108 protein-coding genes and 1 tRNA gene (2 of these 109 running past the window's edge) are annotated in these 113,848 nt (G+C 55.3%); 54 read left to right on the top strand and 55 right to left on the bottom strand.

The window, feature by feature from the left end; translation table 11 throughout:
- Positions 1-1,187, top strand: the 3' portion of a protein-coding gene (locus ACN0XZ_RS13270) for a molybdopterin cofactor-binding domain-containing protein (protein WP_417458258.1). 1,060 nt of this gene lie to the left of the window's left edge; the window shows 1,187 of its 2,247 coding nt (coding positions 1,061-2,247); its start codon lies beyond the left edge, outside the window; the stop codon is at positions 1,185-1,187.
- A gap of 53 nt (positions 1,188-1,240) precedes the next feature.
- On the opposite strand, the gene ACN0XZ_RS13275 is transcribed toward ACN0XZ_RS13270, so the two are convergent.
- Positions 1,241-2,782, bottom strand: coding sequence for a PH domain-containing protein (locus ACN0XZ_RS13275; protein ID WP_417458259.1), 1,542 nt, complete (start codon positions 2,780-2,782; stop codon positions 1,241-1,243).
- On the bottom strand, positions 2,769-3,305 hold the full coding sequence (locus ACN0XZ_RS13280; protein ID WP_417458260.1) for a PH domain-containing protein: 537 nt from the start codon (positions 3,303-3,305) through the stop codon (positions 2,769-2,771). The genes ACN0XZ_RS13275 and ACN0XZ_RS13280 overlap by 14 nt, the downstream gene beginning before the upstream one ends.
- Before the next feature lie 141 nt (positions 3,306-3,446).
- On the opposite strand from ACN0XZ_RS13280, the gene ACN0XZ_RS13285 reads away from it, so the two are divergent.
- Positions 3,447-5,261 carry an ATP-binding cassette domain-containing protein gene (locus ACN0XZ_RS13285; protein WP_417458261.1) on the top strand — a complete coding sequence of 605 codons (1,815 nt, stop codon included), beginning with the start codon at positions 3,447-3,449 and terminating at the stop codon, positions 5,259-5,261.
- Positions 5,258-6,025 carry a DUF817 domain-containing protein gene (locus tag ACN0XZ_RS13290; protein WP_417458262.1) on the top strand — a complete coding sequence of 256 codons (768 nt, stop codon included), beginning with the start codon at positions 5,258-5,260 and terminating at the stop codon, positions 6,023-6,025. The genes ACN0XZ_RS13285 and ACN0XZ_RS13290 overlap by 4 nt, the downstream gene beginning before the upstream one ends.
- A gap of 32 nt (positions 6,026-6,057) precedes the next feature.
- Here the strand turns inward: ACN0XZ_RS13290 and ACN0XZ_RS13295 are convergent, their stop codons facing one another.
- Positions 6,058-7,491: a YfcC family protein gene (locus ACN0XZ_RS13295; RefSeq protein ID WP_417458263.1), complete on the bottom strand. Its 1,434-nt coding sequence runs from the start codon at positions 7,489-7,491 to the stop codon at positions 6,058-6,060.
- A 147-nt stretch (positions 7,492-7,638) separates the two neighbouring features.
- Between ACN0XZ_RS13295 and ACN0XZ_RS13300 the strand changes: the two genes are divergently transcribed.
- A complete protein-coding gene (locus ACN0XZ_RS13300) occupies positions 7,639-8,715 on the top strand; it encodes a Kelch repeat-containing protein (RefSeq protein ID WP_417458264.1) in 1,077 nt (358 codons plus the stop codon).
- Here ACN0XZ_RS13300 and ACN0XZ_RS13305 read toward each other — a convergent pair.
- Positions 8,712-9,152 (bottom strand): GFA family protein, encoded by a 441-nt coding sequence (locus ACN0XZ_RS13305; RefSeq protein ID WP_417458265.1) that lies wholly within the window; start codon positions 9,150-9,152, stop codon positions 8,712-8,714. The genes ACN0XZ_RS13300 and ACN0XZ_RS13305 overlap by 4 nt on opposite strands.
- Before the next feature lie 203 nt (positions 9,153-9,355).
- Here ACN0XZ_RS13305 and ACN0XZ_RS13310 point away from each other — a divergent pair, with 203 nt between their 5' ends.
- The 10 genes from ACN0XZ_RS13310 to ACN0XZ_RS13355 all read left to right on the top strand — a co-directional run bounded on the left by ACN0XZ_RS13310 (position 9,356) and on the right by ACN0XZ_RS13355 (position 16,612).
- Positions 9,356-10,111, top strand: coding sequence for a YebC/PmpR family DNA-binding transcriptional regulator (locus ACN0XZ_RS13310; RefSeq protein ID WP_417458266.1), 756 nt, complete (start codon positions 9,356-9,358; stop codon positions 10,109-10,111).
- Positions 10,112-10,180: 69 nt separating this feature from the next.
- Positions 10,181-10,678 (top strand): crossover junction endodeoxyribonuclease RuvC, encoded by a 498-nt coding sequence (ruvC, locus tag ACN0XZ_RS13315; protein WP_417458267.1) that lies wholly within the window; start codon positions 10,181-10,183, stop codon positions 10,676-10,678.
- Entirely contained in the window at positions 10,675-11,295 is a 621-nt protein-coding gene (gene ruvA / locus ACN0XZ_RS13320) for a Holliday junction branch migration protein RuvA (protein WP_417458268.1), read from the top strand. Before ruvC ends, ruvA begins: the two co-directional genes overlap by 4 nt.
- Positions 11,292-12,341 carry a Holliday junction branch migration DNA helicase RuvB gene (ruvB, locus tag ACN0XZ_RS13325; protein ID WP_417458269.1) on the top strand — a complete coding sequence of 350 codons (1,050 nt, stop codon included), beginning with the start codon at positions 11,292-11,294 and terminating at the stop codon, positions 12,339-12,341. Before ruvA ends, ruvB begins: the two co-directional genes overlap by 4 nt.
- A complete protein-coding gene (locus ACN0XZ_RS13330; protein WP_417458270.1) occupies positions 12,338-12,811 on the top strand; it encodes a YbgC/FadM family acyl-CoA thioesterase in 474 nt (157 codons plus the stop codon). The genes ruvB and ACN0XZ_RS13330 overlap by 4 nt, the downstream gene beginning before the upstream one ends.
- A 25-nt stretch (positions 12,812-12,836) precedes the next feature.
- On the top strand, positions 12,837-13,568 hold the full coding sequence (gene tolQ, locus ACN0XZ_RS13335) for a protein TolQ (protein WP_417458271.1): 732 nt from the start codon (positions 12,837-12,839) through the stop codon (positions 13,566-13,568).
- A complete protein-coding gene (gene tolR, locus ACN0XZ_RS13340) occupies positions 13,568-14,008 on the top strand; it encodes a protein TolR (protein WP_417458272.1) in 441 nt (146 codons plus the stop codon). Before tolQ ends, tolR begins: the two co-directional genes overlap by 1 nt.
- Before the next feature lie 13 nt (positions 14,009-14,021).
- The gene (locus ACN0XZ_RS13345) at positions 14,022-14,903 is read left to right on the top strand and encodes a hypothetical protein (RefSeq protein ID WP_417458273.1); all 882 of its coding nucleotides are present in this window, start codon (positions 14,022-14,024) and stop codon (positions 14,901-14,903) included.
- Positions 14,904-14,915: 12 nt separating this feature from the next.
- Positions 14,916-16,271, top strand: a complete 1,356-nt coding sequence (gene tolB, locus ACN0XZ_RS13350) for a Tol-Pal system beta propeller repeat protein TolB (protein ID WP_417458274.1) — start codon at positions 14,916-14,918, stop codon at positions 16,269-16,271.
- A 2-nt stretch (positions 16,272-16,273) separates the two neighbouring features.
- Positions 16,274-16,612 carry a hypothetical protein gene (locus tag ACN0XZ_RS13355; RefSeq protein ID WP_417458275.1) on the top strand — a complete coding sequence of 113 codons (339 nt, stop codon included), beginning with the start codon at positions 16,274-16,276 and terminating at the stop codon, positions 16,610-16,612.
- Between the two features lie 3 nt (positions 16,613-16,615).
- On the opposite strand, the gene ACN0XZ_RS13360 is transcribed toward ACN0XZ_RS13355, so the two are convergent.
- From ACN0XZ_RS13360 to cysQ, 3 genes are all read right to left on the bottom strand, one after another.
- Entirely contained in the window at positions 16,616-18,076 is a 1,461-nt protein-coding gene (locus ACN0XZ_RS13360) for a flavin-containing monooxygenase (protein ID WP_417458276.1), read from the bottom strand.
- A 110-nt stretch (positions 18,077-18,186) separates the two neighbouring features.
- Positions 18,187-18,759: an NnrU family protein gene (locus tag ACN0XZ_RS13365; protein WP_417458277.1), complete on the bottom strand. Its 573-nt coding sequence runs from the start codon at positions 18,757-18,759 to the stop codon at positions 18,187-18,189.
- Between the two features lie 57 nt (positions 18,760-18,816).
- Positions 18,817-19,629, bottom strand: coding sequence for a 3'(2'),5'-bisphosphate nucleotidase CysQ (gene cysQ / locus ACN0XZ_RS13370; RefSeq protein ID WP_417458278.1), 813 nt, complete (start codon positions 19,627-19,629; stop codon positions 18,817-18,819).
- A gap of 144 nt (positions 19,630-19,773) precedes the next feature.
- Between cysQ and ACN0XZ_RS13375 the strand changes: the two genes are divergently transcribed.
- From ACN0XZ_RS13375 to ACN0XZ_RS13400, 6 genes are all read left to right on the top strand, one after another.
- On the top strand, positions 19,774-20,406 hold the full coding sequence (locus tag ACN0XZ_RS13375; RefSeq protein WP_417458279.1) for a histidine phosphotransferase family protein: 633 nt from the start codon (positions 19,774-19,776) through the stop codon (positions 20,404-20,406).
- Between the two features lie 134 nt (positions 20,407-20,540).
- Entirely contained in the window at positions 20,541-23,624 is a 3,084-nt protein-coding gene (locus tag ACN0XZ_RS13380) for a chemotaxis protein CheW (protein ID WP_417458280.1), read from the top strand.
- Entirely contained in the window at positions 23,621-24,106 is a 486-nt protein-coding gene (locus ACN0XZ_RS13385; protein ID WP_417458281.1) for a chemotaxis protein CheW, read from the top strand. The genes ACN0XZ_RS13380 and ACN0XZ_RS13385 overlap by 4 nt, the downstream gene beginning before the upstream one ends.
- A 64-nt stretch (positions 24,107-24,170) precedes the next feature.
- Positions 24,171-24,536, top strand: coding sequence for a response regulator (locus ACN0XZ_RS13390; RefSeq protein WP_417458282.1), 366 nt, complete (start codon positions 24,171-24,173; stop codon positions 24,534-24,536).
- A 76-nt stretch (positions 24,537-24,612) separates the two neighbouring features.
- The gene (locus ACN0XZ_RS13395) at positions 24,613-25,842 is read left to right on the top strand and encodes a protein-glutamate methylesterase/protein-glutamine glutaminase (RefSeq protein ID WP_417458386.1); all 1,230 of its coding nucleotides are present in this window, start codon (positions 24,613-24,615) and stop codon (positions 25,840-25,842) included.
- On the top strand, positions 25,839-26,681 hold the full coding sequence (locus tag ACN0XZ_RS13400) for a CheR family methyltransferase (protein ID WP_417458283.1): 843 nt from the start codon (positions 25,839-25,841) through the stop codon (positions 26,679-26,681). Before ACN0XZ_RS13395 ends, ACN0XZ_RS13400 begins: the two co-directional genes overlap by 4 nt.
- A gap of 84 nt (positions 26,682-26,765) precedes the next feature.
- On the opposite strand, the gene ctrA is transcribed toward ACN0XZ_RS13400, so the two are convergent.
- Positions 26,766-27,467 carry a response regulator transcription factor CtrA gene (gene ctrA, locus ACN0XZ_RS13405; RefSeq protein ID WP_417458284.1) on the bottom strand — a complete coding sequence of 234 codons (702 nt, stop codon included), beginning with the start codon at positions 27,465-27,467 and terminating at the stop codon, positions 26,766-26,768.
- 309 nt (positions 27,468-27,776) lie between these two features.
- Here ctrA and fliI point away from each other — a divergent pair, with 309 nt between their 5' ends.
- From fliI to ACN0XZ_RS13420, 3 genes are all read left to right on the top strand, one after another.
- Entirely contained in the window at positions 27,777-29,129 is a 1,353-nt protein-coding gene (fliI, locus tag ACN0XZ_RS13410; protein WP_417458285.1) for a flagellar protein export ATPase FliI, read from the top strand.
- A complete protein-coding gene (locus ACN0XZ_RS13415) occupies positions 29,126-29,575 on the top strand; it encodes a flagellar export protein FliJ (RefSeq protein WP_417458286.1) in 450 nt (149 codons plus the stop codon). Before fliI ends, ACN0XZ_RS13415 begins: the two co-directional genes overlap by 4 nt.
- An 81-nt stretch (positions 29,576-29,656) precedes the next feature.
- A complete protein-coding gene (locus ACN0XZ_RS13420; protein ID WP_417458287.1) occupies positions 29,657-31,036 on the top strand; it encodes an aminotransferase in 1,380 nt (459 codons plus the stop codon).
- Here the strand turns inward: ACN0XZ_RS13420 and ACN0XZ_RS13425 are convergent.
- The 15 genes from ACN0XZ_RS13425 to ACN0XZ_RS13495 form a co-directional block, all read right to left on the bottom strand.
- Positions 31,033-31,947 carry a DMT family transporter gene (locus ACN0XZ_RS13425; RefSeq protein WP_417458288.1) on the bottom strand — a complete coding sequence of 305 codons (915 nt, stop codon included), beginning with the start codon at positions 31,945-31,947 and terminating at the stop codon, positions 31,033-31,035. The two genes, ACN0XZ_RS13420 and ACN0XZ_RS13425, sit on opposite strands and share 4 nt — an antisense overlap.
- A 64-nt stretch (positions 31,948-32,011) precedes the next feature.
- Positions 32,012-34,309 carry a hypothetical protein gene (locus ACN0XZ_RS13430; RefSeq protein WP_417458289.1) on the bottom strand — a complete coding sequence of 766 codons (2,298 nt, stop codon included), beginning with the start codon at positions 34,307-34,309 and terminating at the stop codon, positions 32,012-32,014.
- A 46-nt stretch (positions 34,310-34,355) separates the two neighbouring features.
- On the bottom strand, positions 34,356-35,144 hold the full coding sequence (locus ACN0XZ_RS13435) for a MinD/ParA family protein (RefSeq protein ID WP_417458290.1): 789 nt from the start codon (positions 35,142-35,144) through the stop codon (positions 34,356-34,358).
- Positions 35,137-36,159, bottom strand: coding sequence for a GTPase (locus ACN0XZ_RS13440; protein ID WP_417458291.1), 1,023 nt, complete (start codon positions 36,157-36,159; stop codon positions 35,137-35,139). The genes ACN0XZ_RS13435 and ACN0XZ_RS13440 overlap by 8 nt, the downstream gene beginning before the upstream one ends.
- A gap of 60 nt (positions 36,160-36,219) precedes the next feature.
- A complete protein-coding gene (flhA, locus tag ACN0XZ_RS13445; RefSeq protein WP_417458292.1) occupies positions 36,220-38,349 on the bottom strand; it encodes a flagellar biosynthesis protein FlhA in 2,130 nt (709 codons plus the stop codon).
- 35 nt (positions 38,350-38,384) lie between these two features.
- Positions 38,385-39,776, bottom strand: a complete 1,392-nt coding sequence (locus ACN0XZ_RS13450; RefSeq protein WP_417458293.1) for a sigma-54-dependent transcriptional regulator — start codon at positions 39,774-39,776, stop codon at positions 38,385-38,387.
- Positions 39,777-39,830: 54 nt separating this feature from the next.
- Positions 39,831-40,595: a motility protein A gene (locus tag ACN0XZ_RS13455; protein ID WP_417458294.1), complete on the bottom strand. Its 765-nt coding sequence runs from the start codon at positions 40,593-40,595 to the stop codon at positions 39,831-39,833.
- A 27-nt stretch (positions 40,596-40,622) separates the two neighbouring features.
- A complete protein-coding gene (gene fliN / locus ACN0XZ_RS13460) occupies positions 40,623-40,985 on the bottom strand; it encodes a flagellar motor switch protein FliN (RefSeq protein WP_417458295.1) in 363 nt (120 codons plus the stop codon).
- A 64-nt stretch (positions 40,986-41,049) separates the two neighbouring features.
- Positions 41,050-41,721 carry a hypothetical protein gene (locus tag ACN0XZ_RS13465; protein ID WP_417458296.1) on the bottom strand — a complete coding sequence of 224 codons (672 nt, stop codon included), beginning with the start codon at positions 41,719-41,721 and terminating at the stop codon, positions 41,050-41,052.
- 17 nt (positions 41,722-41,738) lie between these two features.
- On the bottom strand, positions 41,739-42,746 hold the full coding sequence (gene fliG, locus ACN0XZ_RS13470) for a flagellar motor switch protein FliG (protein WP_417458297.1): 1,008 nt from the start codon (positions 42,744-42,746) through the stop codon (positions 41,739-41,741).
- A 62-nt stretch (positions 42,747-42,808) separates the two neighbouring features.
- A complete protein-coding gene (gene fliF / locus ACN0XZ_RS13475; RefSeq protein WP_417458298.1) occupies positions 42,809-44,524 on the bottom strand; it encodes a flagellar basal-body MS-ring/collar protein FliF in 1,716 nt (571 codons plus the stop codon).
- A gap of 187 nt (positions 44,525-44,711) precedes the next feature.
- Positions 44,712-44,984, bottom strand: coding sequence for a DUF1153 domain-containing protein (locus ACN0XZ_RS13480; protein ID WP_417458299.1), 273 nt, complete (start codon positions 44,982-44,984; stop codon positions 44,712-44,714).
- Positions 44,985-45,157: 173 nt separating this feature from the next.
- Positions 45,158-46,528, bottom strand: a complete 1,371-nt coding sequence (locus tag ACN0XZ_RS13485; protein WP_417458300.1) for a flagellar hook protein FlgE — start codon at positions 46,526-46,528, stop codon at positions 45,158-45,160.
- A gap of 118 nt (positions 46,529-46,646) precedes the next feature.
- A complete protein-coding gene (locus ACN0XZ_RS13490; RefSeq protein ID WP_417458301.1) occupies positions 46,647-47,315 on the bottom strand; it encodes a flagellar hook assembly protein FlgD in 669 nt (222 codons plus the stop codon).
- Between the two features lie 21 nt (positions 47,316-47,336).
- Positions 47,337-49,199 carry a flagellar hook-length control protein FliK gene (locus ACN0XZ_RS13495; RefSeq protein ID WP_417458302.1) on the bottom strand — a complete coding sequence of 621 codons (1,863 nt, stop codon included), beginning with the start codon at positions 49,197-49,199 and terminating at the stop codon, positions 47,337-47,339.
- 306 nt (positions 49,200-49,505) lie between these two features.
- Between ACN0XZ_RS13495 and mnmA the strand changes: the two genes are divergently transcribed.
- A complete protein-coding gene (mnmA, locus tag ACN0XZ_RS13500) occupies positions 49,506-50,669 on the top strand; it encodes a tRNA 2-thiouridine(34) synthase MnmA (RefSeq protein WP_417458303.1) in 1,164 nt (387 codons plus the stop codon).
- Between the two features lie 79 nt (positions 50,670-50,748).
- Here the strand turns inward: mnmA and ACN0XZ_RS13505 are convergent, their stop codons facing one another.
- Positions 50,749-50,931, bottom strand: a complete 183-nt coding sequence (locus tag ACN0XZ_RS13505; protein ID WP_417458304.1) for a DUF1328 domain-containing protein — start codon at positions 50,929-50,931, stop codon at positions 50,749-50,751.
- Positions 50,932-51,114: 183 nt separating this feature from the next.
- Here ACN0XZ_RS13505 and ACN0XZ_RS13510 point away from each other — a divergent pair, with 183 nt between their 5' ends.
- Positions 51,115-51,882 (top strand): substrate-binding periplasmic protein, encoded by a 768-nt coding sequence (locus ACN0XZ_RS13510; RefSeq protein ID WP_417458305.1) that lies wholly within the window; start codon positions 51,115-51,117, stop codon positions 51,880-51,882.
- Between the two features lie 16 nt (positions 51,883-51,898).
- Here the strand turns inward: ACN0XZ_RS13510 and ACN0XZ_RS13515 are convergent, their stop codons facing one another.
- A complete protein-coding gene (locus ACN0XZ_RS13515; RefSeq protein ID WP_417458306.1) occupies positions 51,899-53,095 on the bottom strand; it encodes an alkane 1-monooxygenase in 1,197 nt (398 codons plus the stop codon).
- Positions 53,096-53,239: 144 nt separating this feature from the next.
- On the opposite strand from ACN0XZ_RS13515, the gene ACN0XZ_RS13520 reads away from it, so the two are divergent.
- Positions 53,240-53,836 carry a TetR/AcrR family transcriptional regulator gene (locus ACN0XZ_RS13520; RefSeq protein ID WP_417458307.1) on the top strand — a complete coding sequence of 199 codons (597 nt, stop codon included), beginning with the start codon at positions 53,240-53,242 and terminating at the stop codon, positions 53,834-53,836.
- Positions 53,837-53,875: 39 nt separating this feature from the next.
- Here the strand turns inward: ACN0XZ_RS13520 and ACN0XZ_RS13525 are convergent, their stop codons facing one another.
- Complete coding sequence (locus ACN0XZ_RS13525) at positions 53,876-54,298, bottom strand: VOC family protein (protein ID WP_417458308.1); 423 nt, start codon at positions 54,296-54,298, stop codon at positions 53,876-53,878.
- A 2-nt stretch (positions 54,299-54,300) separates the two neighbouring features.
- Positions 54,301-54,780, bottom strand: coding sequence for an OsmC family protein (locus ACN0XZ_RS13530; RefSeq protein WP_417458309.1), 480 nt, complete (start codon positions 54,778-54,780; stop codon positions 54,301-54,303).
- 282 nt (positions 54,781-55,062) lie between these two features.
- Between ACN0XZ_RS13530 and ACN0XZ_RS13535 the strand changes: the two genes are divergently transcribed.
- Positions 55,063-55,139, top strand: a tRNA-Met gene (locus tag ACN0XZ_RS13535).
- Positions 55,140-55,455: 316 nt separating this feature from the next.
- Positions 55,456-55,812: a YigZ family protein gene (locus ACN0XZ_RS13540; protein ID WP_417458310.1), complete on the top strand. Its 357-nt coding sequence runs from the start codon at positions 55,456-55,458 to the stop codon at positions 55,810-55,812.
- Here ACN0XZ_RS13540 and ACN0XZ_RS13545 read toward each other — a convergent pair.
- Both ACN0XZ_RS13545 and ACN0XZ_RS13550 read right to left on the bottom strand, forming a co-directional pair.
- On the bottom strand, positions 55,809-56,114 hold the full coding sequence (locus ACN0XZ_RS13545) for a putative quinol monooxygenase (RefSeq protein ID WP_417458311.1): 306 nt from the start codon (positions 56,112-56,114) through the stop codon (positions 55,809-55,811). The two genes, ACN0XZ_RS13540 and ACN0XZ_RS13545, sit on opposite strands and share 4 nt — an antisense overlap.
- Positions 56,115-56,205: 91 nt before the next feature.
- Complete coding sequence (locus ACN0XZ_RS13550; protein ID WP_417458312.1) at positions 56,206-57,081, bottom strand: helix-turn-helix domain-containing protein; 876 nt, start codon at positions 57,079-57,081, stop codon at positions 56,206-56,208.
- Between the two features lie 419 nt (positions 57,082-57,500).
- Here ACN0XZ_RS13550 and ACN0XZ_RS13555 point away from each other — a divergent pair, with 419 nt between their 5' ends.
- Positions 57,501-58,760, top strand: coding sequence for an MFS transporter (locus ACN0XZ_RS13555; protein ID WP_417458313.1), 1,260 nt, complete (start codon positions 57,501-57,503; stop codon positions 58,758-58,760).
- A gap of 1 nt (position 58,761) precedes the next feature.
- Here ACN0XZ_RS13555 and ACN0XZ_RS13560 read toward each other — a convergent pair whose 3' ends face one another.
- Both ACN0XZ_RS13560 and ACN0XZ_RS13565 read right to left on the bottom strand, forming a co-directional pair.
- Entirely contained in the window at positions 58,762-59,487 is a 726-nt protein-coding gene (locus tag ACN0XZ_RS13560; protein WP_417458314.1) for a transporter substrate-binding domain-containing protein, read from the bottom strand.
- A 3-nt stretch (positions 59,488-59,490) separates the two neighbouring features.
- Positions 59,491-60,411: a LysR family transcriptional regulator gene (locus ACN0XZ_RS13565; RefSeq protein WP_417458315.1), complete on the bottom strand. Its 921-nt coding sequence runs from the start codon at positions 60,409-60,411 to the stop codon at positions 59,491-59,493.
- 185 nt (positions 60,412-60,596) lie between these two features.
- On the opposite strand from ACN0XZ_RS13565, the gene ACN0XZ_RS13570 reads away from it, so the two are divergent.
- From ACN0XZ_RS13570 to ACN0XZ_RS13590, 5 genes are all read left to right on the top strand, one after another.
- A complete protein-coding gene (locus ACN0XZ_RS13570) occupies positions 60,597-61,067 on the top strand; it encodes a hypothetical protein (protein ID WP_417458316.1) in 471 nt (156 codons plus the stop codon).
- A gap of 143 nt (positions 61,068-61,210) precedes the next feature.
- Positions 61,211-62,371, top strand: a complete 1,161-nt coding sequence (locus tag ACN0XZ_RS13575; protein ID WP_417458317.1) for an alpha-hydroxy acid oxidase — start codon at positions 61,211-61,213, stop codon at positions 62,369-62,371.
- A 55-nt stretch (positions 62,372-62,426) separates the two neighbouring features.
- Positions 62,427-63,083 carry a PAQR family membrane homeostasis protein TrhA gene (gene trhA, locus ACN0XZ_RS13580; protein WP_417458387.1) on the top strand — a complete coding sequence of 219 codons (657 nt, stop codon included), beginning with the start codon at positions 62,427-62,429 and terminating at the stop codon, positions 63,081-63,083.
- A gap of 40 nt (positions 63,084-63,123) precedes the next feature.
- Positions 63,124-64,803 carry an amidohydrolase gene (locus tag ACN0XZ_RS13585; RefSeq protein ID WP_417458318.1) on the top strand — a complete coding sequence of 560 codons (1,680 nt, stop codon included), beginning with the start codon at positions 63,124-63,126 and terminating at the stop codon, positions 64,801-64,803.
- A gap of 115 nt (positions 64,804-64,918) precedes the next feature.
- The gene (locus tag ACN0XZ_RS13590) at positions 64,919-65,389 is read left to right on the top strand and encodes an aminoacyl-tRNA deacylase (protein WP_417458319.1); all 471 of its coding nucleotides are present in this window, start codon (positions 64,919-64,921) and stop codon (positions 65,387-65,389) included.
- A gap of 22 nt (positions 65,390-65,411) precedes the next feature.
- Here ACN0XZ_RS13590 and ACN0XZ_RS13595 read toward each other — a convergent pair whose 3' ends face one another.
- On the bottom strand, positions 65,412-66,014 hold the full coding sequence (locus ACN0XZ_RS13595; protein ID WP_417458320.1) for a transglutaminase-like cysteine peptidase: 603 nt from the start codon (positions 66,012-66,014) through the stop codon (positions 65,412-65,414).
- A gap of 434 nt (positions 66,015-66,448) precedes the next feature.
- Between ACN0XZ_RS13595 and trmB the strand changes: the two genes are divergently transcribed.
- Positions 66,449-67,105, top strand: a complete 657-nt coding sequence (gene trmB, locus ACN0XZ_RS13600; protein WP_417458321.1) for a tRNA (guanine(46)-N(7))-methyltransferase TrmB — start codon at positions 66,449-66,451, stop codon at positions 67,103-67,105.
- A 2-nt stretch (positions 67,106-67,107) separates the two neighbouring features.
- Here the strand turns inward: trmB and ACN0XZ_RS13605 are convergent, their stop codons facing one another.
- Entirely contained in the window at positions 67,108-68,037 is a 930-nt protein-coding gene (locus tag ACN0XZ_RS13605; RefSeq protein ID WP_417458322.1) for a DMT family transporter, read from the bottom strand.
- A 97-nt stretch (positions 68,038-68,134) separates the two neighbouring features.
- On the opposite strand from ACN0XZ_RS13605, the gene ACN0XZ_RS13610 reads away from it, so the two are divergent.
- Positions 68,135-69,055 carry a LysR family transcriptional regulator gene (locus ACN0XZ_RS13610; protein ID WP_417458323.1) on the top strand — a complete coding sequence of 307 codons (921 nt, stop codon included), beginning with the start codon at positions 68,135-68,137 and terminating at the stop codon, positions 69,053-69,055.
- Positions 69,056-69,070: 15 nt separating this feature from the next.
- On the opposite strand, the gene tdh is transcribed toward ACN0XZ_RS13610, so the two are convergent.
- The 4 genes from tdh to ACN0XZ_RS13630 all read right to left on the bottom strand — a co-directional run bounded on the left by tdh (position 69,071) and on the right by ACN0XZ_RS13630 (position 73,204).
- Positions 69,071-70,099, bottom strand: a complete 1,029-nt coding sequence (tdh, locus tag ACN0XZ_RS13615) for an L-threonine 3-dehydrogenase (RefSeq protein ID WP_417458324.1) — start codon at positions 70,097-70,099, stop codon at positions 69,071-69,073.
- Positions 70,100-70,128: 29 nt separating this feature from the next.
- Positions 70,129-71,325, bottom strand: a complete 1,197-nt coding sequence (locus tag ACN0XZ_RS13620) for a glycine C-acetyltransferase (RefSeq protein ID WP_417458325.1) — start codon at positions 71,323-71,325, stop codon at positions 70,129-70,131.
- A gap of 109 nt (positions 71,326-71,434) precedes the next feature.
- Entirely contained in the window at positions 71,435-72,007 is a 573-nt protein-coding gene (locus ACN0XZ_RS13625; RefSeq protein WP_417458326.1) for a helix-turn-helix domain-containing protein, read from the bottom strand.
- Between the two features lie 222 nt (positions 72,008-72,229).
- The gene (locus tag ACN0XZ_RS13630; protein ID WP_417458327.1) at positions 72,230-73,204 is read right to left on the bottom strand and encodes a patatin-like phospholipase family protein; all 975 of its coding nucleotides are present in this window, start codon (positions 73,202-73,204) and stop codon (positions 72,230-72,232) included.
- A gap of 184 nt (positions 73,205-73,388) precedes the next feature.
- Between ACN0XZ_RS13630 and ACN0XZ_RS13635 the strand changes: the two genes are divergently transcribed.
- Positions 73,389-73,598 (top strand): cold-shock protein, encoded by a 210-nt coding sequence (locus ACN0XZ_RS13635; protein WP_417458328.1) that lies wholly within the window; start codon positions 73,389-73,391, stop codon positions 73,596-73,598.
- 9 nt (positions 73,599-73,607) lie between these two features.
- Here the strand turns inward: ACN0XZ_RS13635 and ACN0XZ_RS13640 are convergent, their stop codons facing one another.
- Both ACN0XZ_RS13640 and ACN0XZ_RS13645 read right to left on the bottom strand, forming a co-directional pair.
- Positions 73,608-74,831: a potassium/proton antiporter gene (locus ACN0XZ_RS13640; protein WP_417458329.1), complete on the bottom strand. Its 1,224-nt coding sequence runs from the start codon at positions 74,829-74,831 to the stop codon at positions 73,608-73,610.
- Positions 74,832-74,929: 98 nt separating this feature from the next.
- A complete protein-coding gene (locus ACN0XZ_RS13645) occupies positions 74,930-75,586 on the bottom strand; it encodes a CatB-related O-acetyltransferase (protein ID WP_417458330.1) in 657 nt (218 codons plus the stop codon).
- Between the two features lie 230 nt (positions 75,587-75,816).
- Between ACN0XZ_RS13645 and ACN0XZ_RS13650 the strand changes: the two genes are divergently transcribed.
- The 5 genes from ACN0XZ_RS13650 (at position 75,817) to ACN0XZ_RS13670 (ending at position 79,876) form a co-directional block, all read left to right on the top strand.
- Complete coding sequence (locus ACN0XZ_RS13650) at positions 75,817-76,278, top strand: MarR family winged helix-turn-helix transcriptional regulator (protein WP_417458331.1); 462 nt, start codon at positions 75,817-75,819, stop codon at positions 76,276-76,278.
- Positions 76,275-77,033 carry an enoyl-CoA hydratase gene (locus tag ACN0XZ_RS13655; protein ID WP_417458332.1) on the top strand — a complete coding sequence of 253 codons (759 nt, stop codon included), beginning with the start codon at positions 76,275-76,277 and terminating at the stop codon, positions 77,031-77,033. Before ACN0XZ_RS13650 ends, ACN0XZ_RS13655 begins: the two co-directional genes overlap by 4 nt.
- Before the next feature lie 161 nt (positions 77,034-77,194).
- A complete protein-coding gene (locus ACN0XZ_RS13660; RefSeq protein ID WP_417458388.1) occupies positions 77,195-78,346 on the top strand; it encodes an MFS transporter in 1,152 nt (383 codons plus the stop codon).
- 68 nt (positions 78,347-78,414) lie between these two features.
- The gene (locus ACN0XZ_RS13665; RefSeq protein WP_417458333.1) at positions 78,415-78,798 is read left to right on the top strand and encodes a phosphopantetheine adenylyltransferase; all 384 of its coding nucleotides are present in this window, start codon (positions 78,415-78,417) and stop codon (positions 78,796-78,798) included.
- A 76-nt stretch (positions 78,799-78,874) separates the two neighbouring features.
- Positions 78,875-79,876: an aminoglycoside phosphotransferase family protein gene (locus ACN0XZ_RS13670; protein ID WP_417458334.1), complete on the top strand. Its 1,002-nt coding sequence runs from the start codon at positions 78,875-78,877 to the stop codon at positions 79,874-79,876.
- Positions 79,877-79,887: 11 nt separating this feature from the next.
- Here the strand turns inward: ACN0XZ_RS13670 and ACN0XZ_RS13675 are convergent, their stop codons facing one another.
- Together ACN0XZ_RS13675 and ACN0XZ_RS13680 are read right to left on the bottom strand one after the other, a co-directional pair.
- Positions 79,888-81,015: a glycosyltransferase gene (locus ACN0XZ_RS13675; protein ID WP_417458335.1), complete on the bottom strand. Its 1,128-nt coding sequence runs from the start codon at positions 81,013-81,015 to the stop codon at positions 79,888-79,890.
- A gap of 99 nt (positions 81,016-81,114) precedes the next feature.
- Positions 81,115-81,972 carry a universal stress protein gene (locus tag ACN0XZ_RS13680; protein ID WP_417458336.1) on the bottom strand — a complete coding sequence of 286 codons (858 nt, stop codon included), beginning with the start codon at positions 81,970-81,972 and terminating at the stop codon, positions 81,115-81,117.
- Between the two features lie 144 nt (positions 81,973-82,116).
- Between ACN0XZ_RS13680 and ACN0XZ_RS13685 the strand changes: the two genes are divergently transcribed.
- From ACN0XZ_RS13685 to ACN0XZ_RS13695, 3 genes are read left to right on the top strand one after another with little or no spacing between them, the layout of a single operon-like run.
- Entirely contained in the window at positions 82,117-82,437 is a 321-nt protein-coding gene (locus tag ACN0XZ_RS13685; RefSeq protein WP_417458337.1) for a PepSY domain-containing protein, read from the top strand.
- A gap of 38 nt (positions 82,438-82,475) precedes the next feature.
- The gene (locus ACN0XZ_RS13690) at positions 82,476-83,147 is read left to right on the top strand and encodes a response regulator transcription factor (protein WP_417458338.1); all 672 of its coding nucleotides are present in this window, start codon (positions 82,476-82,478) and stop codon (positions 83,145-83,147) included.
- Positions 83,144-84,505 (top strand): ATP-binding protein, encoded by a 1,362-nt coding sequence (locus ACN0XZ_RS13695; protein WP_417458339.1) that lies wholly within the window; start codon positions 83,144-83,146, stop codon positions 84,503-84,505. Before ACN0XZ_RS13690 ends, ACN0XZ_RS13695 begins: the two co-directional genes overlap by 4 nt.
- Before the next feature lie 2 nt (positions 84,506-84,507).
- Here ACN0XZ_RS13695 and ACN0XZ_RS13700 read toward each other — a convergent pair whose 3' ends face one another.
- On the bottom strand, positions 84,508-84,933 hold the full coding sequence (locus ACN0XZ_RS13700) for a DUF423 domain-containing protein (RefSeq protein ID WP_417458340.1): 426 nt from the start codon (positions 84,931-84,933) through the stop codon (positions 84,508-84,510).
- A gap of 436 nt (positions 84,934-85,369) precedes the next feature.
- On the opposite strand from ACN0XZ_RS13700, the gene ACN0XZ_RS13705 reads away from it, so the two are divergent.
- Entirely contained in the window at positions 85,370-87,061 is a 1,692-nt protein-coding gene (locus ACN0XZ_RS13705; protein ID WP_417458341.1) for an ATP-binding protein, read from the top strand.
- Here the strand turns inward: ACN0XZ_RS13705 and ACN0XZ_RS13710 are convergent.
- The 4 genes from ACN0XZ_RS13710 to ACN0XZ_RS13725 all read right to left on the bottom strand — a co-directional run bounded on the left by ACN0XZ_RS13710 (position 86,958) and on the right by ACN0XZ_RS13725 (position 91,360).
- Entirely contained in the window at positions 86,958-87,401 is a 444-nt protein-coding gene (locus ACN0XZ_RS13710; protein WP_417458342.1) for a universal stress protein, read from the bottom strand. The genes ACN0XZ_RS13705 and ACN0XZ_RS13710 overlap by 104 nt on opposite strands.
- Positions 87,402-87,470: 69 nt before the next feature.
- The gene (locus tag ACN0XZ_RS13715; RefSeq protein WP_417458343.1) at positions 87,471-89,096 is read right to left on the bottom strand and encodes a GMC family oxidoreductase; all 1,626 of its coding nucleotides are present in this window, start codon (positions 89,094-89,096) and stop codon (positions 87,471-87,473) included.
- The gene (locus tag ACN0XZ_RS13720) at positions 89,093-90,451 is read right to left on the bottom strand and encodes a cytochrome P450 (RefSeq protein WP_417458344.1); all 1,359 of its coding nucleotides are present in this window, start codon (positions 90,449-90,451) and stop codon (positions 89,093-89,095) included. Before ACN0XZ_RS13720 ends, ACN0XZ_RS13715 begins: the two co-directional genes overlap by 4 nt.
- 135 nt (positions 90,452-90,586) lie before the next feature.
- The gene (locus ACN0XZ_RS13725; protein ID WP_417458345.1) at positions 90,587-91,360 is read right to left on the bottom strand and encodes a TonB family protein; all 774 of its coding nucleotides are present in this window, start codon (positions 91,358-91,360) and stop codon (positions 90,587-90,589) included.
- A gap of 397 nt (positions 91,361-91,757) precedes the next feature.
- Here ACN0XZ_RS13725 and ACN0XZ_RS13730 point away from each other — a divergent pair, with 397 nt between their 5' ends.
- Together ACN0XZ_RS13730 and ACN0XZ_RS13735 are read left to right on the top strand one after the other, a co-directional pair.
- Positions 91,758-93,329 carry a DEAD/DEAH box helicase gene (locus ACN0XZ_RS13730; RefSeq protein WP_417458346.1) on the top strand — a complete coding sequence of 524 codons (1,572 nt, stop codon included), beginning with the start codon at positions 91,758-91,760 and terminating at the stop codon, positions 93,327-93,329.
- A gap of 109 nt (positions 93,330-93,438) precedes the next feature.
- On the top strand, positions 93,439-94,230 hold the full coding sequence (locus ACN0XZ_RS13735; protein ID WP_417458347.1) for a hypothetical protein: 792 nt from the start codon (positions 93,439-93,441) through the stop codon (positions 94,228-94,230).
- A 59-nt stretch (positions 94,231-94,289) separates the two neighbouring features.
- Here ACN0XZ_RS13735 and ACN0XZ_RS13740 read toward each other — a convergent pair whose 3' ends face one another.
- The 3 genes from ACN0XZ_RS13740 to ACN0XZ_RS13750 all read right to left on the bottom strand — a co-directional run bounded on the left by ACN0XZ_RS13740 (position 94,290) and on the right by ACN0XZ_RS13750 (position 99,096).
- Complete coding sequence (locus tag ACN0XZ_RS13740) at positions 94,290-94,766, bottom strand: energy transducer TonB (protein WP_417458348.1); 477 nt, start codon at positions 94,764-94,766, stop codon at positions 94,290-94,292.
- A gap of 160 nt (positions 94,767-94,926) precedes the next feature.
- Positions 94,927-98,502, bottom strand: a complete 3,576-nt coding sequence (locus ACN0XZ_RS13745) for a hydantoinase B/oxoprolinase family protein (protein ID WP_417458349.1) — start codon at positions 98,500-98,502, stop codon at positions 94,927-94,929.
- Between the two features lie 36 nt (positions 98,503-98,538).
- The gene (locus ACN0XZ_RS13750) at positions 98,539-99,096 is read right to left on the bottom strand and encodes a hypothetical protein (RefSeq protein ID WP_417458350.1); all 558 of its coding nucleotides are present in this window, start codon (positions 99,094-99,096) and stop codon (positions 98,539-98,541) included.
- Positions 99,097-99,229: 133 nt separating this feature from the next.
- Here ACN0XZ_RS13750 and ACN0XZ_RS13755 point away from each other — a divergent pair, with 133 nt between their 5' ends.
- Positions 99,230-99,679: a YaiI/YqxD family protein gene (locus ACN0XZ_RS13755; protein ID WP_417458351.1), complete on the top strand. Its 450-nt coding sequence runs from the start codon at positions 99,230-99,232 to the stop codon at positions 99,677-99,679.
- A gap of 6 nt (positions 99,680-99,685) precedes the next feature.
- Here the strand turns inward: ACN0XZ_RS13755 and ACN0XZ_RS13760 are convergent, their stop codons facing one another.
- The 4 genes from ACN0XZ_RS13760 to ACN0XZ_RS13775 all read right to left on the bottom strand — a co-directional run bounded on the left by ACN0XZ_RS13760 (position 99,686) and on the right by ACN0XZ_RS13775 (position 104,494).
- Positions 99,686-99,868 carry a hypothetical protein gene (locus ACN0XZ_RS13760; protein ID WP_417458352.1) on the bottom strand — a complete coding sequence of 61 codons (183 nt, stop codon included), beginning with the start codon at positions 99,866-99,868 and terminating at the stop codon, positions 99,686-99,688.
- A 121-nt stretch (positions 99,869-99,989) separates the two neighbouring features.
- Positions 99,990-101,168 carry a dipeptidase gene (locus ACN0XZ_RS13765; protein WP_417458353.1) on the bottom strand — a complete coding sequence of 393 codons (1,179 nt, stop codon included), beginning with the start codon at positions 101,166-101,168 and terminating at the stop codon, positions 99,990-99,992.
- 129 nt (positions 101,169-101,297) lie between these two features.
- Positions 101,298-104,123 (bottom strand): M56 family metallopeptidase, encoded by a 2,826-nt coding sequence (locus tag ACN0XZ_RS13770; RefSeq protein WP_417458354.1) that lies wholly within the window; start codon positions 104,121-104,123, stop codon positions 101,298-101,300.
- A complete protein-coding gene (locus ACN0XZ_RS13775; protein ID WP_417458355.1) occupies positions 104,123-104,494 on the bottom strand; it encodes a BlaI/MecI/CopY family transcriptional regulator in 372 nt (123 codons plus the stop codon). The genes ACN0XZ_RS13770 and ACN0XZ_RS13775 overlap by 1 nt, the downstream gene beginning before the upstream one ends.
- A gap of 196 nt (positions 104,495-104,690) precedes the next feature.
- Between ACN0XZ_RS13775 and ACN0XZ_RS13780 the strand changes: the two genes are divergently transcribed.
- Positions 104,691-105,914 (top strand): GGDEF domain-containing protein, encoded by a 1,224-nt coding sequence (locus tag ACN0XZ_RS13780; RefSeq protein ID WP_417458356.1) that lies wholly within the window; start codon positions 104,691-104,693, stop codon positions 105,912-105,914.
- Between the two features lie 67 nt (positions 105,915-105,981).
- Here ACN0XZ_RS13780 and ACN0XZ_RS13785 read toward each other — a convergent pair whose 3' ends face one another.
- Positions 105,982-107,112 (bottom strand): beta-ketoacyl-ACP synthase III, encoded by a 1,131-nt coding sequence (locus ACN0XZ_RS13785; protein ID WP_417458357.1) that lies wholly within the window; start codon positions 107,110-107,112, stop codon positions 105,982-105,984.
- A gap of 184 nt (positions 107,113-107,296) precedes the next feature.
- Here ACN0XZ_RS13785 and ACN0XZ_RS13790 point away from each other — a divergent pair, with 184 nt between their 5' ends.
- Genes ACN0XZ_RS13790 through ACN0XZ_RS13805 form a run of 4 tightly spaced genes read left to right on the top strand, consistent with a single transcriptional unit; the run spans position 107,297 to position 110,893 of the window.
- The gene (locus ACN0XZ_RS13790) at positions 107,297-108,031 is read left to right on the top strand and encodes a TerB family tellurite resistance protein (protein WP_417458358.1); all 735 of its coding nucleotides are present in this window, start codon (positions 107,297-107,299) and stop codon (positions 108,029-108,031) included.
- A complete protein-coding gene (locus ACN0XZ_RS13795; RefSeq protein WP_417458359.1) occupies positions 108,028-108,924 on the top strand; it encodes a DMT family transporter in 897 nt (298 codons plus the stop codon). The genes ACN0XZ_RS13790 and ACN0XZ_RS13795 overlap by 4 nt, the downstream gene beginning before the upstream one ends.
- Positions 108,925-108,930: 6 nt before the next feature.
- Positions 108,931-109,677, top strand: a complete 747-nt coding sequence (locus tag ACN0XZ_RS13800; protein ID WP_417458360.1) for an N-acetylmuramoyl-L-alanine amidase — start codon at positions 108,931-108,933, stop codon at positions 109,675-109,677.
- 10 nt (positions 109,678-109,687) lie between these two features.
- Positions 109,688-110,893 (top strand): tetratricopeptide repeat protein, encoded by a 1,206-nt coding sequence (locus ACN0XZ_RS13805; RefSeq protein WP_417458361.1) that lies wholly within the window; start codon positions 109,688-109,690, stop codon positions 110,891-110,893.
- A gap of 69 nt (positions 110,894-110,962) precedes the next feature.
- On the opposite strand, the gene ACN0XZ_RS13810 is transcribed toward ACN0XZ_RS13805, so the two are convergent.
- Positions 110,963-113,848, bottom strand: the 3' portion of a protein-coding gene (locus ACN0XZ_RS13810) for an efflux RND transporter permease subunit (RefSeq protein WP_417458362.1). The gene runs 270 nt beyond the window's last position; only the last 2,886 of its 3,156 coding nucleotides appear in the window; its start codon lies beyond the right edge, outside the window — the gene reads right to left on this strand; the stop codon is at positions 110,963-110,965.

Here is a 113,848-nt window from a genome sequence, read left to right on the forward strand (position 1 = left end):
CTGCCGCGACAGCTGAGTGGCAGGGTGACAAACTGATGATGTGGGTATGTTGCCAAGACCCGCAATCTGTTCAGCAAACGGTGGCACCATACGTAGGCATGAAACCGCAAGATATTCATGTTGAAGCTACGCTCCTCGGCGGTGCATTTGGCCGGAAGTCCAAGCCTGATTTTGCGGCAGAAGCAGCGATCCTTGCAAAACACGCGGGCAAGCCTGTCAAGATGGTATGGAGCCGTGAGGATGATATGCAGCATAGCTATTATCACACGATTTCTGCGCAGCGCGTGAAAGGTGGTTTGGATGCAGATGGCAATGTAACGGCCTGGAAGCACAAAACGACTTTCCCGTCTATCTTTGAGATATTCAACCCGGCGACGGAGAGCCCGGTTGCTCTTGAGATGGGACTTGGGCTTCTGGATATGCCGTTTGAGACGCCTAATCTGCAAATTGACGCGGGTAAGGTGAAAGGGCATGTGCGCATTGGCTGGATGCGGTCCGTGACCAATATTCAGCATGCTTTTGCGATTGGCTCTTTTGTTGACGAACTCGCACACGCCAGCGGCAAAAACACCGCTGACATGTGGCGGGACCTTATCGGTAGCGACCGTAGCATTAACCCGAAAGACGATGGCGCAGATTATTTCAACTATGGCGAAACACTGGAGCGGCATCCGCTTGATACCGCGCGGCTTAAGGCAGTGCTAGACAAAGTGGTGGAAATATCGGGTTTTGGGAAGGAGATGCCCAAGGGTAGCGGCCTCGGCCTTTCCGTTCACCGCAGTTTCGTCAGCTATATCGCAACGGTCGTGGAAGTGAACGTTGACGAGAATGGCACTATGACCGTGCCTCGTACATGGATGGCTGTTGATTGTGGTTTGGCGGTGAACCCGGACCGGGTGCGTGCCCAGATGGAAGGGGCGTCTGTGTTTGGCCTTTCCATTGCCCTTCATGGCGAAATCACTGCCGAAAACGGGCAGATTGTGCAAAGCAACTTTGATGGGTATCCCGTTTGCCGTATCGAAGAAGCTCCACATGTTGAGGTTGCGATCATGGAAAATGATCATGTGCCAGGCGGGGTAGGCGAGCCTGGGGTGCCGCCATTTGCGCCCGCCCTGACGAACGCGATTTTCGCAGCGACCGGGAAGCGTATCCGTCGCCTACCGATCCGCGATCAACTAAGCGCTTAGACGTCGAGCTATAGTTATTGAAAGGGGCGGCCGGTTGGTCGCCCTTATCGTTTCTATATCCAGGGCCGAGTATCACTTTCCACAATATACAGGATATGGTTTCGCCATGCTTCCGCTTCGCTCAGGGCGACATAGGGTACTCGCACTGTGTGGCCGGCGAGTTTGACAACCACTGTAGCAAGGCCGTGGCGTCGTTGTCCCGGCGTGCGTTTGATCTCGACACCTTGAACCTTGTGAAATGGGAACAGCATATATTTGTGCCCGATAACGCCGGTTCTTATCACACCGTATCGACCATTGCTCCAGAAGCCTTGCTTGCGGTAATGCATCAGCATGAAGGGGAAAAGGGCGAGCGGAGAGAGCGCAAACATTAGCCACCATGGCTCGATGAGCTGAGCGAGCAGTATGGCGATACCCGCCGCTGGCAAAATATAGTCAATCATCAGCAGTTTACGAAGATACAGCCGGTTAATCGGTGCGAACGAAACAGCTTTCCATGGCAGGTCAGGGTATAGTTTCCCAACCATGTCACTGACCTGATCATCGGTGAGGCTCGGGACGATAAATTTGCTGCTTTTTTTGTTCAGATCAGGCTGTTCGGCACTACTGAAGCTGATCTGCTTCAAGGTGAGGTGGCTGCGCTTCAATAACCTTGCGGGCCAGGTTTGGCTTATTTGCAGGGTTTGCACCTTGCTTTCAGCAAGACTGGTTTCCGAGCGTTCAAACAGGCCTTTGATACGAAGGAAGCGACCTTCGGTATAGCTAAGCTGATAGTCGTGATAGATGATGATTGCACCGATAACAGATATAAGTAGCAAAAGGGCCGCGACGGCTACAATGCCTGCCAATGACAGAGCTATGAGCACGAAGGTGTTGTCGGTATTGATATAGTGTTCAGGTATGCTCACCCAGTCAAATAAATGCAGATAGTTGTCTTCATCAATTTGGCTGACGGCACCAGCGGCAAGCCCCGCAAACACCCAGATGTTGTTGTTAGACAGGCCGTAGCGGGCGAGCTCCCCGTTGTTCTGGTGTATGAAGGGGGCAGCTGAATCTTTACTTTCTGCCTGTGTCTCGGCCTTTTGTTGAGTGGACACAGGGGCGGCTAGCACTTTTTCTCTCAGCTCAAGCGCCAGCGGCTTTGGTACGCCGGCGAGGCTGACCTCTTCCTGAGCAGAACCAGCACTCTCGAGCGCCATAATCACCAAGCCGAACGGCTTGAAATAGATTGGTTCTTTGATCGCGATGTTCTGGATGCGGTCAAATGACAGGGTAAGCCTTTTCTTTTGGATGACGCCTTTCTGGATGAGAAAGGCGTTTTTATTTACCCGAAACCGGAAGTTCAGATAACTGAGGAAGGAGGCCGCTATAAGGAGTGTAATGGCCCCGGCCACCACATAAACTATGACCGTGGTTCTGTTGTCTCCAGCGGCAACAAAGATACCCCCAAATACCGCTACATTCTGTACGCCTTGTTTGAGGAAGGTAACGATAAACTTCAGGACGAAATAGATGATCGCGGTTGGGGCGAGGCGTTGCCATGTTTCGACGCTGGATATCTCTGCCTCGGTCAAATCCGTATCAAGCATCGTCATGATCCGCGCCAGCTTTCTCCAGAATATAGGCCCTCAGATTGGCGGCTTCTGCTTCGGGCAGGGATGGTATCTTGAGGTCCGCACTGCCTCCGCCAGCTGCAAAAAATTTGAGGGTCGATAGGCCAAAAAACCGCTCCAGCGGGCCACGTTCAACCTCCACATGCTGTATGCGGTTAAAAGGTAGTGACGCTTCGTTTCGCCACACGATACCATTCTTGTAATGTACATCACGTTCCCTGAGCGCATAGCCGCACCGCTCAGCTGAAAGGCGACATAGTATCACAATGAAGGGGACCGGAAGTGGTGGTAAAATGAGGAAACTATATCCGGGAAATAGGGAGCTATTCACCACCCCCAGCAGATTGACGGTTATCCAGCCGGTGGTAAGGGCCAGCCAGGCGAGGCCATAACCGATCATCAGGATATTGGCGTGGTTGGCGTCAAGCGGCTTGAAATTGATTGTACCCGCCTCTGGTAAGGATCGCCCTTCCAAGGCTCCATTCTCAAACGTTGTGTCCAGCATATTTCCCCCATCATCAGTCGCGGCTAACCCCATCGTTTTGGCAAGAGAGGGGCTTGTGCGCCTTTCCCATACTTGGGTATAAGGCGGGCTGACCGCAAGGGCTGTGTTCTACATGCCCCGCTGACCGATTGAAAGGCAATCATGGCACCGCCAATACTAAGCTTGAAGGACATCAACCTTCACTGGGGCGCAAATCCCATCCTTGACGCGCTTGAAATGCATATCGGCGTGACAGATCGCCTTTGCCTTGTGGGGCGGAACGGTACAGGTAAATCCACGCTTTTGAAGGTGGTTGCGGGTATTATTGAGGCCGATGGTGGTGAACGTTGGGTTCAGCCGGGAACGCATATCGCCTATTTGCCGCAAGAGCCGGATGCGAGCGGGTTTGCGACACTCAAGGAGTATATTCTTGGCGGGTTACCAGAAGATGAGCGAGATCAGGATTATCGCGCTGACGTGCTTATCGAAGACCTGGATGTAAACGGGGATGCCGATCCAAGCATTGCATCCGGTGGGGAGTTGCGGCGTGCCGCCCTCGCGCGCACGCTCATTAGCGAACCGGAGCTTCTTCTGCTCGATGAGCCCACCAACCATCTCGATATCAATACAATCCAGTGGCTGGAGGGTTACCTCAAGGGCTGGCGCGGTGCGATGGTACTTATCAGCCACGACCGGGCGTTCCTCAATAATCTGGCGACAGCTTGCCTGTGGCTGGATCGCGGCAAAATTCGACGGCTGGAAGACGGTTTTGAGAAGTTCGAGGAATGGCAGGACAAGGTCTATGCGGAAGAGGCGGAAGCTCTCAAAAAGCTCGACAAGGTCATAAAGGAAGAAACCCGGTGGTCAGTAGAGGGAATTAGCGCTCGCCGTACGCGGAACCAGGGACGGCTAAGGCGTCTTTATGACATGCGGAAAGAACGCCGTGAAACGGTTCATGCGGCAGGGCAGGTGAATATATCGCTTGCAGGGGCAGATCGCTCGGGCACGCGGGTTATTGAAGCCAAAGGCATTTCGAAGAGCTTTGAGGGGCGAACCCTGTTCGACGATTTTACCTTGCGCATAAATCGGGGCGATCGGATCGGAATTATCGGCCCCAACGGTGTTGGGAAATCAACACTCCTGAAGGTGCTGACCGGCGAGTTGGCGCCGGATACGGGCGATGTAAAGCTCGGCACCAACCTCGAGACCATTATTATCGACCAAAAACGTGCCGGATTAAAAGACGATATGTCGGTCATGGATGTGCTGACGGGTGGCCGAGGAGACTGGGTTTTTGTTGGCGGTGAAAGCCGTCATGTAATGACATACCTGAAAGATTTCCTCTTTGATCCGAGCGTGGCCAATACACCAGTTTCTGCCTTATCAGGTGGTGAGCGCAACAGGCTTTTGATCGCGGCCAACTTTGCCAAACCTTCAAACCTTATGATCCTGGATGAGCCGACCAACGACCTTGATATGGATACGCTCGACCTTCTGCAGGAGGTTTTGGCTGACTATAAAGGCACTATTCTGCTCGTTAGCCACGACAGGGATTTCCTGGACCGGGTGGTGACCAGTTCAGTGGTGATGGAAGGCGATGGCACAGCTATAGAGTATGCTGGCGGATATTCAGATTATAAGGCCTTGAAGGACAAGAGTTCAGCACCGGTGGCGTCTGAAAAGACACCGCGACCCAAAGCCACGGTCACAAGTATTGATGCCGCACCCAAAAAGAAGGTGAGCAAACTTTCCTACAAGGATCAGCGGGAACTGGATCATCTCCCTGCCGACGTCGAGACGCTTTCGATGAAGATTGCTGATATGGAAGCGGAGCTCTCCGACCCTGATCTCTATAGCAAGAACCCTAACCGTTTTGCGTCACTCTCAAGGGAACTTGAGGCCAAGCGGGATGAACTGGATGAAAAGGAAATGCGCTGGCTTGAGCTTGAGGAACTGCGTGAGAGTCTTGAAAGGTGAAGCAGTATCTAGCTGAACTATGGTGGTTCGGCTTGAAACAGGCATGGGCCTGCCTGTTTGGTGGGTTATTGTTGTTCATGATCGTTGCAAGCCATTTGTTCTGGCCAGAAGAGGCGCCTCTTGCTCGCTACGACTTCCTGTTTCTGAGCGCGCTCGTTATTCAGGTGTTGATGTTGGCCTTACGACTTGAGAGCGTTGATGAGGCCAAGGTAATCTTTATTTTTCACTTGGTTGGCACGTTCATGGAGCTGTTTAAAACCTCAGTCGGATCATGGACCTACCCCGAGGAGAATCTTTTCCGCATATATGGGGTGCCGCTGTTTTCAGGCTTTATGTATGCCTCGGTGGGGAGTTATTTTGCGCGGGTCTGGCGGATCTTCGATTTTCGGTTCACTCATTATCCTCCGGTTTGGGCAACGTTCACTATTGCAATAGCCATCTACGTTAACTTTTTCACCCATCATTATATGGCTGACTTGCGCTGGTTATTGTTTGGGGGTGTGGTTTTGCTCTATGGCCGCGCACGAGTTTACTTCACCCCGAACGGGCATCGGCGCAACATGCCTATTCTATTGGCTCTGTTCCTCGGCGCCTTTTTTATCTGGATCGCGGAAAATTTGGCGACCTTTGGTCAGATATGGCTATACCCAAACCAGCATGATGGCTGGCAGTTGGTGCCGTTTTCCAAGTTTGGCTCTTGGTTCCTCTTGATGATTATAAGCGGGGTATTGGTCACGATCGTTCAACGACCGAAGCCAGAATAACAGCCCGACTTTGGGCCGGGCTAGCCACCGTGTTAGTTTGCGAAGCCAACATATTCCCCAAAATGCACGGTGAATATGAGGATTGCCGCCGCGAGGGCAAAGAGCTTTATCAAAAGCGGTGTCACGAACTTTACCCACTGCACATACGGGATTTTCCCGAGCGCAAGCGTTCCTACCACCAGCGCGCTTGTGGGCACTACCATATTGGTGAAACCATCCCCAAACTGGTAGGCAAGTACAGCGGTTTGCTGGGAAACACCGGTAAGCTCCGCGAGCGGTGACATGATGGGCATTGTTACAAAGGCCTGCCCGCTACCGCTTGGGATGAAGAAATTTGTGATCGTTTGAACAGCCAGCATTCCAAGCGCAGAAACACTTGGCCCGGTGCCATCGAGAAGGGACGCAATGGCGTTGATGATGGTGTCGATGATAACGCCGTCTGTCAGCACAACTTCAATGGTGCGGGCGAACCCTATTAGGAGAGCAGCAGCAGTCATTTCCGCCGCGCCCTTGATGAAGGTTTTCGCAGCACCATTGGGGTCCATACGTGCGATGATGGCGGTTAGCACACCAACACCAAGGAAGATGGTATTCAACTCTCCGATATACCAGTGCCAGTTCTGCGCGCCGTATACGAAGAAAATAATGCCAGCCCCAAAGACAGCCATGATCAACTTGCGTTGCCACGTGAACGCGATGTCACTTGGAAGTTCGAACCCCTCGCTATAGTCAACATGTGCAACGAGGCTTTTGCTTGGGTCCTGTGTAATCTTACGCGCATAGGCATAGACATGTTGGAACGCGACCAAGAGACACAGAATGAAGATAGCAATGCGGAACCAAAGACCTGAGGTGGGAGGCAATCCCGCAATGTTTTGGGCAATCAATACACCAAATGGGTTCGTGCCAGCGGTTGCCCACCCAACACCATAACTTGACCACAGAATGCCCATGGCCACGATGCTGTCGAGTTTCATGGCGAGGCACATGGTCACCAAGATAGGTATGAGCGGCATATATTCTTCGCCCATACCAATGGTGAAGGCGCCAAGGCCAAAGAGGGTGAGGGTGCCACCAATTAGTATGGCGGGGCTGCCGCCAAAGGTGCGCACGGCCCTGAAAAGGATCGCATCAATCGCACCGGAGGTACGCAGAAGAGCAATCACGCCACCAACCAGAAAGACAAGGAAGATTATCTCCTGCGCAGCTTCAAGGCCGCGCGGGATAGCGGCTAAAAAATGCCAGGGGTCCAGGGTTGGGGCAGTCTCCAGCGCCTTGTAGCTGTTTGGGACCACCATATCCCGCCCCGCTGCAAAAGGCGCGGGTGTTCGCTCAAACTCACCGGACGGAATGATATATGACAGTATCTGCGCGACGATAATAAGTGAGAAAATGAGGACCAAAGAGTCTGGAAACCAGCCCTTCTTTTTAGATGCCTGATCCAGTTTGGCGGTGCCTGACGCCATGAAAACCTCTCCCCAGAGTATAATTATTATTGTTTGCCGGATTGTGTCAGCAATTATGGGCCTTGTCACGTTCGACCTGTCGAAGATGGCTGGACAGCTGGTGGAATATACGTGATTTTATGCTGGGGTTCTTCAGGGGGAATTGTGATGCAGATACGGTCTTTATCAAATTGTATGGTGCTGGCTCTGGTACTTGGCTGCTCCGGCACGTTGCGCGCAAACGAATGTGTGCCTGCACTCCCTGAGCCACATAGCAACAATGCGGTTGCGATCACCACTACCGATGGGCAGCAGACCCTCTTCAGCTTTGCGGGGCTGCGAGCTGGCAAAACCTGGCGCGATACCTCCAGGAAGGCCTATATGTATAAGGCCGGTGAAGCCACATGGACTGTCCTTCCAGATATCCCTGTACCTGAGGGCCGGTTGGCCGCGACCGCGGAGGCAGTGGCCGGTAAAATATATTACTTTGGCGGTTATACGGTTGCGGAGGATGGTGCCGAAGTCTCAGCGCCTGAGAACTTCGTATATGACCCGGCCACGCGCGCTTATAGCCGTATTGCTGACATGCCAACACCAACGGACGACGCGGTCAGTTTTATTTATCAGGACCGGTATATCTATCTGGTGTCGGGTTGGCACAACACCGGAAATATCCGCGATGTGCAGGTCTATGACACACAGGAAAATACATGGTTCCTTGCAACGGAATATCCCGGCAGCCCGGTTTTTGGGCATGCGGGCGGTATTGTAGGCAATCGGTTCGTCATCGCTGACGGTGTGGCGGTCGTCGGAGAGGATGATGCCGGTCGTCGAAAGTTTGATACGGTGAACGAAGGCTGGATGGGGACGATTAGCCCGGACGACCCCACTCAGATAACCTATCGCAGATTGCCGCAGTTGCCCGGGCGTGGGCATTACCGTATGGGCGGCGAAGGTGATGTGGACGGGAACCGGGTGCTGTTTGTGGGCGGTACGCCAAACGCCTACAATTACAACGGCATCGGCTATAACGGTGAGCCCTCTATCCCACAAAAACATGTCTTTGCGTGGGATTTCACGAAAGACAACTGGGTTGCCTACAAAGATAAACCAATAGCCAGTATGGACCATCGCGGTCTTATAAAGTGGGGCGGAGACTGGATTACAGTAGGCGGGCTGACTGACGGGCAGATGGTCACCGGGGACATTTTGGCTTGGAAGGCGGGAAATATAACCTGTGACTAAAGCCCCACGTCCCAGCAGTCTTTTACCGTCACACCTCTGATCCAGACATCCTGCCAGCGCGCAGATTTTTCTGCCTTTGAAAGTTCTTTGGGTGACACAGACATCGGTGGGGGAAATTCGCCGCGCGCATTGAGCGCGTTCACATTAACAGCGGCGCGCCGCTCCCCTTCCACATCTGCGGTCACGCACGCAAGTACACCACAGCGTTGGCATAGCCAGAATCGCGCTGTCATTGAACCTTGTTCAAACAGGTTAATGGCTGCTTCGTTCTGTATCTCAATTTCCAGCTTTGCGTCAGGATGGGAAAGCCATTTTGCACCGTTCATGGTGCAAAAGTCGCAGTCACAAGCACGGGGTACAAGTTCAGAGAACGGCTTTTCTGTCTCCAACTGAATACCAATATTGCCGCAATAACAGCCACCCTCTAGCTTCCGCACCGTTGCCTCCTTGATCGTATTTTCTGGTCCTGAACCAGATTGGCATAACATGGCTTACGGATATAGCCGGAAAATGCCAACTTCCCCCTGTTCAAGCCGCTTAAATCTGCTAATAAGAGGGCCAGCCGGCGCCCAGCAAAGTATCGCTGTGGGCTGCGACCAATATAAACATCAACAATAAGGATAAGCTGCAGAGGGTAACCATGGCAGGCCATTCCAAATTTAAAAATATTATGCACCGCAAGGGCGCTCAAGATAAGAAGCGCTCTAAAATCTTCTCAAAGCTTAGCCGTGAAATCACGGTTGCAGCGAAAATGGGCGGCGAAGATATCGATAGCAATCCTAGGCTTCGCCTCGCGGTCGCAACTGCTCGTTCTCAGTCGATGCCAAAAGACAATATCGAACGCGCGATTGCAAAAGCTTCCGGCGGGGACGCGGAAAACTATGATGAGATGCGCTATGAGGGTTATGCCTCTGGTGGCGTTGGCATCATTGTTGAAGCCCTGACCGATAACCGCAACCGCACAGCATCTGATGTTCGTACTATTTTTGGTAAAGCTGGCGGCAACATGGGTGAAAGTGGCTCGGTTGGCTTCATGTTTGACCGTGTGGGTGAGATTATCTATCCAGCAGATGTTGCTGATGCAGACGCCATGTTTGAAGCTGCTCTTGAGGCTGGTGCCGATGAGGTAGAGTCAGATGAAGACGGCCACGCAATTTACACCGATGCAGCAGACTTGCATGCGGTTGTGGCTGCACTTACCGAAGCACTTGGCGGTAATGAGCCAGAGAGCGCGAAGCTGATCTTCAAACCGAAAGAACCGATGGTGCTTGATAAAGACGGGGCGGAAAAAGTGATGCGCCTTATTGAAGCGCTTGAAGACAACGACGATGTGCAGACTGTGTTTGGCAACTATGACATCCCTGATGATGTTTTGGCCGAACTGGATAGCGAATAAACCAGACGACTGGTCCATTTGCGATAGTGCAGGTGGGCCTTGCCTTTCAGGGAGAGGGTAGGCGGCCAGATGCGGCTTTTGGGGCTTGATCCGGGACTTCAGAAAACCGGTTGGGGGATCGTCGAAAGTGTCGGTACCAGGCTCAGTCATGTCGCGAATGGTACGGTCAGCTCTGATCCGAAAAAATCGCTCGCTGAACGCCTTGTAGAACTGCATGACGGCCTCGACGCCGTGCTCAAGGAGTGGCGCCCGCAATCCTGTGCGGTTGAAGAAACCTTCGTTAACAAGAACCCGACGTCGACACTGAAGCTTGGGCAGGCGCGTGGTATTGCACTACTGGTGCCTTCGCAAGCGGGGCTTAGTGTGGCGGAATATACGCCAAACCATGTCAAAAAATCCGTTGTGGGTGTTGGCCATGCCGCGAAGGAGCAGGTGGATGCCATGGTGCGCATCCTATTGCCCGGTGTGAAAATAAACGGGCCTGATGCCGCAGATGCGCTTGCAGTTGCGATCTGTCATGCGCATCATGTGGCAACAATGAGAAATATCGGGGGAGCGCCGCGTTGATTGCTAAGCTGACTGGCATTCTAGACAGTGTTGGAGACGATTGGGTGATCGTTGATGTGAACGGTGTTGGCTATATCTGCCATGCCTCTTCCCGCACGCTTTCCTCAATGCCTGCGCGCGGTGAGGCTGCTCAGCTGCATGTTGAAACGGTGGTGCGGGAAGACGCAATTACGCTCTATGGCTTCGCTGAAGTGGCGGAACGCAACATGTTCCGTTTGCTCACGAGCGTTCAGGGGGTTGGAGCGAAGGTCGGTTTGGCTATCCTCTCTACGCTCGCGCCGAATGAGCTTCAAAATGCGATCGCGGCACAAGATAAAACAGCCGTTGCACGCGCCAAGGGTGTGGGGCCAAAGGTGGCGCAGCGCATTGTGCATGAGCTCAAGGACAAAGTTACCGGCCTCGTGTTTCAGCCCAAGGGTGTGCAAATGGCAATGGGCGCTGCGGCTCCGAAAGCTGCAAACAGTGCGATCGAAGATGCGATCTCGGCGCTCGTTAATCTCGGTTACAAGCCTGTCGAGGCACATGGCGCTGTCGCGAAAGCTGCCGGACAATTGGGCGAGGGCGCCGATGTGGGTGCTTTGGTGCCGGCAGCGCTGAAGGAACTGAGTAGCTTATGAGTGACACAGAAGACAGACTGCTGAGCGGGGCTGAAGGCTCGGGCGACACGATTGATGTCGGCCTGCGCCCGCAAACGCTCAGGGAATTTATCGGGCAGGAACAAGCCCGCGCCAACCTTGAAGTTTTTATTGGCGCTGCTCGTGCGCGTGGTGAAGCGATGGATCACGTGCTGTTTTTTGGGCCGCCTGGCCTTGGCAAAACCACCCTTGCTCAAATCGTTGCACGTGAACTTGGCGTGAATTTTCGGGCCACATCGGGCCCGGTTATCTCAAAGGCGGGTGATCTCGCGGCGCTGCTGACCAATCTGCAGGAACGAGACGTTCTGTTTATCGATGAAATTCACCGCCTGAACCCCGCGGTTGAAGAAGTACTGTATCCGGCGATGGAGGATTTCCAGCTCGATCTGATTATCGGCGAGGGGCCCGCCGCGCGCTCGGTAAGGATCGATCTGCCACAGTTCACACTAGTGGGCGCTACAACACGGTCTGGGCTGATCACCAAGCCGCTTCGCGACCGTTTTGGTATTCCAACAAGGCTGGATTTCTATACCACTGACGAGCTTACCGAAGTTGTACGTCGTGGTGCTCGGCTCCTTGAGCTGAATATGAGTGAGGACGGTGCCCGTGAAGTGGCCGCGCGTTCCCGGGGTACACCAAGGATTGCGGGGCGTTTGCTTCGCCGTGTGCGTGATTTTGCCCTCGTTGCAGAGCGGGATGTAGTCGACCGGATTGCGGCTGACGCGGCACTAAACCGTCTGCAGGTCGATAGCCTTGGCCTCGATAGCATGGACAGGCGCTACCTTAAATGCATAGGGGTTACCTACACAGGCGGCCCGGTTGGGGTGGAGACTCTGGCCGCCGCACTGTCGGAACCGCGCGACGCAATTGAGGATATTATTGAACCCTATTTGATGCAGATTGGTCTTGTGCAGCGTACGCCGCGTGGGCGCATGCTTTCGCCAGACGGGTGGAAACACCTGGGGCTTACACCGCCGTCAGCCTCTGGTGGGGCAGGGCAGCCTGACATGTTTGGGAGTGCAAAATGACAGGTACGGTAGCAGAAGGCGAGTGGCACGGCGGTGTTTTTCATTTTCCTATCCGTGTTTATTACGAAGATACAGACGTGGGTGGCATGGTTTACCACGGACGTTACGTTAGTTTCTTTGAGCGGGTCCGGACAGAGAGTATCAGGGGCACTGCGGCGGATGTTAATCACCTGTTTGACCTGCCGGAGGAAGAAGGTGGGCCACTCACGTATGTGGTTTCCAACATCAACATTCGTTATCACCGGCAGGCGAAGGTTGGGGACGTGCTAATCGGCCATTCAATGGTGACCAAGGTTCGTGCCGCCGCGATAGAGGTGAAACAGTGGATCACCCGTGATGGCGAGATGGTTGCCGAAGCGGATGTGTTGGTGGCGGTTATTGGTACAGACGGCAGGCCAAAACGATGGCCTAATTCTGCCCGAATTTGTTGGCAGAACTGGATGAATGAAGCGGCCGAAGGCCAGCGTTAAGATTTAGAGAGGCAGGGAGACAGGAATGCAAGAGCAACTCGTGCAAGGGGTGGAAGCGGTACAGCTTGGGGGAAATGCACCCGATTTTTCCATCATGGGCATGTTTTTGCAGGCAGATTTCATCGTGCAAGCGGTGATGATCATGCTTCTGACGGCAAGCCTCTGGTCATGGTCGATTATCTTCAATACATGGACCCGGCTGAAAGACGCGCGCGGGCAAGCAAACGATTTTGAAGATACATTCTGGTCAGGCCAGTCTCTTGACGAACTATATTCAGCTCTGAAAAGCGCGCCCAATCACCCACTTGCTGCGGTGTTTGTGGCGGCGATGCGCGAGTGGCAGCGCAGTCTCGGCTCGCGTGCCTCCGGGCTTGATAAGGTAACGGTGCAGGACCGGATTTATAAAGCCATGCACGTGACCTCATCACGGGAGATGGACAGGCTGGAGGGCCAAGTTGGCTATTTGGCTACAATTGGTTCCGCCGCGCCGTTTGTTGGGCTTTTTGGTACTGTGTGGGGCATCATGAACAGCTTCACCTCAATCGCCGTCGCCTCTGACACCTCACTTGCAACAGTGGCTCCGGGCATTGCTGAAGCGCTTCTGGCTACAGCACTTGGCCTCGTGGCGGCGATCCCTGCTGTGATTGGCTATAACAAGCTTTCCACAGACCTGGGTCGGTATGCAGGCCGGGTTGAAGGGTTCGCGGATGAGTTTGCAGCTATCCTCTCCCGCCAGCTTGATGAGAGGGCGCACTAATGGGCGCGACAGTTACATCGGGCGGTCGCCCGGACGGCGCGCGCCGGCGCAGGGGGCGGTATCAGCCGCTGGCCGAGATCAACGTAACACCCTTTGTGGACGTGATGTTGGTGCTTCTCATCGTATTTATGGTTACGGCGCCACTTTTGACGGCAGGAGTGCCGGTTGATCTGCCAAAAGCGGCAGCAAAGCCATTACCGCAAGACGCGAAACCGCTGGAGATTTCCATCAATCATGAAGGCGCCATATTTCTTGTAGACACTGAGGTGTCGTTTGAGGAGCTTGTGCCGCGTCTTTCCGCTATTTCGGGTGCGAGCCGGGATACACGGATTTATATCCGGGGCGATACAAAGCTTGATTATGGCCGGGTTATGGCTGTGATTGGTTCGATTAATGCCGCGGGTTATACCAAAGTTGCCCTGATCGCGGACCAAAACTGATACCGAGTGCAGGATGATTAACAACGAACGCATTGGTTGGATATTATCCGGGACCCTTCATGTTGGGGTCGCCGTAGTTGCGCTTATCGGTTTGCCCAGCTTCTCGAAAGAGCGGGAGGCTCCTCCGCCTCCTATATCGATTGATTTCGTTCAGATTAATGAAAAAAACCAGATTGTGGCACCGGAGCCTGAGCCAGAGGAAATCAAGGAAGAACCTGTTGAGCGCGAACCGGAGCCCGAATATGCGCCGGAGGAAGTAGTGGAGGCCACCCCCAGCGAGGCTGTGCCTATGCCCGAAGCAAAACCTGATGTGAAGCCTACGCCTCCAAAGCCAAAACCGAAGCCAGAGGTGACGGAGCGTATGGATCTCCGCTCGAATGTAACGCCGAATGCTAAACCCAAGCCCCCATCGCGGTTGAAGGTGGATAGGCTCAAGGCTTTGATTGACCGGTCGATCAAGGAAGACAAAAAACCGACACCGGTTCCAGATACTAAGGTTGAAGAAAAGAAGGCTGCACCTAAAAAGGAAGAAGTCAAAACCGATATGTTCGCGGGCATTCGCGGACGGGTGGCAACGGCGACGCTGATGCAGGCCTTGCAGCAGAAGGTTTATAGCTGTTGGAATATCCCGGCTGGTGCAAAGGGCGTGAAAGATATGCAGGTGAATGTCAGTGTCTGGCTTTCAAGTGACGGCACGATGATCGGGCGGCCTGAGTTTGTGAATGCCGGGGACCTGAATGACCCTGACCGTGCTTTCTTCCGTGTGTTTGCCGAAAGTGCATTGCGTGCAGTACAACTGTGCGCGCCGTTCCCGGAGGCCAGCGACTATGTTCGGGAAACGGGACAGAACCAGATAATTTTCAATTTCAATCCAAAAGCGTTTTTGGGTGGATAAAGAGGGATAGGCATGTTGATTGGTCGAATTTGTGCAGCGGTTCTATTGTTTGTGGGCACGCTTACTGGTGCTGCGAACGCACAGCTCACCGTAGATATCACGCGTGGGACGGTGGACCCGGTACCGATTGCTGTGCCAGAATTTGCGCCCGTAGAAGACCTGGAGACGCCCACCGGCAAGCTCTCCGATATCGGGGCCAGCATCAGCCAGGTTATTACCTCTAACCTTATCTCCACCGGTCTTTTCCGGGCGATTGACCAGAACGCCTTTATTGAAAAAATCACGGCTGCCCCGTCTCGTCCGCGTTTTGGTGCCTGGCGTCCGCTTGGCGTGCAGGCGCTTGTTACAGGTCGCTTGCAGATGTTGCCAAACGGGAATTTGCGCGTTGAGTTCCGTCTGTGGGATGTGGTCGCTGAGGCTCAGATGGAAGGTGTCGGTTACACCACGCCTGTATCGAATTGGCGTAGAACAGCTCATGTAATCTCAGACCGCATTTATAGCCGCCTTACCGGTGAAGAGGGATATTTTGACACCCGTATTGTTTATATAGCTGAGCAGGGTGACCCGCTTAACCGCAAGAAGCGGCTCGCGATCATGGACCAGGACGGTGCCAATCAACAGTTCCTGACAGACGGCAGCTATCTTGTGCTTACACCCCGGTTCTCGCCGAACCGGCAGGAAATCACGTTCCTGAGTTACTATAATGATCGCCCACGCGTTTATCTCTTCAACATTTTGTCCAACAAGTTTGAAGTACTGGGTGATTTCCCCAGTATGACATTCTCACCACGCTTCTCGCCGGACGGTGACAATGTGGTGATGAGCCTGGCCGAGAATGGCAATTCTGATGTCTATGTGATGGACCTGCGAACGAGGCGCGAGGTGCGGTTAACCGACGACCCGGGTATTGATACCTCGCCCAGCTATTCGCCAGACGGTCGCAAGATTGTGTTCAACTCTGACCGTGGCGGTAGCCAGCAGCTCTATGTGATGGATGCTGATGGTGGCAATGTGCACCGTATCAGTTTTGGCAAAGGGCGCTATGCCACACCGGTGTGGTCGCCTCGCGGTGACCTGATTGCCTTCACCAAAATCGGCGACGGCAAGTTCCGTATTGGTGTGATGCGACCTGATGGTTCTGGTGAACGTTTGCTGACAGATGCCTATCAGGATGAAGGGCCAACCTGGTCGCCAAACGGGCGTGTGTTAATGTTCTTCCGCACCCCACCATACGGTGATGGTGGCACAGGCGGGAAACCAAGCCTCTGGTCAGTTGACCTGACCGGTTATAACGAGCGTCAGGTGCCTACCCCGTTTGATGCCAGCGATCCGGCCTGGTCGCCTCCGCTGCCTGTCACGACACGCTAATCGTGAAATACCAGGCTATAACGCCACTTGATAAAGCTGAAGCCGGGGAGCGGTTGCTCTCCGGCGACACAGAGACAATTGTTTACGGCTTGTTGGGGGCCGTTGAAGGCGTTGATGATTGGCGCTGGGTGCAGGATCAATGCCTCAGGTTTGTGACTAACCCGAGGGAAGATGTCGCTCGTGTGGCTGTCATGTGCCTTGGGCATATCGCCCGCATATGGGGTGATCTTGATGAAAAACGGGTCAAGAAAATCCTGAAAGACCTGGAGCCCAAAGCAACACCACGTATTCAGGGCGCGATTGAAGACACCCTTAGCGATATGAAAATTTACCTGAAATAACCGCTAGGCTGTGAACTCATATTCCTCAGGGTTCGCGCATTTCATCTCGCGCATATAGCGCCGCGTACCCCATGGCCACAAGGTGAATATGCGGCCATCTTCTCCTTGATACCAGCTTTTACAATGCCCCGCCCAAACGGTGCCTTGAAGGTCATGCTGTAGCTGCGTATCGAAGATGTTTGCGGCTTCTTCCTTCACCTCGACCACCTTGGCACCCGTTGCCAGAGTGTGTTTTATCGCGCTCAGAATATAAGAAACTTGAGCTTCAATCATCAGTATCACGCTGTTATGACCAAGGCCGCTATTGGGCCCGAGCAGCATAAACTGGTTAGGGAAACCTGGCATCGCTACCGTTCGGTGGGCTCGGATACCTTGGCTGAGATAGTCGTTCATCGTGATACCATTACGCCCGATTATCTCCACCCCCTCCATCTGGTCCCATGGTTTAAAACCTGTCGCATATATTATGGTATCCACGGGGCGACGGACCTCATCTGCTGTGACGATAGCGTCAGCTTCAACGCGGTTTATCGGTTCTGTGATGAGGGAAGCGTGATCACACTGAATGGCAGGGAAGTAGGTATCAGATGCCAAAATGCGTTTGCAGCCGATGGGGTAGTTCGGCATCAGCTTATCTCTAAGCGTGGGATCAGATACCTGAGCTTCAAGATGTTTGATAAACATCTTGGTGGCTCGTTTGGAGAAAAACCTGTCCCGCCTGAAGAGGGGGAAGCGCATCTCAAACAGCAGATATATCTGTAGCCGGTGCAGCTTCTCCAGAAGCGGAAAGCGAGCAAACAGCTTTTTCGCGCGCTCAGAATATTCCATAAACGGGCGCGGCATGATCCAGTTAGGCGTGCGCTGGTAAATATCGAGATGAGCAACCTTGTCGATGATTTCTGGAACCAGTTGAATAGCGCTGGCCGCCGTGCCAATAACCGCTACACGCTTTCCTGTCAGGTCATGTTCATGGTTCCACTCTGCCGTATGGTAGCTGATGCCTTTAAAACCCTTCATGCCGGGGATATCCGGGAAGCGGGGAATATGAAGCCCGCCCATACCGTTGATCAGGAAATCAGCATGCGCTACCGAGCCATCTGCGAAGGTGAGTTGCCAGCCCTTGTCCAGCCATTCGGCTTTTTTTAGTTCGGATCCGAAACGAATATTGGGAAGAAGGTCATGCTTGGCCGTGATGTCTTCAATGTAGGCTTGGATTTCGCCGCCGGGGGAGAAGACCTTGCTCCAATCCGCTTTGGGCTCAAACGAGAAGCTATACAGATGGCTTGGCACGTCGCATGCGACGCCAGGGTATGTATTCTCCCGCCACGTACCGCCTACTCGGTCAGCTTTTTCATAGAGCATGAAGTTGCCAAGGCCCGCTTTCTTGAGCTGGATCGCCATGCACAGGCCTGAGAAGCCCGCACCGATAATGGCTATTGATGGTACCTTCTGCCGATGCAACATGGCCATGCCCTCCCAAACCGCAATGAGAGATTTTTAATTGAACTCATTAAAATGTAAATATCTTTTCTGTGCTTCAAGTGGGCATGCTGTTTCGCGGTATATTGGCGGGTCTACATCGCATAAGGCATTGGGTTCACACCAATCAGCCATTCATGGATGAAAACAAAGCCGGTGTAGAGCGCCACACCAATAAAGACTGTCACGATATCTTTCACAAAGGCTTGTTTTGGTGGTTTGATCCAGTCGCCGTCGCGGCGGTTTGAGCCGATTATTGCCAATACAGTCCACACAAGGAATGTGCCGAACAGGAGAACCGATCGCTGTTCGCCATTTGCAAGCAGGTGTCCGATGGCCCACAGAAGCACACCGGTAAGCTGCGGGTGCCTTATGAGGCGACGGATGTTGCTGGGCGCTCGGCTCGCGAAAAACAGGATAAAGCCGAAAAGCACAAAAATAGGCGTTACATGGAAGGCCCAGAGAGGCGGGTAATATAGCGCTGTTGGTTCAGTTGATGTCCAGCCCAGATAAACGAGCACCAGTGCGCCAATGCTAACAAACGAAAAAAGGCCGCGATAGGGCTGTTTGCCGAGGCGTGCCAAGAGGCTCGCCCGGAGCGACATGCCAAACACCGGCATAAGGTGGATCAATACAAATATCAGTAGCCCAGCGAGCAATATCAGCACGGTAACCTCCCCTTGTCATAGGGACAGGGTATCGTGAAAACCGTATGCACAAAACAACTAAGTTAGTGATGGTACATTGAAATTTACGTCTGCGCGGCACAGAAACCAAGGGTTGAGGAAGGTTTTCAGGTCCTTGGCGTATGAGAGAGGACTGCCGTCTGCCACTTCAACATGGCCACCTGCCGCGAGGAGAACAGCATGAGCTGCGGCCGTATCCCACTCACACGTTGGCCCAAGCCTTGGGTAGAGATCGGCCTCACCCGTCGCGAGCAAGCATAATTTGAGGCTGGAGCCTATGGACACGTGTTCCGCACCGGGGAAATGCGCGAGCCATGCTTCCAGTTCTTCTGAACGGTGCGACCTGGAAGCAACGATGACGAGATGCTCGGGGTCTGCGGTGCGCGCTTTTATAGGAGATTGATTGATAAGTTCGCCATCCCGTACTTCCGCGGTCCAGGCACCAATGCCTTTGATGCCCCAGTACATTTTGTTCATGGCGGGCGCAAAGACAAAACCCATGATAGGCGTGCCGTTTTCAATCAAGCCGATGTTGACGGTAAAGTCTGAGCCTTTTTTGATGAACTCCTTGGTGCCGTCGAGAGGGTCCACGAGCCAGAAGGTGCCGCCGGAAATATCCGGGCATTTGCCTTCTGATTTTGCTTCTTCTCCAACAATTGGGATATTGGGAGCAATAAGCTTGAGCGCTGCCTCAATCACTGCCTCACCGCGACGATCAGCCTCAGTTACGGGGGATTGGTCTGCCTTGCCAAACACCTCAAAGTCGCTGTGATAAACGTCCATCACCACTTCACCGGCCTTGATCATGGTTTCAAGTATAGGGGTGACAAGCGCTTCGAGCTTCAATGACATGAAAAACCTCAAGAATTTTTACGATTATGGTTTCCGTTCTTGGCGTCTCCGCCTCGGTTCGGTATGGTTCTGACATGATGGGCAAAAATGGCAAGGTTTAATTGCTGAAATTGGCTGTTTTGCTGGGAAGAGGGGAAAACTCGTATGTCGAAACTCGACTTTGCCGCGCTCTTGTGTTCGCGGCTGTGCCATGACCTTGTGAGCCCCGTGGGGGCGATCAATAATGGTCTTGAAATTTTGGCCGACGAAACAGATGCGTCCATGCGGGACGCTGTTCTGGACCTCATCGAAAAATCGACCCGGCAAACAAGTCATAAATTGCAGTTCTTCAGGCTTGCTTTCGGTGCTGCGGGAGGTTTCTCCGCGCAACTGGATGTGCGAGAGTGTGAGAAGGCGATGCGTGCCTTTCTTGACGGGAGCCGGGTAAACCTTGAGTGGGAGGTGACGCCAGAGAGTGCGAGCAAAGCGCAGGTGAAAATACTCCTGAACCTTGGTCTCGTGGTTTCTGAAGCTATGATACGAGGTGGTACGGTTGTGGTGCAGATGCGAAGTGAGGGCGGTCAGTCCGTCATCACGGTGCGAGGTGAAGGTGCGCGCGTGATTGTGCAGGATGAGGTTAAATCAGCCCTTGCCGGAACCCTGAGCGATGATGACCTTGAGCCTCGTGCGGCCCCCGCTTATCTCGCGCAGGCTGTTGCTGCTGAAATCGGTGGCACGCTGAACCTCGTCGAGGTCAGCGATACGGTTGCGCATATCGAAGCAAAATTGCCGGATTAGGGCACGCAGAGACAAGATATCTGTATAGCTTTACACGTTTTTAACTCTTTTTGGCCAAGGTGCAAGTTGCGATCTGTTTCTTATCGGGGCACACTCCCAATACCTGCTGACCCTATCCGCTGGGATGATTGAATATGGATGATCTGTTAAACGAATTTCTGACTGAGACTGGTGAAAGCATCGACGTGGTAGACGTCGAGCTGGTCAAGCTTGAGCAGGACCCCAATAACAAGGAAGTTCTCGATAACATCTTCCGTCTTGTTCATACCATCAAAGGTACATGTGGCTTCTTAGGCTTGCCTCGGCTTGAATCAGTTGCCCACGCGTCGGAGAACGTACTTGGTAAGTTCAGGGATGGTGAGCTGCAGGTTTCTGAGCATGCGGTTACCGTCATTCTCGAAAGCCTTGATCGGATTAAAGAAATTCTTGCTGGTCTTGAGGCGACGGAGGAAGAACCTGAAGGGGACGATAGCGACCTGATTGCACGGCTTGATGCCATCGCGGAAGGCGCCGTTTCTGCCCCTGATCCTGAACCTGATACGGTTGAGGGTGAAATTGTTGATGTTGGCCTTGGGCGGGCACTGAAGCCGGGTGAAGTCTCGCTTGAGGAGCTTGAGGCTGCATTTGCGAATGCACCCGGCCCCGAAGAAGCCGAGGTAGAAGAACCTGCAGCCGCGCCATCCTCTAGCGGGGCAGGCAAAACACTCTTTGACAGAGTTGGCGGCGAAGACACACTTGCCGTTGCCGCACACCTCATTGCACAGCGTCTCGGAACTGACGGCACACTTTCAAAGTTTTTCGCGAACACGGCTTCTGATTTGCGTAAGGGCCAGTTCATGGGCCTGATGCTGGCAATTTTTAAAGACGATCTTGATGCCGCTGATAATGTGGGTCGTCAGCTTGTGTCGGTTTCCGGGTTCACGGATCAGCATTTCGACAAGCTTGTTGAGATGATGAAAGCTGTGCTTGTCGAGTGCCAGGTGGACGGCGATGCCGCGGATGAAGCGGCCATGAGCTTTGAGCTCGTGCGGGACGCTGTGGTAAGTGCGGCGAAAGAAATTGCGAAGGCGGAAACCAATAAGGCTGGCACCGCGTCGGCCGCTCGTGCTCAGGCGGCGGGCCCGTCGGCCGCTGCACCAACTGAGCAGAAACGAACATCCCAGTCCATTCGCGTGAGCGTTGACCTTCTCGAAGACCTGATGAACATGGTGTCTGAGTTGGTACTCACCCGTAACCAGTTGCTGCAAATTACGCGCAACATGGACAACTCCGAACTTGGTGTGCCGCTGCAGCGTTTGAGCCAGTGCACGACCGAGTTGCAGGAAAATGTTATGAAAACGCGCATGCAGCCGATTGGCAATGCATGGGCGAAACTGCCGCGAATTGTCCGTGACCTCACGGTTGAACTTGATAAAAAGATCGACCTTGAGATGCTGGGCGCCGATACGGAGCTCGACCGCCAGGTGCTTGAGTTGATCAAGGACCCACTGACCCACATGGTACGGAACTCTGCCGACCACGGCATTGAAACCCCCGCCGAGCGGATGGCCGTGGGCAAGCCGGAAAACGGCACGATTGTCCTGAACGCCTATCATGAAGGCGGGCATATCATTATCGAAATCAAGGATGATGGTCGCGGCATTCCTGTGGCTAAATTGAGCGCAAAAATCCTTGAGAAGAAACTGGCGACCGAAGCCGAGTTGGCTGACATGTCGGATAGCCAGATCCAGAAGTTTATCTTCCATCCGGGTTTCTCAACCGCAGAGAAGATCACCAGCGTTTCCGGTCGTGGTGTGGGCATGGACGTGGTGCGCTCGAACATCGAGAAGATCGGCGGTACCATTGATATGGTCTCGATTGAAGGTAAAGGCTCTACCTTCCAGATCAAAATCCCACTGACGCTCGCGATTGTGGCGGGGCTGATCGTCAAGGCGCAGGAAGAGCGTTATGCGATCCCGCAGATCAGTGTGCTTGAGCTCGTACGGGCATCCCAGAATTCTGAGCACAAGATCGAAACTATCAAGGACACACCTGTGCTTCGGCTCAGGAACCGCCTGTTGCCACTTGTATACCTCAATGAAGTTCTTGGTTTCATGACACGGGACGAGATTGATGACCGCGAAAATGTTGATGACTTTATCGTTGTTACACAGGTCGGCGCCTTCACGTTCGGTATCGTGGTGGACCAGGTGTTTGATACTGAAGAGATCGTGGTGAAGCCCGTTGCACCGATCTTGAAAGATTTGGAGATATACTCAGGTAACACGATCCTTGGTGACGGGAGCGTGATCATGATCCTTGATCCAAACGGAATTGCTGCACGGGCTAACTCTGGCGTGGGTGATCACGAGCGTGAGGAAGAAGATGCTCGTGAACAGGTGCGCCGGACCGCCGCGAATGAGAAAGAGAGCCTGTTGGTCTTCCGGGCCGGCGGCAAAAACCCAAAAGCGGTACCGCTCGCGCTTGTTGCTCGTCTCGAGGAGATCGAGGTGGATACCATCGAGCTTTCCGACGGTCGTCACATGGTGCAGTACCGTGGTGCACTGATGCCGCTCATAAAAGCTCATCCGGATATGGAACTGCGAAGCGAAGGCCGCCAACCTGTGCTTGTGTTCACTGACCGTGAATACACGATGGGGCTCGCTGTTGATGATATCCTTGATATCGTTGAGGAAGAGTTGAACATCAAGCTGGCGTCCGACAAACAAGGTGTTGTGGGCTCAGCCATCATCAGCGGTAAGGCGTCTGAAGTTATCGATGTTTCATACTATCTCAACCTAGCGTTTGCCGATTGGCTGCGTTCCCGCAACGTGACGGATGATACGGTGCCGTCTGCGGGCGCGAGCATTCTGCTGATCGATGATAGTGATTTCTTCCGTAATATGCTGAAGCCGGTACTGACGGTTGCTGGTTATCAGGTCAAGGCCGTTTCAAGTGCGGCGGCTGCGCTCAAGCTCATGGAAGATGGCTACACCTACGACCTGATCGTATCCGATATTGAGATGCCGGATATGAACGGCTTTGATTTTGCCACGACTATCCGTGACGGAAGCAAATGGGAAAACACCCCACTTGTTGCCCTGTCTGCGCTCGCGACAGAGCGCGATGTACAGCGCGGGCATGCTGCCGGTTTTGATGATTATATCGCCAAGTTTGACAAGCCGACGTTACTGAGAAGTCTGGCCCAGCAGCTTAAGATTAAAGGAGACGCGGCATGAACAACCTTGTTGTCCGTGATGACCTGAGCCTTGTTGCCACCGGCAAGCAGGACTTTGTGACCGTTGTGCTTGAAGGGCAGACGCTGGGCATTCCTGTACTGAGTGTTCATGACGTGCTGAACCCGCAGCAGATTACCAAAATACCGCTTGCGCCCGCATGGGTGTCAGGGGTGTTGAACCTGCGTGGCAAGATCGTGACAGCAATTGACCTCCGCCAGCGTCTTGGCCTGCCACCACTGGAAGCCGGAAAACAGAGCATGTCTGTGGTGGTGGAACATAATGACGAGCCCTATAGCCTGCAGATTGATACCGTGGGTGAGGTTCTGTCGCTTGACGATGCTGATTTTGAGAGAAACCCGGTAACACTTGACCAGCGTTGGCGAGAAGTGAGCCGGGGGATCTATAGGCTCGAGAACAAACTTTTGCCCATTCTTGACGTGGACCGACTTCTTGCCTTTGAAAGCAGTGGAAAAGCCGCGTAAGGTGCAGATTGAACAATAATAGAATAGATCCGCCGAACAGGGCGGAGTAGGGAGACATCGGCAAATGAAGTTATGTCTTGTGGTTGACGATTCAAAAGTAATCCGGAAGGTCGCGCGGCGCATTCTGGAAGAGCTCAACTTTGAAATCGAAGAAGCCGTGGATGGACAGGACGCTCTGGACGCATGTGATCGCAACATGCCGGACGTTGTGCTTTTGGACTGGAATATGCCTGTGATGGATGGCCTTGAATTTCTGAAGGCGATCAGGTCCCGGGAGGGTGTTGAACAGCCGATTGTTGTGTTCTGTACCACAGAGAATGATATGGCGCATATTCGTACGGCTATCGAGGCCGGCGCGAACGAATATATTATGAAGCCGTTTGACCGTGAGATTATTGAAGCGAAATTCTCCCAAGTTGGGTTGATGTAAAACAAGGGTACCCCGCGTGAATTCTGCGGTTTCAAAAACAACAGCTGTGCCGGGAAATGGCGGCCCCTACCGGGTGATGGTGGTGGACGACAGTGCTATCATTCGTGGTTTCCTGTGTCGCTACTTGTCTGAAGACTCTGAGATAGATGTTGTCACGACCGCCAACAATGGCGCTGTGGCGCTCCGTCAGCTACAGGCGAATGATATTGAGGTTGTTGTTCTCGATATTGAGATGCCGGAGATGGATGGCCTGACTGCCCTGCCGCAGATGATCAAGATGGTGCCGGACCTGCAGGTGGTGATGGCATCCACATTGACGCGGAAAAATGCTGAAGTCAGCTTGCGCTCCCTGCAGATGGGAGCTGTCGATTATGTGCCGAAGCCTGAAACAGCGCGCTCCGTTAATGCGAATATCGATTTCCGCCGTGAACTGGTTGACAAGGTAAAGGCATGGGCATCACGTCGCCGTAAAAAGCGGGGCGAAAAGCTACCCGCAAACGCGAGCGACCTCGGTGCACCCACGGCCGGTACGACCGCTGCGGGGCTTGCTGCCCGCGAGGTGACAGCGCGTCGCCCGGCTGCGCCAGCACCAGGTGGTGGTTTTGTCACCGCGCGCCGACCAGCTACACCGGTATCAATATCAAGCGCACGTGCAGCTACCACTGAGGCCAAACCGGCCCTGTTTGCAGATAAACAGATCAGCTTGCGCACGGGCTCGTTCCGGCGCCCAAAAGTGCTGGCTATAGGATCCTCAACTGGTGGGCCACAAGCACTGATGAAGTTTTTTGCGGGCTTCAAGCGCGCGCCGGACGTGCCGGTTCTAATAACCCAGCACATGCCCGCGACCTTCACGGCGATCTTGGCAGAACATTTGGCGCAAGCCACAGGCTGGAAAACGCAGGAAGCGTCCGACGGGCAAATGTTGAAGCCGGGTGAGGTGTATGTGGCCCCCGGTGGGCGACATATGGAAGTTGCAGTTGTTGAAGGCAAGGCCTGTGTCCGTCTGACGGATGAGCCGCCAGAGAATTTCTGTCGTCCGGCTGTTGACCCGCTGTTTCGCAGCCTGCCCGCGGTATATGGTGAGAATGTCCTCGCCGTGATCCTGACGGGCATGGGGCATGACGGTCTGAAGGGCGCGAGAGAATTGACACGAACGGGGGGTACGCTGCTGGCGCAGGATGAAGCGAGCAGTGTGGTGTGGGGTATGCCTGGTGCGGTTGCGACCGCAGGGCTTTGTACGGAGGTACTTCCTGTTGATAAATTGGGTGAGGCAGCAGCCACAAGGTTGCAAGGAGGAATCAGATGAAAACTGAAGATTTTGAATTCCTCGCTGGCATGCTCAAAGAGCGCTCTGGCCTGATGCTCACGCCGGATAAGGTCTATCTGCTTGAAAGCCGTTTGACGCCGCTCGCGCGTAAACGTGGCCTTGATACGCTTGATGCCCTTGTGCAGAAACTGCGGATGAGCCGGGATGAAGGACTGATCCGGGATGTGACGGAAGCGATGACGACAAACGAGTCGTTCTTCTTCCGCGACAATACGCCGTTTGACCTGTTCAAGAACCACGTGTTGCCTGCCATGGAAAAAGGCAGGGCCTCCCAGAAACGCCTGCGCATCTGGTGTGCTGCGGCGTCTACAGGGCAGGAGCCATATTCGCTTGCCATCCTCCTTCGGGAAAACTGGATGAAATGGCAGGGCTGGAACATTGAGATTGTGGGCACAGATATCTGCACACAGGTTTTGGAAAAAGCGAAAGCGGGCACCTATAGCCAGTTTGAAGTTCAGCGCGGCTTGCCGATCCAGATGCTGATAAAATATTTCAAACAGGAAGGTGATACCTGGCGCATCAGCGACGACATCCGAAAGATGGTGTCTTTCCGGCCTTTCAATCTGCTCAGCAATTTTGTCGGTATGGGCACATTTGATGTGATCTATTGCCGCAACGTGCTGATCTATTTTGACCAGCCAACCAAGAAGGATGTGCTGGAGCGCATGCGTAAATGTTTAGCAAGTGACGGTACGCTTTTCCTCGGTGCTGCAGAAACAGTGCTTGGCATTACTGACAGCTTCCGTCCCGTACGCGGGCAACGCGGCATGTATGTGCCGTCTGATGGCACAGCTGAGAAGGCCATGGGGCTGGGCTAGAGTTTTTTCTCCCTAATCTGTTAAAAATAGAAGAGGCAGCCTCACTATGACGCTGCCTCTTTTTGTTTATTTGATGTGGCGCTTCTAGCTTGCGGCCGCTTCGGCCTCTTCGGTTGGGTTTCTGAGCACATAGCCGCGGCCCCACACGGTCTCGATGTAGTTCTCACCGTCAGAGGCAGTGGCCAGCTTCTTCCTGAGCTTGCAGATGAACACATCAATGATCTTCAGCTCCGGCTCATCAATGCCGCCGTATAGATGATTGAGGAACATCTCTTTGGTGAGCGTGCTGCCTTTTCTCAAGGAAAGCAGCTCAAGCATTGCATATTCCTTGCCGGTCAGATGCACGCGCTGGCTCGCCACTTCCACGGTCTTGGTATCTAGGTTAACGGCAAGCTTGCCGGTCTTGATGATAGACTGTGAATGCCCTTTTGAGCGCCGCACAATCGCATGGATGCGGGCCACCAGCTCCTCTTTATGGAAAGGCTTGGTCATGTAATCGTCGGCACCAAAGCCGAGGCCTTTGACCTTGTTTTCCATTTCCGTCAGGCCGGAAAGGATCAGGATTGGTGTGTTCACCTTGGCTGTCCTCAATTTCTTGAGTACATCGTATCCGTGCATATCCGGTAGGTTCAGGTCGAGCAAGATGATGTCATAGTCATAGAGCTTACCGAGATCGAGGCCTTCTTCCCCAAGGTCGGTGCTATACACATTAAATCCCTCTGCGTTGAGCATAAGCTCAATGCTGCGGGTCATTGTAGGATCGTCTTCAATTAAAAGAACACGCATTTCTCATCCCCAGGTTAGTGTCTATATCCGGCATGAGCCAAACTCTCGGCGTACCTTCTGCCGCCGAAACACATCAGATCGCCATGAACGGTGACCCCTCCCGCCTAAGGCGTGTTTCATGGTTAATGTTAACTAAGGTTAACGGAAACTCCAAGGAAAAAACAGGGCACAACTTAAGGGTTTGACTAAAGTGAACGGTCCTTTTACCAATCCTTAAACAGCTTCGTGCATAGTGGCGCGGTCAGAAATGTAACCTTGATCCTGCGGCAATGGCCGGCCTTGGGGGTTGGGCCAGGATACGAGAGAAACGTGCAAAGTCTTATCCAGGAAGTAGAGCGAATTCAGACCGAAAAACGGTTCGGTCGGGTGACCGGAGTCCGCGGTTTGCTTGTGGAGTTGGCCGGAATTGGCCAGCATATTTCCATCGGCTCTCGTCTGGAAATTGAGACCCGTGGCTACCGTAAAGTGCCGGTCGAGATTGTGGGTTTTCGCCACGAAACTGCACTAGCAATGCCGTTCGATGCGCTTGAGGGTGTAGGCGTCGGCTGCAAGGTCTCCTTGCTGCAAAGTGAGCCTGTCGTTTTCCCGTCCTCTGCATGGTTAGGTAGGGTAGTGAATGCGCTTGGTGAACCAATTGACGGCAAAGGGCCGATTCGCAATGGTACACGCCCGCGTCTTTTGCGGGCCGGGCCACCACCTGCCCATAGCCGCCAGCGGGTTGGTGCCAAGATCGATCTGGGCGTTCGCGCCCTCAACACCTTCGTTAGTTGTTGCCGTGGTCAGCGTATGGGTATTTTTGCGGGCTCAGGCGTGGGTAAATCGGTTCTATTGTCCATGGTGGCGCGGCACTCAGACGCGGACATCAGCGTTATCGGCCTCATCGGTGAACGGGGCCGTGAGGTGCAGGAATTTATCGAGGACGACTTGGGCGAGGATGGTCTCGCGCGCTCCGTCGTGGTTGTTGCAACGTCGGACGAGAGCGCATTGATGCGCCGTCAGGCCGCGCATCTCACACTCTCGCTTGCCGAATTTTTCCGTGACCGTGGGCAGGACGTGATGTGCCTGATGGATAGCGTGACCCGTTTTGCCATGGCACAGCGCGAGATTGGCCTTGCGGGCGGTGAGCCACCAACCAGCAAGGGCTATACCCCGACCGTTTTCACTGAACTGCCGCGCCTTCTGGAGCGCGCGGGGCCGGGCCCACGCGGGCAGGGTAATATCACCGGGCTTTTCACCGTGCTGGTGGAAGGGGATGACCACAACGAGCCGGTTGCCGATGCGGTGCGCGGTATTCTTGACGGTCATATCGTGATGGAACGCGCGATTGCGGAACGGGGTCGTTACCCAGCGATCAATATTCTTAAGTCCATCTCCCGTACCATGCCGCGGTGTAACTCAGATGATGAGAACCTCTTGGTGCGTGAAGCCAAGCGTTACATGTCTACCTATACGGATATGGAAGAAATGATCCGCCTTGGTGCTTACCGGCAGGGCAGCAACCCGGATGTAGATGCGTCTATTGGGTATCATGAGCCTCTCGAGGAATTTCTCGGCCAATGGAAGGACGACAAAACCCCGCTTCTTGAGGGATATCAGCGCTTGCGCCAGATCCTTGAGACAGGGCCCGCCGCCATGGCACTGAGGGGAGGCGGTGACGAATGAGCCGTCTTGACGGAATTATCCGCCTGAGAAAATGGGAGCTTGACGAACAGCGTCGTCAACTCGCAGAAATTCAGGCCGAGTGCGACGCCATCGTGACCGTTATTGATGCCATAGAAGATGAGCGGGCACAGCAGGCGCGTGAATATAGCGGCTCGGAAGTTTCCGCGCTTACCTATGGCGCCTACCTTGAAGGCACACGAATGAAGCAGGAAATGTTCACCAAGCTTTTGCGTGAGAAAGAAGAAGCCCTTGATGAGCACCGCGACAAAGTGGCGGAAAGCTTCCGCGAGTTGAAGACGTTTGAGATCGCGCGTGAACGTGAATATCAACGTATTGCTCAGGCCGAAGCCAAGGAAGAACAGGACGCCTTCGACGAGCTTGGTATCCAGAACCACGCCCGTGAAGAAGCCATGGTTGATGCCAAGTATCTGAAAATGCGGCGCTAAGCCTCGAAGCCCCCAAAATAATCACTTGATTGATATGGCCCTAGGCCGTCATTCTGTTGTCCTTCAGGGAAGGACAGCACCATGGCGGACATGAACCCGGACGATATTCTCGCGCATCTGCAAGCGGCAGACAGGGCGCACCACTTGCATCCATTCACTGATCCAAATGCGCTCAAAACGGCGCCGCCTTTTGTCATCGAGCATGCTGAAGGCTGCTATGTTACGGGCCAGAATATCCGGCTTCTGGACGCGATGGCGGGCCTTGGCTGCGTGAATATCGGCTATGGCCGTAAGGAGTTAGCCGCCGCCGTGGCCGATGCAATGGAGCGGCTGTGTTATTATCATTCGTTCGCGGCTGTTTCGAACCCTTATGCCGCACCGCTTGCCGCCAAGATTGCTGAAAAATCCCCCAGCCACATGAACAAGGTGTTCTTCGCGAACTCGGGTTCCGAGGCGAACGAGACGCTGATCAAGCTGGTACGGCTCTATTGGCGGCGGAAGAACCAACCGTCCAAAAAAGTGATCATCAGCCGGGACTATGCCTACCACGGCAGCACGATTGCCACGACACTGCTGAACGGTAACAAGGCCATGATCGAAGATTTTGGGCTTGAGCTTGGTAAGGACGTGATCCATGCCACAGCGCCTTTTTGGTATCGCCTTGGTGGTGATTTGAGTCCGGAAGAATTTGGGCTCAAGGCTGCGCAGGATATTGAAGCCAGAATACTGGAAGCAGGCCCTGAGAACGTGGCCGCGTTTTTTGGTGAGCCGATACAAGGCACACTGGGCGCTGTGGTGCCGCCTGCAAGCTATTGGCCTGAAGTTGAGCGTATTTGCCGCAAACATGATGTGCTTTTGGTGGCAGACGAGGTGGTGACAGGCTTTGGCCGAACGGGGCAATGGTTTGCGCAAGAAACCTTCGGTTTCAAAGCGGATATGATGACCCTCGCCAAGGGGTTATCGTCGGCCTACCTGCCCATCTCCGCCGCAGTTATCAGTGATGATGTCGCTGAGGTGATTGAGGGGGCCGAAGCCGTGCTTCAACATGGGTTTACGACCACCGGACACCCGGTAACAGCAGCCGTTGCGCTCCGGAATATCCAGGTGCTTGAAGATGAAGGACTGATTGACCGGATCAGGGACGATGTTGGCCCCTATTTCACGAAAACCCTGAGGGCTCTTGAGGCGCACCCCCTTGTAGGGGAAGCGCGGGTTTGTGGTTTGATGGCGGGTATTGAGCTGGTGCGCGATAAGGAAGCGCGAGACCAGTATCCGCTTGAGCTTGGCATTTGCGAACATATCGGGCAGGCATGCCTTGTGCGCGGCCTTATCGTGCGGCCCGTTGGCAACGCACTTGTATTGTGCCCGCCGTTTATCATCAGCCACGCCGAGATAGACTTTATCGGCAACGTGCTCAAAGAAGCGCTGGATGACGTGTATAACGCCTTGCAGCAGGGTTAAACGGTTGCCTCTGTTGGCTGTGGTGGTTTCTCTTCAGTTTTGCTCTTGCGCCTGATCATCGTGACATTGCCGATGATCACGAGGCTCAAGCCAACCACGGCTTCTACCGTCCAGACAAACCCTTCCATCACAGTTGAGATCATCAGCGCCACCACCGGGGTCATCACCGCCATATAAGCGGCGCGGCCCACACCAATGCGGCCGATCAGCCAGATATAGAGCGTGAAGGCAATAACGGTTCCCACAACAGACAGGTAAAGGAGCGACAGCACATAGCTTGGCTGTGGGTCAAACGCGATGGGTTTACCAGACAGCAGCGCGAAGGTGATGTTTGAAAGAGCACCATAGCCAAGGCTCCATGCATTGAAGGAAAGTACAGGGATTTTCCGGCTTGAACCCGCACCTGCTGCCATATTGCCGAAGGAGCAGATCAAGGTTGCTGTGAGGCATAGCGCGAGGCCGAGCGTCGTGTCGTCCTCAAATGAGAAAGCCGTTACCTCTGGCATGAACAGAAGCACGAGCCCTGCAATGCCCACAAGAGCCGCCGCGATTGTGCTTGGCTGGATGGGGTTGCCAAGGAAGATGCGGGCGTTGACGATATTGAGGAACGACAGCATGGAGAAGGTGACCGCCACCAGTCCGGAGGTCAGGTATTCCGTACCCCAATAAGTGAAGATATAACCGCCGGAGAATAGAAACAGCCCCGTGAGCGCCATCCACAAGTGGTGTTTGAGGTCGATCTTCAGTGTTTGACGGCGAATGAGGCAGATAGCGAACAGCACAAGCGACGCAAGTGCAAAGCGGTATACAAGCGACCATTCCTTAGGCACTACACCCAGCTGTAGCTCAATGGCGTACCATGTTGACCCCCAAATGGTGACACAGCCCAGAAATGCCAGAAGTACTGCCACGATATTTATCCTCGCCCTTCGTGTTATTACACCGAAGTAGCAGGCTTATCTTGGCCGTCAACGATTATCTTGCGCGTGCGCTGCCCTGGTTGAGAATTGCTTCAACATCAACAGGGAAGGAAGACTGCTCCAGAATGTTAAGCTGGCCGGTGAAGGCGCTGGCACCAAGCGCATCATCAAACAGGCGGATGGCGTCATGCTTGAGGCTTGAAGGCAAGGGTTTGCTGGTCCTGAGCGTCAGGTCGAACTTCTGGCCGCGGATCAAGCCGTCAAGCTGCACTGGCCCAAGCACTGTAAACTGAACCTCCAGAATAAACCGCTGAAGTTCGTCTTTCTCATCACCTTGGTTCTGGTTTTGCCCACCGTGTTGGCGGTCTGGGTCAACTTGCGGGCCGTGGCCAAAAAGCATGGCTATCAGCGGCATGTCAGGGTTCCGCATATCAAGAGGCAGCATCAACTGCCGCCATTCACCCACAGGTTCGGTCGCCATGCCCATAAGGCGGGAAAGGTCACCCTTGAGCGCATCCAGAAGGGCTCTGCTATGCTCCGCCAGTGCTTTTTCCGCAGCACCACCAAGCCACGCCTCGGGGCTGTTGCGCCCGGCGGCGGACAGGAAAAACAGCAAACTGTTGGTCAACTTCCCCCCACCATCGGCAGACCGGGTGGCAAGCTCTGCAGCGGCAGTGGGGTCAGAACCTGAGAGGAAGGTCATGCTTTGGTGCAGGGCGGGCCAGGCGGTGTGGCTGAGGGCGGCGAGTGTGCCCGCTTCCGGGACCACAGCAGCGGTCGGTGCCATAGGTGTGCCTGAATAGGGCATAGACGGTGGCAACGGCGCAGTTTCTTGCGTTGGCAGCGGGAACTGCAGGATATCACCAACCGCAGGCCTGACAGCGTTGGGCAGGCTGATGGTGATCATACCGCGCGTGGTGTCCAGCCTGAGGTCAGAACGCGGGCCATCAGGGCTCATGAATGCCCGCACCGTATGGACCGCTTTCACAGTCGCGTTCTGAAGTGTTTGATTTTCTGAGCCTTGTTCCGGAAACGAAACAATAATGTTTTTGGGGACGCCCATGCCGGGTGGCTGCAACCGCGCTTTATAGCCGGGTGCGGCGTTCGGGGCTTCCGGTGCTGCTGGTGCGGGAGCGAGTGTAGTGATGCGAACTTGCTCTCCGTTCAGGTTTTCTGCGGCTTTCAGGCTGACGATCAGCGTACCCTGAGTGGTTTCAACCCGCGCGAGCGGGGAGGTTGGGTCCGCGAGCTTTGCGACCGGCAGCGGCAACACTTTGGCATCCTCAGGCGCAAGCGGATGCACCGTGAGCACGGTGGCGACCTGACTTGGTGGTACACGGCTGATAGCCGGATCCATCAGTTGAATTATCTTGGCATCCCCGCTTGCGGTAAAAGCCTGGATGGGGGCACTTAGTCCAGCATTATCAAAGGCTTGCTGGGGCGCTTGCAGCGATGTCAGCTCTGATTTCGGGATGAAATGAGCACCATCAGGCCGCTCCCCACTTGGCGGAACCTGCGTGCTGACAGATTGATAGAGCGGGGTTTTGGGCGCCTGACCCTGCTGGGCTGCAATGAGGGTCGCGAGGTCAGAGCTGTTGGAGCGCGGGCCGATTTTATCCGGATTGTCGGCGATAGGTGTGGCGGAAGTGTCGCCAAAAATGGGGCGGGACTGTGGCGGAACAGCGCTATAATTGGAAACCGGCTTGTTTTCCAAGGCATTAGGCAAGGTTGACGCGCGAGCACCAATCAAATTGGCCAAGGTTTCTGCGCCGTCTGGCTGCGCGACCTGTGGCGTGTTTTGCGCCACACTTTGTGCCACACTCTGTGGCGGTCGTTTGCCCGTATAGGCTGGCCCCGTGTTTTGCAGATCTGGCCTTGGTGTTTGCCCACTATCTTCCGGTGCGTGGATTGCGATGACAACCAGCGAAAGCCGGATAGGCGGGTCGATCACCTGATTGTTTTTAACGAGCAGATCGGCAGACACCTTTTTTCCGGCCTCAACAATTTCAAGCTCAACATCGTCGCCCGCGCGCAAGCCAGCGTCTGGCCGCAGCGCATAAGTCGCGCGTTCGGTCACGATGATGGGCCTGCCTTCGAGGTCTACCTTCGCGATCTCGCGTTTCAGCCGTTCGCCCACTTCGATGTGGGCTGCGCTGGCGGAGATGGACACCGCAGGGTCACGGGCATGGTGAGCCTCTGCGCGGTCGTTTTTAGCGTGCCGCTCACCGGAATGTTCACGGGCCTGGGTTTCAGAGCGCTGCGGGTCTTTGGATACACCAGAGGCCTTGTCGGTGGCACGGGCCACCGGGTCCACAACCTTCGGCATAGGTGCACCACCGGATATATCGCTCATTCAGCATCCTCGGTTTAACGCATCTGGCGTCGCAGGGCAGGCTGATTTAGCGCCCGACGATTGCCGCCGCGAGTGCCTTGATGTCTTTTGCGGCTTCCGCCTGTGGGTGCCGCGACAGGAGCGGAACTTGCGAGCGGATAGCATCAACCACCTTGGCATCGTTTTTAATGATACCGATAAGGGGCGGGGAAATCTTCAAAAATCCTTCGCAGGCCCGTTTGATGGCCTCATAGGCTTTTTCACCCTCGCGTTTGCTGCCCACGTTATTGACCACAATGGAGATATCGGCACCTGGGTTGCGCATGGCGGTGATCTTGATGAAAGCGTAGGCGTCGGTCAGCGACGTCGGGTCCGCCGTCATCACCACAAGCACCTTGCCGTGATGTTTTGAAAGCGTAGTTACAGACGGGTCAACACCGGCGGCGAGGTCCAGAAGCACATGGTCGTATTTGCTCGCGAGCGCCGTAAGCCCTGTGCGGATTTTAACCAGAGTTTCTTTTGTCAGGCTGCCGAGCGCGCCAGAGCCCGATTTACCGGGCAATACGTCAAAGCCACTGCCGTCCTTTTCCTCAAAACGGCAAACGATATCGCGAAGCGGGGCGTCGCCAGAGATAAAGGTGCCAAGGTCACGCTCAGGCATCAGCCCAAGCTGGATATCCACATTGGCGAGGCCCAGATCACCGTCAAACAGAAGTACATTTTTCCCGGCGTGCGAAAGCGCATGCGACAGGGTAACGGAAAGCCAGGTTTTACCCACGCCGCCCTTGCCGGATGCAATGGTGATCAGCCGGCGCTCAAGCGTTTCTTTGTCTCGTGTCATCGGCGCGTCAGTCATGTTTACTATCCATTTTCGCTTCGGCTTTCTTACCTCTCGGTAGCGCAGTAAGAAGGCGAGAAATTGTCAGGGGGGAGGCTGTCTCAAGCCCTTCAGCCACGTATGGGCTGCGGCTGATGGCGGCAAGGGCAAGATATCCAGGGCGTGCGGCCATGATCATGCTGGCGTAGCGCCGCGCCGCATCCAACCGGGTCGCGATAAAGCGCTGGCAGCCCATGCGCGCGAAAATACCCGCAATCTCTTGTGCGTCCAGGGCATCAAGGCCTGCGGGCATGACCAGGACCGGCTCTGCATCTACCTTCTGGATAAACTTCAACAGCTCTTTCAGCTCATCCATGTTGAACGGGTTGGTGCCGGGGGTGTCGATCACGGTCAGGCCCATGAAGTCTGTTTTCGCGCGAATTACAGCGTCCAGTTCATTGGGCGTGTCGGCGGTTGAAACCGTCTGTTTCATCAACTGCGCAAAATGGTCAAGCTGCTGGATGCCCGAGGCTTTTACCGTGTCGGTTGAAATCAGATGCACAGGGCGTTCGTGCAGAAGCGCGTCCGCAGTCAGCTTGGCGGCGCAGATGGTTTTGCCAGCCCCCGGCGGTCCTACCAGCATCACGGGGCGGGCGGTCGCGTCGGTGAGCGGGCTGAACTTGATGGCGGTCTCGAGCGCGGAGGAGAAAGCCTCGGACAGGCTACCGCCGCCCACGGCGCGCACGGCTTCCGCAAAATGGCTGGCGGTGTCAAACGGCAGACCGTGATGATTGAGCACCGCGCTGATGTCACCATTGTCAAACTCCCGCGTTTTGGGCGTGGGGTGGTCCACCTCAAATGCGAGCGGGGTCTGCTCGGGTGTTGGGGCCTTCTTCGGGGGCGGTGGGGTGGCCCCCGCCTCAAGGGCTGCGGTTACGCGCACACCGCTTTTGCTGGTCTCGGTCTGGATGATAATGGCATCCGGCCCCAATTCAGCGCGGACTTGATCCATCACAGCCGACATCGTTTTGGCGTGGAAGGTTTTAAGGCGCATGGCAGGTCGTGTATCCTCAGTTTATTCCAAAAGCGCGCGAAAGAGGCGCAGCCTTGTTTGTTAAATTTGTCCAAGCGTCCGGATTTTTGCCTGCGGATGAATTTCGTTCTGGCTCATCACCACCGTGGCGGGGCGGAACCGTTCGATGATGGACCGAACATAGGGCCGGACAAGCGGGCTTGTGAGCAGCACGGGTTGTTCGCCGCGCTCTGCCTGCTGGTCATAGATGATACGCACGGAATTGATAAACTCCTGCAATCGGGATGGCGCCATCGCGAGCTGTTTTTCCTCGCCTTGCCCCACAAGACTTTCCGCAAAAGCCTGCTCCCATTCGGGTGACAGGGTAATGAGCGGTACAAGACCTTGCAGGTTAGAATAGGCTGAGCATAGCTGGCGGCCAAGGCGTGTGCGTACATGCTCCGTGATCGAGACAATGTTCTGCGTGAAGCCGGTGGCTTCGGCGATGCCTTCCAGAATAGTGGGCAGATCGCGGATCGAGATGCGTTCGTTCAGGAGCGACTGCAACACGCGCTGGATGCTGGAGATGGTGATCTGGCTTGGTACAATATCGGCCACCAGTTTCTGGTGATCGCTTGGCAGGTCGTCTATCAGTTTTTGCGTTTCGGCGTAGCTCAACAGCTCAGCCATATTGTCCTTGATCACTTCCGTCAGGTGGGTGGTGATTACTGTTGCCGCGTCCACAACTGTATAGCCCCGGAAGCTTGCTTCCTCACGCGCGCCTGAATCAACCCATGTGGCAGGAAGGCCAAAGGCTGGTTCTGTTGTAGCTTCACCCGGTATCTGCACCGGCTGGCCCTCTGGGTCCATCACCAGAAGCATGCCGGGGCGAATGTCACCGCGTCCTACCTCGGTTTCCTTGACCCTGAGCACATAGGTGTTGGCCGGTAGCTGCATATTGTCGAGGATGCGCACAGACGGCATCACAAAGCCCATCTCGCTCGCCAGTTGCCGCCTAAGCGCCTTGATCTGGTCCGTGAGTCGGAAACCGCTGTCATCATTGATGAGGGTCAGGAGGCCATAACCAAGCTCAAGCCGAAGCTGGTCAATAGCAAGGGCAGAGCTGATAGGCTCTTCCGCAGGCACGGCCTTGTGCTCCGCGTCTTTGACCGCGCGTGCTTCTGTTGCAGCCGCTTTTTCGCGTTTGTTGCCGATGGCATAGGCCATATAGCCAAGTGTGCCGCCAAAAAGTGCAAACGGGATGAGCGGAATGCCGGGCATGAGCCCCATGCCAAACAGAAGCGCGCTGGTGACACCAAGCGCACGAGGGTAGGTGCTAAGCTGGCCAAAAAGCGCCTTGTCTGTCTGGCCGGTTACTCCGGCTTTGGTGACGAGCATACCGGCGGCTGTGGATACAATAAGCGCCGGGATTTGGGAGACGAGGCCGTCACCCACCGTAAGGATGGTGTATTGGTTGAGTGCATCCCCAAACGAGATGTCATTGATAACAACCCCAATAACAATGCCGCCCACAATGTTGATGAGGGTAATAAGGATACCCGCAATGGCATCCCCGCGCACAAACTTGGCCGCACCGTCCATGGAGCCGAAGAAGGTGCTTTCGTCTTCAAGCTCTTTCCGGCGGATTTTGGCTTCATGCTCGTCAATCAGGCCCGCTGACATGTCGGCGTCAATGGCCATTTGTTTACCGGGCATGGCGTCCAAACTGAAGCGGGCTGCCACCTCGGCGATACGGCCAGAACCCTTGGTGATGACCATGAAGTTCACGATCACGAGGATGGCAAACACGATAATACCGATAACAACCTGCCCCCCCATCAGGAAGGAGCCAAAGGCCTCAATCACCTTGCCCGCCGCGTCTGTTCCCGTGTGTCCCTCTGAGAGGATAAGCCGGGTGGATGCCATGTTGAGCGAGAGCCTGAGCATGGTAGCGATGAGGAGAACAGTCGGGAAACTGCTAAACTGAAGCGGTTTCTGGATGAAGATACAGGTCATCAGCACCATCACCGAGAATGTGATGGACGCCGCGAGCATAATGTCGAGCAGCCAACTGGGCATTGGCATGATCAACATCATGATGATGGTGACCATGCCAAGCGCGAAGGCTACGTCCGAACTTTTTAGCCCGCCCAGCAGGGCATTGAAGTTGGGGCCGCCACCGCCGCCGCCTTCACCGCCGTCTTGCTGTTCGCCTGAGGCTGTATCGCTCATGTTTTAAAATCCAAAACTCACACTCGCATCAGCACTTAAACAGGGGCGCCGGGCTGCGGTATGGAAACACCTTCGGTTTGGTACTGGTTCAGTTTGTTCCTGAGTGTACGGATAGAGATGCCAAGAATATTGGCCGCATGCGTGCGGTTGCCGAGGCAATGCTTGAGCGTGTCGATGATCAGCTCACGTTCCACTTCCGCGACCGTTTTACCAACGAGGCTGGCAGCTTCCTCAAGATCGCCCGCGCCGTCCATCACACTTGCACCAGCGTTACCGGATGGCGCCGCTGTCGCAGCCGTGTCGCCCCCCGCATTGAAGGTGAGGTTCCCACTGGCGTCAGGCAAAAGGATAGCGCCGGTGCCGATGGTGTCACCGCTTGCAAGCAAGACCGCGCGGTGGATGGTGTTCTCAAGCTCCCGCACGTTGCCTTGCCAGTGATGGGCTTGCAGCATCTTCATGGCGTCGGGCGAAATTTCCCGTTCTTCCACCTGGTTTATGTCCGCATATTTTTTGGCAAAATGGGCCGCGATGGCCGCGATATCGGCCGGGCGTTCACGCAAGGAAGGCACACGCAGGTTCACCACATTGAGGCGGAAGAACAAATCTTCACGGAAGTTGCCAGCTTTTACCTCTTCCTGCAGGTTGCGGTTGGATGTGGCGATGATACGGATGTTAACGTTAACGGGTTTGCCACCACCAACACGGTCGATCTGGCGTTCCTGAATGGCCCGCAAGAGCTTGGCTTGCAGGCGCACGTCCATTTCCGAAATCTCATCAAGGAGCAGGGTACCACCGTCTGCTTCCTCAAACTTACCTATCCGGCGGGCAACAGCGCCGGTGAAGGCGCCTTTTTCATGGCCGAACAGCTCTGATTCCAGAAGGTTTTCAGGAATGGCAGCGCAGTTTACCGCCACGAAAGGTTTGTTCGCGCGGCGGCTTTTTTGGTGCACAAAACGCGCCATCACCTCTTTACCGGTACCACTTTCCCCGGTGATGAGGATGCTAGCTTCAGACGGTGCCACCTGTTCCGCCAGAGCTGCAACATTTTTCATGATCGGGTCACGGTAGATGAAGGCCTGGCTATCTTCCGTAACCGCTTCAAGCACAGCGGCGATAAGCTCTGCGTCAGGCGGCAGTGGGATATATTCCTTCGCGCCACCACGGATGGCAGCGGCGGCGATTTTAGGGTCCGTCCCGATACCACATGCCACCACAGGGATGGAGAAGTGCTCAGCCCGCAATTTTGGGATGAGGGAAGGGATATCCAGAGAAATTTCCACCATGAGAAGATCCGCGCCGCGGGTCCTCAGCGTGCCAAGCGCTGTGTCGATATCCGGGGCATGCGTCACCTTCGCGCCGCGTTCTATCGCTATTTGGCTCGCGGCGCCCAATTGACCGTTCAGGGTGCCTACAATGAGTAGTCGCATCGTTTCGTCTCCGTACCATGTCGCTGCCACGTGGCAGCCCATGCGATTTGCCGATTATTTGAAAAAGGTGATCCTTTTTGCGGGCGGCAAAATAGTATTCAGAAGCATCTCAAGCCTGCGCGGGTTTTCCTTCCGCCGGATCGAGGTTGCCCCCATTGAATAAAGGTTGTTGACCAGTTGTTCTTCGTCTGTGCAGTGCTCGGTTTTTGCGGCCAGCGGGATGAAGACCAGATGCGCAAGCACGGCACCGTAAAAAGTTGTGAGAAGCGCCACAGCCATAGCCGGGCCGATCTCAGCCGGGTTGTCCAGGTTGCCAAGCATGCGCACAAGGCCGATCAGTGTACCGATAAGGCCCATGGCGGGCGCGACATCCCCGGCGCGGCGCAGGAAATCAACCGCGCGCATATGCCGGGCAGAGGCCGTGCTGGCTTCGCGGCGGAGGATCTGTTCGATCTCGTCCGGCTCGGCACCGTCCACCACCAATTGGATCGCTTGTGCGAGAAAGGGGGTGTCTTTCAGTTTTGGCAACAATCGCTCCAGCATTAAAATATCGTTGTGTTTGCGGCTTTCGACCGCAATTTTCATCACCTTGATGGCTTCTTCAGCCGGGTCCCGCTGACCATGGCGCAAAAGCTGCCAGATGTTGGCGGGCAGGGTGAACATCTCCTGCAGGCGGAAGCTGATGGCGGTAACCGCGAAGGTGCCAAGCACAACGATCAGCACACCCTGGCCGTTGATAAATGCCAGTGGTGATCCGCCCAGCCAGATCGCGCCGCCCACCAGCAAAAATGCCAAAAGCATCCCAAAAATTGTGCTCATCCCCGCGTGCCCCCTTATTGCCGCCTGTTAGTTGACGCCGCCATCAAGTTTGATGATCTCTGTCATGGTTACGCCCAAGTGGTCTTCAACCAGCACCACTTCTCCCCGCGCGACCAAGCGGTTATTCACATAAATATCAATGGCTTCGCCAACTTTGCGGTCCAGCTCGATCACCGCCCCCGGCGCAAGCTTCAGAAGCTGGCTGACTTCAAGTGTGGATTTGCCAAGCACTGCCTGCACCCGGACCGGTACGTCAAACACCGGCTCAAGCTCTTGTGCCGAGCGGACCTGACCATCTTCGCGCGGGGCAAGGTCGGGCGATTTCGCCGACCCATCCGACAAATTCTGCAGGCCTACGTTGCCGCCGTTGTTGTCTTCTTCGTTTGCCATTCCTAGTTCCCTTTAATCCCTGAGCTTCGATCGGGCTCCGCGCTTATGCGCCGCAGCTGATCGCTCACCCCTCGGCAGTATCCTGTGTTGTTGTTTCTGTAATTTTCTGGGCCTTTGGCGCCTCAACATCATCGGGCATCACAAAGCGCTGCACCGCGTCTTCGATCTGGCGCACGGTGGCTGCGTGGTTGCGTTCAGAGCCGCCATCAGGCCACTCAACCTTGCAGTCCTGCATGCCCATGGTTTCTTCACCGATCAGTACAATATCGCCCGGAAAGCCCGTTGCCGCTTTCAAATCCTCAAGCCGTTCGTTGACGCTATCAACCAGTTCCTCGCATACCCGCACCACAAGGCGTGGTTCTTTTTGCATGGTGGCGAGGCAGTCCTCAATCAGCGCTTCAATCTCAGCCATCGGATGTGTGCGGATAAGAGCCGGCGCCAGCTTGCTGGAGATCGCATAGGCCAGTTGCACCATCTCTTGTTTGAGGGTGCTTTCCAGTTGCTGACGCTGTGAAAACAGCGCGCGCGTGGCCTGTTCAAGCTGGCCCAGCGTTTCTTTTGTTGCGGCTTCAATCTCGGATAGCGCTTGGCGTCGGCCTTCTTCAAGGCCGCTCGCATAGGCGTCGGATTTAATACGGTCAGCATCCGCGCGCACGCGGTCAAGCTCTTCATCGAATCGGCTTTTGGCGCCGCCATCGAAGGCCGTATCAAATCTGTATTTTACCGGTTCAGCCATTTAAGCGTCTCTTGTTCCTAGTAAATCAGCTCGTCTTCGCCCTTGTTGTCCGAGAGCAGGATTTCACCCGCTTCCGCAAGGTCTTTGGCTTTGTTCACCATCGCCATCTGGGCTTCATCCACATCCCGAAGCCGTACAGGGCCCATGGCTTCCATGTCTTCGCGCAGGATTTTCGCCGCCCGTTCCGACATGTTAGAGAAAAATAGGTCACGCAGCGTATCGGATGCGCCTTTCATGGCGAGGGCCAGCTTGTCCTTGTCCACGTTCCGAAGCAGCGTTTGCACACCGCTTGGGTCAAGGTTCGCCAGATCTTCAAAGGTGAACATCAGCGCGCGGATGCGTTCTGCGCTGTCGCGGTTACGGTCCTCAAGCGCGGCCAAGAAGCGGCTTTCCGCGCTGCGATCCAGATAGTTGAAGATTTCCGCAATGGTTTCGTGGCTATCGCGGCGGCTGGTACGCGCCAGGTTGTTCATAAATTCAACGCGCAGCGTTTGCTCAACCTTGTCGAGGATGTCTTTCTGCACAGCCTCCATACGGAGCATGCGCATGATAACTTCCATCGAGAAATCTTCGGGCAGCACCGCGAGGACACGCGCAGCATGCTCAGCCTTGATCTTCTGGAGCACTACAGCAACGGTCTGCGGGTATTCGTTCTTCAGGTAACTCGCGAGCACCACCTCGTTCACGTTGCCGAGCTTGTCCCACATGGTGCGACCAGCCGGACCCCGGATTTCATCCATGATCTGCTGGACCCGGTCGCCAGGTAGCATTTTTTTCAGCAGGCGCTCGGTGCTGTCGAACGAGCCGTTCAGGTTACCGACGGTCGAAACCTTGGATGCAAATTCTACAAACAGGTCTTCCACATCCATCGCGTCGATAGCCCCAAGGGTGGACATATGCTGTGAAAGTTCTTTGACCTCATCTTCGGAAAGGTTTTCCCAAATGGCGCGGCCATGCTCTTCGCCAATCGCGAGCATGAAAGCGGCGGCCTTCTGTGAGCCTGACATTTTAGTTAAATCTGGCATGTCCTACCTTTGATCTTGTCTTTCTCAACCGCGGCATTCCAAAGGATACCTGTGGTTTATTCTTAGTCGGCGTAAAGCCATGTGCGAACAATCGCAACGGATTCGTCAGGGTTCGCTCGGATGATATCTGCCACCTTTTTGATGGCGCTTTCCTGAATGCGCCCTTCAACCTGCGCCACGTCAATTTTGGCGTCTGTGCGCATGCCTTCACGGCTGAGTGTGCCGCTTTCACGCGCCTGACGAATAACAGCTGCAGCATCTTCATTGCCTGCGGCGGCCAAGGCCATCAGTTCAGGCGTGATGCCACCGCCGCCGCCGGGCCCCGCAATCGCAGGCGTTTCAGGCGTGCGGTCTTCAATTTGGTTCGGGTCAGGTGGTGGTGGCGCGTCCGGAATAGCTTCAATCAGGCGCATCACCAGTGGGCGCACGACCAGAAGGATCACCAGAATAACTGAGACGAACACACCGCCTTGGGTCAGCACATCAATAAGGTCTTGTTTGTTGAGGCCAAAGAGGTTGAACGCTGTTTCTGTCTCCGCAAGTGGTGCGGGGTCAACAAACCGCATGGAAGCAACCGTTACTTCATCACCGCGCGCAGGGTCATAAGGGATCGCTGTCAGAACGAGGTTCTGTAACTGCTCAATCTCCGTTTCATTGCGCTCCTGATACGCCGTGGTGATGCCATTTTCGTCCAGCGTACGTTCACCGTCCACGAGCACGGAAACCCTGATCTGGGTGACTTCGCCCGGTTCCTGTACCACCACGCGTTCCGTCTTGGAATTTTCAAAGTTGGTGGTTTCCTGCGTTTTTCTCGAGCTGCTGGTCGGGTTCGTCGGGCCCGCTGTGTTTTCCGGCAGGTTGTTGCCCATGGTTACCTGACCACCAACCTGTTCGCCGTCAGATGATTCTTCCTCAACCACGTTTTGCGAGAGGATCACCTGCGTATCCGGGTCGTAACTCACCTGACTGGTGGTGGTGCGGCTCATGTCCATTTGTACCGAAACCTCGGCGCGGACGCGGCCATCACCCACCCGGCGGGCGAGGAGTTGTTCGATTTTGTCGCGGTACAGCCGTTCTTTAGCGAGGCGCGCTTCTTCCATGTTGGAGAAGTTCGCGTTTGCGCCTTGTTCGGCGGCACCGTCAACGAGCAAACGCCCGCTGGTGTCTGAGATGGTAACCCGTTCAGGCGAAAGGCCGGGTACAGCCGTTGCTACGAGAGCCTGAATGGCCTGTGCTTCGCGGCGGCCAAGGCCTGCGCCATTGGTGCGGATAAGGATAGACGCTGTTGGCTCAGATGCCTCCCGCTGGAACGGGCGCCGTTCTGGCATCACAATATGCACGCGGGCTTCAGATACGGATGAAAGATATTTGATTGTGCGGGCAACCTCCCCCTCGACTGCGCGGACATAGTTCACGTTCAGCTCAAAGCTTGTGCGGCCAAACCCGCTGTCCTGATCGAAGATTTCTTTGCCAACTACACCACCGGTAAGGCCATCACCAGCGAGGGTCAAACGAAGCCGGTCAACCTGATCACGGGGGACGCGCAACATGCGGCCACTGGCGTCAGTTTCATAAGGAATTTGTTCAGCCTCAAGCCGCTGTACAATGGTGGCGGCATTGGCAGGGTCAAGGTCCGTGTATAATACGGTCATCGGGGAGGTTTGCCACCGCCCGACAATCGTCACGAAAAAGAGCGCCACCAGGGCACCGACGATACCAATCAACACAAGCCTGCCTGTGCCGAGATTCTTTAAGAATTGCAGAAGACCTTCCAACACCCACCTCGGTAGCTTATCCGCCTAAAAAAATCCCCGGATACACAAAATGCCCGCGGAACCCAGCACCAATTTAATCTGTCACGGTAAACAGATAGTTAAATCTAGGCAAATTTTGCCTATAAATGTAAAGGAAAATTTTTGTGGCAAAACCGCAGATAAAGGCCGGAAGGCGCGATGAGCGCCGTTTTTAGGCGGAGCGGTATTTTTGAATGCGTGTGGTCCTGAGGCCGGGCAGGCCGTTTTTATTGATCGCTTCCTGCCATGAAAGAAATTCTTCAACGGTCAGGGAATAGCGTTTGCACGCATCTTCAAGGCTGAGAAGCCCGCCTTGCACGGCGGCGACAACTTCGGCCTTGCGCCGGATGACCCAGCGCTGGGTGTTTGTGCTTGGCAGATCGGCGAGCGTAAGCGGCTTGCCGGTGGGGCCGATAATAAGGTTTTTTGCGTCTGACCGTGCCATTTCCTGATACTCACAATTGATTGGCAGAGGTGAGTATAGAAACGCTTCGTTTAAAAAATGCCTAATGCTCAAGGTTAAATTTTCATTAACCTTTGTCCTCAATGCAAAACCGGGCAGCCAATTGGCCACCCGGTCGGTGCAAAAGAGATTTTAGCCAGCTTTAGCTTGGACTATTAGAGCCTCGTCAGTTCTTCAAGGATCTGGTCAGAGGTTGTGATAATCCGTGTTGATGCCGAGAAAGCGCGCTGCACTTTAATCAGCTCGGCAAATTCGCTGGCGAGATCGACGGTCGACTGTTCAAGCGAGTTTGGCGATACGGTACCCGCACCACTGTCTCCTGGCTCTTGCAGGTTCACATCACCAGAGAGATCAGACGCGCCAAAGGCGTTGCCTTGACGACGCGCAAGTCCGTCTGGGTTCTGGAACACGGCAATCGGCAGCTTGTAGACGGGCAGCGTCAGGTCGTTATCGAAAAGCGCGGTGACAACACCGTCTTCACCGATGGATACGCCCGTAATGTTGCCAAAGGCCGCGCCGTCAACTGCATAGTTCAGACGCGAGGACGATGTGGTTGACTGCACAAAACCGTTCTTGAAGCCATCATCCCCAAAATCGAAGGTGATCGAACCGGGATCCACTTCAACACCACCACCTGTGGCATAGGTGATCGGAATCGCGCCGCCTGGGAAGGTGATGGCGGTAGTAGTGTCACCAATGTTCATGGTTGAGGTGGCTGCATCAACGATTGTTTCCAAGTCGATTGAACCATCGGTATTGAACTGCAACACACCGTTCGCAATAATGCCATCAGGGTGCGCGGTGCCATCAACAGCTGTCGCGTCATCGAAATAGATTTCATAGTTCCAGCTGTTGTCACCGGTGTGAACTGCGCCGATGTTAACCACATGGCTGCGGCCTTGGCTGTCAAAGATCTCAACGTTGGTTTCAAAGTCCGGTGTTGCCGAGCCATCTGCCAGAGATCCTAAAGTATATGACGCAGCAACTGGGGTGTCCGTATCCAGATTCACCCGAAGGGATACTTCGTTGGTGGCTGCACCGAGACCGTTCAAGTTGTTGATGTTGATCGGGCTCAACTCACTTGTCTGGTTTTTATTGGTGGTGATGGAACCTGTTGAGTCTACCGGCCAACCAAGAAGGTAGTGGCCTGCTGTGTTCTTAAAGAAGCCCTCAGCGTCCTGGGTGAATGCACCAGCGCGGGTGAAAAGAAGTTCGCCTGAAGCGTCTTCTGCCCGTGCGCCGTCACGCACCACAAAGAAGCCTGCACCATCGATGGATAGGTCGGTTGCGGAGCCGGATGGCTGCAACAGGCCCTGTTTCGATACCAGCGTTTCGGAGAACGCGCGCACGCCGCCCGGTGAATAGGACGAAAGGGATGCTGTTTCGGTTACAAGGGTAGAAAAGCGTGACCGCGTCTCTTTGTAACCAATTGTGTTTACGTTGGTAATGTTATCGGCGATTACGCCAACACCGTCGGTGAAGGCCTGAAGCCCCGATACACCTGCTGCCAGAGCAGTGAATGCCATTTTACTTCTCCTATACTCTCTTTTGCGTTTTCACTGGCTTTGGGCTTTCTGCTCTTGCCCAATCGGCAACTCGCCGGTGGGGCACGCTGGGCACTTCGGTCCAGCTTAGGTTCGGCTTTTACTCACTGAAAAGCTGAATAATCTCATCTTGTGACACCAGGTTCGGCCCGACGACGAAGACGGCATCGGTGCCGGTGAGGTCAACGGACTGAACGCGAGACCGGACGGCAATGCCTGTCTCAAGGCTCTTGCCTGCGGCATCTTCCGCCACGATTTTCAGGTCATATTCACCTGCTGGTGCGAACTCGCCGTTTGACAGTTTACCGTCCCACTCAAAATCATGCACACCGGCGGCTTTTTTACCTTCGCCTGTGTAGACAATGTCACCTTGGTCGTTGCGGACCTCAAGGGTCAGCTTCTCGGCGGCGGTTTCATTATGGTACCGCCACTGGATACCGCTCGCGCCGTCAGTCTCGCCACCTGTGCGAGGCACCAGTGCTTCCTTGCCAAGATAACTCGCGAGCGAGCTTTGGTTGCTCATCATGGTGAGGGCAGCCAGCGTCTCAAGGTTCTGGTTTGTTCTGATCTGTTGCTCCACACCGGAGAACTGAACCAGTTGTTGGGTGAACTGGTTACTATCCAGCGGGTCCATCGGGTCCTGGTGCTGCAACTGCGTGGTCAGCAGCACGAGAAAGTCGTCAAAGTCGTTTGCGAGGGACGCAGCGGACCTGTCACCTGCCGTCTGGTAGGTTTGGTTTGAGCTTGTCGAAGCAACGCCATCAACCATTTTCTATACCTTCTCGTTTACCTAGACCCGGATATCGAGGCCGGTTTCGGCGTCGACATAGGGTAGAATTTGATCAAGGGGAACTTCGTCCATCACGTCATCTGCCGTGTCAGCAAACTCCCTGCCGCCACCAGCACGTGAGGCCAGTTCGTCCCGCATTTTTTCCTGTTGCACAGCTTCTGCGAAGGCACGGCCTGCGCTTTCGTGATTGCCTTGGTCAAGGCTGAACTCAATCGTCGGGTTTTCGCCCTTCTGGCCAGTTGCGTTCAGCGCGCGTTCAAGCCCGCGGCTATCTTTTTGAAGCAGTTCAAGCGTTTCTGGCCGTTCGGCGATCACTTGTGCATGAACGCGGCCATTTTCCATGAAGCGCATTTTAACCTGCACCCGGCCAAGCTCAGCGGGGTCGAGGCGCAGGGTAAATTCTTGCTCACCTGCTTTTACCGCGCGAGAGACGCTCATGTTCAGTTGTTTGGCTACATGCCCTTGAAGGCCACGGCCTGGGTTGCCGCCAAGCAGGCTCATGCTCGACATAAAGCCACTATCGCCTTTCATGCCGGAAAGGCCGGTTGAAACCATCTCTGTTGCGGCGCCGTCAGGCATGCCGGCAAGCCGCTCGGGCGTCAGGGCAGGGGTGGTTCCCATGCCAAGGTCACGCGCGGCGCTCATTTGCGGCAACGTTTCAGGGCGCGGTACGGTTGGCTCTATGGCCTTGGTCGTTAGTGCATCTGGTACAGCGGTTTGGCCTATGCTCGTTTGGCCCACTGTAGCACTGGCTGTTGGTGCCGTAGGTTTATCGGTAGTTGCCCCCATGAAGGATTTTTTGCCGCCATTCAGGGCTGTATTTTGTTGTTGAAGTGCCGCGTTCGCAGAAGCCTGCTGTTGCGCCTGTTGGGCGGCAACCATATGGCCGTTCGGGTTGTTCTGCGCTTCGTCAGACGGTTTCTTGTTCGTTGTTTCAACAAGGTTTTTGTCTTCTTCCGGGTTGCGGGCGATTGCCTCCACTGCTGCCTCGCGAGAGATGGCGGGCGTGTCGTCCGCAGGCGCATCGGCTGCTGCCATAACATCACCGGAAGCATCCGGGGTCGGGCTCGTTAGCGGGTCGCCAACCACCGCTGCCGCAGCAGGCGCTGCAGGAACCGGCGCGGGCGCTACGCCCAGCACGGGTTCCACTGGTGCTGTCGTTGTAGGTGCGGGTTGTGTGCCTGCAGCTTTCGGGGCCGTAGCGGTGTTGGCTGAAGCTGCCGCTTGGGCAGCTGTTTGAATTTCAGGGGCCGCAGCATCTGTGACGCCATTAATCAGGGCAACCAATTCCGCAACCGGCAGAACATGGGTCTCTCCGCTCGGTGCCGTAAGGGTGAGCGGCGAGGCGGGGCCATTTGCCACCCCTGCCTTGAGGCTATTCAGGAGTTCAGCGCGCGCGCCTTCCGGCAGACTTGCAAAATCTATTGCTGCGGCTTGGGCATTATTCGCTGGAGCAGTAGCCGGATTAGCTGCGTCGATAGCTGATGGCGTTCCCGTGGCGGTCTGGGTCTGAACACCTTCGAGACTTACAGCCTGTTCCTGGCCATATTTGCTGATGATATCCTGAAAAACAGCAGGAACCTGATCCGCCGGTAGCGTAATGCCGAGGGAGGCGAGAAGCTCAGCCTGTTCAACGGAAAGCTGATCGATCGACTGCAGACCTTCAACTTGAGCCCCATCAAGTGCGATGCCGGTGTACTTGCTGTTGCCTGACACAGCCTGCGCAGATTGCAGAAGGTTCGCAAACTCTGTCGCCGCTGCGGCATCGGTGCTGCCGTTGGCCGCCTGAGGGCCAAAAAGGGCAGCAATCGCCTGCAGGGGCGTTGCGTATTGTGTCTGCGTTATCTGGTCAATCGGGTTCATATTTCGCTACCAAATTGTACTCCCGACCTGCCGGGAGGGGTTTTCTTCACCCTCATATAAAGCAAAGGCCGGGCCAGTTTTGTGCTATGATGAGAATCTGTTGGAATCTAACGGCTTGGCATATGCGTGTGTGAGCTTGGGCCATGCCGGCGGAGGTTCTTGCCGGGTAAAATTGGCTTATGGGGAAAATCGCTCCGGCGTGCCACCACGACAAAAAGGCAGGGGAAACGCTTGCCCTTGAAGGCCGGAAAGCTTATATGCACGGCAGATTTGGAAACAGGACCAAACTTGTAGGAAATATCAGCCATGACAAGCGGCGCATCATATTCAGGGGGAATAAACAGTCTGGGCTTTGACCGGGCACCCGCTGACACGCGTGTGGTCGTTGCCATGTCAGGTGGTGTGGATAGCTCCGTCACCGCTGCCCTTCTTAAAGAAGAGGGGTATGATGTCGTTGGTATTACGCTGCAACTCTATGATCATGGTGTTGCTGTGCAGAAGAAGGGCAGCTGTTGCGCCGGGCAGGACATTCATGATGCGCGCCGCGTGGCGGACGAGCTTGGCATCCCGCATTATGTGCTCGACTATGAAAGCCGGTTCAAGAACCATGTGATGGAAGAGTTTGCCGACAGTTATATCAAGGGTGAAACACCAATCCCTTGTGTGCGCTGTAACCAGACTGTGAAGTTCAAGGATCTTCTTGATACTGCACGTGACCTCGGTGCTGATTGCATGGCCACGGGGCATTATGTGCAGCGCCGGATCGGTGCGGACGGCAAGGCCCAGCTGGTGCGCGGGGTCGATAGCGGCAAAGATCAAAGTTATTTCCTGTTTGCCACCACACAAGTGCAAATGGATTTCCTGCGTTTCCCGCTTGGGCATCTTGATAAAGCCCAAACACGCGATCATGCAGAACGTTTTGGCCTGACGGTCGCGGACAAGCCTGACAGCCAGGATATCTGTTTTGTGCCTGAAGGCCGGTATGTGGACGTGATTGAGCGTTTGCGCCCCGGCGCGCTTGAACCCGGCGATATCGTGGATATTGACGGTAATGTGCTAGGCCAACATGAAGGCATCGTAAAGTATACCATCGGCCAGCGCCGTGGTATCGGCATTGGCGGCACGGATGAGCCTCTTTATGTGGTGAAGCTAAACCCTGCAAAAAAACAGGTGATCGTTGGCCCCAAGGAAGCGCTGCTAACCACAGCCATTGGCGTGAAGGACGTGAACTGGATTGGCGACCCTGTGCCAGCGGAAGGGTTGATGGTCACGGCAAAAATCCGTTCCACTCGCCCTGGCGTGCCAGCGCGGCTCTTTATGGAAGGCACACGTGTACGCCTCGTGCTTGAAGTGGCCGAAGCTGGTGTCTCGCCCGGGCAGGCTGCTGTGTTTTATGAAGGCGACCGGGTGCTGGGTGGTGGCTGGATTGACCGCGCTGAAAGTGCTGACCCGCGGCTGGCCGCAGCGTAACCCTGATAGATCGGTAATCAAATGAAGACAGGCGCCCCATGCCGGAGCGCCTGCGCCTCACACCTTCGTATCTGTTCACTTAAAACGGGGGAGGGGTGCGTCTGCCACCGATGATGTTAGCCACCAGCGTGACAATGAACAGGATGATGAAGGCAAGAAACAGCCATTTAGCTGCCCATGCGAGCGTCCCTGCGAGGCCACCAAAGCCAAGGGCCGCTGCCACAACCGCCAGAATGAAAAATGTTAATGCCCATCCAAGCATGTCTATTCTCCTCTTGTTGCTGAACCCACTTTAGGCTGGTGAGCATCAATTCTCAGTACCAACGGGGGTGCTCAAGTATAAAGAATGGCTCAGGATAGCTGACCTTCGGCCTTATTTAGTGTGCTTCAATTTCAGGTAGGGTCGTGGTACTCTGGTCGTTGGGGTCGGTGAAGTGGAGGCCGAATGGCTGATCTGTCCCGAATGCGCAGCAAAGCCGCCGCGCTTACCGTTTTCCTTATCGTCATGTGTATGGCCGGGCACGCTATGGCGGCCGATGTCACGATCTATACCGAAGATTATCCACCCTATAGCTATGCCGGTGATGACGGCGAGGTGGTGGGCATGGCCACAGACCGGGTGCGGCAGATCATGACCGAGGCCGCGCTTTCCTATGAAATCACTATTCTGCCTTGGCCGCGGGCGGAGTTCCGCGCACGAAAAGAAACACGTGCCTTTATCTATAGCCTCGCCCATTCGATTGAGCGCTCCGCCTACTATGACTGGATTGCCCCCATCGCAAAGCCGGATATGTATTTGTTCGCGCGCACGAAGGACCTGAGGGCTGTAACGCTTGAAGCCCTGAAGGGTGGTGTGTTTGTAGCGGTGTGCTCTGAAAAGGATGCTTCATGCGGTATCATGCGCCGGGCGGGTGTGCCGGAAGAGAAGCTGCTTTTTGTGGCACCGTCAGGTTCTTCCGAGGCGATGATGATCCTCTATGGTCGCGCTGACCTGTTTCTTGGCGACAAACGCCTGCATCCGGTGCGTATTGCGAGCGGCGACTTCCCGCCCGGCAGTATCAGGCCTGCGCTCAAACTTGATGAGGATATCGCCTTCTATCTGGCCGCAGGGCTGCAGGTTGATGAAAGCCTGCGAAGCCGGGCTCGCGATGCATATGGCAGGCTCGCTGCGCGCGGCGAGATAGACATATATGAGGGCGACACCTCGCCTTAGCCGGAAAGTAGTGTCCCTACTCGGCGGCTTGCAGACTTGCCTCAGGGCGATGGAAGCGTTTCATGAACTTCTCACGCTTGGACGGCTTCATGTAAGCCTTGTTCATGTCATAGCCGTGTTGCTCTGCCACCCGTTTGTCCATGATGGCAAACCAGATGGGCGGGTTCCACGCCGCCATAAACATGGTGAAATACCCGGCTGGCAACTGAGGCGAGGTATCAAAATGCCGCAAACACTGGTAGGGCCGTTCCGCGTGAGCGTGATGGTCTGAGTGGCGCTGCAAATGGTAAAGCATCACGTTGGAGACAATGTGATTTGCGTTCCAGCTATGATGCGGTTGCACACGCTCATACCGGCCATCTTCACGCTTTCCGCGCATCAGGCCGTAATGTTCAACATAGTTGGCGCTTGAGAGCATCAGGTTGGAGAGGAGCGCACCGCCAAGAAGATACGGCAGCACAATCCAGCCAAACACAGCGACAAAGGCGCCATACATGGCGATGGTGATCAGTGTGTTGGCGAACACCTCATTTTCGAACGAGTAGGGGGATTTGCCCTTGCGCTTCATGCGAGCACTTTCAATTTTCCAGGCGCGTTTCACACCGCCCGGCAGCTCGTGGGTCACAAATTCATAAAAGCTTTCACCCATCATGGCTGTGGCGCTGTCTTCTGGTGTGGCGACCTGAACGTGATGGCCCTGGTTATGCTCAACACGGAAGTGCCCCATGCCGCACAGGCACAAGAGAAAACGCGCCACATTGATGGAGGTTTTGTCCCGTCTGTGGCCAACCTCATGCGCGGTGTTGAGGGCACCCGCGCCCATCAGGCCGTTTGCAACGGTTACAGCCAAATAGGCGCTCCAGCTCAGATCCATCACCGCCACATACCAGGCCCCTGCAACCCACACCGCATAGGCTGCGGGTAGGGCCGCGAAGGCGGACCAGCGATAGAAAGGGTCATCGCGTAGGTAAGGAATAGCTTCGCGCGGCGGGTTGGAACTGTCTTCACCAAACAGCATCTCAACCACAGGGATCAGGACATAGAAAAAGATGGGGGAGAGCCACAAGGCAAGTTCACGCCCGGTCTCTGCATAGAGCCACCAGCTACAGATGGGGATGAAGCTCAATAGCACCGGCAGTGGCCACAAGTATCGCTTGCTATCGCGCCAATCTGCACCTTGCTGGTTGTTGTCCGTTTTTGTGTCGCTTGCCATTTGCCTTCCCCGCGCCGGTATCGATCCATGATGCAATTTGTCATTTATTGATAATATTGTCAATAAAGAGTCGCTTGAGAATGGACGCTTGATCAAAGGGGCTTAGGAGCGGTACAAAAAATGGCCGGGATACAAGGGGATGAAATGGCAGGAAAAGTAAAACGCACACGGCTGAGCCCTGAGGAGAGGCGGGAGCAGTTGCTGGCTGCCGCCGTTGAGTTATTTGCTGAGCGCGGTATAGGCGAGGCCAAACACGCCGATATAGCCCGCCGCACGGGTGTGTCAGTGGCGACGACCTTTGTTTATTTCCCAACGCGGGAAGCGCTTATCGATGCAGTGCTTGATGATGTTGCGGTGAAGAACCTCGCGATCTTTGATGAGGTGGACCCCGAAGGGCTGACGGTATCTGAACTTCTGACAGCCCTCGCCGAGCATGCAACCGCCCGCGCGGATGAAGAGCGGGCGTATGCGCAGGTGTGGCTGAATTGGAGCACCAACTTCGCCCCCGGCATTCGTGCCAAGTTTCTGGAGTGCCAGAACATTGTGCTCGACCGGCTAACGGATATTCTCAACAGTGCGCGCGACCGCCGGAAACGAGATGACCGGGACGATGCGCGTATACTGCTGGCGGCATCCCAGATGCTGACGGTGATGAAACTAGACGGCGTGGACAAAGCCCGCCGCGACCGTTTCACCGAACACACGATTGATGTGGTACTGGCGTACGCTGGCGAAAAATAGCGCTTGGGAGCTGTCCCAGAACAGTCACGCCCAAAACCTTCACGCCCAGGGATCGTAGGACCCGAAATACCAGACGTAACCACCAATGTCCCGGCAGCTATACCCCCGGCCACCATACTCCTTGGGCTCAAGGGGCAGCAGGATTTGAGCCCCTGCCACTTGTGCTTTCGCATAATGCGCATCCAAGCGGTCATCGGGGATATGCACATTAATGCCGTGGCTGCAAACCCCGCCGAGCGCCGCCGGGTGGGTATAAAAAGCAGGATGCTCGTTCAATTCTGACGAGGTGATCATGATGCTGCCTGCACCCAGCGTGAGATGCCCATGAAGGATCGTGCCGTCCTCTCCGGGCACTACGAGCCGCGCTTCAAGCCCGAAGGTATCGCAAAGCCAGGTCAGCGCTTCGCCGGCATTTTCATACAGTAGCCCGGGGGTGATCGAAGACGCGGCAGGTGTCGTCATTCTCAGCCTTCCGCCACAATGATGGTGGGCTCATGCGCAACTTCAAAGTTAAGCGAATTGGCGATGAAACATTTTTCGCTCGCCGGGTGGTGCAACTCAGTGGCTTTATCCGGGTCGCTATCAGCAGTGATGGTGATACGTGGCCGCAGGACGATTTTGGTGAACCGCCCAGGGGCGTTTTTGTCGCCTTCATCCATCACGCCTTCAGCGTCGTCTACATAGTCCAGCACGGTCACGCCGCCTACGGCGCACAGGTGCAGGTACCACAGCATGTGGCAGGCGGAGGCAGAGGCCACCAGAATATCTTCCGGGTTATGGCGGGTCGGGTCGCCGCCAAAGCTTGGGTCAGACGAACCGAGGATCGGCACTTTGCCGTCCATCTCCATGGTATAATCACGGCCATAGGACTTATAGGTTTTGGTGCCTGTCTCTCCGGCCCCTGTCCATACAATACGGCTGTGGTAGTGATGCTCCTTACCCATCTGCCAATGCTCCCTCGCTTGACGGTTAATTGCCTGAGGCAAATTCTTCTGCTCAGCCGCTACCCTAAAGGCATCCTGCTCGTGAAGGCAGAGCCAATTTTACATCACGACAGGGTGCCAGCCAGCATTTTAGTGCAGTGGCCGGTTGGGATGGCATTTTTGTCGCAAATTCGGCTTGACTGGACGCCGACCCTCTTTTATACCGGCGCAGCTTTCAGCGGCTGTGTAGTCCGTTTTGAGTTGTTGCGAGTAGGCTGCAAACGCGTTGAGGCATTTAATTTTGGCCGAGTAGCTCAGTTGGTTAGAGCAGCGGAATCATAATCCGCGTGTCGGGGGTTCAAGTCCCTCCTCGGCTACCAATACAAAACCCTGACCCCATGTGGGTCGGGGTTTTTTATTTGTTTCGGGGCTGGCGAAAACCGCCGTGGGTTCTTACGAGCGCGACCGGTGGCGCGCGAGTGACGTCGAGCGAAGGCGAGACGGTCCTGCAAGGATAAAAACAGGCAACAGGCCTGTTTTTACAATTCCCTCCTCGGCTACCAAATTTCAAGGCTCTACCTGATAGGTAGGGCCTTAATTTTTTCATCATCATGAAATTTAAGAATCTTGAAGCCAGAGCCGTGTCGGGCCAAGTGACGTTTGACAGCCTGCGGCGCTGCGCCCTATAGAAGCGGCATGCAGATATTTGATGGCATTATTTCAGACCGTGGCTCGAAATACGCGGTGTCGGGCGGGCCGTGCGCGAGCCTGGACGACGCCAAGGCGTTCATCAAGGCGCTTTGCCGCAAAAAGAAATTTGCCAAGGCTACCCATAACACCTGGGCTTATTTCACTGGCGAAGTACCCGTGAAAAATGATGACGGTGAAGCGGGGGCGGGCATGCTGATCGCGCAGATGCTGGAACGCGAGGGCCTATACGACCATATCGTTGTGGTGACACGCTGGTACGGCGGTAAACATTTGGGTGGAGACCGTTTCCGCCACGTACAGGATGCTGTGCGTTATTATCTCGATAATGCCGACCTGGGCTAGCTGCCCACAGACACCAAACCGTGACCGCCAACCGGATTTGTGGTGGCGATCATTTCCATGCCCTCGATGAGCGGACGACCACGCCCGATGGCGGCCTGCACGGAAGGCAAGTTAAGCGAGGCCTTGTGGCTATCCGCACTATCCCATACCTCGGTGATCCAGATAGTGACGTTATCCTTGGGCTCAAGTGCCACGATATAGCTCAGGCACCCGGGCATATCGGATAGGCCCTCAAGCAGGATGTTCGCCAGTTCATCTCGTGTGCCTGCCTTTGCGGTGAATTTACCAATAAGCCCAAACATTCCTGTCTCCTTTGCCTCTGCTGTCACGCCACTTGTTATCACTGATGCGGCAGTGGCGGTTATAATGAAATCTCGTCTGTTTATCATGGGGTTAATGCTTCCGCCATGCGCGTGGCGTGCAGCCAAAAGTGGCCTTGAAACGCGCATTGAAATACGAGAGGTCGTTAAACCCAACGTCAAACGCAATAGTGGTAACCGGCGCGTTTGTCCGGTGCAGTTTGTTGGCGGCGGCGCATAGGCGTGTGTTTACCACATACTGGCACGGTGTTTCACCGGTCACGGTTTTAAAAAGCCGGGCAAAGCGAAACCGCCCCAAGCCCGCAACGGCGGCGAGGTCATCAAGGCTGCAGGCTTCTGCATAGTTGGCGGATACATGCTCAACCGCCTCAAGGATGCGGCGGCGCTCATAAGGTGTTGCGTCCATGTGATGGTCACTAAAAGGGTGCTGGCCCAAGGCGAAATAGGCCCCGGCAATGGCAGCATCCTCCATCAGCTCGCTGTCTTTTAGTGCTCTGAAAAGCAGGCCGCCAAGATGCGCAGTTTCTTTTGCAGGTGCGTGGCTCCCCCCAGAGAAGATAACACTATCGCGGCCAAGGTCTTCCGCGATCCCCTCAATGAAGCTGTCAGCAAAGAACAGCACCACACGCCGATTGCCTTGAGCATTGAGGTGACGACACTCAAACACATCGCCTTTGTTGGCAAAAAGCACGCTTCCCGGCACAGCGGTGTTGACCACGCCTGCGGTTTGATAGTCAAACGTGCCACGTAGCACAAAGGCCATGCCGTGGCCGCTATAAAGGCCTCTGGAGATTGGCGCCTCATGGCTTGGTTTGCAAAACAGGTCTGCCAGTTGATATCCGTTCTGTGCCGTATCTAGGCCGTACCGGTGTTCAAGCCCCGCGTGCCAACCGGTTGCGGCGCATCTGTCGAGCCGGTGCTCAAGATTTGCAAACTGTCCGTCAGGCATGGCTTTCTGGCGATCGTATTAGTTTTTTTCCCTTCCTGTTTTATACGGCAAGTCGCCGTGCGCTGCCCACATCAAAATGTATTTTTTTATGCAAGATTCCCCAAGTTTTGCCGCTCCCAGTCCCGCCTGATAGGCGAGAATGCCATCCGGGCATATTGATGGGTGACGCGGGAAGGATGGCTGGCCTGACACCGGATAAAATACGAACCGAGCACGATAACGAGAGGAATAAACTAGAGAGGCGCACACCCTAAGCGCACGAAACACGCAGCAACATCTCCCCCCACTTCCTCCAGGCCTGTCCCAATTCTCAGGGGCGGGCTTTTTTTTTGGTGCGGCGGTTGTTTGTAGGGCATATCCGCGATATCGGGTATAGAGTTTAGAGAAACTCGCCCAAAAGCGACGGAGCCATTTATTTTATGACCTTACGTGCGACCCTGATTGGCATTTTTGCGCTGCTGCTTGGTGCGGCGGCGCTTAATTTGGGGATGGGGTTGCAAGCTTCCCTTCTCGGTGTGCGTGCGGGCCTTGAAGGGTTTCCAACAATCCTTATTGGTCTTGTGATGTCGAGCTATTATGCCGGGTTTGTGGCCGGCAGCCTGTTCGCGCCCAAGATTGTCGCCCGTGTTGGGCACATCAGGACATTTTCCGCTTTTGCGTCGCTCGCGTCGGCGGCAGCGCTTTGCCACGCGGTGTTTGTTGACCCCATCAGTTGGGTCATCCTGCGTACGCTCACCGGTGTCTGTTTTGCCGCTCTTTGTCTGGTCACAGAAAGCTGGCTCAACGAACGGTCAAGCAACCTCAACCGTGGTACGGTTCTATCCATCTATTTTGTGGTTATTCTGGCGTCGACTGCTGCGGGGCAGGCGTTTCTGATGCTGGCGCCGCCTTCGGGCTATGACCTGTTTATTTTTGTATCTGTGATCATCTCCGTGGCGCTTGTGCCTATCGCCCTTACATCTACACCCACACCTGCAATCACAGCACCCAGGCGCATGGCGCTCAGGCAGCTTTACGGCGTTTCACCTGTTGGTGTGGCGGGTTGTTTTGGGGCAGGGCTTATAACCGGGGCTTTCTGGGCGCTTGGTGCCGTGTACGCACAGGGCAAGGGACTTGTGACGGACGAGATTGCGATCTTCATGACCCTTGTGGTGGGGGGCGGTGTGCTGACCCAGTGGCCGTTCGGGCGCCTTTCTGACCAGATGGACCGGCGCATTGTGATTGGGGGCCTTACGGTTTCAATAGCCGCGCTTGGCATATTTGCGGGCCTTGGTCTGTTCCCGCAGGGGCAGGGGCTATATATCCTTGGCGCTTTGATGGGTGGGCTTGTGTTGCCGCTCTACGGCCTTGTGATCGCGCACGCGAACGACTTTCTTGAGCCTGAGGATTTTGTGCCCGCAAGTGCATCACTGCTGTTGCTTTACGGTGCGGGCGCGATTGTTGGGCCCATGGTCGCAACCTTTGTGATGCGTTTTGCGGGGGCTGATGGCCTGTTTTTGCACTTGGGCGTTGCCGCAAGCCTTTTGGCGGCGTTTACCTTGTACCGCATGACCCAGCGCGCCGCCGCCCCCAGCGAAGAGGCGGCGGACTATGTATTTGCGCAAGGCATCAGCCCGGTGTCGTTCGAGCTTGACCCGCGTGCGGAAAGTGAAGATGAAGGCTGCGAAACCGACACCTGAGTTATTGGGTGGTGAACAGCGCGGTCTCGCGGGTTTTCCACCACCGGTTAAAAGCGTCGCGTAACGCTTCCTGATCCTTGCGGAAGAGGAAAACCTTGCGGATCACTGTATAGGGTTTGTCGGGCTTCACGGCGCAGAGGCCGGTGTCCTGTCGTTCCATATACAGCGCTTCAATGCCATCGGTGAACATCACATCCGCATTGCCGTCCTTGAGGGCGCGGAAGGGGGCGTGATTGTCTTCTAGTATGGTCAGGTCGGCGTTCTTGAGCGTTGTGCGCGCGAACCTCTCATTGGTGCCGCCGGGGTTTTCAACCACCCGCACGCCGGGGCTGTCTATCTGACGCAGCGTATCATACTGAAGTTGTTCCCCGCACCGCACGAGCGCGACCTTGCCATCGGTGCGCACGGTCTCGGATACCAGCGCGAGTTTAGCGCGCTCATCTGTGTAGGAAATGCCGCCAACGGCCATCATGAATTTTGCCTCTGTCAGGTCGCCCATCAGGCTCGGCCAGCTTGTTTGCACAAATTTGATGTCTCTGCCTGTGTCACGGGCGAAGGCTTTAACAAGGTCGATATCGTCACCGGTAAATTCACCGCTTGCCGGGTCTTGCCAGCTTACAGGTTGGTAATCTCCCGTTGTGCCAACGAGGATGGTCTCGGCCGCATAGGCGAGCGCCCCCTGGAGGCAGAGTGCGAGGGCGGTGAGGAATTTCGCTGTCCTTGTCATGCTTTACACCTCTGCAGAAGGGTTGGTGGTGCACTGAACACGCTCCGCGATCCAGGTATGGAAATCGCGAAACTTCTGTGTCTCCGCAAACTCGTATGAGCACACGAGCCAATCTGACGGCTCGCACGGCTTTGCGTCGCCCAGAGGCACAAGAAAGCCGCGTTTTACATCGTTTTCATATAGCAGGGTTCTGCCAAGGGCCACCCCAAGCCCGTTGATGGCGGCCTGAAGGGCGAGGTCGGTACGGTCAAAAAGGCTGATGGGTTCAATAGACTGGATAAAGCTCGGCTCGCTCGCTTTAAACTCAGCCCAACCAAAGGGGATAGAGTCAGATTCTGTTGCATGGTCCAGCAGAATATCGACAGGTTTCTCCCACGGGTTTTCAAGGTCTATATTATTGGCCTCTATATACGCAGGGCTGGCCAGAGGCTGCATATAGGAACGGCTGAGCCGAATGGCCCGGAGGCCGGGGTAAGGGCCAAGGCCAAAACGAATGCCGACATCTGCGTCATCGCGGGTGAAGTCCACCAGCCGGGTTTGTGCCTGCACGGAAATATCTAGGCCAGACTGCTTCGCCACCACAAGAAGCGGCACCATCCATTTCATGGCCAGCGACGGCGGTACAGATACACGGATTGTGGTGCTACGTCTCTTGGCCTGCACCCGCCCCATGGCGGCTTCCAGTTCCTGCATGTTCTCATAAGCTGTGGCGCATAATATGTCGCCGGCAGTAGTGAAGCGAAGGCTGCGGGTCGTGCGTTCAAAAAGCTGCACCCCGATCATCTCTTCAATGGCCCGGATGCGATGGCTCACCGCCGTTTGATGAACTTTCAATATCTCAGCCGCGCGGGTGAAATTCCGCGCCTCGTGCATTGCGGCGAGAAAGGGCGCGGCCTGCGCCAGTTTCAGAAGGCGGTTATTCATGAACTAATCTCATGTATTTAGCATCTTTTCATAGCTTGTTGTTTTTACCCAATGAACAAAAATATAGCAACACGGCAAACAGAGGGCACTCTCCCCCGCTCTTGGCATGAAGTCTCGTCTTGAAAGGTGTTTCTTCAAACGCTTCTCTTTTGCCGATGCGACAGCGAGGACAATGGAGACCGATCATGAATAATACTCTCGCACCAAACAGGATGTTTTTATGGGCGTCTTTGCTGCTTCTGGCGCTCGGTATCTGGGCCGCCGAAGCGCAGGCGCAAGCGCAGGTGTTTCACATCACGCAGGACCGCTCTCTTCTGAAGGGCAACAGGGCCATGCAAGCCGGTGAGATTGAAGAGGCGCTTACTCACTACCGCAAGGCGGTTCGTAAGGACCTGACGGTTGAGGAACGCACGATGGCGTTCAACTCGATCTGCGCGGCAGAGTTCGTTCTCGGTAACGCTGAAGCTGCGGCGGAAGCCTGCACAGCGGCGATTAATGGCGACGACCGGTACTGGAAAGCGTTTGTCAACCGGGGCAACGCAAGGAAAGCGCTTGGGGACAATGAAGGGGCTGTGGCGGACTATTGCCGTGCTTTTGACCTTCGCCCAAGCCAAGTAAGTGGCACGTTTGAAGCGCGGTGTGACGCACTCGGCTGAGCTTTAAACTTGTCCTGAAGGGTCGGCCAGCGAACCCCTTGGCCGGCCCTTCTTTATTTTTACGCGCGCACCACTTTCCTTAAAGCTTCCCTGTACGGTTTATGTCTGGCTATATTCCTCTCAAGCGTAACCGGGGGGAAACGATGAGCCGGAAACTTCTGACATATGATGATTTCAGGTTGGCTGCCAAACGCGCGCTGCCACGCCCCATGTTTGATTATATTGATGGTGGTGCCGACGACGAGGTAACGCTCAGGGGCAATACGGATGCTTTCCGGACTTATGAGCTTGTGCCCGAGGCGCTCAGAAACATTACTGACGTGGATGTGAGCACGACCGTCTTGGGGGCCAAGATGGCAGCGCCGGTTATTCTCTCCCCCACAGGCATGAACCGGTTGTTTCATCATGACAAGGAACTGGCTGTCGCGCGCGCGGCGGAAGAGGCGGGCCTGATGTATTCCCTGTCCACGCTCGGCACGACCAGCATGGAAGACATTGCTGGTGTGAAGCCGGGGCCGAAGATGTTCCAGATTTATATTCACAAGGACCGTGGGCTCACCCGCGAGTTTGTAGCGCGTGCGAAAGCATCGGGGTATGACGCGCTTTGCCTTACGGTTGATGTACCGACCGCAGGCAATAGGGAACGGGACCTCAGGTCCGGCCTTATGATGCCACCGAAGTTCACCTTATCAAGCCTTTTCAGCTTCGTTTCACATCCGAAATGGTCATTGAACCTGCTGCTTAATCCGGATTTTCAGCTTGCGAACGTCGCGCACCGGCAAGACGGCCTTGCAGACGGTACCATGGGGGTGATCGCATATATCAACAGCCAGATAGACGGTGCCATCAGCTGGGATGACGCAGCCGAGGTGATTGAGGCATGGGGTGGGCCTTTTGCGATCAAGGGGCTGTCATCGGCGTCTGATGCCCGGCGTGCGCTTGATGTTGGAGCCAGCGCGGTCATCATATCAAACCATGGCGGCAGGCAGATGGACGGGGCCGTTGCGCCCATTGACTGTGTGGCCCCCATGCGGGACGCGGTTGGCGACGCGATGGAGCTTGTTGTGGATGGCGGGGTGCGTCGGGGCACTCATGTGCTTAAAGCGCTTGCCATGGGCGCGAACGCGGTGTCTTTCGGGCGGCCATATTTGTATGGCCTCGCCTCCGGTGGACAAAAAGGTGTGGCGCGCGTGCTGGAGCTTTTCCTCAAGGAGTTGAAGCGCGACATGATGCTGCTTGGATGCCGCAATTTAAGCGAGATCAGACCTGACCATATACGCCAGACAATGAGAGTTGGCCGATAGGCGTTGATTGCTGCTATAGTGGCGATGCATTGATGAGGAGCTGAATTTGGCAAGCGTGAAACAGATCCGAAACTATTCACCGTCAGAAGAGGTGTGGCATGCGGTTACCCACGGCATTGGCGCTATTCTGGCCGCTGTGGCACTGGTGTTTCTGATCCTTAAGGCGGCGGATGTTGGCGGGATCAGTGTTATGGTTGCCGCTGCGCTTTATGGCGGTTTCATGCTGGTGATGTATGTGTGTTCAACGCTATATCACAGCTTTTTCAAGTCTCGTTTGCAGCCCTTTTTCAAGTTTCTTGACCATAGTGCGATCTATTTCAAAATCGCCGGCGCCTATACTCCTTTTGCCCTTATTACCCTGCCCACGGCTGTTGGTGTGTGGGTGATGATAGGTGCCTGGGGGGCGGCTATCCTTGGCGCGGCCCTCAAATTTCGCGCGTATCTCAATAAATCCGGTAAGAAATTCAGCCCTGTCTCGCTTCTTCTGTATCTGGGCATGGGGTGGGCTGGTGTGCTGATGATTGGCGAGTTGATGGACCGCTTGCCGAGCGCGGCTATCTGGTGGCTGATGGCTGGCGGTGTTTGTTACACCGTTGGTGCGCTTTTTTATGCGCTCAAGCGTGTGCCCTATACGCACGCGGTGTGGCATGTATTTGTGATGGCGGGCAGCGCGTGTCACTTCATTACCATTTATGTCTATGTGATGCAGTAAGCCGCGCGCGCAGCGCATCGCACTAACGAGGGGGATCGTTATGTCGTTCAGGTTTCTGGGGAATGCAGTTGCACTTGTTACGCTTGCCGCAGTAGGCAGCCTGTCTGCAAAGGCTGAGCAGGTGGTAGCTGATCGCATATTCCGTGGCGGGGTTATCTGGACAGGGGCGTCCGATACGCCGGATGCAACGGCAATTGCCATATCGAACGGTAAGATACTGGCCGTGGGCAGCGAAGACGAGATCAGCGCCTATCAGGGTGCGATAACGGATTTTGTTGACCTCAAAGGTCGTTTTCTCATGCCGGGTTTCACCGACAATCACGTGCATTTTGAAATGGGCTCCAATGGCCTTAGCCAGGTGCAGCTCAGAGACGCCGCAACGCCGGAAGAGTTTGCGCGCCGCATCGCTGAGGCAGCATTAGGGGCGCCAGAGGGCGCCTGGGTGCTTGAGGGGGCATGGGACCATGAGCTTTGGGGCGGTGAGTTGCCTGACCGCGCCTGGATTGATGGGGCTACGGCTGATGTGCCGGTGGCGGTGACCCGGCTTGATGGGCATATGATCCTTGCCAACACAAAAGCCATGACGCTCGCAGGCATTGGCCCGGATACGCCGAACCCGGAAGGCGGGGTGATTGTGCGAGATGCATCGGGCCGCGCCACTGGTGTTTTCAAAGATAATGCGATTCCGCTCATTATGTCGGCGATGACACCGCTCACGGACGCGGCAATGGAAAAGATCTTCAAGGACGGTATCGCCCATGCGCTAAGCCTTGGTGTCACGCAGGTGCATGATATGGGCTATGACTGGCGCAGCCTTGAGACGTTCCAGCGCCTCCAAGCCAAGAGTGAACTTAAAATCAGGGTCTATGCTTTCACGCCGCTTGCACAGTGGGAAAAGCTTGAGGCTTATGTGGATGCGCATGGTCGGGGTGATGATCAACTGCGTTGGGGTGCGCTCAAAGGGTTTGTGGACGGCTCACTCGGCTCAACAACCGCGTGGTTCTATGAGCCCTATAGCGATGAGCCCGATACGGCAGGCTTTCCCGTAGCAGATATGGATGAGCTGGAGGCGGACGTGAAAGGTGCCTCCAGTGCCGGGCTTCATGTCACGGTGCATGCCATTGGCTATCAGGCGAATGACAAGCTTCTGGATATTTTTGAGCGTGCCAGCGAAGGCCGTGACCCAAAAGACCTGCGCTTCCGCATCGAGCACGCGCAGCACCTGACGGCGGATGCCATAGCGCGGTTTGAGCCCCTTGGGGTCACCGCGTCCATGCACCCCTATCATTTGATTGATGACGGACGCTGGGCTGAAAAACGCATCGGAGCGGCGCGGCTTAAGGGCACCTATGCAATAGGTTCCGTGATGGCGACGGGGGCCAATGTCACGTTCGGGTCTGATTGGTCTGTGGCACCGCTTGACCCTATTCAGGGCATCTATGCTGCGGTCGCGCGCCGCACCACAGACGGCAAGAACCCGGACGGCTGGATCGCAAGCGAGAAGATCACCGTGGCACAAGCCCTTAAGGCCTATACGCAAAATAACGCCTACGCCGGGTTTATGGATGACCGGTCTGGCATGCTGAAGCCGGGGTATGTCGCTGACCTTGTGGTCCTGTCTGAAAACCCGTTTATGGTTGAGCCCGCCGCGCTGAGCGATATCAAGGTTCTGCGCACTGTTGTGGGCGGGGCGGACCTCTATATGGCAGACAGCAACTAGGCGTGGATGTTTTGCCAGCCTTTAGCCGTTCTGCTATAGTGAGCAGTCCATAACTCCTCATACCTCCATGCCCATATGAGGACAGCAACACAGTGCTGACCAAAGGAGGTTTCAGATGACAATTGCCCCAATGCTGCAGGATCATATCGAGGAACGTGGTATCGATTATGATCTGATGGCGCATGACCGGGAAGTGGTGGCGACCCGTATCGCCCAGGCGGCTCATATCCCCGGAAACTCGTTTGCCAAAGGTGTGCTTCTCAAGGCTGATTCAGGCTATCTCGTTGCCGTGGTGCCCGCAAACCGTCATGTTGATTTGGCGGAGTTGAGCCACAGGCGGCATGAGCGCCTTGGTCTCGCGAGCGAAGAGGAAGCCCGGCGTATCTTTGCCGATTGTGACCCAGGTGCGGTACCTGCCTGCGCGGATGCGTACGGTATCCCCATGATTGTGGATAGTGAGCTGACAGACTTTGACGAGATTTATATGGAAGCAGGAGACCACCAGAACCTGATCCATATGAACCGGAAAGCCTTTGCCCGGTTAACCGCATCGGCCGAGCTGGCCTCTATCTCGCGGGCGCACTGATACCCGCGAGACAGATAGGGCATTAACGCCTGCCAGACTGTTCGGTCGCGGCAGTAACGGTGGCTGTTTGCGCGCCATCAAAATGTTCCCAGTGGTCTGCACCGGCGACCTCCCGCATGCGCCAGGAATAGGGGAAACTGGCCCACGGCGCGCAGGAAGGGTAGCGAATATCACAGATCACGGTGCCGAGGTTTGTCTCGATCGACAGCACCGCATGATACTGGCCGTCCTCCGTATAGGCTGTGGCGAGGCGGAAAGCCGCGCTATAGGCTGGGAACTTCCGGCGCAGAAGTTGGCGGAAGGTGAGGGCATAGTCCTCACAGTCGCCGGGGCCTGTGGTTTGGCGTGCCTGCCAGAAATCACCTTCCTCTTCAGCGGGAATGACCAAGCCGCGGACCTGATAGTCGGTGGCCTCCAGCGCTCGTTTTAACGAGACTGTGTTGGGGATCGCGCATTCCTCAGGGTTGCGGGCGCAAAACTCTTTGAATGCGCGCGGCGGTACAACATGCTGCCCTTTGGGCATTACGCCCGCTTCAATAAGCGCACTGTCATTTGGAGATATGCCGATGCACGCGCTCAGGGAAAATGCCAAAAAGATCAACTTCAGAAAGGTAGCCATAGTCATATATCCTTCTCCCCGTTTCCGGGATTGTCCTTGGCGGATACCTCCGCCTTATTTTGCCTGAAGGATGATGCGACAACATGCAGGCAGAACCCTGCTTGCTTACTTTTCCAGACCCCAAGAGCATATTGATGCTCTTTTTGTGCCCTCGCTGAAAAAGAATCGCGAAATATGTGGGTGGATTGTTTGCGCCAGACCCCTTAATAGCAAATTAAAGTCCATTTTTTACTAAAGTAATATTATAATTTTCGGTGTTTGTTTTTAGTTTGTCTTCAAAGTTGTTAAATTTACATTTGAATTTTATGCATATTTTGAATTTTATTTATATATGTAGATCAAGGGGTTAGTGTCGTGGCGCAAAGGCCCTGTAAGGGGGATTAAATACACTATATGCGTGTTTTTCTTGTCTGTGCCCGTGTTTGAATGAACGGATTTGCATGAAAGCGAACTCAAAAAAAATTTTTAGCAACCAAACCGGGGTGCATGAAAATCTGGAAAAAACGGTGTTGAGGCACCTGGAAAGCAGTTTTCTGAAACCCATTAACGATCACACACGTTTCGCTTTTGATGTGGTCTCAAGCCAGATTGCAAAGGTGAACAAGCCTATCGTGTTGGATGCTTGCTGTGGTGTGGGGGATAGTAGCCGCGCGCTGGCACGGCAGTTCCCAGATCACTGGGTGGTGGGGGTCGATAAATCCGCGAGCAGGTTGAGCCGGGAACGGGATGAAAAACCACCCGAGAATCTTATCCTTGTGCGCGCGGACCTGAATGATTTTTACCGTTTGGCCGCCGAGGCACGCTGGCAGCCCAGCCATCACTTTGTGCTCTATCCGAACCCATGGCCGAAGGCTGAGCATCTGAAACGGCGCTGGCACGGGGCACCAGTGTTTCCCTATATGCTGAAACTTGGCGGGCTGCTGGAGCTGCGCTCAAACTGGCGACTGTATCTTGAGGAGTTCAGGCAGGCTCTTGTACTGGCTGGCCATACAGGTGTGCTCAATGCGTATGATGCCCGCGTTCCCATCACGCCTTTTGAAGCGAAGTATAAAGAAAGCGGCCAGACCTTATGGCGCCTGACAGCTAACCTTTCCTGAAATCAAGCTGGTTTCTTGTTTGGTCTCAGGTTGAACACAATCATGGAGACAAGGGTTAAAGCCACGCCAAACCAGCCAAGGGTGTTGACCGAGGTGAAGAGGATGGTGTCAGGCCACATCTGATGACCGATATAGGCGGCAAAGATGGTCATTAGCGGCGTAGCAGCGACAACGGAACCGATATGTGTGGTGGGCCAATACTTGAGGCTTTCCGAAAAGGCTGTGTAGGCGATGAGCGTATTGGCCGCGCAAAAGGCGAGGATGGCCCAGTTTGCGGAATTCAAGCCCGTGAAACTTGTGAGGTCCGCCGCGGGCAACAGGCAAAAGATTGCAACAACATAGATGAACAGAAGCGTATTGGCGGAAGATAACCGCCCCGCCAGTTTCTTTTGCAGTACTGCATAGATGGTCCAGATAAAGGTCGCGAAAACCGCAATGGCCGCGCCGATCAGGAACTTTGTCTCACCAAGCTCAAACTCAGAGATAGAGGCATTGAAAAAAAGCACCAGCCCAGTAAAGAGGCCAACAAAACACAGGCCCTGAAGTTTGGTCAGCTTCTCCGCGAAGAAAATAACACCAGCCAGCGCCATGAAAAGCGGCATGGTTTGCGAGAAAACCTGCATGGCGGATGCGTCAATGAAGGTAAGCCCATATATATAAAGCACATAATCGCCAATGAGGAAGATGGCGGCCAAGCTGAGTGCCCCCCATTCCCGTTTATTGAGGGAATGGAACTCCCGCAGTTTGCCGCGCGCGCCCTGAATGCCAGCACAGACGATTGCCGCAACAAGAAAGCGAAACCAGGTGATGGTTACCCCGTCTTGCAGGGTGAGGGCGAAGATCAGCGCGATAGGCAGGATGCCCCAGAAAATAACCGTCGTGCTGACCATGAAAAGGCCAATAAGAAAGCTGTTTTGTGGTGTCTGGGACATGAGGCTGATCCTTGTTTTGCTGTCCCCTCCTTGTGCCTTGAAAAGTCATATTCATAAATGATATAATTTATATAGTAATTATGCACATGAGTAATATATGGCGCACAACCTCAGAAACCTTGACCTGAACCTGCTGGTGTCGCTCGACGCCCTCCTGAGCGAATGCCACGTTAGCCGCGCGGCGGACAAGCTGGGGCTGAGCCAACCCGCCATGAGCCGCATGCTCGGGAAGCTGCGCGATATGTTCGCTGACCCCTTATTGGTGCGCGGGCAGGGTGGCCTTGTGTTGACTGAGCGTGCGCAAGAGCTGTTGCCTCGCCTGAATAACATTCTTGAGCAGACCCAGCAGATACTGGAAGCAACCGATTTTGATCCTGCACGGACAGACAGGCAGTTTCACCTCCGTGCCACCCCCTATGGGATGCAGACCTATCTGCCGACAGTGGTGAAACGGTTTTGCGAGGTGGCGCCAAACGCGAGCCTGAAGGTTGCGGAACTGGATGCTTTCAGCCTGCGGCAGGACCGGGCTCCGGAATCAGACCTCGCGATCGTGCCTGATGTGATCAGTGTGCCTGAAAGTTATATGACCAAAACTTTGGGCGCGGACCATTTTATATGCGTTATGGCGGGGGATCATCCCCTTGCCAGGGCAGAGCTTACCCTCGAGGCTTATGTCGCCTATCGCCATGTTCAGGTGACTATGGGCGGCGGCCCGCATACCCCGGTGGATGATATGCTCGCGGGGCTCGGCAAAACACGGGTGAGGTCGCTATTCGTGCCCAATGCGGCGGCGGGACTTGCCATGCTGCCGGGCACAGACCTCTTGATGACCCAAACCTCCCGCCTTGCGGTCCCGCTCGCGAAACAGTTTGGCCTTGTGACTAAAACCCTGCCTTTTGAGCTGGAGCCCGCGACGTACCGCATGGCCTGGCATCCGGTGCACCATCATCATGAGGCGCACCGGTGGTTCCGTAAGCTGGTGTATACCGAGATCAGGCAGGTGCTGCAGGGCGGTTAGCCCTTCACGTCGCGCTTATGCCGCCCAGTCAAGGATTACTTTGCCGGACTGGCCCGAGCGCATGATATCAAAGCCTTTCTGGAAATCATCGGCTTTGAAGCTGTGGGTCATGATCGGGCTGAGATCAAGCCCGCTCTCTAACATGGCAATCATTTTATACCAGGTTTCAAACATGCGGCGGCCATAGATACCGTGTACTTGCAGCCCTTTGAAAATCACATGGTTCCAGTTAATGCCGGTGCCTTCAGGCAGGATACCGAGAAGGGCAACCTTGCCGCCATGGTTGATGGTCTCGAGCATGTTGCCAAACGCTTGCGGCACACCAGACATCTCAAGCCCCACATCAAAACCCTCATGCATATGAAGGTCTGCCATCGTATCACGCAGGCTTTCCTTGGTGACGTTCACCGCGCGGGTGGCGCCCATTTTAAGCGCGAGGTCAAGGCGGAAGTCGTTTACGTCCGTTATCACGATGTTGCGTGCGCCCACCCGGCGGGCAATGGCAACCGCCATGATGCCGATGGGGCCTGCGCCGGTGATCAGTACATCTTCGCCAACAAGATCGAAGCTGAGCGCGGTGTGTGCGGCATTGCCGAGCGGGTCGAGGATCGCGCCAAGGTCGTCCGAAACCGCGTCCGGCAGCGGGCAAATATTAACTGCGGGGACCGAAATATATTCAGCGAAAGCGCCGGGGCGGTTCACGCCAATGCCTTCGGTGTTGCGGCAAAGATGGCGTTGGCCCGCGCGGCAATTACGGCAGTGCCCACAGGTGATATGCCCTTCGGCAGACACGCGTTGGCCAATGGTCAAGCCCTTGACCTCGCTGCCTAATTCCACGATTTCACCTGCAAACTCATGGCCAACATGCATGGGAACCGGGATGGTGTCTTGCGCCCATTTGTCCCAGTTATAGATGTGCACGTCTGTCCCGCAGATGGCGGTTTTTTTGACCCGAACGAGCACGTCGTTGTGGCCAACCTCCGGCATGGGGACGTCTTCCATCCAGATACCGGTTTCTGCTTTTGCTTTTACAAGTGCTTTCATGAGCTTTGTCCTGAAAAGGGAGGATTTCCTTAGGAAATAACGCCAAGTTCCCGCCCGATGCGGCCAAAGGCCTCAACCGCGCGGTCAATTTGTTCCGAAGTATGAGCTGCAGACATTTGGGTGCGGATACGTGCCTGGCCTTTGGGTACTACGGGGAAGGAGAAGCCGATCACGAAGATGCCTTCCTTCAAGAGTTCCTCAGCCATTTTGGCGGCCAGTGCCGCATCACCCAGCATTACCGGGATGATGGGATGCCCGGCGCCCGCAAGCGTAAAGCCTTGTTTTTCCATGCCTTCTCGGAAGCGTGCCGCATTGGCATGCACCCTGTCACGCAGTTCCGAACCTCCTTCGAGCAGTTCAAGAACCTTGATGGAGGTTGCAGCAATTACAGGCGCGAGCGTGTTGGAGAAAAGATAAGGGCGCGAGCGTTGGCGCAGCCAGTCAACCACCTCTGCGCTTGCGGCCGTGTACCCGCCTGATGCACCGCCAAGCGCTTTGCCAAGGGTGCCGGTAACGATATGCACACGGTCCTGCACGCCAAAATGCTCCGGCGTGCCCGCGCCATTTTCCCCAATGAAACCAACAGCATGGCTGTCATCTACCATCACCATGGCATCGTATTTTTCAGCCAAATCACAAATGGCAGGCAGGTTCGCGAGGATACCGTCCATCGAGAACACACCATCGGTCGCGATCAGGCGGAAACGGGCGTCCTGCGCGTCTTTGAGGCATTTCTCAAGCTCTGCCATATCATTGTTGGCGTAGCGAAAACGCCTTGCTTTACAAAGTCTTACACCGTCGATGATGCTGGCGTGATTGAGCGCGTCAGAGATGATGGCATCTTCTGGCCCCAGAAGGGTTTCAAAAAGCCCGGCGTTGGCATCAAAGCAGCTTGGGTACAGGATAACATCCTCGGTTTTGAGGAACTTCGCGAGCTTGGCCTCAAGCTCCTTGTGCACATCCTGTGTGCCGCAAATGAAGCGCACGGAAGACATGCCGTAGCCGTGGCGGTCAAGCGCAGCCTTAGCCGTTTCCACCAGAATGTGATCGTTTGAAAGACCTAAGTAGTTGTTTGCACAGAAGTTAATATAGTCCGTATCTCCTGCGCCAGACACGTGCACCGCCGCTGACTGCGGGGTGGTGATCACCCGTTCGCTTTTATAAAGGCCTGCTTCCTTCACCTCTGCCAACTGGTCGCGAAGATAGCTTTTATAGCGGTTGCTCATAGTCTGTCCTTCATGCTTTCGGGCATCATAGAATGCCCTGAATTCGATATACTAAATACACTGTTCAATATATTGTTCAAGTGCGTTTTTGTGCGCGATATTGTATTTTTTAAGGCGTGATCACCATCATCAACGCCCGCGCGGCCGTGTTGCCACGGTTTTCGATAACATGAGGGATATCCGCCGCATAACGCGCGGTATCCCCTGTCTCTGTTGCTTTTTCTTCGCCGCCATTTTCAACCCACAGCGCGCCTTCAAGGACCGTGAGATGCTCAACGGTGCCTTCGCCGTGACCGTCTGACGCCAGCTTGCCGCCAACCTCCAGGCGCATATCATACCATTCCGTGTGGGATACAAGGTCAATAGGCCCTAAAATCCTGAGCACGCATTTGCCGTCAGCGCTTTGTATCTCTGGTGTTTGGTAGGATTTCACCACGTCAAACGCGGGCGCTTCTTCCGTTTCTTCGGTTGCGCCCCCCAAGAGACTCGCAATATCAATGCCCAGGGATTGGGTCAGGCTCCAGAGCGTTGCGAGTGTTGGGTTCGTCAGCCCGCGCTCGATCTGGGACAGCATGGATTTGGACACGCCTGACTTTTTGGCAAGCCCATCCAGCGTGAGCTTGCGTTCCGCGCGCAGGGCCTTGATTTTTTGCCCAACGTCGGGCGGTGAGTTGCGGGCCATGGTCTGTCCTTGGCGGTTGGCTGGTGTTATACGCATGTTCACTATATTGAATTTTCTGCGTGCGTCCAGCAAAAGGAAACTGTGGCAAAAAGCGCCACACTTTGCTGAAAAGTGTGCGCGAAAGTGCGGCGTATGTGTGGCGTAAGTGTGCGCATTTCTGCGGCGTAAGTGTGGCGTGTTTCGCCACACCGTGCCCATCACATGATCGGTGCTGCGGCGACGTTAGTCCGCGCCGGTTTGCCACCCGGCTTCCAGCGCCGTGCGGGCTTCATTCTCCCCCATGGTGATCAGGTTCTGGATATCGTTCGCGGTAAAATCGGTCACATCAATCGGCAGGCGCTCCTCCGGGCGTATCTCGATAAACTCGATGACATGTTTACCGTGGGCGAGGAGCTGATCCCCCGGCGCCCGGCAGGCCCTGTTCACTTTTTTTACTTCATCGAGGTCATTGTTCATGATTTCGCTCGTTAGCGTGCCAATGGTGCGCTTGAGAAGCTTGAGGATGTTCCGGAAGTTTTGCCGCGCATAATCAGGCGTCATCTGGTCTGGTTTCATGGCAATCACGGCCATTTTGCGCGCACCGCGTTTGATCGCTGGCTTAAGCGGCGCAATGTTGCGGATACCACCGTCCGCCAGTGGCATATCGTTCACCCACATCAGCGGCATGGCCACCGGCTCGCGGGTAGAGGCAATCACATAATCAAGGATATTGTCACCAAAGGTATCAACATCCGCATCAAAATAGTCGCCCGTCGCCATATTGGTGACACCGCAGGCATAATAGGCGGTGCTGGCGCGCAGGTTTTCCGGTTTGATATTGGCGCGGGCCAGGTCTGCCGCACCGTTCATGGTGGTCAGACCGTCAAAATTGCCAAACAGCACATCGCCCACGAGCTCAAGCGTGCCGCGCTTTTTGCCGATGGAAGCAAAGCTCGTGATATTGTCGCGCCAGAAGGCTTCCAGCTCATTGCCGATCTCCGCCCAGTTGGGGGCGTTGCCCGCCCGCACCGCAGCGCCTGCGCGGTCCGCCAAAAAACCACCGTTCATGGAGCCGACGGAAACACCGTAAATGGCGTTTGGTTCAAACCGGCTACCGTCTGGAAATGTGTGATTGAGGAGCGCTTTAACCGCCCCCGCCTGATACGCGCCTTTCACATTGCCGCCTGAAAGCACAAGCGCCCGATCGAATTGTGGCATCTGAAATCCCCCTCATATTGAGCCCACCTCAAGAGTGATGAGCCTACATCAGAGCGGGCAATTTTTCCCTTAAAAAGTTACTGAAGCCCGCTTGGCTGGTGACCAGTTCAGACAGGGGGCTTGACCTTTCCCGCCCTTCAGTGTGTGAATAGGCGAGCATCTTGAGCGACATAAGAGGGACAAAGTGGCAACCGGTACTGTGAAATGGTTCAACATGAGCAAGGGTTATGGTTTCATCGCGCCGGATGAGGGTGCGGATGATGTTTTTGTTCATATCTCAGCGCTCAAGGCTGCAAACATCGCGGTGCTGCATGAGGATGAGAAGGTCACCTTTGAAGTGGAAGAAGGCCCCAAGGGTCGCACGGTGGCAACAAACCTCAAGCTGCTCGGCTAAACCTGTTTTCTAGGTTGCCGGTTTTTGCGCTTCAGGCTTAGCTCCCTCGTCAGGTGCTGCCACGCGGAACAGCCGCCCGGCGGGGGATACTGTCCAGCCCTGAATGAAAAGCGATGCGCCCACCATTATAAACACGAGGTTGAAGAAGTTGGGGGTCATGGGCCCTGGGCTGATAACCGGGATGATGGCGAGGAAGATGGGCACCGCGCCCCTCAAGCCCACCCAGCCGATGTAAAGTTTTTCGTTCAGCGAAAACTTGAACGGTGCAAGGCACAACAGCACCGCCACAGGCCGCGCGATAAAAATTAGGATTGCCGCGAGGATCAAACCTTCCGTCACCATCTCGGGCAGGGCGCTTGGGGTAACGAGCACCCCCAGCATGACAAACATGGCGATTTGTGCGAGCCACGCCAAGCCTTCATGAAAGTGGGCCAGCCTTTCCTTACCGTGTTTGCCGGTGTTCGCGACCGTTACCCCAAACAGATACACCGCAAGGAAGCCGGACCCGCCAGCGAGCGCCACGCCTGAATAGGTACACATGCCCGCCATCAGGAAAAAAGGCGGGTTAAGCCCCGTGGGCAAGGTGACCTTGCTGACAATGAAAGAGACAATCGCCCCGCCTGCCACGCCGCCAATCAGGCCAAGGCCCATTTGCTGAATGAAGCTTGGTGTTGCGCTGATGATGGACCCGAGCGTGAAGTCCGCGCCTGTATCAACGATGGCAACAAAGGTGAGCGTCATGAAAATGGCGATCGGGTCATTGAGGCCGGATTCGATGAAGAGCGTGTCCTTGATTTTGGCGCGTGGCGCTACCTTGCTGTGATTCAGCAGCATGAAGGTGGCCGCGGCGTCTGTTGAGCCGACAACAGCGCCAAGAAGCATGCCTTCCGCGAGCGGGCGACCAAAAATGAAATGATAGGCCACCCCCACCCCCACGGCGGTGAGCAGCACACCAAGGGTTGCCAGAATGCCGGAGGGTATGCCCGCTTTCTTAAAATTCTTGAGCTTGGTATCAAGCCCACCCGAGAGCAGGATCATGGCAAGGCACAGGGAGCCGAGCGTGTAGGCGAAGCTGAAATTATCAAACTCGATCCCGCCCGGGCCGTCCTCCCCCAGCAGCATGCCAAACCCAAGGAAGAGAAGAAGGATGGGCGCTTGCAGCTTTGAGGAAAGCGGCACAATGAGGATGCTGAACACGGCAATGCCGGTGAGGATGAAAATCAGCGCGTCCATCGGGGCAGGGGGCTCCTTCAAGGGGTGTTTCACGGTGGTTGGTGGTGGCGCCCGGCAGAAAACCGCGCGCCGGATATCTATCATGCAACAGTATGTCGTTATTGCGGCGTCAGGTCATCAACTTTACCGGCCATCAGGGCGGGAATATTGGCAGTGATGTCCTCAACAGGCCAAAACCACCACTCAAGCGCCAGCAGGCGGTCTATGGTGGTTTCATCAAAGCGCATTTTGATAACCCGTGCCGGATTGCCGCCCACAATGGCGTAAGGTGGCACATCGTCTGTGACAACCGACCCCGCAGCGATGATTGCGCCTGAGCCGATTTTCACCCCCGGCATGATCATTGCCTTGTAGCCGATCCAGACATCATGGCCGACGATGGTGTCGCCGCGCGTGGGCAAACCCATAAGCAGGCCTATATGCTCGCCCCAGCTTTCACCAAAAATCGGGAAGGGGAAGGTGGAGGGACCGTCCATCCTGTGGTTCGCACCATTCATGATGAAGGTGGTGCCGGTTGCGAAGGCGCAAAAACGGCCAATCTCAAGCCGGTCCCCATTGGCTTCATAGTGGTAGAGAACATTGCGTTCCTGAAAACGTTCCGGCTCATCCGGGTCGTCATAATAGCTATAGTCGCCCACCTGTATGTTGGGGCCGGTCACTACTGTTTTGAGGAATACAACACGGTTTGTGGCCGCAAGCGGGAAACGTGTGTTTGCATCGGGTGCTAGCGCACCGTTTTTTGAGGATGTTTGCATAACAAAACCTATATCCGAAAAAGGGAAAAAACACAGACCCTTTCGCCAGCCATGCTGGGGGCAGGGATGATTAAGCGGTTTTGTTCATTGGTAGTTTCCTCCTTGTCTTCCCGCTTATATAGGGTGCCATGGTGGCTATCGCAACAGTATGCAGCGGACAAGGCTTGCTATCGCGATATATTTCGGATACGAACTAAATAGTTCACATGCGAAATATATGGATGAAAGCAATGGCGGACCCTCGTATTTTCCATCTGCTGCACCTGAGCCACCGGGCAATTTTCCGGGCTGCGGACCGTGTTCTGATGGACCGGTTTGGCATTACCGCGGGCCAGAATGCCGTGCTGCTTTACCTTTACAAACATGAAGGTGCGATGATGGGGGCGGTGGCTGCGGCGCTTGGGCTCAAAAATGCGGCAACCTCCGGCCTTGTGGACCGGATGGAGCAAAAAGACCTTGTGGAGCGCAGGCCAAGCACATCTGACGGGCGGGCGTATGAACTATACCTCAAGCCTTATGGCCGCGACATTGCGGAAAAATCCAAAGCCATCATCAAAGCCAGCAACGACTATCTGCTTGACGGGCTTGATGACGGCAAACGCGACACCATCACCAATTTTCTGGAAACCATTATCGAGCGGGCCGAAAACTTCGGCAGCCACGACCTTGACGACGAAGGACAACAGCCATGACCGACCATATCCTTACCGAAATTCGGGACCGTGTTCTCCACATCACCTTCAACCGGCCGGAGAAGAAAAACGCGCTCACGCACGCCATGTACGCCAAGATGGTGGACGCCATGCGTGCGGCGGATGAAGACGATGGTGTGCGCGCCATTCTGTTCACAGGGGCGGGGGATGTGTTCACCTCTGGCAATGACCTGGCGGACTTTCGCGACACACCGCCCCTTGGGGCTGACGCACCAGTGACGCAGTTTCTTGGCTGTTTGCTGAACGCGAAAAAGCCGCTGGTGATGGCAGTGAACGGCATTGGTGTGGGCATCGGGCTCACGATGCTGCTGCATGCTGATATTGTGTACGCAAGCGAGAATGCTGTGTTGCAGGCCCCGTTTGTGGATCTGGCGCTGGTGCCGGAAGCTGCGTCATCCCTTTTGCTGCCGCGCCTTGTGGGGCACGCAAAAGCGGCGGAGATTTTCATGCTGGGTAAACGTGTGAGCGCGGATGAAGCTTACACCATGGGGCTGGTCTCTCAGGTATTTAAAGCGGATGAACTGGCGGCGGCCGCAGGCAAGGCCGCGCTCGCGCTCGCGAAAAAAGCGCCGCAATCCCTCCAGCTTACCAAAAAGCTGATGCGCGGGGACCGTGAGGTGGTGGCTGCCCGCATGGCAGAAGAAGGCAAGCTTTTTGGTGAGCGGCTGACCTCACCCGAGCTGATGGAAGCCATCATGGCCTTCATGCAAAAACGGGAGCCAAACTTCGGCTGATCTTTTAGCGTACCGCGCCGCTTTGAAATAAATATAGAAATTAATTTAGAAAATGAGTAAGGTCGCTTCCCTGTCATGAGGAGGCGGCCTTGCCCGATACCGATCAATCAGCAACTACCCCCGTGAAAAACTGGCGCACACCTGAGGTGTGCCTTGTGCTGATGGCAGCCGCCGCACCGTTCAGCTTTTCCATCTGGATGGCGCTTCTCAATAACTTTACGCACGACTATGCAAATTTTGGCGGTACCGAGATCGGCATATTGCAAAGCCTACGGGAGATACCCGGCTTTCTCGCGTTCACGGCCGTTTTTGTGCTTCTTATCTTGCGGGAGCAGGTTTTTGCGGTGCTGTCGCTCTCTCTGCTCGGGCTTGGGGTGGCGCTCACAGGGTTTTTCCCCAGCGAATATGGGCTTTATTTCACCACCGTGGTGATGTCGATCGGCTTTCATTATTTTGAGACGATCCAGATGTCGCTCTCGCTGCAGTGGTTGCCGAAGGAAATTGCCCCCAAGGCGCTTGGTTGGCAGATGTCCGCGAAATCAGTCGCATCCATCGCCGCATATGGCCTTGTGTGGCTCGGCCTTGAGCTGTTGGGGCTTGAGTTCGCATGGCTTTATGCCATTGGTGGCGGTGTGACCGTCGCGCTCGCGCTTTATATCTGGGCTGCGTTCCCGCGCCATGACGGGCATGAAGTGCAGCACAAAAAAATCATCCTGCGCAAACGCTACTGGCTTTATTACGCGCTCACCTTCATGGGCGGCGCGCGGCGGCAGATATTTGTGGTGTTTGCCGGTTTCCTGCTGGTGTCAAAATTCGGCTATTCGGCGTCAGAGGTGGCGGCGCTTTACCTGATCAATCACCTGATCACGTCTTTTGTGGCCCCGATGCTCGGGAGTGTGATTTCCCGTTTTGGGGAACGGAATGCGCTGATTTTCGAGTATATCGGGTTGATCGCGGTTTTCCTCGGATATGCTTATGTGGCGGCGCCTGAGGTGGCGGCAGTGCTTTATGTGCTGGACCACCTGTTTTTCTCCTTCGCGATAGCGCAGAAAAGCTATCTGCAAAAAATAGCGGACGCGCGGGATATCGCGGCCACGTCAAGCGTGAGCTTCTCCATCAACCATATCGCCGCGGTGGTGATCCCCTTCCTGTTTGGGGCATTCCTGTGGCCCATCTCACCGGCCTATGTGTTTGTCGCGGGTGCGATCATGGCGGGCATTTCGCTCATTCTGTCGTTCAATGTGCCGCGTACGCCCATGCCCGGTAACGAGGTGGTGGTGGGGCACCGTTCAGCGCCCCTCGCGGCGGAATAGGCAAAAGCGATTGGCCTTTCCTCTGCCTCAGGGGTAAGCTTCTCAGGCTTAACCGGAGGGAGGACCAAATGGCTGAGCCGTTGACCAAAATCATCTTCCTGCTTGTAGGGCTCATTAACTTCCTGCCGGTTATGGGGGTGATGGGGCCAAGCACGCTTTCGGCACTTTACGGTGTTGATGTGGCGGAAGATGCCGCGCTTACGCTCCTGATGCAGCACCGCGCCATGCTGTTTGGTATTGTGGGCGGTTTTATCCTGCTGGCGGCTTTCCGCCCCACGCTGCGCACGCCCGCTATGGTGCTTGGTTACCTGAGCATGCTTGGCTTTATTGTGCTTTACCTTGGTTCTGGCGCACCCGATGCACTCACAAACATCTTCTGGACAGATGTGGCCGCCTGTGTGCTGTTTGCCGTGCCACTTTTGATGGCGCGCCTGAAGCGCGACCCGGCGTAATCGCATTTGCGCACGCAGGCCAAGCTGTACTATGAAGCCCTTAGCGGCATTTGCTTTGAGTTGAGGATGGCACGATATGGCTGATGGTATGACGATGCGCTCACGCGATCAGCTTGGGTTTTTGCGCCAGTGTGGTTGGGCTGGCGCCGAGGTGACCCCGCTGATCCCGGATGCATCTTACCGCAGCTATAAACGCCTGCATCTGCACGGTGAGCACCGCATGCTGATGGATGCCCCGCCACCCCGCGAAAACCTGAACGCCTACCTGGATATGACCGCACACTTGAGGGGCCTTGGCCTTCGGGTGCCCGAGGTGTACGCGGAGGATCGCGCGCTTGGCTATGCCCTGATTGAGGACTTCGGTGATGACACCTTCACGCGCCTTCTGGAAGCAGGCAAGGATGCGCGAACGCTTTATATGATCGCGACAGACGTGCTGATCACACTGCACAGCCATGAGCGCGCGCGGGATATCGCGTTGGCGCCCTATGATATGCCGTCGCTTCTACGGGAAGCCGCACTCTTTGTAGACTGGTTTGTGCCTGCGGTACGCGGGAGAAGCGTGAGCGCGGAAGAACGCACGTGCTATATGGTTGCCTTTGAGGAAGCGCTTGGTGGCGTGGCTCTATGCCGGGATACGCTGGTGCTCAGGGACTATCATGTGGATAACCTGATGATCCTTGGTGAAACCTTTGACGCGGGTCATTGCGGTCTGCTTGACTATCAGGATGCGCTTATCGGCTCCCCGGCTTATGACGTGATCTCGCTTATTGAAGATGCGCGCTGTGACGTAAGCCCAGACGTGCGAGACGCGGTGCTGGAACGTTACTTCAGCGCCATGCCGCATGTGGACCGTGCGGCTTTCATGGCAGACATGATGCTCCTTGGGGCGCAGCGCAGCGCCAAGATCGCCGGGCTTTTTATTCGCCTAAGCAGGCGCGACAACAAGCATATCTACCTCAAGCATTTGCCGCGGGTAAACGCGCACCTGAACCGTTGCCTACAAGCGGATGTGCTCCGTGGGGTGCAGCAGGCTGTTGAGGCAATGCTGCCCGGTTTCCCGAATGTGGCTTATTAGGCCGGTACCACTTACTTCCGGTTTTTCGCGAGGATATCCATAAACAGCGCGTCATAAGCGTCAATCATGCCTTCAAGCGAAAACTCGCGTTTGGCTTTGGCTTGATTAGACGCCCCGATACGTTTGCCGCTCTCTGGCCGGTTGAGGAGGGCCGAGATATTGCGCGCGAGCGCCCCGGCGCTGATCTCCTGTACATAAGGCGCGTTTTGGGAGCTGACCATGTCTGCCACATCTCCCACATCGGTGGAGACAATCGGCAAGCCCACGGACATGGCCTCAATAACCGAAAGTGGCATCTGCTCCGTATCAGACGACAGGGCAAAAATTTCAAACGCAGGCACGATATGCTCGGGCGCGTCGAGGTTGCCCGCGAAAATCACCTTGTCATAAAGGCCGATACGCTCAGCCAGCATCTTGAGCGGTTTCATGCCGATACCGTCCCCCACAATCACCAGGCGGGCTTTGGGGTATAGTTCAGAAACCTGGGCAAACGCTTCAATAAGCCGCCCGACGTTTTTCTCGGGCCGGAGGGCCGCGACTGTGCCGATAATGCGGTGGTCTGCCTCAAGCCCCAGTTTTTTCATGAGCGCCTGATCGGGTGGGCAGATGAAGCGCTCCACATCAATACCGTTCGGGATATAATGCAGCTTTGATGAGCGAATGTGCCAACTGCCGCGCGCGATGGTTTCCAGCTTGCGGGATGGCACCACAACACCGTCACAGCCCTGATAGGCTAGCATGCGGGTAAGCTTCCGGTGCAGCTTTTCACGGGTCTGCTCGTCAGGTCCAAAACCATCCTGAATGTGAACGGATGGGCATTTTTTCGACAGCAGATTTGAAAGCGCCCACTCCACGCTGCCCCAATTGTAGGTGACCATCAGGTCTGGCGCATAGTCTTTCAGCAAGGTGCCGCAGGCATGAATGGCGGCAAAACCGCTTTTGTCCGGGAAACGAGGGAGATCATCTTTCGGGATGCTGACATCCCGCACGAGCGACAGCGCATCGTAACAACCATTCATGGCAAAAACGGAATGGGTGAAGCGGCCTTGCCTGCGGTTGATCAGGCTGACAAGACGCCGCTGCGCGCCGCCAACCTCGAAAGACGGGAAAACATGCAATATCCGTGGTTTAACCGACAAGGCTGTGCTCCCGACCGCTTCTGATCACCCTCCTGTCATACTGGCAGGAGGGGTTTAAGATCAAGCGCGAAAGGATTTTAGGCGCTCTACCACTGGTGCCTAGTGGCTCATGAAAATGGGCAGCTTGCTTTTTGCGACGATATGCCGGGTCACGCCGCCAAGCACCAGCTCCCGCCAGCGCGAGTGGGAATAGGCGCCAAGCACGACCGTGTCCGCCGACATGTCGGATGCGAGCGACAGCAACTGGTTGCCGATGGAGTTATCTTCCACATTCTCCTGCCGGGCGCGGGCCTCAATGCCATATTCACCGAGATAATCGATGACATCTTCAAGGCCGGGGCGGGCGTCATCCTTGTCCCCGATCTGCACAACGGTGACCTTTTCGGCCCCGATCAGCATGGGCATGGCACCGGCCACGGCGCGCGCACCTTCGGCCCGGCCGTTCCATGCGATCATCACATGGCGGCCAACCTCGCGGTCATAGCCTGCAGGTACCATAAGAACCGAACGACCCGAGCGGAAGATCAGGTCATGGAAGATGTCGTCACTGTCCGGCATGTCGCTGCTGGGTTGCGCACAGATGGCAAGGTCTGCCGTGCGGGCGCGCCTGCCAACATGGTCTGTGATCTGACCCGTGACGGTAGACCAGCGCGCACGGGCATGGTCGCTATGTTCGCCTTTTTTGATGATCTTGATATTTGAGGCCTGCATAAGCGCGAGGAAGTCTTTCTCCGCTTTCTCCGCATTCGCCAAGCCTTCTTTTTCAGCACTGTCGCATAGCTGCTGGATCATATCTGCGGTCAACCCTTCGCCCATGAAGGGGATGGCCATGCGAGGGTCAGGCCGAATGAAAAGCCCGTGAAGGGACGCGTGGAAACGTTTGGTGAGGTCTGCTGCGACGCGGCTGAGGCTCTCAGCATCAACACAATAGGTGAGGGGGAGCAGAATAGATTTCATCGAATTTGCCTCCTTCTGGTTTCGGCCCTATAGAAGGTAATGAGACATTGGCCGGGTTTGGTCTTTGATTTGGATCAAGGCTTACCAATTAGACCACGAACGGTTCATCATGCGTTCACTGCTGCCACAGTATGAGTATAACCCATGAAACGACTTATTTGTATTTTACTGTTGATTACAGCGCTGCCGCTGATGCCACACCCGATTGGTATCGGTGACAGCCAGCCTGCAGTCGCGGCAGATGAACAGGATGACGTGCTGAAAGCGATCAAGCGCGGCGACGTCATGCCGTATTCAAAAATCAAACGCATTGCCGAATCAAAACTGAACGGTGTGGTGGTTGGCCAGCAACTTCGCCGCACCAACCGGGGTTGGCAATACGATCTTAGGGTCAGGCGGAAAGATGGCAGAGTTATGGTTGCCATAGTTAACGCACAAACTGGTGAGATTTTGCGCACACGATAAGGCCTGCCATTGGGGCCGACCTGGATGGGGAAAGATTTATGCGTATTTTGATTGTTGAAGATGATGCGGCGCTTGCCGCGCAGATGAAACAAAGCCTGATGGATGTGGGCTATTCTGTTGACCACGCCGAAGATGGCGAGGATGGCCATTTCCTCGGTGATACAGAACCCTATGATGCGGTTATTCTGGATCTTGGCCTGCCGATCATGGACGGTGCCAGTGTGCTTAAGAAATGGCGCTCAGACGGGCGTGAAATGCCGGTGCTTATCCTGACCGCGCGTGACGGTTGGACCGACAAGGTTGAAGGCCTGGATGCTGGCGCGGATGATTACCTGACCAAGCCTTTCATGATGGAAGAGCTTCTGGCACGGCTTCGGGCGCTTATTCGTCGCTCAGTCGGGCAATCAAGCCCGCAACTAAGCTGTGGCCCTGTGCTTCTGGATACCCGAAACGGGCGTGTGAGTGTGGACGGCAGGGCGATAAAGCTGACAGCGCAGGAGTTCAAGCTGCTTTCCTACCTGATGCACCATGAGGGCAAGGTGATCTCCCGCACCGAGCTTACAGAGCATATTTATGACCAGGATTTTGACCGTGATTCGAACACCATCGAGGTGTTTGTAAACCGGATCAGGAAGAAGCTGGACGTGCCAATTATCGGTACCGTGCGCGGGCTAGGTTACCGCCTCGAGTGGCAGGAGGGTAAAGCGTGATCACGGCTTCTGGCCGTTTTTTCAAGTCTCTGACCGGGCGGCTTTTGCTGTCTGCGCTTTTGTGGTCGGCTGCCGCGCTTGCCATTGGCGGCATGCTGCTTTCTTTTGCTTTTCGCTCCTATGTGCTCACGGATATCGACCAGAAACTCGAGATGCAGATCGACACCATGGTGGGGATCAGCGAAATCTCCCCTGAAGGGGTGCTCAGGTTCAGCCAGCCGCTGCTGGATCAACGTTTTGCTGCGCCCTATTCGGGCTGGTACTGGCAGATATCCGAGGTGGATAACCCACCATTTCGCTCCCGCAGCTTATGGGATTTTGAGCTGACGCCTGATTTGAGTGTGCGGGCGTTCTCGCTCAAGCTCTCTGAAGTGGAGGGGCCGGACGGCCAGATGCTGCGCATGGCGGAGCGGGATATCATCCTGCCGGAAGCTGACCGTATTTTCCGCTATCAGGTGGGCACAGACACCGCCGAGGTGCGGGACGCCATCGCCCAGTTCAACTGGCTTTTGGTGGGTGCGCTGGCGCTGATCATGCTCACCGTGTCACTGGCGCTTGTCATTCAGGTTGCCTACGGGCTCAGGCCGCTCAGAAACCTCCGCCGTGCACTCACGGAAGTGCGCAGTGGCCACAAAGCCCGTATCGAGGGGAACTGGCCGGAAGACCTGAAACCCCTCGCGCAGGAAATTAACGCGCTTGTGGACCAGAACGAGAAGCTGGTGGACCGTGCGCGTACCCATGTGGGGAACCTGGCCCATGCCCTTAAAACCCCGCTCAGTGTGATCCTGAACGAGGTTGAAGGGGATAGCAGCAAAAAAGGGCAGGCCATTGCGCTGCAAACCAAAAGTATCCGCGACCATATTGACCATCACCTGAAGCGCGCGCGCATTGCAGGTGGGGGCACGGGGCCTGGGCTGCCGATAAAGGAGCGGGTTGAAAAGCTTGGCCGCGCCATTGAACGCCTGAACCGAGACAAGGGGCTGAGCGTTGAGGTTTCCTGCCCGGAGGACTTGAAATTTGATGGTGAGAAAGAGGACTTTGATGAGCTTCTTGGCAATATTGTCGACAACGCAGGCAAGTGGGCACGCGCGCGGGTGACGTTGCACGCGGTGCCGGTAACCTCGCAACTGCGGCGCCCGATGATGGAAATCAGGGTTGAGGATGATGGCCCTGGTGTGCCAGCGGATGAGCGCGAAACTTTGTTCGAACGCGGCAAGCGGCTTGATGAACATGTGCCGGGCACAGGCCTCGGGCTTGCCATCGCACGGGATATTGTCGAGCTATACGGCGGGCAGGCATCACTTGAAGAAGCAAAGCTTGGTGGCCTTGCGGTGATCCTGCTGTTGCCCGCAAAATAGCGTTAGCGTTTATTGCCTTTGAAGGCGGTGAGCGCCATTAGCCCCCACCCAAGCATGAGTGCAAGGCCGCCAATGGGGGTGACCCAGTGAAAAGCACCAAGGCTCCCCGGCCCCATAACCGCCCGCACATAAAGGCTGCCTGAGAAGGCGATGATGCCTAGAAGAAAGGCATTCGCCGCATAGCTGCCCACACGGTTAGCGCTATCGCTTCTGCTCATCAGCCAAGCAAGGCCCAGTAGGGCAAAGGTATGGTAAAACTGGAAGGTGGCGGCCTGTGTGAACAGTGCTTTGTCAGCCTCCGCGATTTTGCCGGAGAGGAAGTGCGCGCCAAGGGCCGATGCGGCGGTGGCAATAAGGCCGTTTAAGGCGGCGATGGCCGCGACGGTGGTGTGTTTCACATTAAAGCCTTTATCGTAAGTTATGCTCATATATATGGTAGCGTTGCCATATTTATCACCCTGAGGTAGCAATGATGTTACTGCCTAAACCTTGTTTTTGTTGCCAGTACCCGTATCATCTTGGTGTTGATTTGCCCTAAAGGTCTTGGAAATACAAGCTTTATCGAGTTCATCAAATGATGAAAGCAATGCTTGGCAAGGGCAAAAATTATGGTACAGTTATTACAGTAAAAATTGTATTTGGCACGGTGTGCGCGCAGTCAGGCGGGGGCTTGGCTGCTTGAGAGAGACAAATAGTTGCACGTGTGGGCGGTATCTGGTGGTTGAGGCTGCGTAGCAGAGCATCAGGGTTTCCGAAGGAGGCAAGTGGTAACTATCGGGCAAAGGTTGGGGCGCTGATTTTTGTTTCCGGCTTTAAGTCGGGCCTTTGGTGAGAGGTTCACCCAAGGTGGGTAAGGAGACCGCAGTGCTGCAGGAAATTATAAATACCGCCAATATGGGCTTTGTTGTTGTTGGGCCCCAGCTTGATATACGGCTTTGGAACCGTTGGATGGTTCAGGTTACGGGTATCGAAAGCGAAGTTGCGTGCTGTAAGACGCTTATTGAAGCGCTGCCGTCTGTTAAACATTCCTCCCTGATAGAGAAGGTTGAAAGTGCGCTTGAGAAAGGCATGTCTGTCAGGCTGCCGCCCGGCAGCGCCAATCAGATATCGGAACTTGGCGCGGTTAATATTCTGGTGCAGCCGCTTAAGGCCAGACGGCACCTGCATACCCTGAGGCCGCTGAATGAAGAGAAGGCGGACCCCTTGTGCCTTATCCAGTTCAGTGTGCAGAGCGAAAAACCGCTTGTGGCGCCTGTGGCCACTGATGTGGCGCATGATGGCCTTGCGGATAGTACCACGGACGCACGATTTGAATTTCTGGCCACCATTGGCCACCAGATCAGAACGCCCGTGAACGGGGTGCTTGGTGTGGCAGACCTGCTGGCCGGCACCAAATTGAACCATGAACAGCGCAAATATGTGGACCTTCTGGTGCGCTCAGGCCAATCGCTCCTCGATTTTATCAATGAGATGACCGACCTGTCGCTTCTTGAGGCCGGGCAGGTCACGCTCCAGCCAGAGACATTTAACCTACCGCGCCTGATGCAGGATGTGATGAACCTGTTTGCATCAAGCGGTTCGGTCAAAGGCGTGCGTGGGGTGGTGGACCTGCCAAAGGGCTTGCCCACGTTTATTCGAACGGACGCGCACAAGCTTCGGCAGATACTCGTTAATCTGCTGAGTAACGCCTTCAAATTCACCGATAAGGGCCGCGTGAGCCTGAACGTTTCATATGAAGGTGAAGCGCAGCGCGGCACCTTGACGTTCGAGATTGCTGACACTGGCGTGGGCATTCCGCCCGCTCGCATCAACGGGCTCTTTGAAAAGCTGCGGATGGACGCTACCGGCATCTCGCGCCTCTTTAATAAAACCGGCCTTGGGCTCTATATCTGCCATGAGCTTGTTGAACTTTTTGGCGGCGAGATCAGGGTGGAAAGCGCGGTCGGCCAGGGCACTGTTTTCACTGTTTCCCTGCCTGTAGAGGTTGCTGATGAGCGCACCGGCCTGATGGCCGAGAGTGGCAAAGCCAAAGCGCTATCTGGCGACGGGTATGGCCCGTGGCGGGTGTTGGTGGCGGAAGATAACCCTGTGAACCAGACGCTGATTTGCAAGCTCCTTGAAAAACAGGGGCATTCGGTTGTGCTCGCGGCCAACGGGCAAGAGGCGGTGACGGCAGTTCAGATTCAGGAGGCGTTCGACATAATCCTGATGGATATCAGCATGCCGGTGATGGACGGCCTTGAGGCCACGGCGTTGATCCGCTCGCTTGTTGGTCGTAATGGGCAAGTGCCTATCATCGCGCTCACTGCCCATGCCATGGGCGGTGACCGAGAACTATTTCTTGAGGCCGGGATGGACGGGTATCACAGTAAGCCGGTAAACCCGCCCAAGCTTTTTGAAGCCATGGCCCGCACCATTGAAGAACATCGGCGGAACAAGGCAAGAATGTTTGCTAAGGAACAAGGACAACCGGCACGCCCAGAGAATGAGCCAGCGAATTGGCCACGCTCCCGAGAATCAGATCCGCGACACGAGAACGACCCCTACGACCCATGAAAACATAGGCTGGCCGTTCCGCCTTTGCTAACTCGCGAATAATTTTTACCGGATGACCCCAGTGAAGTTCCGATGTGATGGTCACGCCACTTTTTTCGTGTTTTTGTGCGAGTGGGCTTAGAATCTGCTCGCGAGCCATATGTTCTTCTTGTTGTTTTTCCAGCGGACGCGCCGCAATCTCCTCGACGGTCATCGCTTGAAAGCCGGACCACGGAATAACCGTGATCAAACGAACTTCAGCGCCGGTTTTCTGTGCGAGGCCCACAGCGTGATCGGCGGCACGCTCACCCCATTCGCTACCGTCTACGGCGACAAGATAGAGATTGTTTTTTTTGGTCATGGGTATCCCTCCTGTTTCTGGAACGAAGGGAAATGTATTCTTGGTTGACGGCCTTTGCCTTGATTTGGGTCAAGCTACCTCAAGCTTAAGCCCGGCCTTGATCATATCCGCACATTTTTCTGCGATCATGATGGTGGGTGCGTTGGTGTTGCCGCCAATAAGTCGCGGCATCACGGAAGCATCCACCACCCGAAGCCCTTCAATGCCGATCACCTTCAGCTCTGGGTCGACAACGCTCGCGGCATTATCCCGTGGTCCCATCGCGCAGGTGCCTACCGGATGATAGATCGTCTCCGCCTTCTTGCGGATAATGGCCTCGGTCGCGGCGTCATCTTCTATATCGACCCCAAACCATGGGTCTTTCTCTCGCGCGGTTAGCGCCATCAAGGCTGGTTGATGCATCAGGCGGCGCACGGCTTTCACCCCTTCACGCATCACCCGCAGGTCTTCACCGGCGCTCAGGTAGCGAGGGTCAATTTTCGCGGGCGCCAGCGGGTCGCTTGAGCTCAACCCAATGGTGCCACGGCTATGGGGCCTGAGCTGGCATACATGAATGCCGTACCCGTGCTCATGCGCGTCCTCAAAGCCGTGGGGTTTATCTGCCATCGCCAGCATGATGTGGAACTGAATATCCGGCCGCTCAAGCGCCGGGTCCGTTTTAAGGAATGCCCCAACCGGGGTCACACAGTCTGACAAAACCCCGGGCTTTTTGAGGAGCCATTTAAAAAGCTCCGGCAGCCCACGATGCGGCGCCTGATAGCGGAAAACAGAGATCGGGTCTTTAAGGTGCGCATAAACCGTCAGGTCCAGATGGTCCTGCATGTTTTTGCCAACGCCCCTCAGTTCATGAAGAACAGGCAAGCCAACCGCCTGAATGTCAGCAGGGTCCCCAATGCCGGAAAGCTGCAACAGTTGCGGGCTGTTGATGGCGCCGCCTGAGAGGATAACCTCGCGGCCCGCATTCCAAGTATCGGTTTTGCCCTTGCGCGTAAGTTCAATGCCTGTCGCGCGGGTGCCCTTGAGGATCACGCGGCGCACTTGTGCCTCAGTGAGGATAGTCAGGTTGGGCCGTTTGGAGGCTTCCCGCAGGTAAGCTTTAGCGGCGCTTTGGCGCCTGCCGTCACGAATGGTCTGGTCGTACCAGCCAACCCCTTCCTGCGTAGGGCCATTAAAGTCATCGGTGTAGGGCAGGCCCATCTCATTCGCGGCCTCAAGGAATGCCAAGTTGATCGGGCTTTGGGATGTGTGCTGCGTGGTTTTAAGGGGGCCGTCCGTGTTGTGCAGATCATCCGCCGGGCGGTCGCTACCCTCAGCTTTTTTAAAATAGGGCAGCACGTCATCGAAGCTCCAGCCCGTGCAGCCAAGCTGTGCCCATTCGTCATAGTCCCGCGCATGCCCGCGCACATATAGAAGCCCGTTGATAGATGAGGAACCCCCAAGCACTTTGCCGCGCGGCCAGTATAGCTTACGGCCTTCAAGCTCATGCTGTGGTTCCGTCCAATAATTCCAGTTCAACTTGTTGGGCGGCACCACCTTGATGATCATACCCGGCGCCTCGACGGCCATTTGGCCATCTTTTTTACCCGCCTCGATCAGCAGGACGGAGATATTGCTGTTTTCACTGAGGCGGGCCGCCATGGCGCACCCGGCTGAGCCCGCGCCCACCACGATATAGTCGAAGGTCTTGTTGCTCATACGGTTGCTTTCAATGTCAGGGGCAGGCCGTCAACAGGCTTGATGAGCGGCATGATCTGGAAAGTGGTTTTATAGCCTTCCGGCAGCGAGATTTCATAATGCGGCAAGAGGTGGGTCATGATCACCTTGGCTTGCATATAGGCGAAATGAAGCCCGAGGCACATATGAGCGCCGCCACCAAAAGGCACCCACGCAAACCGGTGCCGCGCGCGCACGCCACCTTCAGGTGAAAAGCGCATGGGGTCAAAGTCTTGCGGTTTTTCCCACACCTCGGCGTCCCTGTGGGTGGCAACCATGCTGATGCCGATCACCGTGCCTTTCGGGATAACATGGCCTGCATATTCAACGTCACGCACCGTTTCCCGCGCAACTGCCGGCACCGGCGGGTTCATGCGTAGTGCTTCCTTGAACGCATATTCGGTGAGCGTGAGATCATTCATCTTGTCATAGGGCAGGCGGTCGTCATTCAGCCCAAGCGACTTGATCTCGACCCGCAGCTTCTCCTGCCATTCCGTGTGCCGCCCGAGCTCGTACACAAGGGTGGTGACCGAGCTTGTGATCGTGTCGTGCGCGGCCATCCAGAGGAAGATCATATGGTCAATGATTTCCTGATCCGTGAAGGTGTTGCCTTCGTCATCTTTGGCCTGACAAAGCTGAGTAAAAATATCGGTGGATTCGCTGTCCCGCCGCTCAGGGATCAGTTTCCGCAGGAAGTCCACCATAAAGGCGCGCCCCTTCACCCCTTTTGCCATCAAGCTGCCGGGGATCGGGATACGTACAACGCCCACACTTGCGGCCACCATGTCGGTGAGCGCTCTATTCACCTTCTGGCTGTCATCCCCCGGTTCAAGGCCAAGGAAAACGGTCGTCGCCATATCAAGAGAAAGCTGTTTGATGGCCGGGTAGAACTGAAAGCTTCCGGTCTCCCCCCAGGCTTTGATGCGCGCTGGCATATCGTCGTTAAGGCGTTCCAGGTAGCCTTTCATGGGGCCGGATTTGAAAGCTGCTGCCATGATGTGCCGGTGGGCCTTGTGTTCATCAAAATCCATCAGCATCAGCCCACGGGGGAATAGTTTCCCGAGATAGGGCGCCCAACCTTTCTCGCTTGAGAAGTTGCGCCCTTTGTCCATCAGCACAAATTCGTTGGCCTCAGGCCCAAGTAAGTTCACCGTATTGCGAAAAAAACTGTTGGAGCGATAAACACTTCCATATTTCTGCCGCATGTATTGGCCGAACCCTACAGGGTTTTTAAGCACCTGCATGGTATGGCCGATGATGGGCCATCCGCTCTCACCAGGAATATCTTTAAGTCGAGCACCCTTCCCGGATGTGCTGCCTTCCGCTGCCGTCTGCATATGTGTCCCCCAACACGTTCATGGTTAAAACGGAACTGAGTAGTCTAGAAATAACTATAAACCGGTATGGAGCGCTGTCAAACCGACATTCGATGAGTTGAATGCCGGTTTGCGGCAGGTATGCGTGGCGCGTGGTTAGTTTGCTGGCATGGTTTTTTGTGTGGCGTGCCAAGGCGCGAAACTGCAGCGGTGATCAGCCGCGCCCTCCGGCAAGTCACCATAGTGAAACTGCACAATCATGTCTTTCCGCTCAATCGGCTTCCCGGCTTTGAGGAAGGGTTGGTATGTCCAGCGCCGAAGTGCCTTCTCGGCGCTATCTGTAAACATCGGATCAGCATCTTTTGTTGCTGTAACCATATTGACGACTTCCCCCTCAGCCGTGATGTCATAGTGAAGTTCAACAAAGCCCTGCTGTTTTTTGCGGGCCGCTGTTCTGGGTATCTCCAGTTCCAGGCAGGCTTTCAGGCTTTGGTGCGGGTCTTGCGGGTTACCCATGGTGGAGGGAAGTCCCGGAAGCTTTGTGTGGGTACAGCGGCGGCTGTCTTCCTCACCAAAGGTGAAGGTCAGCTCTACATTTTCCCGGCGTGCAAGTTCAGCATCTTTCACATAGCCAAAATACTGCCACCGGTTCAATGCGCGGGTAACATAGTCGTCCATTGCTCCTTCGGGCACGCTTTCAGTGATGCGGATATTTTCAACGTTACCATCCGCCGAGATGTCAAAGAGTACACTTACATGGCCTTCGGTGCGGTGGCGTTTGATCTGGTAGGCAAGGCCCGGGTTGGTGCATTTTGACATCAGCCACATGCCGTCCTGTGGGTTGCCATCTTCAAATGCCTGCGCGGGAGAATTTGCCGCCAGCATTACCAATGCCATGCTCCAGAAAGCTGCTAATACATTATTTTTCAACGTTGTTTCCCCATCTCATTTTCATAGGAAAGGCACCCCAAGCCTTGTTGGTTCAAACTTATATGTAGGGCTATAACATTGCAACTTTCGATTATACGGCTGATCACATGTTGAGAGGCCAGGCGGGGTGGCGCGAGGCTCTTTCCTTCAATTCCCTTGCTATTTGGGGTGATCCGTGTTTATTGGCGGCCAAGCACTGCGCGCAGATGACGACCATTTCAGTTTTGTCGTTGGCGGTGATATGAAAGAGCAGCCATCAATATAGACGCTGCCATGAGAAGTGCCAAAGCGCACAAAAGACCCGGCAGCTGATCTACGCAAGCTCCCCTAAAGAATAATAATCGTTGCCTGGCACAGACCGGGTTAGCCGCTTGCAACGACAGATGAAAGCTTTCACTTGAAGCAATTTACTGACCTCGGCCTTGCCGAGGCTATCCTTCGTGCCGTATCGGCGGAAGGTTACACCGTGCCTACACCAATTCAGGCAGAGGTGATCCCTGCTATGCTCGCGGGGCATGATATCATTGGCATCGCACAAACGGGGACCGGCAAGACCGCGTCTTTCGTGCTGCCACTTCTTAACAAAATCGCAGGCCAGAAAGACCGGCCTGCCCCTAAAACATGTGGTGCGCTTATCCTCGCACCAACGCGGGAGTTGGCGGCCCAGATCGCGGATAACATCAAAAGCCACGGCCAGTTCATGCGAATGAGCGTTGCCGTGGTGGTTGGTGGGGCCAACCCACGCCCGCAGATCAACGCCATGGCGAAGGGTGTGGATATTCTGGTGGCAACACCGGGGCGGCTTGAAGACCATATGCAGGCCGGTGCCATTATCCTTCACCAGACGAAGGCCGTGGTGCTTGATGAGGCAGACCAGATGCTGGATATGGGTTTCATCCCAGCCATCCGCCGTATCATGGGCAAAGTACCAGCCGCGCGACAGACTGTGTTGATGTCGGCGACCATGCCGAAGCAAATTCGCGGGCTTGCACAGGATTTCCTGAAGAACCCGAAAGAAATTTCTGTCACACCGGCTTCAAAACCGATCGAGCGGATTGACCAGACCGTTCTGCATGTCTCCAAGGGCGACAAACGTGCGAAGCTGGTTGAGTTGATGAGCGATAAAGCAATCGACCGGGCCATTGTGTTTACGCGCACCAAACACGGTGCGAACAAAGTGGCGCAGCATCTGGAGAAATACGGCCTGCGGGCAGGGGCGATCCACGGTAATAAAAGCCAGGGTCAGCGCCAGCGTACGCTTGCCGAGTTTAAATCCGGCGATGTGCCGATCCTGGTGGCGACGGATATTGCTGCCCGCGGCATTGACGTGGACGGCGTATCCCATGTGGTGAACTTTGAGCTGCCGAATGTGCCGGAAGTGTATGTACACCGTATCGGGCGGACTGCGCGTGCCGGCAAGAGCGGCATAGCAATCACCCTTTGTGACACAGAGGAACGTGGTTTGCTGCGCGATATCGAGAAGCTGATTGGCAAAGGTATTGCAAGCGATGGTGCTGTTTTACCTGAGAGCGATGACGCCAAACCAGCCCCGACAAAAGCTGGCGCACGGCCGGCCCGAAGCGGAAACCGAGGTGGTCAGGCACGACGCCATAACGCCACCGGTGAAAAACATGTTGATGGCCAGCCTAAAAACAAGCGCCGTCGCAATCGTAATGGCGGGAAGCCTCAGGGCCAGACTGAAGCGCAGGGCGGCAAACAGAATGCGTCATCGCGTGGTGGTGCTGGCGCCAGGCAAGATCAGTCTCGTGACGGGCAAGCTCGCAACGGAGAGGCCCGTAATGGCCAGTCTCGTAATGGCCAGTCTCGTAATGGCCAGTCCCGCAACGGTCAGGGCAAACCAGCCGCTCGTAGCTATCGTCAACCTGGCAACGATGGATCAGGCGCTGGTCTGGCCCGGATGCTTGGCAATATAGATAGTTCCCAGAAAAAAGTGAGAGCGGCGTCATAGGCTACGGCCTGTGACCATCATCAAAAGTATCAAGCTCATAAATGCTGGGATACCGCACGGTCGCCATTTGGGGCTTTGTCGTGGTCAGCTCCTACCCAAGGAAGACAGAATGACAAAATCTCTACGTTTGAATCGCCTTGCGCTGCTGCCTATTATCGCTTTCCTGATATTGGCTTTTGCGCAAGGAGCGGTGTTAGCTCAGTCAGCAATACCGCAGAACGCTAGTGCAAAACCCTATGCAGAGGGTTGGGAGTGCGACAGGGGCTATGAAGTGCATGGTGAAGTTTGTGTTGCCGTGAAAATGCCTGAAAACTCCTTTCCAAGCCAAAGCAGCTACGGCCGCGTATGGGAATGCAACTACGGTTACGTCGTCCGGAGTGAACAATGCGTGAGGGTTGATGTGCCTGCCAATGGCTATCTTACCGCGTCTGGTGACAGATGGCGGTGTGAGAGAGGATACAGGCAAGTTGACAACCAGTGCGAGCAGGTTGTGGTGCCGGACAACGGGTATATGACCGATACGACCTTTGGTAATGGCTGGGAGTGTGCGCGAGGTTTTCGCAAAGCTGGCGATAGTTGCAACGCCATCAATGTGCCGCGGAATGCCTATATCTCGGAATCGACCTATGGCCCCGGTTGGAAATGTGGCAGGGGGTTCAAGGCTGAGGGAAACAGTTGCCGAGAAATCGTTGTCCCTGTGGGTGGTTTTTTGACCGACAACGGTGACGACTGGAAGTGCCTGCGCGGGTATAGGGCGTATAGCACTGAATGCGTAGCTGTGAAGGTGCCAGACAATGCGCACCTTGATTACACCGGCCAAGATTGGGAGTGTGACCGTCCCTACATCAAGAACTTTGATGCATGCAAGCTACCTGAGGCGTTAGTCGTGCGCGCTCAGTAGTCAGCTATCCAGCCATAAAGCCGGATATTTCATCCGGCTTTGTCGTTTAGAGTAGGCTACTAACCACCAACCGATGCGGTTGTGCTTTCCGGCAGCTCTGTGTGGGTGCAGTCTTTACCTTTTTTTGGTGCCTCGGGCCCAAACGTGAAGGTCAGTGACACATCCTTGCGTGCAGCTTCCGCGCCATCCTTGATGTAAGCAAAGTATCGCCAGCCGCGCACGGCGTTCAAGACGTTCGTGTCCATCAGGCCTGCGGGTTCGCTTTCGGTGATGCGGATATTCTCCACCCTGCCATTGGGTGCGATATCAAAAAGTACCGACACATGGCCCGCAACTTCATCACGGCGAACCTCATAGGAAAGACGGGCGCCCTTGCAGCGTGATGCAAGCCAATAGCCGTCTGCCGGGTCATCGTCAGCGAGGGCAGGTGGTGCGAAGGTGAGCGTCAACCCGGCTACTGCCATTGCGGACAACAGAGCGCCGGTTTTTTTACGCAAAGATACAAGTGGTTTGCTTGGTATACATATGGAATGCATGGTGCTTCTTCCTCTTCGAGAAGTGACTGTCATGCTCCACTGTCGTAACTTGTCCCCAAAACTGCTGGCTGCTGATCTGCAGCCTTATCCCCTGATTAAAGGCATCCCCATGCCCGAGCGGAATGATAGGCCCATTATGGGATAAACGCAACCATGCGGCTTATTGGATGCCAAAACCACCACCACCGGGTGTTTCAATCAGCACACTGCCGCCCTTTGGCAGGGTGGTGCTATCTGCTGCCCCGAGTATCACCTGACGGCCATCGGGCTCAATGACGGTAGTTTTGCCGGGCAACCCGCGTTTGCCCCCTTTAAGCCCCGGTGGGCCGACATCGCGGTGGCCAGACAGGATAGCAAGCTCCATCTCTTCAAGGAAACGGATGCGCCGGATGGCACCGTCACCACCCCGCCATTTGCCTTCGCCGCCACTGCCCGAACGGATACCAAATTCCTCAATAAGGACCGGGTAACGCCATTCCATCACCTCAACATCCGTCAGGCGGCTGTTTGTCATATGCGACTGGATGGCGCTGGTACCTTCAAAACCCTCACCCGCGCCGGTACCGCCTGCGATGGTTTCATAATACTGATATTCCGCATTGCCGAAGGTGAAGTTGTTCATCGTACCCTGTGAACCCGCAAGCGCGCCTGCTGCAAGGAAAAGCGCGTTGGTGACAACCTGGCTTGTTTCCACATTGCCGGCAACCACGGCGGCGCCCGGCGTTGGGTTCAGCATACAGCCTTTGGGAACAATCAGCTTGATGGGCTTGAGGCACCCCGCATTCAAAGGAATATCTTCGCCCGTTAGTACCCTGAAAACATAAAGGACAGCAGCTTTTGTAACAGCAAGTGGTGCGTTGAAATTGTTATACTGTGTGAAGCTCGTGCCGGTGAAATCAACGGTCACTTCCCGCGCCGTGCGATCGACCTTGAGCGCGACTTTGACAACCGCACCACAATCCATCGCATAGCTTGTCTCACCATCCTTCAGTTTGGAGATAACACGGCGAACGGCTTCTTCAGCGTTGTCCTGCACATGGCCCATATAGGCGGCCACCGTTTCCGAGCCAAATTCGGCTACAAGGCGCCGCACCTGTGCGGCCCCTCGTTCATTTGCGGCGATCTGTGCTTTCAGGTCGGCGATATTCTGGTGCAGGTTGCGAGTAGGATAGGGGCCGCTTAAAAGCGCCTCGCGCACCGCTTCTTCCTGAAACTTGCTGTCCTTTACCAGATGGAAATTAGTGAAGCGGATGCCTTCTTCTTCCAGCGTTTTTGAGTGCGGCGGCATGGAGCCGGGGCTGATACCACCGATATCAGCATGGTGCCCGCGTGACGCTACATAAAACGCTGGTGTCTCTGTATCCTTGCCAAACACCGGTGTGATGACGGTGATGTCGGGCAAGTGTGTGCCGCCGGCCATCGGGTCATTCAGCATGAACACATCACCCGGTTTCATAGTGCCCGCCCGCGCCCGAATGATGGCAGAGATACTTTCGCCCATGCTGCCCAGATGCACTGGCATATGCGGTGCGTTTGCGATCAACTGGCCATCAGCATCAAACACAGCGCACGAAAAATCGAGCCGCTCTTTCACGTTCACGCTATGCGCGGTTTTTGCCAGCACGCCGCCCATTTCTTCTGCCACAGACATGAAGAGATTGTTGAAAATCTCGAGCATGATCGGATCAGGTTTGCCGAGCGAGATGTCGGCCTGGGTCTTCTTCTCCGTGCGGTGCAGGAGAAGCGTGCTCCCGGCATCAAGGCATGCACTCCAGCCCGGTTCCACCATCGTGGTGCCGCCGTTCTCCAGAATGATCGCCGGGCCGGGGACCTGATGGCCCGGTTTTAATGCGTCCCGGTCAAAGACCGCGGCGCTGCCGGTCGCGCCGCCTGCGAACACCATGCGCTCGCCAATAGGGGTTATGCCATCGCCCTTTGCTTGAATATTGAGGGCCGTGGTTGCGGCGCCACCAATCGCTTCGGCCTCCACTGCCTCGACGATAATCACCTCATCCTCTTCGGTGAAGCCAAAAGCGGCTTTATGGGCTGCCTCAAATGCGTCCCGCATAGCGGCGGGCGTGCCATGTGGGATGCTCAGCGTTGTGTCTGTACCGCGATACTTGAGCCGGGCACTGAGGTGGATGGTTTGTTCAGCCGTTTGGACGCCTTGGGCGGCGAGGGTATCCCTTGCCTGCGTCTTCACATTGTCTGCCGCAGCCGTCAGCGCCTGGCCGTCTTCAAGCGGGCTTTCAAGCGCTTGTTCGGCAATCGTGCGTTGGTCCGCGAGGCCCATGCCAAGGGCAGATAAAACGCCGGAGAAAGGCGGCACAACCACCTTTGTGATACCAAGGGCATCCGCCACAAGGCACGCATGCTGCCCGCCCGCACCGCCGAAGGTCAGCAAGCCATATTTTTTGATGTCATGCCCGCGCATGACCGAAACCTTCTTGATGGCCCGTGCCATATGTTCAACGGCCACCCGGAGGAAACCTTCAGCCAGTTCTTCAAGACTGAGGTTAAGGCCGGTGGTGTCGAGCAGGTCTTTCTGCAGTGCCTTGAAGCCTTCACGTGTTTTCTGGGTATTGAGCGCGGCTTTGCCGTCCTCCCCAAATACTTTCGGGAACAGATCTGGCTGCAATTTGCCAAGAAGCACGTTGCAGTCTGTAACCGTGATAGGGCCACCACGGCCATAAGCGGCGGGGCCGGGATAGGCACCGGCGCTTGCGGGACCAACCTGCAAACGACCATCACTGATGCGGCAGATAGAACCGCCGCCCGCCGCGACCGTATGGATGTCCATCATTGGCACTGTCATACGCACGCCCGCAACAACCGTATCAAACACACGTTCATACTGGCCCGCGTAGTGGCTCACGTCGGTTGAAGTGCCGCCCATATCAAACCCGATGAGGTGGCTGACGCCCGCGCGTTCACCGCTTTTGGCTGCACCCACGATACCGCCCGCAGGGCCGGACAGGACGGCATCCTTGCCTTCAAAAGCGGTTGCAGCAGCAAGCCCGCCGTTTGATTGCATGAAATAGAGGTTTGTATCTCCAACCGCACTTTGTACCTGATTAACGTAGCGCCGCAGGATTGGTGACAGGTAGGCGTCTGCTACAGTGGTGTCACCACGAGCTACGAGCTTCATCAGGGGGCTGACCTTGTGGCTCAGGGATATCTGCGTGAAGCCGATTTGGTGCGCGATCTCACCTGCACGTACTTCATGGGCCGGGTAGCGGTAGCCATGCACAAACGCAATGGCAACACTGCGTATGCCAGCGTCAAACGCTTCTTGAAGGGCTGCTTTGCACCGGATCACATCAAGCGGGGTCAGGACGGTACCATCCGCCTGTACACGCTCATGCGCTTCTGCCGTCATCGCGTAAAGTGGTTCAGGCCGGGTGGGCTTGAGTGCGAAGAGATCGGCCCGGTGTTGCTGGCCGATATAAAGCGCATCCTTGAAGCCCGCCGTGATCAGCAGAACGGTTGGCTCGCCATCACGCTCAAGGAGTGCGTTGGTCGCAACCGTCGTGCCCATCTTGACTGCGGCAACTTGGTCGGCTGGGAAGGGGGCATCCCTAGCCGTGCCCATAATGTCGCGCATGGCATGCACGGCGGCATCGTCATACTGGCCAGGCGCTTCGGAGAGATATTTGTGGCTTGAGAGGGTACCGTCTGGATGTTTTGCCACCACATCCGTGAATGTGCCGCCACGATCGATCCAGAACTCAAACATATGGCCCCCAAGCTTAAAAAGTGTTCCTGCTCGTGTTTATTCGCTGCCAAGCCCGGCGACAAGGCCATTATACCGCCTGCGCATATCATTGCCCATGCCGGAGCAGAAGCGTTTGGCGCCGAAGTCGGTCAAGAGGGCGTCAAAAAGCCCACGCCTGCGCCCGATCTTGAACATCACAACAGTGGTTGAGATATCCCCCATCAGGATCAGTCTGTCCCGCTCATTTAACGCGCCCATGATGTCCGTTATCTTGGTGTTGATCGGGGACTGATTGATGAGCGTGGCAACCTGAAGTGTGCTTTTTGCGGCGATGGTATTGAGCGTGCGCACATCCATCGCGTCGTCAGCACAGATCAGATTATAGGCCATGACCTGTGATGCTTCCTCAAGCAGATGGAAGGCTGACTGGTTTCGGTTCTCGTTGAGATATTGCAGGTGTTCGGCTGCAAGCATGCGCACGATCTCCGCCCGTTGCAGCATGAACTGCATGGACTGCAGTGCCCGTTCTTGTTCATTTGGCTGTGGCGCGGGCGCTTCCTGTGCCAATGCGGTTGGCACCAAAAGCAGCATCAATGCGGCCGAAACGGCCTTCATTATCTGAAATCGAAACATAGACTTAACCATCACACTTTATGTCAGAATGGTTACATAACATTGTTTTCAATCGGTGCGCCATGTAAATGGACATGTTGACATGCATATGAGTTCAAACAGCCAAGGATTGCTCGTGACCGAAATTTACGTAGATGCTGACGCTTGCCCCGTGAAAGAGGAAGCCTTGAAGGTTGCCTACAGGCATGACCTTGTACTGCATCTGGTAAGCAACCAGTGGCTGCGCCTTGAGGTGGGTGAGCGCATCAACAAGGTTGTTGTGGGTGACGGGTTTGATGCAGCTGATGACTGGATCGCAGACCGCGTGGGCGCGGGTGATATCTGCATCACGGGTGATATTCAGCTTGCAGCGCGCTGTCTTGAAGCGGGCGCGCAAGTGCTGGGGCACAATGGCAAACCCTTCACACAAGAGAATATCGGCATGGCACTTGCGATGCGGGAGCTTAAATCCCAGTTGAGGGATATGGGAGAGGACCGCGGTTTTAACGCGTCTTTTTCCGGGAAGGACAGGTCTCGTTTCCTGTCAGCCTTGGAGGCGGCGGTACAGCAGGCGCGCCGCCGGTAAGCAACATCACGCTTTGATATCGATCTTCAGGCCCTTGCCGCGATCTGTGTGCAGGGCGTCAACCTTCACTTTGCTGCGCGGTACATCGTCAAGATCGATCTTGATCTTCGATTCCGGGCCTTTGGTGGAAAGGCGTGACGGCGCAATGTGAAGCGGATTGGCGTTTGCGGATGAAATGCTTTCGATCATGTCTCTGACCTGTTGTCCAGTTGGGTTGTCATCAAGTGATGCCTTGATGACAGAGCCCTCAGCCAATGTGAAGAGACGCGTAAAATTGTAGCTAAGTTTCCTGTGGATAACTCGGCATCATTTATTCCGGCAGCCACGCATGTAGGAAATTGATGCTGCTTTCCCCCATCACCTGGCGGATATCGTCTGTACTGACGCCAAGATCAAGAAGGGCGGCGGTGATCGCTGGCATATGGTCAGACGGCATGGCGGTCACAGCGCCGTCCCAGTCTGAGCCGAGGGCGACATGGTCCGCACCAACAAGGTCAATACCGTACGCAATAGCTTTCGCGATATCTTGGGGCGCGGTACCGCAAACGGCGGTTTCCCAATATCCAACGGCGATAAGCCCACCTTTGGCGGCTATCTCTTTCATCAGGTCATCAGAGAAATTGCGCTCCGTATCACACGCGCCGCGAAAACCGGTGTGCGAGACGACAACACCGCGAGACGTGATGGCGAGTGCATCACGGGCGGATTGCTCTGACGCGTGAGCGAGATCGATGATGATTTCAAGTTCATCAAGGCGGCGCACCACCTGTTTGCCAAAATCGGTTAGCCCGGCTTTGCTGACACCGTGAAGGGAGCCGCCCAGTTCATTGTCAAAAAAGTGGGTGAGGCCGACCATGCGGAAACCAGCTTCAAACATCTTATCCACGTTGGCGATATCACCTTCAAGGGGGTGAGCGCCTTCTGTTCCCAATAGCGCGGCAATTGGTTTGGGGCTGGCGCCGGATTGGTGCGCGGCCAGAAACGCTTTCAATTCGGCTTGGGAGCGCACCCACATAAGGCTGCCCTCAGATTCCTGAATGAAGTCATCCAGTTTCCCAGCCTGATAGAGCGCGCGGGCAAGCAGGCTGCTATGCGTGGCACTGGGCCAGCCTTGCAGGTAGGACACCAGCGTAATGTTGTCGCTGTCTGCCTCATTGGCATGGACGTTCATGTTTCGCGGGGTTTTGGTCACGGTGGTGAACATCTGCAAGGCCATATTACCGTCTTGCAGCCGGGGTACATCCACATGCCCGCGGTCAGCCCGTTCAAGCAAGCTACGGTTCCAGAGCAGGGTGTCGGCGTGCCAGTCCATGATGCGGAGTGAGCGGTGAAGTTCTTCCGCTTCCGTACTGATAGTGAACGGCCGGTTGTCGACGATCCGGTTAAGCTGCCGCTCCAGAATGCCAGGCCCGAAGGCGCGGGCGGCGATATATAACACACCGATAACCGCCAGCGTGCCAACAAGCCATTTCACTATTTTGCTTTTCATGATGTTCTCCCCATTCTCCTTATAAGGTGGATGGGAAAACGGGTTTGTCCAGCCCAGGATGTGCTTGTTGGTGCGAAACAAAAAAAGGGCGCTACCTGAGCGCCCTTAGTCAAGTGTCTGGAACTTAGTTTAGATATTGGTGTCATCTACCTTGGCAGGTTCCGGGGTTGGAGCCGGGCGCGGCGGTTCGGACGGGCCGTGTCTGCCGCTCCGTGCGTCCCCACGGGTGTATTTACCGTAGGTGAGGGCGGTTATGCGCTCCCGTTCGTATTTGGAATCGATACCCTCAATCGCGCCCTTGAGTGCTTCGTCCAGCTTCTCTTTGCCTTCAGGCATCAGGTAACGCAGCGCGAGCAGGGTTTCCGCTTTTTCATAGTCGCTATCGATCGCCGCTGCGGCGTCGATAACACCCCGCCAGGATTTTTCGCTCATCTTGCCGTAGGATGCTACCATCAGAATGGCCTGGCGCCGCTCATAATCGCTGTCGATCCGATGCAGAGTGTCGATCAATGTTTCTGTCGCGTCCTCCGATTCCTTGATCTGCTCGATAAAGCTGCCCATGAACATGCGCAGTTCATAGTCACTTTCGATGCGCTCTTTCGCAATTTTCGCAAGGCTTTCGATGTTTTTCTTGCTCAGCTTTTTCTCATGAATGATGGAGCTGAGGAGCAGGCGCTGCTCATAGTCGCTCTCGATCCCTTTCGCGACATCAAGAAGCTCTTCCATCATATCGCTGTCGAGTTCTGAACCGACAACAAAGGGGGTCAGCAGCAGGCGGATTTCATAGTCGCTTTCCATATTTTTCGCGAGGTCGATCAACACACCCATCGTCTGCTTGTTGACGCCAAATTTCTCAAGGTATGGGATCAGGAGAAGGCGAAGTTCATAGTCGCTTTCGATCGATTTTGCAGCCTTCAGCACCACAGGCATAACCTTTGGAGACAGCTTCTGCTCCATCATCATAGCGGTGAGAGCGAGGCGGGTTTCATAGTCGCTTTCAAGCCGCGCGAGCCGATCAACAAGCTTGAGCTGTTCTTTTTCGTTCAGCTGCGTCTGGCTCAGCAGATGCGTAGCGTAGATGCGGGTGACATAGTCGCTCTCAAGTTCATCGATTTCCTTGAGTACGCCTTTCACGCCATCGGTCTTCAGGATGCGTTTTACGCGCTGCGGTGCATTGAGCCCTGTTTCCCTGATCAGGGTGATCAGTGTTTCTGCAACCCACTCCTGACCATCAGCATCGAGGGCTTGTCTGTCCCCATCCACCCAATAGGTGGTCGCGATTTTGCCGTCGTCACCTTCAAAACGAACACGGCGGCGTGGCCCTTTGCCTTTGGTTTCAAGCTCAAGCTCGCCACCTTCGTCCACTTCAGCGACAGAACGCTCGTCGCTGGTCAGTTTAAAGTTGCCATCCCATTCAGCCTTGATGGTGTGGCCGTTTTCTGTCCAGACCATATTGCCGGTCATATGACCATTGTCGCTCGATGAGATGCTGACACTGCGGCTGTCGCCCTTGCGGTGCCCGCGCTTTTTGCCGTCGTCGCTCACGAAGGTAAAGTTATCGCCATCCACCTCAAGGGTACCTTTCACGTTGGAAAGGCCCATTTCGCGCATCGCGGTGTTAGTTTTAAATGGTTCCTCAACGGCAGCGGTGTCTACTGCGGCTTCAGCATCCATAACCCAGTCTTCTGAAAGGCTGGTTTCTGCGTTGAGTGCTTCCGCAAACTCAATGCTCGGCAGGCCAAGGGCCAGTACCACCATCCCGGCTGTCAGCCCGGACTTGGCGGCGATGCCGGCGTTTTTAAAGGGCAGGCGTTCGGCACCAATCAGGCGCTCTACCCGCGTTTTCAGCATGGATTTATTTCCAGCCATTGCTAATCCCCATTGTATCTGTCGGTTTTCTTGTATTTTTGTCGCGCAGGTAAAAAGGGCTGTGGCAACGGCTCTTGCGTCCGCTAGCTGCCGGGCAGCCCATTCGTCCGCGGCCAGTTCCGCGATATCTGTCAGCCGCCTGCGCGCAAGCATAAACATCGGCTGAAAGAAAAAGAGACGAGAGAGAAGTTGAAGCGCCATGAGCATGATGGGGTCGCGGCGCAACATGTGGCCTACCTCATGTGCGAGAAGGCTTTTCAACTCCTCGTGGGGCAGGTCATCAAAGGCCCAGTTCGGCAGGCAAATCTCGCGTCGGGGTAGGCAGATCGGGCTTTTGATGTCTGATGACCGGCTCAGGTAAGGCACATGACGGATATCAACCTCTGAACAGATTTCCCGTAGCGTTTGGTTTGCCTTGTGTTCGGCAGGCACACGGGTACGGCTGCCAAGGTCTTTCACCGCCAAACGGTAGGCGAGCGCCAGCATAGCAACAGCTGCAAGGGCTATGAAGCCCCACGCCAATGTGGCCAACTGTTTGGTGCTCAGGTCCGCAACATCATCAAGCCAGCTTGTAGTGGTATAGTCCTCGCTGTCGGTCTCGGGCATGGATATCTCGTGACCGGTGGCCATTTTGGCCATGGTTTTTGTGCTGGTTGTTGCTGTTGCGGACCCAAGGATTTGGCCTTCTGGTCCTTCAAGGTTAAATACAGGTGTGGCGGCATCTTCCACCGTGATCGCCTGTTTGGGGATCGCCTGCATCGGAATGTCATTGTCTGGCACAAATGCTTTGCCAGCTTCGCGCTTGGGGGCTAGCCCTTTAAGCGGGCGGCCATCATCAAGGCTTTGAACGAGCGCGGCCGTTGGTGTGTGCTCGATGGTAATGGGGCCGGAAAGCCAGTCACCCACCGGCAAAAGTGCGGCGAACGAGCCCGCAACGGCCAGCTTCCAGGCCAGTTCCGCCAGGTCTGGTGTGTTGATCAGGCGGATTTTCTCGAAAACCCACACGGCGCCCATCATAACCGTGCTGGCGATCATGAATTTCGCAAAGAGGGAGACAAACGGCAGGTCTGCAATAAAATCAAACATCAGTTTTCCTCCTTCTCGAGGAGCGCCTCAACATCCTTCAAATCGCTCTGATCGAAATCCCCTTCGCGCACCAGATGCGCCAGCAGCGCCTTGCTGTCCCCTTTGAAAAGGGTGGAAACGAGCGAGGAAACCATGGAGCGTTTGACATCATGCTCATTAATCTCAGCCCGGTAGATGCGTTCCCGCCCACGGGTTTCAGATGACAGAACACCCTTTTTCTCCAGCCGTGACAGCACGGTTCCGACGGTTGTGTGCGCAAGCGATAGGGCCTCGAGTGCCTGTTGCACATCTTTCGCGGAGCCTTCGCCAAGTTGCCACAAAACCTGAACAATTTGATATTGCTGGTCGCTGAGCTTGATGTTTCCTGCCATCGTTCAAACCTTTTCTACTACATGTGTAGAAGTGATTTACTACAGCTGTAGTAGGGCGTCAAATATTTTTTGACAGCCAGGTGGAATATGCGGTGAAACGTGCTTCGCGAGAGTTAGTGTGCAGGTTCGGTTTGCAAAACGAGATATTTTCAATAAGGTGTTGCGCGACCGAGTGGGAAACGAGCGGGGGAGCTTCGTGACTCTTGATGTGCCGACACTGATCGCCGCAACAACCTTGATGTTTGTGCTGGCGTCTTTTGCTTTGACCGCGCACTGGCTTGCCAATTTGGGCACGCCGGGCCTTCGCTCTGCAGCGGCAGGCGTGGCAGCGGCAACTGTGGGCAGTTACCTGCTTATCCCAGGGGGCGGGGCGCCGTCTGCTCTGTCTATCGTGACAGGTGAACTGCTGATTCTTATCGGCCACACATGGGTATGGCTCGGGATCGCTGCATTCTGGAATTCCCGTTCAAAGGTGATTGTATATGTGGCCGCTGCCATCATGGCTGTTGCCGCGGGAACGCTTGGGTCGCATGTGGTTGAAGGCGGGAATGCGGCTGTTCGCGGTTCCATGTTGTCAGCCTATATAACGGTCTTCTCTTTTTGTACGGTGATAACCTTGGTGCGTGCGCTTGGTGGGCGGCGTGCTTTTTATAAGGGTATTGTCAAACGCACATCCGTGGGGGCGGCGATCGCCGCTGCGGTGTTCGCGGCTCACGGGGTGTTTCATCTATACCGCTCTTACGAGTGGCGGCAGTTCCAGCCCGATGTGAACTATTTTGAAGGCTTGCCCATTTCTGTCTGGACCCAGGTAGAGGCAATGATCTTTGTGCTGCTGCTGGCGCTTGTGGTCATTATCATGACGGCGGAGCGGCTGCAGAACGAGCTGAAGATACAGGCGATGATGGACCCGCTTACGCAGGCCTTGAGCCGCCGGGCCTTTATGACCGTGATCAAAACCGTTGTGGCACGGTCTCGGCGCCTATCGGAGCCTGTGTCGCTTATCATGATTGATATTGACCGGTTCAAGCGAATCAACCTGCGGTATGGGCATATGGTGGGGGATACTGTCCTGAGCCAGTTTGGTGAGCGGGTAATGGAGGGCAGGCGCGCCCAGGATGTCTTCTGCCGCTTTGGCGGTGAAGAATTTGTGCTGTTGCTGCCTGGCACCCCGGAAGAGGGCGCGCAGTTGGTTGCGGAACGTGTGCGCACCTCCATCACGGGCACCCCCTTTGTATGTGGCGAAAAACAGGCATCGCTTACCCTTAGCATCGGCGTGATGACCGCGAGAGGGGACGATCTCTTATCGGATGGGATGCTGGATTCTGCTTATAAAGCGCTAAAGCAGGCCCAGAAAAAGGGCACTAACTTCATCGTCTCTGTCGGTGCGGCACCAACTGCACCGCCACCGGCTGTGGAATAACTCGAACAGGCACAAAAAAAGCACGCCCGAAGGCGTGCTTTTTTATGAGTTGATAGTGGCGAACAGCCTAGAGCTTTTCAACCATCAGGCTGCCGATGGAATACCCGGCACCAAATGAGCAGATGATACCTTTATCGCCAGCTTTCAGGTCACTTCGGTGTTTGTGGAACGCCACAACAGAACCGGCGCCAGCCGTATTGCCATATTCATCCAGCACAGTTGGTGCCTCGGACGCATTAGGTTCACGACCCAGCAGTTTTTTGGCGGCATACATGTTCATGTTGATGTTGGCCTGATGCAGCCACATGCGGCTCAGGTCCTCAACTTTGAGGCCATCATTTTCGAGCTGGCTTGAGATGAATTCCGTCACCAGCGGTAGCAATTCCTTGAATACCTTACGGCCTTCCTGCACGAAGAACATATCGTCGCGCAGCATGCTGTCATCATCAAGACGGGTCATCGGGCCATAGTGCGAGCGGATATTGCTCGAGAACTGGGTTTCAGCTTTTGTGCCAGTCACTTTCCAGAGGTCTTTGCTTTTGGCGATATCAGCGCGCTCAAGCACAACGGCTGTGGCGATATCGCCAAAAATAAAGTGGCTGTCCCGGTCCCGGAAGTTGACCATGGTGGAGAATATCTCAGGGTTTACCATCAGGATACGGTCTGCCGTGCCGCATTTGATAGCGTTCACGGCGGCGATCAGGCCATAGGTGGCGCTTGAACATCCCATGACCATATCAAGCGCGGAACCTGATGTGCCCAAGTGATGTTGTACTTCAATGCCAATCGCCGGGAAGTAGCGCTGCAACACCGCAGCGGAGCAGATGATCTGGTCGATCTCATCCGGCTTGACGCCCGCTTGTGCCATCGCTTCCTTGCCAGCCTCAATCGCCATATGAGCCTGGAAGCATGCATTCTCCTGGTCGCCGTGTCCGCCTTCCGGCATTTTGGACATCATGCGGTCGAGGTCCATCACCCCTTCAACATCCACAAGGTGGCGGGCTTTGATGCCTGACGCTTTTTCAATGAATTCGGCACTGGAATGCTGTTTAGGCGGCAGAAGGCCCGCGTCAATGTCCGCCTTATGGTGGGCATTATACTGGTCAACATATTCGTTGAATGTTTTTACCAGCTCTTCGTTTGTAATTCGGTTGGGTGGTACATAAAGACCCGTACCCGAAATAACTACATCCACCATGCCAACTTTTCCTCAATTCCGATACCGACAGCAGGCCAGATTATGACGGGCCTGTTACAATGGGGGCTCAGATATACTGCCTTTTTTCTCATCCGCCAACCAATCATTGGCGGAATATCTGCCATGCAAAAAATGACTTAGTTTTCTGTAGGATGGCTTAAATCGCTGTGCTAACTCTCAGGCTATGTCGATCTGGGGAAAAATAATCGGTGGAACAGCGGGGCTTGCCATTGGCGGGCCTCTTGGGGCTTTGCTTGGCCTTGCTGCTGGTGCGGCGCTTGATGCGGGCGTTGAAGCAGGTAACCGCACAAGCGACGCCACCCGCCACGTGACCTTCACCATCGGTGTGATTGCACTTGCCGCCAAAATGGCCAAAGCCGACGGCCGGGTGACGCGGGAAGAGGTGGATGCCTTCAAGCAGGTTTTCCGGGTGCCGCCTGAAGAAATGCGCAATGTTGGCCGTGTTTTTGATATGGCCCGCCAGCACACCGCAGGATTTGACGCTTACGCCAAGCAGATCGCTGACCTTATGCGTGGCAATAAAACAGTGCTGGATGACCTCTTGGAAGCCCTGTTTTTTATTGCGAAAGCGGACGGTGAAGTTCACCCAAATGAGCTGGATTACATCCGTGCGGTGGCGCAGATATTTGGCTACACCAAGGAGGAGATCGCCTCCCTTGTGCATCGGCACATTGGCGCGGACCCTGAGTGCCCCTACGGCGTTTTGGGGGTGGACCCAAAAATAGGGAATCAGGAGCTGAAGTCTCACTACCGTAAACTTGTACGGGAGACCCATCCTGACCGCTTGATTGCAGAAGGGGTTCCTAACGACTTTATCGCCGTTGCAACCAGACGGGCGGCAGAGATCAACGCGGCATACGATAAGATCGTGGCTGAACGAAAGAGGACCAACGCGTGAAACTGCTCGATATCCTCCTTGTGATCCTGATTGCTATTGTATGGGGTGTTAACTTTGTGGCGGTTAAGTACGCCGTGGCGGACTTCTCCCCGATGGTGGCGAATTGTGTGCGCTTCATTGCGGTTGTGATCGTTCTTCTGCCGTTTTTGCGCGTTGTGCCAGGCCGCATGGTTGATGTGGCCCTCGCCGCCATAACGCTTGGTGTGGTCCATTTTGGTGCTGTTTTCTGGGCTATGGAGCTTTCAGACGGTGTTGGTTCTGTGGCTATTGCTTCGCAGCTTAATGTGCCGTTCTCAACCATTCTGGCCGTGATTGTCCTACGCGAGACAGTCGGCTGGAAGAGAGTTGCCGGTATTGCACTTAGTTTCGCAGGCGTGCTCGCGCTCGGGCTTGACCCGACCGTATTTGATTATTGGCAGGGCCTGTTGATGATGACCTTCGCCGCTCTAATGTATTCCGTTTCCGCTATTCTGATGCGCAGGCTCAAGGATGTCCGTGCCGTGACAACACAGGCGTGGGTTGGGGTTGCCGGTGTTATCGGTTCGGCACTTCTCTCACTCACATTTGAGGACGGTCAGGTGGAGATGGTGAAAAGCGCAGGGCTGATGGCTTGGATGGGGGTGCTTTATAGCGGGATTGGTTCTTCCGTGATCGGCCACGGCGGCGCGAACTATCTTTTGCGTAAATATGAGGTTTCCGTTGTGTCGCCATACTTCCTGATGACACCGGTGGCGGCTGTGTTGGCTGGTATCTGGATCATGAGTGAAGAGTTCACATGGCGCATGGCGCTTGGTGGTGCGCTAACGCTCCTTGGGGTGCTGATCGTGACACTACGAAACAATGCACGATCGACCAAAGTTGCTGAAGTGGGGGAGGACCGTGCGGCGGTCTAAGCTGAGATGAAAGACGTTATCTACATCCCGTCTCCCAACTGGAACGAGCGGCCTACGGGAATAGAGATTGACACGGTCGTTATTCATTACACTGGCATGGAAAATGGTGATGCGGCACTTAAGCGCCTTTGTGACCCTGCGGCTGAGGTGTCTGCGCATTATATGATCGAAGAAGATGGCCGCCTTTTCCAGATGGTGGATGAGGAGAAACGCGCGTGGCACGCTGGCGTTTCAAACTGGTGCGGGCGGGAAAATATCAATCACAACTCCATCGGCATTGAGTTGGTGAACCCAGGGCATGAGTTTGGGTACAGGGCTTTCCCAAAACCGCAAATTGAACGCTTGATATCACTTCTGTCTCACCTTAAATCATGCTATAATATAACAGAAAATGGTTATGTTGGTCATAGCGACATCGCGCCGGGCCGCAAACTTGACCCGGGGCCGTTATTTCCCTGGAAGTTGCTTGCGGAAAATGGTTTTGGGTTATGGCCATCATGCGATGGGAAGAATTTGAGTACGGTCATGATGGATGGTCAAGAAAATGACCCAAAAAGCGGCTATGCCATCAAGCTTAATAAACAATTAGGTATCGTTGGATATCATTTAGACGACATTCAGAGTTTCGACGCCACACATCAGTCTGTAGTTCGTGCCTTCCAGGCACATTGGCGGCCCGAGACCGTGTCCGGCCAGGTTGATATTGGCACCGCCATGGTGCTGGAAGATATCGCGGGGCAGATACGCCAATAGGGGAAAGTATATGAAAACGTTGCTTCTTTCGACCGCTCTTACAGTGTTCGCGAGCCCGGTTTTTGCACAAAATACAACTGTGGGGAATGAGCATCGACCGAACGAGCATACGGTTGCTTGTCTTGAGGCTCCAACGCGCGATTGTGCGTTTACGGCGGCGCTTCAGACCGTTATTGGCGAAGAGTTTGGTATTGAGCGCGCGAAAGTGCTGATTGGTGTTGCTCGCTCAATGATCGATACCGGGCAGGTGGACCAAGCGAAGCAAACCCTCATGCTGGCACTTGATGAAGCCCGCTCGGTACGGTTGACGCTGGTGACACAGGAAAAAATTACTGAGATTGCACCGCTCTTGGCGCGTGCGGGTGATGTGGCCGCAGGTCTCGCGCTTGTTGAAGAGCTGCAAAACGAATCGGTCAAAGACACCACGCTTACGGAAATCGCGGAAGAGGCGATTAAATCGGGCCAGTTGGCTGATGCACGTGTTGCGCTTTCCCAAGTGACGAACCGGTCAAAAGCTTTTTGGCGGGAGTTAAGCCTGTTGTCTCGGGCGCCACGCTCAGCGCTTGCGGCAGTAGACCTGAAAGAATTGGAAGCAGGGGTGCGAGCCCTCGCGCGGGTTGATCAACGCTATCGCGGGCTTGTGCAGCTTGCTGTAGTGGCCGACCGTAAAGGAGACGCCGCCGAGCGCAATGGATACCTAAGCGAGGCGGATGAGATGTTCTCGGGCGTTGTGGGCATCGGTACGCGCGCGGATGTCACCGCACAGCGTGTGCGCTCCATGTATGATGCGGGCATGGACCCGGCGTTTGTGCGTACGAGCTACGATCTGGCCATCCTCCATGGTGACCGCCTGCGCGAAGACGCGGCAAAAGCCGACTTTGCTACAAAAATTGGTGCAGTTGAGGCAGGTATCGGCTATCTGGGTTCGGCGCTTGACCGTCTTGCAACCTTTAAGGAGGTGGACGCCAAGGCCTCCTATCTTGCGTCGCTGCGGACAACGAGTAGCCAGGGTGACTTGGCGGGCCAGTTCCGTGGCGTGCTAAGCGAGGTTGGGCAAATTCAGGGTGCGTATGAGCGGGATATCGTGCGTCTGTCACTTCTTGAGGGCGCGCTTGGTAACGCAGATATCGGCCTTGCAACCAACATTGTGAGCTCGATGGAAGATGATGATAATCAGGCTCTGGCGCTTGCATTGATGGCACCACTGCTTGACTAGGGATAAAGCTTTGATGTGAAAAAAAGGCTGGCGATGGCGCCAGCCTTTTTTTTGAGCGCTTTAAGTCTGTTAGCCTTCTTGCGCTGCAGCGTCTTGCCGGGCTTTGGCTGCGCCTTCCCCCGGTGCTGTAACCTGCCTGCGGCGGGTAAGCCACAGGAAGGCCGCGGGTGCATAATAGAAGCTCACGACCATGGAGAGGAATGCGCCACCTGCCATGGCGATCGCGAAGGGCGGCCAGAAAGCGCCACCCGCAAGTATCAATGGCGTGAAGCCACCCACCGTCGTGATGGTAGTGGAGACAATATGCCGCCCAGTTTTCATCACGCCTTCAACAACCGCATCTTCGTTACCTGCCCGTGCTTCCGGCATGCCGCGAAGCTCTGAGAGGATGACAATGGCGGCGTTGATGGCAAGGCCCACAAGCCCCATAAGGCCGAAGATCACAACAAAGCTTAGTGGGTAGCCGAAGAACCAGAGCGAGAAGAGGCCAAGGCCCGCTGCCTGAACGGCGGCGGCAAAAGTAACAAACGCCATGCGGAAGCTATTGAAGGTAAGGACGATAGCGAGCAACATCAGCACCAGCAAGAGCCCAACGGTGCCAAACAGTTGGCCCACGGCTTCGTTGCGCTCTTCGCTTTCACCGCCAAACTCAACCCTGTACCCCGGCGGAATATTCAGTTCAGCTTTATCAAGCTCACGCAGCATGGCCTGAAACGCCACTTCGGGCAGTACGTCAAAATCCAGATACGCCATCACTTTGTTCATGCGTACGCTGTTGTAGTGTTCAATGGTGCCCACTTTGGTGGAAAGCTTGACATCTGCGACAGCGGAGACGGGGATATCGGCAAACGAACGGTCCTGTTCGCGCCCTGAGTTGGGGGCGATGAGGCTCATATTCGCGATTGAATTTGTGTCCTGCCAGTTGGCGCGATCCGCAATAATTTTCACAGGGACCTGCTGGGTTTCCTCAATCACATATGTCGCTGTGATGCCGGTGGTAAGCGCCTGCAACTGGCCTTCAAGCTGCTTGAGTGTGAGACCTGTGACAGAGACATCATCCTCGCGTGCTTCCACTGTAACCATGGGCCTGCCCGCCTTCAACGTCATCCGTGTGATGGTCACATTCGGAAGTTTGCTTAGGATAGCACGGATGTCCTCACCAAGGCGCTCAAGCGTCGCGAGGTCAGGCCCCAAAACACGCACCTCGATGGGGGCGGTGATTGGTGGACCAGTGCCAAACTCACGCACAAGCACAATAGCTTCCGGCAATGTTTCAGTGAGTTCAGCCTGAAGGCGCGGGATCATCTCCGGGATTTGGTCGAAATGTTCGACCGTCACCACGCCAACGCCTGCATTCACGAGGCCATCGGTTTGCGCGACCATCGCATAATAGAATTTTGCGGGCCGGGTGCCGATAAACCAGTGTGAGCTTTGAACCGCATCCTCTGTCTCAAGCCGCCTCTGCACCATTTCAACCGCTTTTTGCGTCTCTTCAATGGCCGTTTGTGCGGGCATATAAAGCTCGATCCGGAACTGGTTGCGGTCACTTGTGGGGAAGAACTGTTCGGTCAGTTGGCCTGCCAGAACAAAGCCCATAACGGGAATAGCGGTGGCCGCGATCATGGATCGGATCGGATACCGAACCGACCATTCAAGGCTCTTCTTGAAGCGGCTTGAAAGCCACTCAGCGTCCACACCATCCCGCCACCAGACGCGTTTGATGTGCGCCTTGGGGTCACCACCCGGTGCGCGGCCCTCAACAACACGGCCAGCAACCGCTGATATGATGGTGAAAGCAATCACATAGGATGCAATGAGCGATGCAATCACGGCGGCGGGCACCCCGAGAAGGAAGTCTCCCGCATTGCCGGGCATCAGCACAAGCGGCATGAAAGCAATGATTGTGGTCATGGTTGAGCCCAGAAGCGGTAGCCACAGCTTGCGTACGGTTTTTGCTACAGCAACAGACCGCCGCACGCCCTGAAGCCTCAGGTGCTGGATTTCGTCCGTTATCACAATGGCGTTGTCGACCATGATGCCGAGCGCCACGATAAGACCCGTGACGAGCACCTGCTGAATACGCAGGCCCATCATGTGGGTCATGGCAAGCGCCGCGAGAATGGTGAGCGGAAGGATAGAGGCAGATACGAGCGACGCACGCCACCCAAGCGATATAAGAAGCACAACAAGCACAACAAGGGCGCCTTCAGCCAGATTGCCCATCAGGCCGTGCAGACGTTCATCCGCATAATCGCTTTGGTCAAAAATACGGTCCAGATGCACGGAGGAAGGCAGCGTGCCGCGCATCTCTTCCATGATGTTGCCGATCTGGGCTGACCAGGCATCAACGCGGCTGTCTTCAAACATGCGAACGGCGATTACGACGCCATAGTGGCCGTCAAGGTATGCCAATTTGCTGGGTGGGTCTTCAAAGCCGCGCTCAATGGTGGCGACATCGCCAAGGCGCAAGCTGGCACCACTTTCATCCAACCCAAGCGGGATGCGGCGAATGCGGGCAAGACTATCTAGTGCGCCGGCTACCTGAACCACCATGCGGTTCTCACCGTTCGAGACCACACCAGCAGCGCCGCGCGCATCGGACCCCTGAATGCGTGCAGCAACGTCAGCCATGGTCAGGCCGTAAGCTGCCAGTTCCGCGTCATCTACGGTAACGCGAATTTCTTCCTGCGGCAGGCCGATGATGTCGACAAAGTCGGTGCCGGCAAGATTGCGAATTTTGCTTGCAATCTCACTCGCGTGACGACCAAGGATCGCATAGTTGATGGGCGTGTCTGCATGCCATGTCAGGGAAAGAATACCTGAGTGCGCATAGATGCGTGTGTCTGAGAAGTCTGGCACGCTTGAACCTGCTGGCAGATCAGTAACTTCCGATACTTTATCGCGCAGGCGGGCAGTGATCGGTTTTGCATCGTCGACCCTGTCTTCCAGTTCAAT

It is taken from the genome of Kordiimonas sp., from assembly GCF_048264555.1.
GTDB lineage: Bacteria > Pseudomonadota > Alphaproteobacteria > Sphingomonadales > Kordiimonadaceae > Kordiimonas.

Coding starts and splice junctions, on each gene's coding strand:
- ACN0XZ_RS13275 (WP_417458259.1), bottom strand. CDS start 2,782: ATGACGATGCTTGATACGGATTTGACCGAGGCAGAGATATCCAGCGTC.
- ACN0XZ_RS13280 (WP_417458260.1), bottom strand. CDS start 3,305: ATGCTGGACACAACGTTTGAGAATGGAGCCTTGGAAGGGCGATCCTTA.
- ACN0XZ_RS13285 (WP_417458261.1), top strand. CDS start 3,447: ATGGCACCGCCAATACTAAGCTTGAAGGACATCAACCTTCACTGGGGC.
- ACN0XZ_RS13295 (WP_417458263.1), bottom strand. CDS start 7,491: ATGGCGTCAGGCACCGCCAAACTGGATCAGGCATCTAAAAAGAAGGGC.
- ACN0XZ_RS13300 (WP_417458264.1), top strand. CDS start 7,639: ATGCAGATACGGTCTTTATCAAATTGTATGGTGCTGGCTCTGGTACTT.
- ACN0XZ_RS13310 (WP_417458266.1), top strand. CDS start 9,356: ATGGCAGGCCATTCCAAATTTAAAAATATTATGCACCGCAAGGGCGCT.
- ruvC (WP_417458267.1), top strand. CDS start 10,181: ATGCGGCTTTTGGGGCTTGATCCGGGACTTCAGAAAACCGGTTGGGGG.
- ruvB (WP_417458269.1), top strand. CDS start 11,292: ATGAGTGACACAGAAGACAGACTGCTGAGCGGGGCTGAAGGCTCGGGC.
- ACN0XZ_RS13330 (WP_417458270.1), top strand. CDS start 12,338: ATGACAGGTACGGTAGCAGAAGGCGAGTGGCACGGCGGTGTTTTTCAT.
- tolQ (WP_417458271.1), top strand. CDS start 12,837: ATGCAAGAGCAACTCGTGCAAGGGGTGGAAGCGGTACAGCTTGGGGGA.
- tolR (WP_417458272.1), top strand. CDS start 13,568: ATGGGCGCGACAGTTACATCGGGCGGTCGCCCGGACGGCGCGCGCCGG.
- ACN0XZ_RS13345 (WP_417458273.1), top strand. CDS start 14,022: ATGATTAACAACGAACGCATTGGTTGGATATTATCCGGGACCCTTCAT.
- tolB (WP_417458274.1), top strand. CDS start 14,916: ATGTTGATTGGTCGAATTTGTGCAGCGGTTCTATTGTTTGTGGGCACG.
- ACN0XZ_RS13360 (WP_417458276.1), bottom strand. CDS start 18,076: ATGTTGCATCGGCAGAAGGTACCATCAATAGCCATTATCGGTGCGGGC.
- cysQ (WP_417458278.1), bottom strand. CDS start 19,629: ATGTCATTGAAGCTCGAAGCGCTTGTCACCCCTATACTTGAAACCATG.
- ACN0XZ_RS13375 (WP_417458279.1), top strand. CDS start 19,774: ATGTCGAAACTCGACTTTGCCGCGCTCTTGTGTTCGCGGCTGTGCCAT.
- ACN0XZ_RS13380 (WP_417458280.1), top strand. CDS start 20,541: ATGGATGATCTGTTAAACGAATTTCTGACTGAGACTGGTGAAAGCATC.
- ACN0XZ_RS13385 (WP_417458281.1), top strand. CDS start 23,621: ATGAACAACCTTGTTGTCCGTGATGACCTGAGCCTTGTTGCCACCGGC.
- ACN0XZ_RS13390 (WP_417458282.1), top strand. CDS start 24,171: ATGAAGTTATGTCTTGTGGTTGACGATTCAAAAGTAATCCGGAAGGTC.
- ACN0XZ_RS13395 (WP_417458386.1), top strand. CDS start 24,613: ATGGTGGTGGACGACAGTGCTATCATTCGTGGTTTCCTGTGTCGCTAC.
- ACN0XZ_RS13400 (WP_417458283.1), top strand. CDS start 25,839: ATGAAAACTGAAGATTTTGAATTCCTCGCTGGCATGCTCAAAGAGCGC.
- ctrA (WP_417458284.1), bottom strand. CDS start 27,467: ATGCGTGTTCTTTTAATTGAAGACGATCCTACAATGACCCGCAGCATT.
- ACN0XZ_RS13415 (WP_417458286.1), top strand. CDS start 29,126: ATGAGCCGTCTTGACGGAATTATCCGCCTGAGAAAATGGGAGCTTGAC.
- ACN0XZ_RS13420 (WP_417458287.1), top strand. CDS start 29,657: ATGGCGGACATGAACCCGGACGATATTCTCGCGCATCTGCAAGCGGCA.
- ACN0XZ_RS13430 (WP_417458289.1), bottom strand. CDS start 34,309: ATGAGCGATATATCCGGTGGTGCACCTATGCCGAAGGTTGTGGACCCG.
- ACN0XZ_RS13435 (WP_417458290.1), bottom strand. CDS start 35,144: ATGACTGACGCGCCGATGACACGAGACAAAGAAACGCTTGAGCGCCGG.
- ACN0XZ_RS13440 (WP_417458291.1), bottom strand. CDS start 36,159: ATGCGCCTTAAAACCTTCCACGCCAAAACGATGTCGGCTGTGATGGAT.
- flhA (WP_417458292.1), bottom strand. CDS start 38,349: ATGAGCGATACAGCCTCAGGCGAACAGCAAGACGGCGGTGAAGGCGGC.
- ACN0XZ_RS13450 (WP_417458293.1), bottom strand. CDS start 39,776: ATGCGACTACTCATTGTAGGCACCCTGAACGGTCAATTGGGCGCCGCG.
- ACN0XZ_RS13455 (WP_417458294.1), bottom strand. CDS start 40,595: ATGAGCACAATTTTTGGGATGCTTTTGGCATTTTTGCTGGTGGGCGGC.
- fliN (WP_417458295.1), bottom strand. CDS start 40,985: ATGGCAAACGAAGAAGACAACAACGGCGGCAACGTAGGCCTGCAGAAT.
- ACN0XZ_RS13465 (WP_417458296.1), bottom strand. CDS start 41,721: ATGGCTGAACCGGTAAAATACAGATTTGATACGGCCTTCGATGGCGGC.
- fliG (WP_417458297.1), bottom strand. CDS start 42,746: ATGCCAGATTTAACTAAAATGTCAGGCTCACAGAAGGCCGCCGCTTTC.
- ACN0XZ_RS13480 (WP_417458299.1), bottom strand. CDS start 44,984: ATGGCACGGTCAGACGCAAAAAACCTTATTATCGGCCCCACCGGCAAG.
- ACN0XZ_RS13485 (WP_417458300.1), bottom strand. CDS start 46,528: ATGGCATTCACTGCTCTGGCAGCAGGTGTATCGGGGCTTCAGGCCTTC.
- ACN0XZ_RS13490 (WP_417458301.1), bottom strand. CDS start 47,315: ATGGTTGATGGCGTTGCTTCGACAAGCTCAAACCAAACCTACCAGACG.
- ACN0XZ_RS13495 (WP_417458302.1), bottom strand. CDS start 49,199: ATGAACCCGATTGACCAGATAACGCAGACACAATACGCAACGCCCCTG.
- mnmA (WP_417458303.1), top strand. CDS start 49,506: ATGACAAGCGGCGCATCATATTCAGGGGGAATAAACAGTCTGGGCTTT.
- ACN0XZ_RS13505 (WP_417458304.1), bottom strand. CDS start 50,931: ATGCTTGGATGGGCATTAACATTTTTCATTCTGGCGGTTGTGGCAGCG.
- ACN0XZ_RS13510 (WP_417458305.1), top strand. CDS start 51,115: ATGGCTGATCTGTCCCGAATGCGCAGCAAAGCCGCCGCGCTTACCGTT.
- ACN0XZ_RS13515 (WP_417458306.1), bottom strand. CDS start 53,095: ATGGCAAGCGACACAAAAACGGACAACAACCAGCAAGGTGCAGATTGG.
- ACN0XZ_RS13520 (WP_417458307.1), top strand. CDS start 53,240: ATGGCAGGAAAAGTAAAACGCACACGGCTGAGCCCTGAGGAGAGGCGG.
- ACN0XZ_RS13525 (WP_417458308.1), bottom strand. CDS start 54,298: ATGACGACACCTGCCGCGTCTTCGATCACCCCCGGGCTACTGTATGAA.
- ACN0XZ_RS13530 (WP_417458309.1), bottom strand. CDS start 54,780: ATGGGTAAGGAGCATCACTACCACAGCCGTATTGTATGGACAGGGGCC.
- ACN0XZ_RS13540 (WP_417458310.1), top strand. CDS start 55,456: ATGCAGATATTTGATGGCATTATTTCAGACCGTGGCTCGAAATACGCG.
- ACN0XZ_RS13545 (WP_417458311.1), bottom strand. CDS start 56,114: ATGTTTGGGCTTATTGGTAAATTCACCGCAAAGGCAGGCACACGAGAT.
- ACN0XZ_RS13550 (WP_417458312.1), bottom strand. CDS start 57,081: ATGCCTGACGGACAGTTTGCAAATCTTGAGCACCGGCTCGACAGATGC.
- ACN0XZ_RS13555 (WP_417458313.1), top strand. CDS start 57,501: ATGACCTTACGTGCGACCCTGATTGGCATTTTTGCGCTGCTGCTTGGT.
- ACN0XZ_RS13560 (WP_417458314.1), bottom strand. CDS start 59,487: ATGACAAGGACAGCGAAATTCCTCACCGCCCTCGCACTCTGCCTCCAG.
- ACN0XZ_RS13565 (WP_417458315.1), bottom strand. CDS start 60,411: ATGAATAACCGCCTTCTGAAACTGGCGCAGGCCGCGCCCTTTCTCGCC.
- ACN0XZ_RS13570 (WP_417458316.1), top strand. CDS start 60,597: ATGAATAATACTCTCGCACCAAACAGGATGTTTTTATGGGCGTCTTTG.
- ACN0XZ_RS13575 (WP_417458317.1), top strand. CDS start 61,211: ATGAGCCGGAAACTTCTGACATATGATGATTTCAGGTTGGCTGCCAAA.
- ACN0XZ_RS13585 (WP_417458318.1), top strand. CDS start 63,124: ATGTCGTTCAGGTTTCTGGGGAATGCAGTTGCACTTGTTACGCTTGCC.
- ACN0XZ_RS13590 (WP_417458319.1), top strand. CDS start 64,919: ATGACAATTGCCCCAATGCTGCAGGATCATATCGAGGAACGTGGTATC.
- ACN0XZ_RS13595 (WP_417458320.1), bottom strand. CDS start 66,014: ATGACTATGGCTACCTTTCTGAAGTTGATCTTTTTGGCATTTTCCCTG.
- trmB (WP_417458321.1), top strand. CDS start 66,449: ATGAAAGCGAACTCAAAAAAAATTTTTAGCAACCAAACCGGGGTGCAT.
- ACN0XZ_RS13605 (WP_417458322.1), bottom strand. CDS start 68,037: ATGTCCCAGACACCACAAAACAGCTTTCTTATTGGCCTTTTCATGGTC.
- ACN0XZ_RS13610 (WP_417458323.1), top strand. CDS start 68,135: ATGGCGCACAACCTCAGAAACCTTGACCTGAACCTGCTGGTGTCGCTC.
- tdh (WP_417458324.1), bottom strand. CDS start 70,099: ATGAAAGCACTTGTAAAAGCAAAAGCAGAAACCGGTATCTGGATGGAA.
- ACN0XZ_RS13620 (WP_417458325.1), bottom strand. CDS start 71,325: ATGAGCAACCGCTATAAAAGCTATCTTCGCGACCAGTTGGCAGAGGTG.
- ACN0XZ_RS13625 (WP_417458326.1), bottom strand. CDS start 72,007: ATGGCCCGCAACTCACCGCCCGACGTTGGGCAAAAAATCAAGGCCCTG.
- ACN0XZ_RS13630 (WP_417458327.1), bottom strand. CDS start 73,204: ATGCCACAATTCGATCGGGCGCTTGTGCTTTCAGGCGGCAATGTGAAA.
- ACN0XZ_RS13640 (WP_417458329.1), bottom strand. CDS start 74,831: ATGGACGCGCTGATTTTCATCCTCACCGGCATTGCCGTGTTCAGCATC.
- ACN0XZ_RS13645 (WP_417458330.1), bottom strand. CDS start 75,586: ATGCAAACATCCTCAAAAAACGGTGCGCTAGCACCCGATGCAAACACA.
- ACN0XZ_RS13650 (WP_417458331.1), top strand. CDS start 75,817: ATGGCGGACCCTCGTATTTTCCATCTGCTGCACCTGAGCCACCGGGCA.
- ACN0XZ_RS13655 (WP_417458332.1), top strand. CDS start 76,275: ATGACCGACCATATCCTTACCGAAATTCGGGACCGTGTTCTCCACATC.
- ACN0XZ_RS13660 (WP_417458388.1), top strand. CDS start 77,195: ATGGCAGCCGCCGCACCGTTCAGCTTTTCCATCTGGATGGCGCTTCTC.
- ACN0XZ_RS13665 (WP_417458333.1), top strand. CDS start 78,415: ATGGCTGAGCCGTTGACCAAAATCATCTTCCTGCTTGTAGGGCTCATT.
- ACN0XZ_RS13670 (WP_417458334.1), top strand. CDS start 78,875: ATGGCTGATGGTATGACGATGCGCTCACGCGATCAGCTTGGGTTTTTG.
- ACN0XZ_RS13680 (WP_417458336.1), bottom strand. CDS start 81,972: ATGAAATCTATTCTGCTCCCCCTCACCTATTGTGTTGATGCTGAGAGC.
- ACN0XZ_RS13685 (WP_417458337.1), top strand. CDS start 82,117: ATGAAACGACTTATTTGTATTTTACTGTTGATTACAGCGCTGCCGCTG.
- ACN0XZ_RS13690 (WP_417458338.1), top strand. CDS start 82,476: ATGCGTATTTTGATTGTTGAAGATGATGCGGCGCTTGCCGCGCAGATG.
- ACN0XZ_RS13700 (WP_417458340.1), bottom strand. CDS start 84,933: ATGAGCATAACTTACGATAAAGGCTTTAATGTGAAACACACCACCGTC.
- ACN0XZ_RS13710 (WP_417458342.1), bottom strand. CDS start 87,401: ATGACCAAAAAAAACAATCTCTATCTTGTCGCCGTAGACGGTAGCGAA.
- ACN0XZ_RS13715 (WP_417458343.1), bottom strand. CDS start 89,096: ATGAGCAACAAGACCTTCGACTATATCGTGGTGGGCGCGGGCTCAGCC.
- ACN0XZ_RS13720 (WP_417458344.1), bottom strand. CDS start 90,451: ATGCAGACGGCAGCGGAAGGCAGCACATCCGGGAAGGGTGCTCGACTT.
- ACN0XZ_RS13735 (WP_417458347.1), top strand. CDS start 93,439: ATGACAAAATCTCTACGTTTGAATCGCCTTGCGCTGCTGCCTATTATC.
- ACN0XZ_RS13740 (WP_417458348.1), bottom strand. CDS start 94,766: ATGCATTCCATATGTATACCAAGCAAACCACTTGTATCTTTGCGTAAA.
- ACN0XZ_RS13745 (WP_417458349.1), bottom strand. CDS start 98,502: ATGTTTGAGTTCTGGATCGATCGTGGCGGCACATTCACGGATGTGGTG.
- ACN0XZ_RS13750 (WP_417458350.1), bottom strand. CDS start 99,096: ATGAAGGCCGTTTCGGCCGCATTGATGCTGCTTTTGGTGCCAACCGCA.
- ACN0XZ_RS13760 (WP_417458352.1), bottom strand. CDS start 99,868: ATGATCGAAAGCATTTCATCCGCAAACGCCAATCCGCTTCACATTGCG.
- ACN0XZ_RS13765 (WP_417458353.1), bottom strand. CDS start 101,168: ATGAAAAGCAAAATAGTGAAATGGCTTGTTGGCACGCTGGCGGTTATC.
- ACN0XZ_RS13770 (WP_417458354.1), bottom strand. CDS start 104,123: ATGTTTGATTTTATTGCAGACCTGCCGTTTGTCTCCCTCTTTGCGAAA.
- ACN0XZ_RS13775 (WP_417458355.1), bottom strand. CDS start 104,494: ATGGCAGGAAACATCAAGCTCAGCGACCAGCAATATCAAATTGTTCAG.
- ACN0XZ_RS13785 (WP_417458357.1), bottom strand. CDS start 107,112: ATGGTGGATGTAGTTATTTCGGGTACGGGTCTTTATGTACCACCCAAC.
- ACN0XZ_RS13790 (WP_417458358.1), top strand. CDS start 107,297: ATGTCGATCTGGGGAAAAATAATCGGTGGAACAGCGGGGCTTGCCATT.
- ACN0XZ_RS13800 (WP_417458360.1), top strand. CDS start 108,931: ATGAAAGACGTTATCTACATCCCGTCTCCCAACTGGAACGAGCGGCCT.
- ACN0XZ_RS13805 (WP_417458361.1), top strand. CDS start 109,688: ATGAAAACGTTGCTTCTTTCGACCGCTCTTACAGTGTTCGCGAGCCCG.